The following is a 108,036-nucleotide window of genomic DNA, read 5'->3' as shown; positions in this document are numbered from 1 at the left end:
TTTTTGGAGGGCTATTTGTCATGCACAAAATAGTATATCATAAGATTAATAGAAATTTTAAAGAAAAATATTGACATCCTATTAGCTGGTTTACTTCAAGAAGGAGTAAAGCCTTTTATTGAATTAAAGCAGCAGTTTACTTCATTTATAATTTACAATCACACTTTGAACTTGGATAAAGGAGAAACTTTTTCGGATTAAATTTATTAAGTTGATCTCAGATATGCATTGTGAAATATTACACTTAAACTAAAGGGGCAGTTTATTTGAAGTAGAAATTTTTATAAAAGCGAGGTGGAATAAAAATGATAGGTTCTCCCGAGATAAATAAAGTGATTAGAAAAATCCTAACACCAATATTAAAGGAAAATGGATTCAATAAAGTTAAACGAGGCATAATTGGGCATACATCAATCATTGTATCTGGGTATTAGACATTGCCGCTGTGGGAAAGTATTTTTCAGAAGTGACGGGATGGTCTCCTATGTATATTCATGTTGAGTTAGGGATATATTATGACTTTATTCCACCTGAAAACAGTAATATCAAAACGGGAACTAAAGGCGATTACTACCAAAAGCTCAACAATGTCAACTGCGAAACGAGTTGTACTGTAATATCGACCAAGCTTATTACACCACTCATTTTGATAATCCAGCTGAAGTAGACCGAAAAGATATTTGGTGGATTAAACTAACGGTTCAAACATTGAGGAAGTTATAAACGATATAAAACATTCTCTCTTAAGTTCTGGGTTAGATTGGTTTAGAAAATATACAGATTTAGAGACAGCCTTTAATGAAAATGAAAAAGAGCATAACTCATTCAATAATTTTTATAAAGCAAAGCATTTTGCGAAACATTTAAATGATAATGCAAAGTTTAATGAGTACAGTCAATTGCTAGAAGAAGAACAAAAAAGAATTGATTCCTTCTTCAACCAACGGGTGCTTTACTTGAAGAATATGAAGCTGCTTATGTGGCTCTTTTTTCTAATAGTAGTAATCATAGACTCCAGTTTCCAGTTTTGTACTTTCGATCATTTACCGCGACGTTAACAGTTGCTTTACTTCAATACGGAGTAAAGCTTTTTTTATTGAACTAAAGCGGCAGGTTAGTTTAATAAGAAAAATGGATTGTTGCTTATTACAAATGGAATATTTATTTAAAATTGGAAACTCTATTTGGTTTAAACGTATTAAAGTAATGTAGCAGGAAAAAGAATAAGAAACTTAGAAGTAAATAAAACAAACAACCGGCTGTTAAATGTTATATAAGGGGAAATAATTATGGCTCAGAAAAAATCCAATGAAAGTGATGTAAGAATTGGATTTATAATATCTCAAATAATTATCACTGCGTTTTTAATAGTAGATATATACATTTTCATTAATCAAGATTCAATCATCGCTAAGTCATTTGCAACGGTTTCTTTTGTTGGATTTATGTTTTTATTAATTTCGTCTTTAAAAGCGACATTAAAATTAAAAGGTTAAACTGCTATTTAAATATCATGTTCTAATAGGGTAAGAAACTCCTAAAATGTTGTATTGGTATCGTTTCTTCCATAATAAAATCAGAATTAGGAGGGGCTCGATAGTAATGAAAATTAAAGTAAATCGTAGTAAATTGCAAACTAATGTTGACATTTGGAATGTTGTGTTATCAGCCTATGGAGAATACGTTTTTCCGACAGAAGACGAGATAATGAACGATTTCTTCATTTTGTTTAATTATTATTGTGAGCTTGAAAGTGGAGGGCATGAAAGCTTATTCAATTGGTTCTCGAAGCATATTGAAGTAATGGGAATACAAATGTATTTAGAAAGATTGACGAAAATGCTTGAAAAAGTAGAAGCTACTGAATACGCAGAAATAGAAAAGAATTATCTAGAGGAACTCTGGAGATTATTTTTAGCGGTTGAAAATAGTAAAAATGAAGAACCTCATTATGAAAGTTTAGTAGAGGAATTTTACATTCTTATCGAAAAAGCAGATAGTGAATATAGAGACTTAGGTGAGGAATTAAGTGAGAGGCTAAGTAATTATGCCGCTGTTACTTATACAGAGATAATCGAGATAGTTGGATAATAGTGTTTCTTTCTCAACTAATCGGTGGTTTATTCAAAGATCATTAAACTGCTTAGTCAAAAAAAGTGAGAGCCTGTAAGGGCAGTTTCTTCTTATTGAATTAACGACGCAGAACAGTTCAACAAGATTTTAGTCTTAGTGGATAGAAGCGATTTAGGGGAGGTGTATACAAATGACAACTTTTTTCATTATGCTTATAGGCATCTTTATCGTCATGGCAAATATTATTGGATTTTTATCTTATAGAAAAAAGAAAAATCTATATTTTGCAGCCTTTGTAATATTTCTTCTAGCAGTATTATTTGGTGCAATTGGCGGTGCACTAGCGATAATTATTATTCGTGATCCCTTTGCAATTTTTTATGGGATGCAATTGGGACAGTATTTAATAGTAAATAGTGTGATCGTTTTTATTATTGCAATTATCGTGTCTGTAGTAAAAAAATATAACAACGGAAATGTTTGATTCAAATTATAATTCAATAACGGTGGATGAATGGATGGTCGTTTAGGTTTATTAGATAGAACAAAGGCAACACCCTAATCGATTTAGGAGCAGTAAGTAAATTAAGACATGTTGATAGTTAATAGATTTTACGGGGGGAGGATAAAATATGTTTAGATATGTGTTACAACTTATTATTGGAATTTTTACTTTAGTGGTAGCAACATTTATAGCTTGGTTTGAAGGAAGTGCATTAACTATTAACTCTTTAGAATGGAAGTATTCTACTCCATTTACCAAATTATTTAACGTGGAGATTACGAATGGGCGTGATATCAGTCAACTTGATTATTTTGTTTATGCAGCTAAATTTCAACCACTATTTCCAGCTATTATGATGGGTAGTGCATACTATATTTTGAGTGTTGTTGGCTATTATCTAATGAAATATAAGCCTAAATGGGCTATTAGTTTTTGGGGATTGATAGGTTGTATGATGATATTAGTTAGTGGTTTTATTTTTAATTCAGCTACCATGGGCGGAAAGATTTTTTTCTGGGTCACTTTAGTGAGCGGACTTATCGGTATAGCTGTTGCTGTTTCCGTGTACTTTAAACATTACAAACAGAAGGTCAGTGTAAGCTCATATAAAAATATTTAGTTTAACAAGAATTTTGTTGCATAACACGTCGAAAATAATTCAAAGGAGTTAAATGATGAAGAGATTTTATTTATCCCTGTTGTTATTGTTAGGAGTTGTTGCTATTTTGGGCTGTGAAGAACAGATACAAGAAAATGAAATAGTCATGGAAGGCATTGTTGCTGCAGTGGACGCTCATGAAGTCTTTGTTTATGAAGAGCAAGATGCAGAAACAATGATTCTACCGGAAGAAGAAGTAATTTCAAAATCGATACAAGCCTCGTACTTTGGCTTTGACGAAGAAATTTCTGGGATTGAAGTAGGAGACAAGGTAAAAGTTTGGTATGACGCGTTGGATACAAGTTTACCTGGGTCTGGTCATGGAACCAAAATCGTAATATTAGATTAATAAAAAGATGGTCAAGAAAAATAGTGTAGTTGATTATTATAGAAAATGATTTGGGGAGGTATTATATGAACAAAACCACATGTCCTTGTTGCGGGTATAGGACGCTGAATGGCGATGGCGAGTACGATATATGTCCAATTTGTTATTGGGAGGATGACCCATTTCAAAAAGAAAATGAGTATGAAACAGGTGCTAACCAAATACCTCTCATTGAAGCTCAAAGTAATTATATTAGTTATGGTGCTTGTGAAAAGATTTTTGTTAAAAATGTTAGAAAACCTAGTTTACTAGATAAGAGAGATCCCAATTGGAAGGCAATTAAAGATGAATTGTTTGAATTGAAATTAGCATGTAGAAAGTATAAAGAAGGAATAATTAATATTGCCCAATTAGAACATAACTTATCGTGGATTGAGGTTCCAAAAGAAATAACCGAAATTGTTAATAAAGCAGAGATCGAATTAGAACTGATAAGGTTTTGCACTTCTGATTACAAGCAAAGAGAAGAAGCGCTCGAGGTTGTTGAGAATTTGCTCAACCGGTTGAATATCAAGTTAGAAACTCAGGATGATCATTAATGTTACAGGTGTTATATGTAAGGAATTTCAGATTTCATTTATACAAAATTCCGAAAAGGAGATATTAGCTTGATATACCAACTGCATTTTACTGTAACAGAATATGAAAAAATAGATTACTGGGCTCCTTTGATGAACTATTTTTTATCCAAATCAGATACTATAGAAATCCACTGTTGGAATGAAGAAGAAAAGGTTGTCGAGGAAACAAAAACTATGCTTCAAGGTTCGTTTGAAACAATTGAGGAAAATGATCTCACTATTTTCAAGGGAAATATAGCAATAGATGTTATAAATCATTTGTTATTTAACAATGTAGAGATAGAAGGAAAGGTAAAATGGTTCTCTATATTTCTGAGTAAAAATGCCACTATTCTATTTCATTCGGAACATTGGGGTAGGGAATTTTTTGCTCCTAATATTAACGAAAAAGATATAGCATTCATTAAATCGGTAATGCCAGAAGATACGAATTTTAATCAATATACATAGGAGATTTTTAATATCTTTTTGACGTCACTCATTTAAATTTCCGCACAATTATAGATCAGCTTTATTGGCAAATTAAAATATTAAAGGAGTTATTGCCAACTTAATAGAATGAGTGGATGGTAGAATACTTACAACAATATAATAATTTGGGGAGTTATAGAAGATGGGTTATAAAATTGTTTTTTTCGATGTTGACGGTACTATTACACACCACGAAGATGGCAGCATATCAGACAGTACTATTAGAGCGATAAAAAAATTGAAAAGTAAAGGGATAAAGGTTGTAGCAGCAACAGGTAGACCGTTATCCATGTGCGCGGAATTACAGGAGCTGGGTATCGAAACTTTAATAACTGCGAATGGGGGATATGTGAAGCATAACCAAGAGGTTATTCATAAAGTTCCGATGGATAATAAGATAGTCCAGGAAATTATGTCATTTGCCAAGTTGCAGAATAACGGATTGTCATTCTATACGGAAGATTTCAGTATGAATGGTGTAATAGAAGCCGAGATTTTAAAAGCCTTAAAAGAAACATTGTCTCTAAGTGATTACCCTAAATTTAATCATTTCCTACCTGATCAAGAGGTATTCTTATTATGTTTGTTTGCAAATGAAGAGATGGTCGAAAAGTACATTCAAAGGTTCCCGCATCTAACATTTAAAAGATGGCATCCCTATGTGTTGAACATTTTAATGGAAGACGTATCAAAGTCATTAGCTATTAGGAAAACTTTAGAGTTTTTTGGGATTGATAAATCGGAGGCTATCGCTTTTGGAGATGGCGATAATGACATTGATATGTTGGAGCTAGTAGGAATCGGTATAGCGATGGGAAACGCAACTGAGACATTAAAAAATGTAGCTGATTTTGTTACCAAAAAATCAGATGAAGATGGTATTGAATTTGCACTAAGAAAGTTTGAGATAATTTAGAAAGTATTCCTGGAATAATCGAAAAGTGGAACTTATGGACGTTGTAATCGTACTAACTTTATTATAATAGTTTATGGTGTTCCGGTAACTTTGTTATCTGATTATTTAACGAAACGACTCAAAGAATTTAAAAGATCAAGTGTAGCACTGTTCATTCATTTGATTTTTGGTATGCTTTATACATTTGTGTACGGCATTATCTTTGTATCAAGAGATTTGTTTTCTCACTTTGAGAACTATTGGCAAGGAGAAGGGGAGATAAATTTCATTGCTGGAATAATGACTTCTTTCTTCTTTTGGGCAGCGGATGAAATTTTAAGACGTATTCTACCCCCAAAGTTTTAGGTTATAAAGAAAAGTGCAAAACCAATAAACAAGCTCATATGTCGGATGTATCCATTACATGGAAAGAGAGTGAAGTTAATATGCTTGACCGAAAATTATTTGCAGCATTTTTTACTTCAATAATGGGATATTTTATTGTGCCAATATTTTTCCATAATGCTTCTGATTCCTATTTTATTAAAGGATTGGCAGTGAGTATAGTAACAGTTCCTATTCTTTTCATAGTTGGTGTGCTTTCTTCGTTGGCGATAGAATCAGTTAGCTTAAGTAAGAATATAGGTTTGTCATATTTAAAACATTTAGGATGTGCCATACTTTGTGCTTTTATATTTTCTTTAACAGCTATGTATTTTCTAGTCGCTGCATTACTTATCTCATTTGTTTACGCAACAATCTTCTTCCTAATAGATAGGCTACTAATTAGGTTTTTTAAAGAAAATTAACAGAAATGGGCTGTTCTTTCTTGCTAGTAAAGTTTTTTATTGGCAATACTGGCTGGTTTTGAATGCTTGCCGGATACATAAACATATTTTTTGCTTATTGAGCAGTGATATGGAATATCTAGCTATTGATATGAGTAATATCGAAAACTCTGATGAAAGTGATAAAGAAGAAATCTTAAGCTACTTTAAGGAAAAATATAAAGTGGAAGTTATGGCTACTACGCTTGAACAACTAAAAGTAAAAGGATGGATAGTAAGCTTTTAGAAATATACGTGGGATGGGAAGATAAACTAAATAACGATGAGTGGTATTTTAGTAATTGCTTTGAAACAATTACTAAAGGAATGTCTGCAGAAGAAGCGTTTAATTACATGCCAGACGTTATTGATATGATATTTAAATTAAATAATGAGTTTTTGATATACGAAACCCTCTATTCTTAATTGAACTCTATGGACTTGCAAATACCACTCAGATCCATCCATAACTCGAAGGTAATTGGTCAGCATTATTACAATATATCAAGAAATTTGAAGACTCTTATGCTGCTCTTTTTAAAGAACTTACGAGACAACTGAGAATAAGAGAATATTAGAGAGTCTTGGAGGGCTAATGGTAACTAGTAACTAAGCGTAGCACCTTACATACTTATATGATAACGCTATTATTAACATTTATAGAGCGAGGATTAGAATGAAAAGATGCCTATGGATATTTGTTTTTATATTTTTTATAATTGGATGCCAATTAAATGAAAATATAGATTTGAAACCACCACATCCGAATATAACAGTTGATAATCAAGAAATCTCCTATGTAATGGGGACATATTCGTGGTCAGAAGATGGAGAAATTGTTCATGCTGACTCGGCATCCCCTGCTGAACTTGTAGACAAGTTGGAAGCGAATGAAGTTCTAGGTGGGAAAACAATTTCAATTAACTTTGACTACAAACCTTCTTCAATCGAATTTGGTATTTGGGAAAACAATGGCGTGGATCTTAAAAGATCTCCTACCCATGAATTAACATTACCTGAGGAAGAAGGAGAATTTATTTTTGTCATTCACGCAAGTTGGGATGAAGGTGATGGAATTTATACTTTCCGGATTAAAACAGAAGTTTAGGTGAATTTTTAAAAGAATAATTTGAAACTATTAAAATAAATGTATTCAATAAAGAGTTATGGAAAAGGGGGATAGTAATAATGGAACAAGAAAAGTTTATTACTGAACAACACGGAAATACACGTTCATTATTCCGGTTTTTGGGACCTTTACTTCTAATTGTAGGGGGAATTATGATGCTTGTGGCCTTTATAGATTTATTTACATTACAAGGATTTGAGGAACCTAAATATTTTTGGTTATTTTTTGTATCTATCCCTGTTCTATTTATAGGATTTATGCTATCGGGTTTAGGTTTTGGTGGTTCTATTGCGAAGTATCAAAGCAGAGAATATGCTCCGGTGGCAAAGGATACATTTAACTATTTGGCCAAAGAAACTACTACCGGAGTGAAAGAAATTTCTAATGCGTTACAGTTGGAAAATGTCCCAACTCAATCTTTGGTTTGTCCGGACTGTAATCAGCAAAATCCGGTTAATGCAAAATTTTGTAATGAATGTGGAGAAAAACTAGTCCGTATTTGTAGTGGTTGCAAACAAGTAAGTTCAAATGATTCGAGTTTCTGTAATGAGTGTGGCACCTCTTTAGACTAAAAAATGCTCTTTTACAAAAGGCAGATGATTAACGAAGGAATTCAAGATATTATATATGTCTGAGTTTTATCATTGTAATAGACAAATAGTAAAATAACGCAAAAGGGTGAGTAGGTTTTGGGTTCAAGAATAATGCACTTAGTTATTGCTAATAGAATTGCAGAAAGTCTTTTGATAGAAGATCGTCCTTCATTTTTACTTGGGGGTATTGCAGCCGATGCTGTTTCCAATAAAGACTTATCACATTTCTTCAATGGTGATGTACGGGATTATTCAAGAAGCGTGGATTATAAAGGTTTTTTGCATAAATATAGTTCTCATTTAGATAATCCATATATTTTAGGATATTTTTCGCATTTAATCGCTGATGATATATGGCTAAAAGGTTTCTATCTACCTTGGTTGAAAAACAGGATGGAAGAAAATAAAGAAATACTAACTCTTTACCATAATGATTTCCGCTTATTAAATGGAAAATTATTAGAATATTATGCTTTTAAAGATGAGTTGAAAGAAGCTCTAGGTAATTTCCCTGCAATCATAGAATTGGAGGAGGTTAAGTCGGAAGATGTTGAAAAGTTCGTTCCTTATGTATTAGGCGATATGGAATATGAAAAAGAAGTTGTAAAGGAAAATCTGAATGTTTTTACCTTTAATCAAATTGTTGGTTACGTAGAGAGAGCTGTTGATATGGGGTTATTACATATAAAACCTTTACTTGATATTTAAAAAACAGTTATTCATTAAAAACCTAATCAAGCTTTAATAGTTTATTTGGTAAATCATCTTAAACTACTTCCACAATGGTAAATCATCGAATGTCCATGGGAGTGGGCTTATGTTTTTAAAAAATTTATTCCATCTTCTAATTGATCTAGAGTGTTAATAAGAACATAAAAATCTAATGGTAAAATCATTATAAGAAATATTAGTAATACAATAAAATGCTTCTTTAGTTTTTTCTTGTAAGCAAATGCTAAACTTAAAAAGAATGATGGAATTACAAGAAGGCTAGCAAACCACAAAGAGACAAACTGATTAATATTATATTTTAATAGAGCAATTTTCAATGCGTTTTCTGTAGTGATTTCGAAATGAAATTGTTCTGCTTGTAAAAATGATTTTTTTACAATAGTTATTTTTTCAGCGCTTTCATTTTCTATTGAATAACCACCGCGATAAAAATTGAAATTTATACCCAGTATTACTAAAATAATAACGACAATTGTTAGAGAAATTATAATATTATTAATTGTTTTTTGGGGGAATTTATCATAAAACAAATACATTCATCCTCCTTTGTTTATTATAAATAAATTATATGATTACACTATTTAATTAACAACAATTTTCTCAATTTGCTGTCTATTATGCTTTGCGGTTGTTATATTGAAATCTACAGTAGAAGGCTAGAAAGGTGAATTTATTGATACTTCCCAAAGGTATTACAGGATTTGTTGATAATATGGAAGAAAAGATAGACGGACAACTATTCAAAAAAAATTGTTTTGATGTAATGAGAGAGGTTAAAGGTGAGGTTCTTAAATGGGAGGGTCCTCTTTATCCATATAATTACTTTAAAGTTCATATACGTTTAAAGGGAGAGTTATTTTATATCCTTTTAAATGAATACTATCCCTATCTTGCCTTCGTTAATAAATGGGAAGAGAATGTGATTGAATTTACGGATTTGCCAGCATTAACGAAAGGCTTCACAGAATATTATTCGATCCTGACAAAAAAGGAATTAGATTTGCCATTCTCCAATAAAGGACATGATTTAGAAAAAGTTGAGTTGAAACAAGCAGCCTATTGGCAACCTCGTTCAATTGGTGAAGTAATTTTCAACTGTTGGGATTAAAGATTCCATATCTTCCGTTTATTTGTGCGACTTGGGCATCGAGCGGTGCAGGATAATCAAAAAGCAGGAAATTGGGCAGTGATATCGAATTAACAATTGTGATGTTATTAATGAATTAAACAGGCGGTGGGCATATGAAAGCAATATTAGTAATTGATGCCCAAAGTGTAATTGTGGAATTTAAAGATTTCCCACAAGAACTGTCCAGTATTGAAGTACTAGATCACGAAGAGTAAGAGGAAGAATATAGACTGAGCAAAGCTTAAAATTATATTGAAAGGCTTGGTAAGACTAAAATTTAAAGACAGATAGGAGCTTGAAACGATGATCAAAGGTTTTGGTGGAATATTTTGGAGAACTAAGAATCTGGAAGCTGTGAAAAAATGGTACAGTGAAGTGTTACAAATTGAAATAGATAATTGGAATGGAACCGTTATAAAACCCGAAGAAGGAAATGAAACAATCTTTTCTTTTTTTACGGAAAATGATACTTACTTTCCAGAAGAACAACAAGTGATGTTGAACTTCGAAGTACAAAATATAGACGAGTCTATTGAGCATTTTAAACAGATTGGTGTACATCTTGAAAAGGAAAAAGAGATTAGTGAATATGGAAAGTTTGTTTGGATTAAGGATCCTGAAGGTCGACTGATCGAGCTTTGGGAGAAATAGCGGATTGTAACCATTTAGCTAATAGGTTAGTGTTTGCTTTAGTAAATCAGGCCATCATTTTGATGGTCTGTTTTTACGTACAAATCATCAATTTACGATTGTAGGAGCAGAGAGGAATTTAATACACCTTGTTAACAAAAGTTTTCATGAGGGATACATACTAGTTATTTTCAAAATTATATTTTACTGAATATTGGAACTTATAATGATTTGAAACGTATTAGTGTTATAAAAGAAGCTTTTTTATGTTTGACAAAATCCCAAAACCTTCATACGTGTTAAGGCAATAAGGGAAGGGTTATAAAAGGGGGGAATATATATGAGTGAACGATTCGATTTAAGTTTTAAAAATAAGGAAGTAAGAGTTTGGTTTTATTTAGCTATACCGACGTTTATCATAGTAAGTATTATAATATTTTATACTGAACAAAATTATCAGTTTATTCCTATATTAGTGTTTTGGATGATCTTTTATATATGGCGTTTTTTTCACCGGAGGAAACAAAAAAAAGAACAAAGAACAAATTCTTCTTAAGTTATAAGCTGATGGTGAGGAAGAGCTTCATGATAGATAACACTACACAATTACATATAAAAAAAGGTGGAAACAATGAATAAAGTTATTCTTATATCTGGACCTGCAGGAGTAGGGAAGTCAACAACTGCAAAGGGTCTTGCAGAGCAGTTTGATCAAAGCGCTTATATTGAAGGGGATTCAATTAATCATATGGTTGTCGGCGGATATCTTCCACCTTGGAAAAGTGAAAAATCCCTTGCGTTAGTTTGGGAAAATATAGCTGCTTTAAGTATCAATTTTGTAAAGGCAAATAAAAATGTAATCATTGATTATGTCGCTTTTCCGGAAGAAGTAGAAAAACTTTCTCAAAGGATTTTTGCAGAGGTTCCAAATGTAGAAATTCGATATGTTATTTTATGGGTTGATAAAGATGAACTGTTAAGAAGAGATGCTTTAAGGATAAAAGAACATCAGATGGGTATGAGATGCTTAGAATTAGTCACCGAATTTGAAAGTAAAGGAATAGATAAGCGCTTTTTCTATGATACAACTTCCATACATACAGCGGATTTAGAGGATATCCTTCTTCATATCAAGGAAAACCCTTCATTTAAATATTGATCAATTTTTTTAACAAAGGCTCAACAGCTTATATTTGTTCGAAGTTTTAAGAGGAGTTAGGTGTTTCAGTTAGGAGGGGAGGAACGCAATCTACCCCAAGGTAGAGAGGTTCACTTCTTCCCAACTAGTTTAAATCCATTTTTATATGAAACATCCAGTAGCTCAGAAATCTATTCTGTGATGATACACTAACAGTTATTAAGCCTGCCTATCTTTAAAATGCCTGTAAAATTAGGCCGATTGCAGAGTAAATAATTACTGTAAAGTAAATAACCATCATATGCACTAAGGAAAATACAAACATTTTATTGGACCAGTCTTTCATATCCATTTTCCGCGTGCCGAACAAGCTTAACCACAACCAAAAGAGACCCAAAACAAGTGAAACCAAGGTAAGACCTAAACTTAACGGCAAAAATAAAAAGCTAGATAGCACCAACAATATTAAATAGAAATTAGTTTGGATATACGTCCGTTTTCGATCTTTTACCACGGGAAGCATCGGGATTTTTGCCGCAGCATAATCATCTTTCTTACGAATAGCTATCGCGTAAAAGTGAGGCATTTGCCAGATGACCATTATTAAAAATAATGCCCAGCATGCAGGATGCCAAATATCAGGAGCTACTGCTGCCCAACCGATTAAAGGGGGCATTGCACCTGAAATACTTCCAACTTCCGTATTCCAAATGGTATGACGTTTTGTCCACATTGTATAAGGGACTACGTAGAAAAACACCCCTAAAAAACCAAGTAAAGATGCTAACGGAGAGGCTAAATACAATAATATTAATCCGACTACTAATAATAAGATTGCGACTATTAAAACTTTCTTAATCGATATGGCGCCAGTAACAGTCGGGCGAACTTTTGTACGAGCCATTATGGCATCGATATCGCGATCGTAAATGTTATTGAACGAACCAGCCGCTGCAATAACAGCTGCAGTTCCTAAAAATGCAAAAATGATATTCCAAATATTATCTACAAAACTGTATTGATAGGTAAACAAAGCGAGCATTAATCCTGCGACCATTGGAATTAGATTTGACTTGATGATCCCTGTTTTAACTACTTGCGCCCATAAGGTCTTTTGTGATTGCTTATTCATTTTATTTTATAGCTCCTTATTTATACACTTAACCAATATAACCTAATTGATTATCGAAATTCCATTATATCATTCTTATATCACAATCACCTTTGAACATTTTAGGTCTATTTCTATAAGTTCCGACTGCGAGGAAAAAACAAAGACGGAATATGATACAGAATGGCAATAATTTCCCCCCCTTTAAAGAAAAGAGCAGGTTAGTTGAATCATTTTTGTAAAAAAAGCAATACAAGGGAGGGATGGATTCATAAATGGATTGGGATTGGAACGAAACCAGCAAAAACTGCCATATACATCTGAAAATTTTAGAACATTGTTAAATACTGTCTATAGGAAAGGAAACGAATTTTCCCAATATGATTTTGCTATGTGGTGCGATAATTTAACGATGGCTTTTGATGATGATAGCAAGGAATTGAATGAGGATGATTCTCCAGTTAAAGGCATTGCAAGGGATATCGAATGTCAATGGGATTTGTTTTGGAATGAAGAAGAATTAAGAAATATAGATCAGTCAAAATTAGAATTACCAATTAGCTGGTATATTGACTGGTTGAAGGAATTACATGAGTAAGAGATGAATTTCTTATATATATTTTGTTGATTTATCCTCGAAGAAAGGAGAGGTTAAGTGATGACAATTAGAAGGGGGCCTTTAAAGTGGGTTACGTTTATAGGCATAGGAATAGTACTTCTCGTGGTGGCAGGATTTTGTATATGGGACTCGACTGAAAGATCTAAGGAAGTTCAACAAATCGAGTTGAAATTAGGTTTTGAGGTTAAAGTATTGGATAGACAATCACATGGCACATTGAAGGAGCCAACAAGAACGTATCTCGTGAAACGGTTAGATGATAAGGAAAGCGAAATAGAATATCGATTGTACTTGAATGAAGAGGACAATATTGAACAATGGGCTATGGTTAAAAACGGCAAGACAATCAGACCATATAGCACTGAAGAAGAATAATAAATTAATAAGTTTTAAGTTGGACATTCGAACAAAAAAGAAAGGTAACTACAGTGCATTTTTTTATTTTTTATTAAAGGTCTAGTGAGTAAATTATAGAACTAAAACAACATGAAAGTGAGGTAATTAGTTGCTAACTTTATATCTAACGAGACATGGTGAGACAGTATGGAATACACAAAAGAGAATGCAAGGGTGGTGTGATTCGGAACTAACTGAGAATGGGATAGATAATGCTTTATCTTTAGGAAGTAGGCTTAAAGGAATACACTTTGATGCAATTTATACAAGTCCAAGTAGAAGAACTGTATCAACTGCTAACTTGATCAAAGGAGTAAGAGATATTCCTATCATTCCTGAAGAACATTTAAAAGAAATAAACATGGGAGATTGGGAGGGTCAAACTTTTTCTGTCCTAGAGGAAAAGTACCCCGAAGAATTTTACGCATTTTGGCATACTCCTCATCTATATAAGTCAATAGATGGCGAAAGTTTTGATGAATTTAAAAAGAGAGTTTTGAAAGCGTTTCATTCTATTCAAGAGAAATATTGTGATGGAAATGTTCTAGTAGTAACTCATTCTATTGTTATCAAAACATTACTGGCATCTTTCAAAGATTATCCTTTAGAAAAATTATGGGAACCACCATATATCAAAGATACAAGTCTATCAATAGTTGAGATAGATGGTGGAGAAGTAAACATTGTGCTTGAAGGTGATATATCCCATCGGCAGATAGAGGAGTGATAGAAATGCTCAGAAGGGCTGTCGGTGCAATTGTTTTTCAAGGAAATAAATTTTTAATTGTACATAAGACGAATATAAATACTTTAGAGGGAAAACAGAGTGTTAAAGGGGAATGGGACTTCATTAAAGGGGGAGTAGAAGAAAATGATCAGGAGTTATACGATGCACTATTGCGTGAATTACACGAAGAGACAGGATCAATGGAGTATAAAGTTATAAAAGAACTTCCTGAAAAAATTTGTTTCGAATTTCCGAATGAACTTAAAGTACAACTCGGATACGCTAAACAGGAAACAACTATGTTTCTCGTTGAATTTTTAGGAAATATAGACTCGCTTAGTCCAAAAGATGATGAAATTAGCAACATAAAATTAGTAAAAAAAGCTAATGTATTAGATATACTTACTCACCAGGATACGAAGGGTTTTTTTAGGCGCTTGTTTAATTCAGATGAGAAGGTGGAGTAGATAATAAGGGCCGATCTTAATATTTTGTTCATTGTTTTATCAATTGGCTTTGAAATAACAACTGTTCTCTATAAGAAAGAACGATAATTCATATAAAAGTTCGATAAATTGTTCTTATTAGATGGAGATTGTGAACTTTAAATGATCGGGGTGAAGATTTAATGAATAACACTTCTTATAATATTGTCGTGCATATTCTCAATTTGATCCTATTGGGAGCTATCGGTATTTTCGCGTTTTTCTCTGTGGTAAATATTAGCCCCCCAGTCCAAGACCCCATCTCTGACATATTTAAATTTGGTCTTTTTGGTTTTCTGCTCGTCATGTGGGCAGTTAATTACTGGTTCCAATATAAGCTGCAAAAGTGGATTCTACCAATAGTCGGAACCATCCTTTACTTCGCAATCGCTTTGTTTGTCTTGGTGGTTGTTTTGCCATTCCTACGCGAATTTTTTTAATAAATAAACTAGAAGCCATTCGGGATAACAATTAAACAGAATTATCACGTTTGGTAAGCTGACATATAGAAGCACAGTTCTTATTGTATTTACGGAGGCGTTGATCCAAGAAGGGATTGTTGTCCCTTTTGTTGAACCAACTCCGTCAAAAAAGGGGAGGAAAAAGTGGATTTCTTTCTTTGGCTAGTTCTTAGTTTCATCATAATCGGATTTGTTGTTCTCGTTTCCATGAAGAAGAATATGGAGATTAAACTTGCATTTATAAAAACAAATATTGAAACTACAAAAGGGTCGACCCAATCTATAATTTGGTGGATAGTGGGAACAACGGTTTGGGGGATAGTGAGTATGATTCTGATTGTGTGGTGTTTTCATGAATACTTGGGCTAACTGTTTGGTTCGTCCTTTTGAAAAAATGTATTTAAACAAACGGGTGCTTTACTTCAAGAAGGAGTAAAGCATTTTTAATGAAATAATGGCGATGTTAGTTAATAAAATCAATGTTAAAATTATGAGTATGGAAGTCAAAGGAGGCTTAAAATAATATGTTAGGAGAAAACTTTTATGAAGAGGTACAAAAGAAACCATTATTCTTTTTAATTTATAGTATTCTAGCAATTGTATTTTTTACTGGTATCACATTTACTTTTGTAATCCCTGGGTTACAAGGCTTCAAGTGGTACTTCTTCTTTATTGCACTTTTAATCTATTTTGTAGTTGCGAATATATTTGTAGGGTTATTTAAAGAACGATTATCATTGGTTTTTTTACTCACCTTGATATGTAGTGCTTTAGGAATGGGATGGGAGTTATGGCTTGAATGGGGAGAGTATAGTTTAGTCGAACATATGAATCAAGTTGTGCTAATTGGATATCCTTGTATTATCGCATTTATAATATTATTAATGTTTCATTTCTCATCTAAATTTAAGAAAAAAAATAGTAATTATCGATGAATACAAGTCATTTTTTCTTATCGAACAACGTATCAGATTAGTGAAATGGTGGTGTTAAACAATGAATAATAAAAACATCTTTTTAAATATTATAGGTTCACTATTATGTTTTATCATGTTTTGTGTTGGTATGTTGTATGCAGAACAAGTGCCTTTATTAATTTTAGTAGGAATTGTAGGTCTTAGTGGCTTTTCTTACTTTGTTTACCGAATTGTAACGGTAACGATTGCTAACCATAAGTAATATTCTTAATCAACTAACGAGGGCTGATAGATTAACTAAATATCAGGTTAATGGTAGAGTATTGTCTAACTTATATTCTATAAGAGTACCAGATTGTTGTATTCACAAATGAGAAAAAATAAACAAAAAGGATGATTATTTATGCTATGGATTGCTACACAAGATGATAAAAGTTTGATAAACGCAAAAGAGATTACAGTAGACGGAAAGAAAATAGAAGGTGTAATTGGAAGTGCTGCAATGGATCACTGGAGTAAAATTTTAGGTAAGTACGAATCAAATGAGAGAGCATTAGAAATTCTTAGTGAAATATTTACTAAAATTGAAGAAAGCAATGGTTTTTCTGTGACATACACTATGCCCAAAAAGTAAGTACCAACATGTACATTAATCGAGTGCGATGGTGGAGTAAACGCTGCTTTTCATCTTAAAATAATGGGCAGGTTAGCTGTACAAGTTATAAATTTAATGGTTTAAAATTATGGAGTATTCCTTTGAATGAGGAATACTTTTTATTTTGCTTAAAATAAATACATACAATAAAAATATTATACAAATTAATAAAAACATATTGTAAAACGATAAAATATATATTAAAATCAGAATCATAATAAATAAGTGAGGTGCTTTTCATGGAAAAGGTAACAACGTTGTTTTTAAAAATAGCGGTTATTCTTTTAGGAGTCCCGGTTCTTGCTCTGTGCATCTTTTTGGTGCCTGAGATGGCCAATCTTGCAACAAAATTGCTTCCAGCGTTTGCTTTTATAAAATATCTCGTTTTCATCGCTTTTGATACATCAGCTATACCTTTTTACTTTGCTTTGTATCAGGCTTTTAAACTTTTACGCTATATTGACAATAATAAAGCTTTCTCCAATTTATCTGTAAATGCTTTAAAGAAAATCAAATACTGTGCCATTATAATCAGTATTTTGCATGTGCTAGTTTGGCCGCTCTTCTATATCTTTGCGGAAGTAGACGATGCACCAGGAGTTATCTTTGTCGGATTGGTTGTTCCTTTTGCTTCAATGGTTATCGCAGTATTTGCGGCTGTACTTCAAAAACTTTTACTAGAAGCAATTAATATGAAATCAGAAAATGATTTAACGGTCTGAGGTGAATAACGATGGCAATAATAATCAATATTGATGTAATGTTAGCAAAAAGGAAAATGAGCGTAACTGAACTTTCGGAGAAGGTTGGAATAACAATGGCGAATCTTTCTATATTGAAAAATGGAAAGGCAAAAGCGATTCGGTTATCCACTTTAGAGGCAATTTGTAAGGCTTTAGCATGTCAGCCTGGAGATATTTTAGAATACAAAAGTGACGAAGACAGTTAAACAGGGGAGGTATAACTATGGACATTAACAATTTGGTAATTGAAAATATCGCTAATCCTCAGGAGCTGGAGAGAATGTATAGAAAAGATCCAAAAACTTTTAAAAAGTCATTCTCACAGGCATGGGAACAAAATCCTGATTCTCAGGTTCTTGGTGTTTGGTATGAAAGATTGCATTTCAAGGAGATGGTAAAAACCGAAAAATCTTCTTTGCTTCAAAAAGGATTCTTATTCATGGGTATTTTAGCCATTCTCGCCGGGATTAGCACTCGCATTATTTACCATTTTGTAGAACAGGAAGCAATTGCTCCAATTAATCTGGCTTTTGGTATAATTCCCTTTATCGCTGCTTATTTTGTTTACAATAATACTCCGAAAAAAAGTATTATTTATTCCCTTGTAGCGTTGTTCCTAATTTCCGGGATTTATCTTAATATGCTGCCATTAAATTATAAAGACAGTATTATTCTTGCTTATTTGCACCTTCCCATATTCTTATGGGTATTGGTGGGACTTGCATATACCGGCAATGAATATGCAAAAGGCAGTGCAAGGTTATCCTATATTAAATTTAATTTGGAATATTTTATTCTCTACGCTAGCATGGCAGTTAGCGGAATGGTACTTGCAGCATTGACCATGCAATTATTTAGTTTTGTTGGCTTGGATATTGAAGATTTTTATTTTAGCAACGTCGTTTTATTTGGTGCTGCCGCTCTCGCAATTGTGGCTGCATACCTGGTATCCATGAATCTTAAACTTGCTAAGAATATTACACCATATATAGCTAAAATTTTTAGTCCTCTTGTTCTCGTAACATTATTGGTCTATCTTATAACGGTTATATGGGTCGGAAAGAATCCATTCTTGGACCGCGATTTTCTGATAGTCTTCAACGGGATACTCCTTGGTGTATTGGCCGTTACGATATTTTCCATTATCGAGAAGGACTCAGACAAGAAAAAGAGCATTTCAGATTATATAAATGTTGCCTTAATTGTTCTTGCGCTTATCATTGACAGTGTAGCTTTGTCAGCCATCGTGTTCAGACTATCTTCTTATGGGATTACGCCTAATCGAATTGCTGTTTTAGGAGTAAACATACTTATCTGGGCAAATCTAATTTGGATTATGATCTCCTATATCCGTTTTCTTCAAAACAAATCTGGACCTTCAACTATCCAAAACGCTGTTACTAAGTATTTGCCGGTTTACGGGCTTTGGGCAGCTTTCGTTATCTTTACTTTTCCTATAATTTTTTAATTAGAAAGACCGATATGATGCAGCTTTTTATACAAAGTTGCATCCTATCGGTTTATTTTTATGAGTGATTGATTAATGTCCTTCACCTTTCACATAGACATATTTATTAGGATAGGGACAGTGACTATACAAGGTTGAAACAAAGAGAAGTTTAAATAAGAAAAAGTCAAATAATCGAGTTAATGGAAGAGGAAAATCATGTATAATGATAGAAGTAAGTTTAATAATTATTTCATAGAAATGTATAATTACAATTTTGACGTAGTGAAAGTGGGGATCATCATGGCAACAGGAACACATACAGTAGAAATTCCAGTAGATGTACAAGCAGTTTGGGATTATGTCAGTGATCTTGAGAAATGGGCAACGACAGTACCTGCCTATAAAGAACATGAAATTATTAATGACAAGCAATCTATTTGGACATTTGAAGGTAACGTGAAAGGTATTAAGAAAACCATAAAGGCACAGGTTGACATCACTGAATGGAATGAACCTTCCAATATTATGTTTGAACTAAAAGGATTAACTGACAATTTTAAAGGAAGCGGTCACTTTACTGCCACAGATCTTAACGGAAAAACTGAAATGACTTGTACAGTGGAAGTTCATGCAGGCGGATTATCTGGCGCAATGTTAACGCCAATTATTAAGTGGGCTGTTCCAAAAGTAGCTTCTCGTTTAACTGAATCGATTGCACGTAAAATTGCAGTATTCTCCTAAGTTAAGGAGGGGGGTGTTTTATTTTGGAGACACCGCTGAAGTAACCAAGGTAATAATAAAGAGATTTTCTAAGAGGTTTATAATTAACGGAAAAAGAGGCTGTTTAAAATGAACGGTCTCTTTTTTGTATTTTCGTTCACATACTTAAAAATTAACTGAAGTGTAGTAGAGGGCATATGTGATGGGGGAGTAATATGAAAACGAAAACAATAATTTGTATCTTAATTCCGCTTTTATTGGTAGGTCTTGTTATAGTTAATCGTGATTTTGTTTCCCAATCCATTGAGTGGAAATTGAACTGGGGATTTGATGTTCCTAGACCAAGTAAGATGGAGACAGTATTCACTTCTAGAAATGGTTTTCCAAATGAAGGAGAAACTTTTTTGATTCTTAGTTATAGGTCTCTTGAAAACAAATTAAAGGATAAAGATGGTTGGACTGCCATTAATGAAAAATCCCATGATAGAGTTTTAACTCTCCTTCAAAGCTTTCAAAAAAATGTGACTGATATAAACAATACGCAGAATTGTGAAAGTTTATTTCAAGAGTATCCAGTCAGTTATAATGAAAATGATAAATACTTTTATCATTTAGAGGAAGATAATAGCTACATACTTGCAATTTCAAATAAGAGGGAACAAAAATTGTATGTGATGGAGTGGATTCAATAGTAGCAAGGTTGTTTCTAGATGCTAAGTTGTACAAGAATCCTTTCTTTCTTAGTAAGAGCCCATTAAACAAGCTGCCCAAACTCTTTTTGGACAGCTTAACTTCTATTTAATTAGATGGCATTCCCATAATCGCTTTTGGCTCCAGAAATTCTTCGATTCCATAATTTCCCCATTCACGGCCAATACCGGATTGTTTAAAGCCGCCAAAGGGAGCGGATATATCAGATTTACTATTATTGATTCTTATTTGTCCTGCTCGAATACTGGAAGCAACTTTCTTCAGTTCTTCTTTATCATTACCGACTATATAACCAGCAAGACCGTACACGGTATCGTTGGCAATTTCAATTGCTTCATCAATGTCTTTATATGTGATAACCGACATGACAGGTCCGAAGATTTCCTCCTGAGCAATGGTCATATTGTTTTGCACATTCGTGAAAACGGTTATTTTGGAAAAGAATCCTTTAACGATTCCGTCTGGTCTGCCAGGACCGCCGATAGCAAGGGTGGCTCCTTCGTCTTCTCCTTTTTTGATGTAGGATTGAACGGTTTTCCACTGCTCTTCGGATACTTGAGGACCCATAAATGTATTTTTGTCCTGCGGATCCCCAACAGGGAACTCGCCAACTAATTCTTTCATTGCTTTCACAAAATCATCATGCATCTCTTCAGGCACAATTACTCGTGTTGCAGCTGCGCAAACTTGACCGGTATTCGTTGCGATTTGAGTTAAAGCAGTTTTAGCGGCTTCTTTTACATCTGCATCCTTTAAAATTACTAAAGGAGATTTTCCTCCAAGTTCTAGTGAGACATTTTTAATATCTTCTGCAGCATTTTTCATTAAACTGCTTCCAACTGCTCCCGAACCAGTAAAGGAGACAAAATCGATATCTGGATGAGAGCTAATCGCCTCTCCTACAATCGAGCCTGAACCATTCACAAGATTGAAGACACCCTTAGGTACACCTGCTTTGTCAAAAATCTCCGCTAGTATAATAGCTGCAAACGGTGTTTGAGAAGCAGGCTTCACCACTAAGGTGCTGCCAGCTGCCAATGCACTTGCTAGCTTAGTAGATATCTGATTGGTAGGGAAATTCCATGGAGTGATCAGTCCCGAGACACCAATTGGTTCCTTTATAATATAAGAATTATCCCTTTCCTCTGTGAACTGGAATGTTTTCAATTCCTCTGCAGCCTGTTTAAAGTGTGCAAGGCCCATTTGATAATGGATTTGCTCTGACTTTGTTATTGGGGCTCCAAGCTCTTCAGTCATTATCTTTACCAAATCATCTTTGCGTTTTTCATATTCTTTCGCAATATCCTCCAGAAGTTTTATCCTGTCATCCACTGACATTTTAGAAAAGGAAGGAAACGCCTCTTTTGCTGCCTGAACAGCTCGATTCACATCTTCTTCCGTTCCACTGCTAATCTTTCCCATCACTTCTTCTGTTGCTGGATTTATCACTTCTATTGTGTCCGAACCAGTAGAATCGACCCACTCACCATTAATATAGTGTTTTGTATGATTAAGCATATTCAAACTCCTTTTCATTTGACTTATATGAAAATATTCCCTTTTAGAATATGGCTAAACATATGGCTAACAAGAATTTTAAGGATTATGAGATTTAGATTGATGGACACAATCTGAATTAGTTATTAAAATTGAACTAACGAGAGGATTTCTATATATAGAGTCGAAATACCAAGGAGGAAACAAATATGTCAAACGGAAACAAAGAATTAACACTAGAACAACGTGAAGAACTGATAAGTACTTTAAAAGCACGTTTTGAGAAACATATGAACCGCCATCAAGACCTAGAATGGGATAATGTACAAACTAAGCTCGAAGCTAATCCTGAAAAATTGTGGTCTCTTAATGAAATGGAAGCTACAGAAGGTGAACCGGATGTTGTTGGCTATGATGAAAAGACGGGCGAATACATTTTTAATGATTGCTCCGCAGAAAGTCCAAAAGGTCGCAGAAGTGTTTGTTACGACCGAGAGGCACTGGAGTCAAGGAAAAAACACAAACCAGAAAATAGCGCGATTGACATGGCAACTGAGATGGGAATTGAACTTTTAACAGAAGATCAATACCGAGAACTGCAGAAACTGCAAAGCTTCGATAAGAAAACGTCGAGCTGGGTACAAACACCTGCTAACATAAGAAAACTTGGCGGGGCAATCTTTTGTGATTGGCGCTACGACACTGTCTTTGTTTATCATAATGGAGCAGATTCTTATTATGCTGCAAGGGGTTTCCGCGGTTCGTTAAGGGTGTAAGTATTGTATAGATAATCAGATTTTAATCAAAATTCATAAAGCGATAAGAAAGAAGTGTACTTAATGCCAAAACGTTGTGCTATCAACGTTTTGGCATTTTGCATTTCCAGAAATAAAACTAAGTTCGATACATAAGATTAATTTGCTCTGCAATGTATGCTGAATCCAGGTGTAAGCCATCTTTTAACCACCACATAATAATGCCGATAATAGAGGCAGTTTTTATATCTGGGTCAACAATCCTTTTTCTTCCTACGTTATTAGATTGACTTCTTCGGGTTTCTATTAAATCCTTCATCAACCAAATTAAATGTTTTTCAACTTGTTCAAACTGCACTAAAGCAAGTATGTGATTTCTTTGTTCCAGGAGATAATCCAATAGCTGTATCAAGTGCTCTTTTCTATTCCTATCAAAAATGAAAGTTAACTTTTCTATTTTGTCCGTTAGCCCTTGTAAAATATCATTGGTTAAATGTTCCTTTAGCTCATTAATATTTTGATAATGAAGATAAAAGGTAGTGCGGTTTAAATTTGCTCTCTTCGTTAATTTTTGAATAGAAATTTGATGTAGAGAGTTACCTTCTTGTAATAGTGTTAGTAGGGATTCTTTCAGCATCTCCTGTGTGTGGATGGTACGAGGATCCTCTTTAAAAGTCATTTAAATCTTTCCTTTTAATATTAAATTGATTACTAATCGACAGAAATGTCCTAATTGTATATGGCGGTTTTTATTCTTCTGCTATGATTTTTTGTAGACACATTGTCGATAATCTATATTATAGGGGAAGGATTTTTATATGCAAAATGAAATATCGAGTAGTACTAAAAAATTGCTGCTCATTATTATGATAACGGGAACCTTTTTTTCTACGTTAAATCAAACGTTGCTGAACGTGGCATTCAGTGATTTAATGGTTGTTTTTGATGTTAATACTGCAAGGATTCAATGGTTGGCAACAGGCTTTATGCTTGTAAATGGTGTGTTGGTACCTATTATGGCTTATTTAATGAAACGGTTTTCCACACGTCAGTTATTTATCAGCTCCTTGTTATTTTTACTAATCGGCTCTATTATTGCAGCTTGTGCTAATAATTTCGGCGTACTATTAACAGGTAGAATGGTTCAAGCAGTAGGTGCTGGAATTATTATCCCGTTAATGATGACTGTAATTGTTTATCTATACCCAGCGGAAAAACGCGGAGCGATTATGGGGAATATTGGATTTGCGATTATTTTTGCACCAGCCATTGCACCAACATTGGCAGGATTTATTTTAGAGTATTTATCTTGGCGATGGCTATTTATTATGATGATTCCATTCGTAGCAGTGATTATTATTCTAGCAAGAAAATATTTGGTCAATGTAGCGGAAACGTCCAAAGTAAAACTCGATATAGTTAGTGTGATCTATTCAACTATTGGCTTTGGATTTCTTCTTTTTGGTTTTAGTAGTGCAGGTAGTAGGGGCTGGGATGATTTAATCGTCCTCTTATCCATTGTTGTAGGTTTTCTTGTAACGATATTGTTCTGTCATCGACAAATAAAGGCTACTGACCCTTTACTCAATTTAAATGTTTTCAAATTTAACGTATTTACAATGACAACGGTAGTAAATATTGCCATTACCATTTTAATGTATGCGGACCTAATATTACTGCCCATTTATTTGCATGATGGAAAGGGGTTTACAGCGCTTGAGGCAGGGTTGTTATTATTACCCGGTGCCATTATAAATGCGATGCTATCTCCAGTAACTGGTAAGCTATTCGATAAGTTTGGGGCAAAACCTTTATTCATTCTAGGCACAGGCTTGATCGCAATATCAATGCTTGCAGTGATTGATTTATCACCAGAAACAACTACAGTATATATTTTAGTTCGTACGATTTTATTGCGTATAGGTCTGGCATTTATCACAATGCCGTTAAACACAGCTGCTTTAAATGCATTACCAAGAGAATTAGCCTCACATGGTTCGTCGATTAACAACACTATTCGCCAGCTGGCTGGAGCAATCGGGACAGCAGTTATTATGACGATTTATACCATTCAATTATCGTATGTTTCTTTAGAATCTACGACAGGTTATATTAGTGCTGCAAGTAACACATATTTCTATATGTTTGTTATCTCTCTAATAGCGTTCATTGTTACTTGGTTCACACCGAAAAAGAGCAGTTAGATAAAGTACGAAATTAGAGAATCTTTTATGGTGATAAATAAAACATTTAAATGCTAGAACGAGTAGCCGAAAATGCCATTTCGGCTACCCATAGTCTTACTATTAAAATGAATCGTCATCCACCTGATCGATCCAATTCTTGACCTTTTCAAGAAGTCTCTCCATGCTTCCATCTTCAAAAGGAGATTCAAGATTTGCGATCTTCAAAAGTTCAGGATATGAGAGTCGTCCCCCTTGGTTACACATTTTCAAGAAGCTTTCCCAAGCATATTTAGGGTCATCTTTCTGTTTGATCCATAGCTGGACAGCAGCAAAATGTGCTAAATCATAGTCTATATAATAAAAAGGCGAAGTGAAAAGATGTCCTATTTCATAAAATCCAGTGCCTTTGTCTAAAAATTCATTGCCATCATAGTCTCGTTCAGGCAAGTACTCGTGCTCCAACTCTCTCCACTTTTGCTTCCGGGCTTGCATGGTGGCTGTCGGGAATTCATAAAGGAAATGCTCGAATTCATCAACAACTGATACAACTGGCATATAAATAAATGCCTCGGTCAAGTTGGAAAAATGATATTTCTGCGTATCTTCACCAAAAAACAGTTCCATCCAAGGCCAGACAAACCGTTCCATTGTGAAAGAAAATATCTCACATGAATCATACGGTATAATGTACTCAAGGATTTTGGAGTGGCGGCTCATATAAAACTGAAAGGCATGCCCCGCTTCATGGGCAAAAACCCTGACATCATTAGATGTGCCGTTGAAATTCGCAAAGATAAATGGGGCAACTTCCGGACCACTATACGACGCGAAAGCTCCACCCATTTTATTTGTACGTGATTCCACGTCAATGTTCTCTTTTTCTATCAGTTCATCAAAAAATCTACCAGTTTCAGATGACAGTTCATGAAATATAAACCGATAAATCTCTAAGAACTCCTCATGTTTCCCGATAGGCGAGGGGGAACCGTTCTTGAAGAAATAGCTCTCATCATAATATTTCAGATTGGAAATGTTAATACGTTTCAACTGTTTCTTCCTAAGAGCAGAAATGAACTGCACCCCATGTTCTTTTACTTGCTTGTGATAATTTACAATGTCTTCGGGTGTATGTCCTGTTCTGTGCATTCGGTCATATCCTAGTTTCACAAAGGACGAATAACCTAACTTTTTTGCGATTCGATTGCGTGTCTTAACCAGTTCATCAAGGATTCGGTCAAAATCGGAGGCATGTCGTTTGAAATAAATCGATTTTGCTTCAAAGGCTTCTTTTCGTATCTTCCGGTCAGGTGATTCTAGATATGAAGCCAAGGTGCTTAATCTTAGCTTTTTTTCGTCGAAAGGAATAATCGCTTTTCCCAAAAGCTCCTGGTACTCGGATACAAGGCGATTTTCCATTCTGATATCTTCTTGTACTTCATCAGAATAAGTTTTCAGCTTAATCTTAGCTATTTTAAATAGTTGATTGCCCCACTTTCTCTCAAGTTGTTTCCTAAATTTTGCTTTCAGAATCTCTCTGTAGTATTTCGCTGTCATCTTTAGCCAGCGTGGCTCAGAGTCTTGGAAAAAGGCATGTTGGTTATTGTATTCAGTATTTGACATATCCCTAAAGAAATTAATCCTTGCTTCGTTTTCTGAAGCCTGATAAGCATTGCGGTGATAGTTCAGTATTTCAAACTGGATATTTTGCTCTTCAAAAGATTTTGCATTTTTAAAGGCATTCAACATTATTTCAAAGTCTTTTTCATAATGGTCAATATTTATAATGGAGTCCTTTTGCTTAATATTATTCATTTTTCTCCTCCTAAAATAGTGATTACTTTAAAGAGTAATATAATTTACTTTTAAAAGCAATATATATAAATTCAGAAAAAATTGATTATGAAGAGAAATTACAGAGAAGTTTTATAATTAATTTTCATACCTAAATGAATATATTGTCTTTATTAATGAAAAGACACGCTTAAAAGGCACTTGTAGCCTATTCTACTAATTCGGAATTTTAGTTAAGTGTGCACGTTTTTCAAGGGCTATTTTTATAAAAGCATCAATCTGATATTGGTGATTTATTGTGAAATATTACCTTTAAAATATCGATATAGTTCATATCAAAAAGAAAACATTACAGAAAGAGGTTAAGTAAAGTGTAGTTTATCAATGATTGGAGTGAAGATAAGGGTAAGAAAAGTTGGATATTAATTAGTTTAGTTTTGATGGTAGGCATCGTATGGTGGATAAGTAAACCAAATACTGAAACTACCATCGTTTATCATTTACTTGAAGGTTTCAAAGGATGTATTAATGTAAATTTCAATCAGCCTAATGAGAAAGAATTGGAAATTGTAAATGATACATTGTTGTTTGTAGTGTCTGAACACGGAGATATTCTAACTTCATCACCATATACATTTATTACAGATTTAGGGTGGCACAAAGAAAAAGCTTACTATGTAGACAAAGATGGAAAGCCAATAAATGAAATAAACATTACAGAATTTCCTATCGGTGGATACACTTCGAACGGTAATCTGTTATCCGAAAGAATGACGAGAACGTTTGATCCAAATCAAGAACAATGTTATTAACGAAGTTTTCTTATTCAACTGAGGGGGTCTTTAATTCATAGGGAGTTAATGCCTTTCAGCCTTTTGCAGAATTACGTTTATATTGTTTGGTTCTACCAATTTTTCTGAAGAAGATTGGGCTGCAATTATAAGTTTTGTTTAACTGAGTAGCAGGTATATGTGGATTAATAAATTTAAAGAATTGGAGTTATTATAAACTGGAAAGTTTTCCTTAATAGTGGAACCTCCATTCCTCTCGAACGTTTTAAAGTTAAGGAGCAGGTAATATAGAAACTAAAAAAGGAGTATTTAAATTGAGGAATAATCGAAAAATAATAATAGTAATGTTTACTTTAGTTGCAGCAATATTAGCAGGTTGTGGTAACGCTTCTGATGATTTAAGTGACGAATCGACCGAGAGCACAACTCAGGGTAGAGAAGATGAGACAACAAATAAGGATTTAACGGATAAAACAGAAAGCTCTGCTGAGGGAGCAGACAACACTGAACTAAATGATCAAGAAGATACATCTTCAAAGTCAGCTAATGGACAGCCTTTTAAATCCAGTAATAGTGATGACGAAATGAAAATAAGTAATAAAGATGAGTATCTTAAGAGGCTTAATGAGATGGAAGAAGCGGATAGACATTCAGAAGCCGGAACAACAACGATAGAGTTGGAAGAACAAGAGGCGGAGAGATATAAAAAATGGGATGTGGAATTGAACAAAATTTACGGAGTGTTGAAAGAACAGCTCAGTGCCGAACAGATGGACCAATTAAGAGAAGAACAACGGGACTGGGTAAAACATAGAGATGAAGCAGCTAAAGAAGCATCATTAAAGTATGAGGGTGGTTCCATGGAAGGATTGGAATATGTGGCCACGCAAGCGGGTCTTACAAGAGGAAGATGTTATCTGTTAGTTGCTAAATATATGAAGTAATAATCCAGCGTAAAAACAAAACTGCTTCGTCAGTGCCTCCATTGTCTAGAGCTTTTGTATGAACACAGGCTATTGGTTCAATTGGTTAATATGGAGTAGCGATTCCTTGGCGAAATTTTAAGGCTAAATACAATAATAAAAAGAAGGCTTTCATATTTTTTTACAATGACAACAATAGATGCTTTTTATCATACTATATTATTGAGGTGAATAAATGCCAAGAGTAAAATACAAAAGTTCAGACGTGGATTTAATAGCAAGGATGATGAGAGCGGAAGCCGAAGGCGAAGGGCAACAAGGCATGTTATATGTTGGGAATGTAATTGTTAATCGCGTTTTAGCCGAGTGTATAGACTTTAGAGATTTAAGATCCATTGAAGATGTTATTTATCAAGTGCAGGGTGGAAATTATTCTTTTGAAGCTGTACAGAAAGGTAATTTGTTTTATGAAAGAGCAAGAGGCGTCGAGAAAAAATTAGCCAAACAGGTTTTAGATTACTGGAGAGATCATCCGGCAAAATACGCGCTTTGGTATTTTAATCCCTATGGTCCTTGCCCTCCAACCTGGTACGATCAGCCTTTAACTGGTCAATTTAAGCAGCATTGTTTTTATGAACCAGCACCGGGAACATGTGATAGTGTTTATAGGGGGTAGGGAGCTTAACAAATGTGATGATTTCAGAATTTTTGCGGTGGAACTTTTATTATTACGAAGGAACTAAAAAGGGAACTCCCCGGTTTAATGGGTGTTCCCTTTTTGTCATTCCACCATTTAAGACAGATAGTGAGGCTATATACTGAAACTATTCGAAAATTCAAACGTAAACTAATTAATGATTTTCGAGGAGATGGTGATAATGGCGGATATAATTATAGGATTTATTTTAATGATTCCCATTTATGGGGTGTTGATCTGGAGTTATTTTTGTCCGAAAGAAAGTATGCTATGGGGAAAACGGTGGATGTATAAAGAAGAGCCAGAAATTTCGTCAGGTGCTATTCAGTATGTAAAATTTGCTTCATTAGCCAGTATTATTATTATGACATTTATTTTTATTATTTTAATAGTTACCCAAACATAGCAGGTGGAGCCAAAAAAGTGAAAAACTAATAAATAGAAAGGTGGAAAATCCTCCTTACGAAAGAATCTGCCACCTGATATATTTGTATAAAATAGATTGATAAGATGAATAAAACATGATAAAGTTATATAGAAACACATTTTTTGTACGTTACTTTATATTTTCCCTACTATAAGTATACCGCAAGAATTTTTTCTCGTCAACCCCCATTTTTTATTTTAATAAAGGAGCGCTTGATATGAATACGAAACTTGTCCAAGAACAAGATCGATTAAACAACGTTATGGAGGTAATTACCGAGCAAATTGAGAAGCTGCAGGAAGAAACTGACATGCACCGTGAAGAGGTGGTTAGTTTTCGCAAGCATTTTTGGGATGACGTTAAGGTTAATGTGGATACGTTCGATGATTATTTGGAGACCGTTATTAGCTTAAGGCAGCAGGCACAGAATCTGTCTATCAGCCAAAGCACGCATAGGCAAGTGTCCAATAAACTGTCCGCACTTAAGCGCATGCAGCACATACCATATTTTGGACGGATCGATTTTGCAGAAGAAGGAACTTCCGAAACGGAAAGAATTTATATAGGCACTTCTACCCTTATGGATTCAAGCGGAGAGGACTTTCTGATCTATGACTGGCGGGCGCCAATCTCAAGTATCTATTACAATTATTCACCAGGACCTGCTGAATATACTACGCCAGAAGGAATCATCGGCGGTATGTTGGAGCAAAAATGGCAATATATTATCCGCGGTGGAGTTGTGGAATCTATGTTCGATACAAGTCTTACAATTGGTGACGAGATTTTACAGCAGGTGCTTGGTAAAAGTACGGATAAACATATGCATAGTATTGTCTCAACTATTCAACAGGAGCAAAACCGGATCATCCGACATGATCATGGGCGATTGCTTATCGTTCAAGGCTCGGCAGGAAGTGGCAAGACATCAGCTGCTCTTCAGCGGATTGCTTATTTACTTTATAAATATCGAGATAAATTGAAAGCAGATCAAATCATTTTATTTTCCCCTAATTCGATGTTTAACAGCTATGTCTCCAATGTATTGCCGGAACTTGGAGAAGAAAATATGCAGCAGGTCACATTCCAAGAATACTTAAATCACCGATTAAGCGATGAATTTAAAGTAGAAGGTCCTTATAAACAATTGGAATACGTGTTGACTGCAACTGATCAGCCTTTATACCAAGTTAGAACAGCAAGCATCCGTTTCAAAGCATCGGTTCGTTTTTTTGAGGCAATCAAAACATACCGAGAATCACTGGAGGCAGCTGGATTGCTATTCAAAGGAATTACATTTAGAGGAGAATCGATTGTTACTGCCAAGAAAATCAATGAACGTTTTTATAGAAAGGACACCTCCCTTCGTTTTCATAACAGAGTGGAAAAGTTAACGGAATGGCTAAATAGACAAGTCGAAGAAGCGATGAGACGCGAGCGAAATAAGGCTTGGGTGCAGGAAGAAATTGAGCTGCTCAGTGAAGATGACTACCAAAAGGCTTATAACTACTTACGGAAGAAACGTGGTTTTAGAGGAGAATCCGCTGACGATTACGAGATGGAACCGGAAGCCCTAGCTCAATTGATCGTTCGTCAGAAATTTAAGTCGATACGAAAAGGGATTCAGATGCTCCACTTCATAGACATCAAGGGGATATATAAACAGCTGTTCACCAACTTGACGTGGATGAAGGGGGAAATACCGGAAGAATGGGAGGGTATTTGCCAGCTGACTTTGAAAATGTTAGATGAAGGGAAGCTGTTCTACGAGGATGCTACTCCGTTTCTGCTTTTGAAAGAGTTGATACAAGGTTTTCAAACGAATACTTCCATTAAACATGTACTTATAGACGAAGCGCAAGATTATTCTCCGTTTCAATTTGAGTTTTTGAAACGATTGTTTCCTTCCGCAAAAATGACAGTGCTTGGCGACTTTAACCAAGGGATATTCGCCCATGCAAGCGAAACGGTAGATTTTGATACACTTACGAACTTATATGGACCGAATGAAACGAATACGATTAATCTGACACGTAGTTACAGATCCACACGACCAATCGTTGAATTAACACGACGACTTGTGCCTAACGGGAAACAGATTGTCGCTTTCGACCGAGATGGCGAAGTACCTGTATTGACTCAATTGACTAATAAGGAAGAGCTACATCGTCAGATCGTTTACAAGGTATCCAATTTGCAAAAGCAAGCGTATCAGACGATTGCAATTATATGTAAATCCGCTGAGGAAAGTGCCGCTGCATACAAGGCTTTAGGTAATATCGATGAAATAAAGCTTGTGAAAAGTAACTCCATGGAATATGAACAAGGGGTTGTGGTGATACCTGCCTATTTAGCCAAAGGTATTGAATTCGATGCCGTTATCATCTATGACGCTTCAGCTGAAGTGTACGGCAATGAGCGATTACGCAGATTGTTTTACACAGCCTGCACTCGAGCAATGCATTATTTGCAGCTCTATAGTGTAGGAGAACCAAGTCCGTTACTGCTCGATATTGATTCGGAGTATTTGGTTAGAAGCTAGAAGAGGGCTAGCTGATCTTTAGCGAGGCTTGGAAAAGAAGGTCTATAGCGATTTTCTTTTCTAGGCCATTTTTTAAAAATAATACGGGATAAGGACCAAAAATAGGAGGTAGGGAATCGTATGGAATTTATATATTTATTAGCGGTGCCATTTTTTTCAGTGCTATGGTTTTTGAATTTGGTACAGCTTTTAGAAAAACTAAAACAAGGTAAAAATATACATAACCAAAAAGTCCTAGGATGTTTATGGAGCGCTGGATTAACACTTTCAATGATTTTTGCAATGCTCGTTTTTTTGTAAGAATTTCATACGTTTTATTTAACTTTTAGTGAAAATCGTAAAATTCCAGAGGGTGGTTCATAATGACAAATATCATAGTGAATCCTAAAGTAGATGAATTCATAGGTAAATCAAATAAGTGGAAGAAAGAATATGAACAGTTAAGTAGCATTATCCTAGACTAAATTAGGTTGAATAGAAAGGGGGGAGGTTAATTTATTTGTCTTAACCCTTTCCCTTCTTTAATTGCTTTGATTCCTTCTTCACAAACTCCGTATGAACGCCAGGAACATGTTTCGCACACAATCTGTACGTCGGCGGGAACGATGTAGTTGCGAATATGTGATTCAATATCCTCCCATCTCAGAACTTGTCCTATTTTAAACCCTATTTTTCCTAAAATAGCAGCATCTCTTTTGTAAATATCCTCATTTTGGCAGTGGTATTCCGCTGTTTTTGGGTATTTTTCACACAAATGATCAGGACCATTTACAATTTTGATCATTGTTTTCGGATTGTCTCTCAATGAATGATGAAGAGCTGTCATATTTTCAGCGTATTCTTCGGAGTAACCCATTCCACGATAGCCCAAAAGGCAAAAAAGATGATGCCCTCGTAGTTTATACATATCTTCCTCCTAATCATAAAGATACAATCAATGAAATTTTTATGTTAACCTAAGTGGTATATAAAGTTAACTAATATAACTCATCATATCATATTATTTCTAATCAATTAGTTTTTTCTATGAAACTTTCCAACTAGAATTTCGTATAAAACTTTAAGAAGGTTTTTAAGAATTTCTTAGGAGGTTTTCCAAATGTATGGTAGTTTAGGGAATACCGAGGATTTTGGAAGCATATTTCTTAACGAAGAGTATGAAAATATTTATAAATGCACTTCAATTGATTTTCAAAAACTAATTTCTTTAGAACAATTTGTTGAACTAGCCTCTACTTTTAATGGAGGAGTCAACTATTATCAAATTGAATTTAGTCTCCCTTTCCAAGATATGACTCATTATATATGGTTAGATGATCAAAAGGAGAAGGCGATATCTGTCTTTTTTGATGAGCAAAAAAGAATTCAACGCTTATATTTAAAACCATTTATTACATATGAACAGAGTGATAATCGATTTACAGTCAACATGTACACAATGCCGTTAAAAGGCGAATGGTTTGTGTTTTGGGGCGGAGCAAATGAATTCATTAATTACCATTATCCCTATGAAAGTCAACGCTATGCTTATGACCTCGTGAAAATACAGGATGGTTTATCTTACAGAAAAACTCAAATGGGGAATAACAACTTCTACTCGTTTGATGAAGATGTAGTAGCTCCGGGAGATGGGAAGATTGTCAAAGTAGTGGATGGACTAAAAGATAATGTACCCGGAGAAATGGATTCGAATAATCCAGAGGGTAACTATATTGTGATTGAGCATGCAAATAAAGAATTTAGTATGATTGCCCATTTCAAACAGAATTCTATTTTAGTAAAAGTGGGAGAGGTCGTGAGAGAGGGGCAGCTGATTGGGAAATGTGTAACTCAGGTCATTCTTCTGAGCCTCATATTCATTTTCAAGTAATGGATTCTCCTGATTTTGAAAATGGTAATTCGATTCGTATCCGGTTTAAAGACGGGAATGAGCCGATTCAGGGGGATACCATAGTAAATACACAGGCGTATAAAGACCCCTTCGATGAGAAAATGGATAAATCCTTGACGATGATAGATTTCATTCTTTTGATTCCAAGAGCGATCGCACTGTTTTTTAAATATTAGGGATTAGCATAATAGTTAGCTGGAGGTGAAAAATTGATTAACAAAAATTATACATTAGGTATATTAGCCACCAGTGTTTTTGTGCATATATCGCTTTATATTGCCCTTGCATTCTTCATCTCTTTTTTCTTTGCCTCTTATAGCTTGTTAAGTATTTCTGCAGTTCTGTTACCATTAATCTCTGTTTTGGTAGTATTATTCATTCTTTGGAAACGGAGCACGTTTACGAATGAGCTAAAAGGTAAAATTTTGTTACTGATTACTGCAGTTCTTTGCTTCCTTCCATCTCTTTTTCTAGTGAATTTATTAGGAAAAAATGAAGAAAAGTTAAATTTTACGATAGAAAAATGGGTGAATGAACCGGATGACCGAGCCTATTTTGTCTATGATTTTTTGGATGAATATGAGATGGTGGGTAAGTCGAAAGAAGATATTCAAAAGCTTTTAGGAGAACCAGATGAAAATCATTCTTACTCTCCTACTGAAAATGTAATTTCTTATTTTCTTGGACCTGAGGTAGGGTGGATTAGTATAGATGGCACGTACTTAGTCATTTGGTTTGATGATGGAAAACAAGCGATAGATTATGCGGTAGAAACATATTGATTTTATAAAAAAATCCAACTCATTCATGAGTGGAATGATTATAATATTCAATAACGATGTAGCTATTATTGTGTGAAAGTAAACCTACAATATATTGAAAGAGGGATATCTATGGAAGATGGGAACAAATCGAAACAAATGGGTGAAAAATTAGTAAGGGTGGGAACTATTTATATTCCAGTATCTAATGTTAAGAGTGCGTCAGAATGGTATGTGAACAAATTAGAAGCAGAGTTAAGCTATCAAGACGAGGACAAAGCCATTTTAAACTTCGCCAACCAAAGTTTTTTTCTGGTGAAGTCAAATGAAAATCAAAGCTCCAATTTTGTTGATATATACGGAGAGGAACGATTCTCGATAACGTTTGAAGTGAATGGATTGAACGCATTAGAAGACGTACACAGAGACTTTATAGATAAACAGATTAAAGTTGGAGAAATAGAAAATAGAGGGCATGCAGGTAGGAATTTTGTTTTCTATGATTTAGACGGTAACAAATTCGATGTGTGGAGTGAACTAAGCCCCATATTCAAAGAAAAATATCTTACTTGAGAAGCGAACAAACCTAGTCCTGTCATAAATCCCTCACAACTTCCGATGGATTTGCACTTGTAAGTAGCGCACCGTTTCTTCTATGATGGAGGGAGACAGCAGGAGGGATTTTGACATGCTCAATGAAGCGAAAAATTTTATCCAAATGTATTATGAGGAAACGGGTCAATCGGAGCAAGAACTGGCAACTCGTTTAATAGAAGTAGAGCGACAAATTTTAACACAGGGTACATATGAACAAACACTAGATGAGCTCTCGTATGGAGCCAAAATGGCTTGGCGCAATAGCAATAAATGCATTGGTCGACTCTTTTGGCAAAGCTTGCATGTTCTAGATAAAAGAGATTTACATACAGAAGAGTCCATATTTGAAGCGCTTTTTGCGCATATAGAATACGCAACGAATAATGGCAGAATTCGTCCAACTATTACGGTGTTTTCTGCTCAAGATATTCGCATATGGAATCATCAATTGATCCGTTATGCAGGATACGAAATGGAAAATGGAATAATCGGAGATCCGGATTCGGTAGGGTTTACAAAAGTATGTGAAAAGCTTGGCTGGAGAGGAAATAATGGACCATTTGATGTGTTGCCGCTCGTTATTCAACTAAAAGACAATCCACCAAAATGGTTTGAAATACCAAAAGCATCTATTTTGGAAGTACCGATTCGTCATCCGGAATTCGACTGGTTTACCGATTTAGGGCTGAAATGGTATGCCGTTCCGATGATTTCAAGTATGAAGCTGGAAGTCGGGGGTACTTCCTATGTAGCCGCTCCTTTTAACGGCTGGTATATGGGAACTGAAATTGGGGCACGTAATCTAGCGGATGAAAATCGCTATAATATGCTGCCGACAATTGCTGAACAGATGGGACTGAATACGAAATCTAATTCTTCTTTATGGAAGGACCGCGCATTAGTAGAACTGAACGCCGCCGTCTTATATTCTTACAAAGAAGATGGGGTGAGCATTGTAGATCACCATACTGCAGCACAGCAATTTAAACGCTTTGAAGCAAATGAATACGAAGCAGGCCGGGATGTAACAGGTAACTGGAGTTGGCTAATTCCTCCGTTATCACCTGCGACAACTCATATTTTTCATAAACCTTATGCAAATGAAAAGAAAACGCCCAATTATTTTTACCAAAAAGACCCCTATTAAAAAAGAGGAATCAGCTAACGCACATGCTGATTCCTCTTTTTTATTCAACACTTGAGACAAATCCTTCTTTTCCAGCATGCATCCCAGAAACGAATAATAGTATCGTCGCTACCATAAACAAAATAATAGGCACCGACCAACTTGCTGTCACATCATGTAAATAACCGAATAGGACTGGACCAATTGCTGCGAGCAGATAGCCGAACGATTGCGCGGTTCCTGATAGCTCTGCTGCTTCCATCGAGGTTTGCGTGCGAAGCGAGAATAACATCATCACTAAACTGAAGGAGGAGCCCCCAGCTAAACCCAGAAATATCATCCATAGGACGATAAAAGAAGCATTTCCATATAGAAGCCCGCCAAAACCGATTAAATAGAGCACTGTAAATAATGCCACTAATAATCGTTGATCTTTCATGCGACCAGCAAGTATCGGTGTGATAAACGTTAGTGGTAATTGCGCGAATTGCATTAACGATAACATCCAACCGGCCTTATCCGCACTTAGTCCTTGTGCTTGAAGGATTTCAGGAATCCATGCTGCAGTCGTGTAAAAAATAAGGGATTGAAGTCCCATACAAAGCGTAACCGTCCAAGTTACCGGATTGTATAAAATGGATCTAGATTTAGAAGAAGCAGGGGACTCCGTTTTCTCCACTATTTTTTGGGGATGTTTTATTTGTGGTAACCAAATGAGCGCTGCGATAACGGATAATATGGCCCAACAGCCTAGTGCACCTTGCCAACCAAATGTTGTATTCTCGGCGATTGGATAACTAATGCCAGCTCCAATGCTTGCGGAGAAGTTCATCGATAACGTAAAAGCGGCTGTCATTAAACCCACTTGTAATGGAAACTTTAGCTTGATCAGACTCGGTAATAATACATTGCCAAATGCAATGGAAGTGCCTATTAAAGCTGTACCGATTAGCAGTAAAGGCGTGTTTCCTAAAGACCGGATAATAATTCCCCAAGCTAACAACACAATGGAGAAGAATAAAGTTAACTCAATCCCGAAACGTCTCGCTATCTTTGGGGCGATCGGTGAAACAATCGCAAACGCAATAAGTGGGATCGTTGTGATAAAACCTGCCAATACATTGGAAATAGCTAGCCCATCTTTTATATAGGCAATAATAGGACCTACGGAAGTAAGTGGGGACCTCAGGGTTGTTGCGATGAAAATAATACCTATTATAAGCAATAGAGCAGTAGTTTTGTTTTTTTCATCCAGCGTTCGCAAATGTATTAGCTCCTTCTTTCGTACTTTTCTATAGCCTATCACTTTCGGAAAGCAAGATTCAATAGCTAAGAGAATAGAATTTTATTAGTTTGAATATTCTTTCCTTTTTCTAAAATTTTAGTAGTATTATTAACAGTATATAGGAAAAATGGTAAGCATATAACGAATGAAGTGATGGGAGTTTTTAGATGAATAAAGAAAAGGTTTTATCTTTAAGTGATGTCACCATGCGTTTTGGCGCTAAACAAGTATTAAACGGGATCAACCTAGAAGTGTATCAAGGTCAAATCATCGGGTATATCGGACCAAATGGTGCTGGAAAAAGCACTACTGTTAAAATTATGCTTGGATTAATAGAGGGCTACCAAGGGAAAATTGAAATCTTCGGAGAGGATATTGGACATGGAAATGTCGCGTATAAACGTAAAATTGGCTACGTCCCAGAAACGGCGGAGCTTTATGATAATCTTTCGGCAAGTGAGTATTTAACCTTTACAGGGGAGCTATATGGTTTAACTACCAAAGAAGCGGAAAGAAAAGCCTATCAATTGATGAAAGAATTTGGTTTAGAGCATGTGTTCCATAAGCGATTGTCTTCTTTTTCAAAAGGGATGAGACAAAAAGTTCTGATCATTTCTAGCTTATTGCATGATCCGGATCTATTATTTTTTGATGAACCGCTGAGCGGCTTAGATGCAAATAGTGTCATGATTATAAAAGAAATTCTCGACCAGCTAGCGGCGCGTGGAAAGACGATTTTCTATTCCTCTCATATTATGGACGTCGTCGAGAAAATAAGTAACCGAATTATTTTGCTTGTAGAAGGAAGAGTAGTGGCAGATGGTACTTTTGAAGAATTACAAGCACAAAGCAAAGAAGGAACATTAGAAGCGATTTTCAATCAAATAACAGGATTCTGCGAGCATAAAGAGATTGCAGAAAAATTTGTGGAAATTGTAAGTGGAGGAAATAGCCATGGATGATTTTACCTCGCTTCGGGTTTTGGATCGATTTAAATGGCTGTTTCAAAAATTGCATATAGACTACGCGGTGATGCGTAAAATATTGCAATTAAAGCTAACGATGGATGGCAGACGTATGCCTACTGTTTTTAATGGTTCTCGGGTGAAAAAAGAAGGAAATCAGTTTAAAAAATCTTTGTGGATGTACGGTTTTTATGGCTTATTATTGTTAACTCCCTTTTTATTTCTAGGTGATCAATATATTTTCTTTATGAGTATTTTGTTTAGTGTTTTGATGTTTATCGTGATGACTTCCATGGTTTCTGACTTTTCAGCTGTCCTACTGGATATTCGAGATAAGAGTATTCTTCACTCGAAACCGATAAGTCCTCGGACATTGAATGCTGCGAAATTGGTACATATACTTATCTACATGTTTATGTTGACGGGTTCATTTGTAGTGATCCCCCTTATCGTGAGTATTTTTAAGCATGGAATTGTATTTGCCGTTCTATTTCTATTTGATATTATACTGATTAGTTGTTTAGTTGTCGTATTGACCGCATTTGTTTATTTATTCATATTACGTTTTTTTAGTGGGGAAAAGCTAAAAGACATGATTAATTATGTTCAAATTATTTTGTCTGTAGCGATCATGGTTAGCTATCAGCTCGTTGCTCGAGTGTTTGAAATTGTCAATTTTGATATTTCCTATACTTTTACCTGGTGGCATTTTTTCTTACCTCCATTATGGTATAGTGCGACATTTGAGTTGATGTTAAATAACAATTTTTCGATTCCTATCATTATTTTTACCGGGTTGGCCATATTAGGACCGATTTTATCTATCCTGTTATATATTCGGCTAATGCCTGCTTTTGAACGAAATTTAGCCAAATTATTAAGTGATTCTAAAAGAAATAGGAAGAAATCGCTTGGACTCAATCGGTTTTGGGCAAAAGTATTATGTAGGACAAAGGAGGAACAGACCTTTTACTTATTTGCTTCTTTAATGATGAAGCAAGAACGTGAGCTTAAGCTGAAAGTCTATCCGCAGATCGGTTTTGCGCTCATTTTTCCATTCGTATTTATTTATAATAATATTCGTAGCAGTTCTTTTGAGGAAATGAGTAATGGAAATATGTTTTTGGTCATTTACTTTTCGTTAGCGATGCTTCCAACCATCGTTCCTATGCTCAAATTTTCAGGGACATATAAAGCGCAATGGATTTACGGGGTTGCGCCTATCCAAAATAAGTTTTCCATTTATAGTGGGACGCTAAAAGCTTGTCTGATTCAGTATTTCATACCTGTCTATTTAGTGTTAAGTATATTGTTCATATTGATTTTCTCCATTCGTATTTTAGATGATTTGATAGTTGTATTACTTGCAGCGATTGCTATTACCCTTATTTCCTATCGACTGTTTGACGCAGAAGACTATCCGTTTTCGCAATCACATGAATTTATGCAGGAAATGAGCACATTTAAGGTGTTGGCTGGCGTATTAGTCGTTGGTGTTTTTGTGCTTGTTCATTTTATATTTGCTAAAATTCCATTTGGTTTACTTATCTATATAGTACTGTTAGCCGTTGGAATTTTAATAGGCTGGAACAAAGTATTCCCAAGTGGAACGAAAGTAGGGTCTACCAGTTGAACATTCCAAATGAAGAAGAGATGACAAGACTAATTGAAGAAGACGAGTGGATGATGGACTTATTAAGAGCTGTGAAAGTACTAAAACTACCAGATTGGTGGATTTGTGCAGGCTTTGTAAGATCTAAAATATGGGATGCATTGCATGGTTTTGAAGAGCGGTCTCCGCTAACAGATATAGATGTTATTTATTTTGATCCAACCAATAGTAACGAGGAGGAAGAAAAAAAGCTAGAAGAACATTTAAGAAATCTTGTGCCAAACATCCCTTGGTCGGTAAAAAATCAAGCAAGAATGCATGTAATTAATGGCTTTCCACCGTATAAATCTGCAACAGACGGTATAGCCAATTTTCCAGAAACTGCAACGGCTTTAGGGGTGAAATTATACGATCAAGATCAAGTGATCTTAACCGCCCCGCACGGGATAACAGACGTTATTCATCTACTAGTTAGGCCAACACCGCGGTTTTTGACTACTGAGGAGTTAAGGGCTGTATATGAAGAACGCGTACAGAAAAAGGATTGGAAAAAGACTTGGCCCAGGTTGGAAATTTTTCATAGTTAGGGGAGACTATATGAAGAAAGTATTGATAAGTTCAATTGTTTTGTTTCTATTACTTCTAGGAGCCTGTACTAATAAAACAACCTTAAACAATGCTTTATCGGAGGTTCAGCTAACGGATAGGGAAAAATTTTTGCTTTCCTCAACGAGTGAACAGTCATTTGTATTCGATTTTCAAGCAGATCAAAAATACAAACAAATATCCGTATGGGTGGATCAGTATGCGTTCGGAAAATTAGTAGGGGAAAAGATCAATCGGTTAACGATGGATATCGATGAAAAGGGGACACTTATTTTTACTACTTCCCAAAATGTTGCAGAAGAAAAGGTGAAATTCAATATAGGTGTTCAGTCAAAGAGTGCTAGTGGAAAAAATAGTATGACCCAGCGAGAGAAAACGACCAACCAAAGCATATGGGGCAGCAACCCATCAGAAGAAATTCCGATTGATGGGATTATAGTTTTAGCATCTATTAGTAGCTCGAATGGGCATGGCATGAGCTCGCTTTCTCCAGCGTTTTATACGGATTTTGAGAATCACTTAGCTGAGATTGCTAATTATGATGTAGTATATGTATTGAAAAGTGAATTTCTAGAGTAGTAGACAGAAAAAGGACTTCCTGCTGACATAGGAAGTCCTTTTGTTTATTTAATATCCGTAATGATTGTCACATGCGGATGTTTTTTCAAAATCGTGATTGGCCATTCTTTTGTAATGGTATCCCCGAGTAAAGCTTCGATCGCAGGACGTTTCTTTTCTCCAAATGCCAATAAAATGATTTTTTTCGCCTTCATAATAGAAGCAATCCCCATCGTAAACGCGGTGTTTGGAATTTCCTCTTTATCTCCAAAGTATTGGCTGTTTACGCCAAGTGTTGAATCGGTCAAATTCGCAACATGCGTTACTGAATCAAAAGAAGTACCTGGCTCATTAAATGCAATATGTCCATTTTCTCCAACACCTAAAAACTGAATATCTAATGGATGCTCATTTAATTGATTTTCATAACGGGCGCATTCTGCCTCTAGATCAAGCGCTTTTCCGTTTGGAATATTCGTTTCTTTAAATGGTTTGTGCCCAAATAAATGCTCTTGCATAAAATAAGCATAGCTATTGATATTTGTTGGCTCTAAACCTATATATTCATCTAAATTAAAAGCAGTAACTTCGGAAAAGTCCAAAGATGATTCTGCTAATCTCTTGTAAATAGGAATCATTGTACTCCCAGTTGCTAAGCCTAATACGTGCAAAGTGTCCGCTTGTAAATCTTTTTCGAGCTTTTCTTGCACGATTATAGCAGCCTCTTGTTGATCGGCTACATGAATTACTTCAAAAAACGCCATTGTATAACCTCACTCTTCCTTTATTATCCTATAATTGTATGCTGATTCTATTAAAAGGTCAATGAATTATCAAAAGCGGATGAACCGATTGGGCATAATGCGCATATGATGTTATGACTTGAATACAAGGAGGAAAAACATGAAACACATGCGACAAATTGTAACGAAAGCGGTAATCGCTAAAGGGAAAAAAAGAACGGAATCTCGTGAAATCCTTTGTCCGCCAAATACTCCATCTAGCATATTAGGATGCTGGGTAATCAATCATTCTTGCCAATCAAAAAAGTATGGTAGATACGTAGAAGTTACGGGGAAATTTGACATAAACGTTTGGTATGCACATCATGATCATTCGAAAACTTCTGTTTTCACAGAGACAATTCAATATAAAGACCGTATTAAATTGCATTTCCGTGACAGAGATTCGAATGGAGAAGAAGTGCATCTGCGTGTGCTTCAACAACCAAATTGTACAGAAGCTATCATTGTTGAAAAAGGTACGAAATTCCAAGTGACAGTAGAACGCGAGCTACTTGCAGAAGTAGTGGGAGAAACGACAATTTATATCCAAGTGCAAGATGGTGAGGTTGAAGAAGAATGGGTATTCGGTGAAGAAAGCTCTTCTGTTTCAGCGGTCCCTGCTAACTTGCCTAGTGAATCCGAAGATTCTTCATCACTTTAACAAGCCGGTCAGTATTTCCGGCTTTTTTTTATGTTTTTGTGGAGGAAATAACCAGGTGCCAATCCTTGAGGGAATAAAAATGTTATAATGCATACTCTAATCTAAGCGGTTAGGGATGGTTGCTTTCATTAATATGTTGGTTGCTCTTATGGCAGAATTGGTTGCTTTCATTGACCATTCTGTTGCACATTTTTATTTACTGGAAACTTGCTAGCTTGATCTATTTATTTGCAAAGCTCTTCAAATTGCGCATAAACTCTGGCTAACCGAGCAAAGCCGTTGCCAGCGAGCAGTGACCGTCGTTAACCGAGCAATAGTCAGCTCGACTCGCGCATAAATCCTGGCTAACCGAGCAAAACCGATGCCAGCGAGCAATGACCGTCGTTAACTGAGCAATAGTCAGCTCAAGTCGCGCATAAATCCTTCCCAACCGAGCAAAGCCGCTACCAGCGAGCAATTGTCGTCTCTAATTAGAGATTTAGCCAATATTCATTATGGGAAGCGTTCAGTCCTTTGATTTGTTATAATAAAATAGAAAGTTTTTTTAGAGAGAAGGGCAATTGATGACAACAGTTACACCAATGATGCAACAATATATAAAAATAAAAGATGAATATATAGATGCGTTTTTATTTTTTCGATTAGGAGACTTTTACGAGCTGTTTAATGATGATGCGATCAAAGCAGCGGCTATTTTGGAAATTACACTGACTAGCCGAAAAGACGGCATCCCAATGTGTGGCGTGCCTCATCATTCTGCACAGGGCTATATTGAAACGCTAATTAGTAAAGGGCATAAGGTAGCTATTTGTGAGCAAGTTGAAGATCCAAAACAGGCAAAGGGCGTAGTAAAAAGAGAAGTAGTTCAATTAATCACGCCTGGTACAATTATGGAAGGGAAAGGCATGCAGAACAAGACGAACTATTTTATCGCCTCAGCGGATGTAGTTTCTCCAAACGAAGTGTCTTTTTCGTATTTAGATGTCTCGACAGGAGACGGATTTACAACAATCCTTCATGGGGATGAAAAAGAAGTTGTACAAGAAATCCTGGCTATTCAGGCTAAAGAATTGATCGTGAGTGAACAAATGTACCTGCTTATCAATGATTTATCTGCGATTCACGACTTTACTTTATCCATTGAAAAAGACGAATCGAATGAACAATCGATTGAGAAATATGTACCGAATCATCCACTGGAAACACATCGCACAGTCAAACGATTACTACAGTACATTCAGAAAACGCAAATGCGCTCCCTTTTACATATTCAACCCTTTACCTTTTTGCGTAGAGATTCCTTTTTAGCAATCGACTATCATTCCAAACGAAATTTAGAGCTTATTTCTTCTATTCGAAATGCAGAGCAAAAAGGAACTTTACTATGGTTACTGGACGAAACCGTCACAGCAATGGGGGGACGAAAGCTAAAACAATGGATCCACCAGCCACTTGCGGACAAATATGCTATTGAAAATCGTTTGGCCATTGTTACAAGCTTCCTAGAAGACTTTATGTTACGAGAAGAAATAAAAGAAGCGTTTAAAGAAGTATATGACTTGGAACGATTAGTGGGAAGAATCGGGTTTGGAAGTGCAGGGGGAAGAGACCTTGCACAACTTAGACAGTCTTTATCCAAAATTCCTTCTATTAAAGAGCAATTAGTGCAAGCAGATAAAAAAGCATTAAACGATCTTGGACAGGCGATAGAGGATTGCCAGGATATTTGGAGTAAATTAGAAGAGGCGATTCATGAAAATCCGCCGATTTCCGTAAAAGATGGCGGCGTCCTAAAAGATGGCTATAACGAACGACTAGATCAGCTTAGAGATGCTTCTGTGAATGGGAAAAGATGGATTGCAGAACTAGAGCAAAAAGAGCGTGAACTAACTGGCGCTAAAAATTTGAAAATAGGCTATAACCGTATATTTGGCTATTATATTGAGTTAACGAAATCAAATATTCAGTTTGCAGATGAAGCGCGTTATGTACGCAAACAAACACTGGCCAATGCGGAACGCTATATTACAGATGAGTTAAAAGAGAAGGAATCACTTATTCTTTCTGCAGAAGAAGAAAGTTTAGTACTCGAATATGATTTATTTACCCATTTAAGGGAAGAGATTAAAGCATATATTCCACGGGTACAGAAGCTAGCAAAACAAATTAGTGAGCTAGATGTGTATATTTCCTTTGCACAAGTAGCTGAAAAATATCGTCTAACGAAACCGGCATTTCACGATACGAATGCGATGATTATTAAAGAGGGAAGACATCCGGTCGTGGAGAAAATGATGAACAATCAACTGTATGTGCCAAATGATTGTCTATTAACGGAAGAGGAAAATATGCTGCTGATTACGGGACCTAATATGTCCGGTAAAAGTACGTTTATGCGTCAAATCGCCATCACCGTTATTATGGCTCAAATTGGTTGCTATGTGCCGGCGGAATTAGCAGAGTTACCGATCGTGGATAAAATATTTACGCGTATCGGAGCAGCAGATGATTTAGCAGGTGGGCAAAGTACATTTATGATTGAAATGATGGAATCTCAGCATGCGATTATGAATGCAACAAGTAAGAGCTTACTCCTTTTTGATGAAATAGGACGTGGAACTTCGACCTATGACGGGATGAGTCTGGCGCAGGCAATGATGGAATATATTCATGATCATATTGGGGCAAATACGTTATTTTCCACACATTATCATGAGTTAACTGATTTAGAAAAAACATTAGCAAAACTGCGTAATGTGCATGTAGCGGCAACCGAAAAAGATGGAAAAGTCGTGTTTCTGCACAAATTAAAAAATGGTCCAGCAGATAAAAGCTATGGAATCCATGTAGCAGAGCTAGCACAGTTACCAGAAGAAATCATTGAACGTGCAAGAGAAATACTGGACACTTTTGAACAGCAAGAGAAAAAAGAACCAACAGATGCTCCTGCAGTTCAAGAACAACAATTATCGTTCTTTGATGAACAACCGGTAAAGCAAACGAAACCGCAAGTAGTAAATAGTTCATCAGAAAAAGTAATGAAAAAGCTGAAAAAGATCAATATTTCCGGAACAACGCCACTTGCTGCATTGCAAATACTATATGAGCTACAAAGTGAATTAGACTAAAAAAGTAGGTGAAGAAAATGGGACAAATCATCGTAATGGAAGAGCTACTTTCCAATAAAATAGCAGCAGGGGAAGTAGTGGAACGTCCCGCTTCTGTTGTAAAAGAATTAGTGGAAAATGCAATCGACGCAGAAAGCACATCGATTGAAATCATATTAGAAGAAGCAGGGCTTGCGAAAATTCAAGTAACGGATAACGGAAAAGGAATGGACGAAGCAGATGCTGTTCAATCCTTTTCAAGACATGCGACGTCTAAAATTACAACGGAGCATGATTTGTTTCGCATCAGATCGTTAGGTTTTCGCGGGGAAGCACTTGCCAGTATTGCATCTGTCTCGAAAATAAGTTTATGGACATCTGACGGAGAAAATGTTGGAACGAAAGTGGAACTAGAAGGTGGGCGAATCATTTCTTGTACACCAGCCCCTATTCGCCGTGGAACAGATATTGCAGTAACGCAATTATTTTTTAATACACCAGCTAGGTTGAAATATTTGAAAACGATTCAAACGGAACTTGGTCATTCGATCGATTTGATCAACCGATTAGCACTTAGTTATCCGAACATAGCCTTTAAGCTTATCCATAATGCCCAAACGATTATCCAAACAAGTGGAAGAGGAGACTTAAGACAAGTGCTCGCTTCTATATATGGTGTGACGAATGTAAAGAAAATGGTTCCATTTGAAAAGGAATCATCCGATTTTCAAATTTCAGGATTTGCGACGATGCCTGAAATTACACGAGCATCTAAAAACTATATAACGATTTTAGTGAATGGTCGCTGGGTTAAGCATTACGGGTTAAATAATGCGATTGTAGATGCCTATCATACACTTCTTCCGATTGGAAGATATCCGATTGTTGTATTGAATATTGAAACGGACCCTATGCTTACAGACGTGAACGTCCATCCGGCGAAGCATCAAATAAGACTTAGTAAAGAAAAAGAGTTAATGGAGCTTGTTCGTCAAACGATTCGTTCGGTTATCCACCGAGTGCAACAGCCACCGAAAATTATAGAAAAGCCAGAAGTGAAAAAACAGCAGAGCGTGCAATTCGATTTCTTTAAACCGTATACACCTCCTGAAGAACCAGTTGCTCCGGTAACAGAAGAGCTGTCGGAGCAACCAACGATCATTCATGAAGCGCAAACACCGTTACCACAAGAGCAGACACCCGTGGTTGAACCTTACGTAGAAGAAGCGTATATAGAAGAAGTTGTGGCAGAAAAACAGCCTTTTCCTGATTTACATGTTGTAGGACAAATCCATGGAACATATATTGTTGCGCAAAGCGATGATGGCTTTTATTTAATCGATCAGCACGCAGCGCAGGAACGGATAAAATATGAATTTTATAAAGAAAAAGTGGGAGAAGTAAACGCTGGAGAACGACAAGCTTTATTGCTGCCTCTTACATTCCATTATTCACTTGACGAGGCGTACCGAATTAAAGAATCCATCCAGGCACTTCAAGATGTGGGGATATTTTTAGAGGAATTTGGTTCCTCCAGCTTTGTCGTCAGAGAGCATCCAACATGGTTTCCAGCAGGACATGAAACAAAGATTATCGAAAACCTAATCGAACAAGTATTAACGAACCGAAAAACAGACATTAAAAAACTTAGAGAAGAAGCTGCTATTATGATGAGCTGTAAATTATCGATCAAAGCGAATCATTATTTAACGATGCATGATATGGAGCAGCTGTTACAAAGCTTGAAAGCTGCACAGCACCCACTCACATGTCCGCATGGCCGCCCTGTTATTGTGCATTTTTCAACGTATGAAGTGGAGAAGATGTTTAAACGAGTCATGTAGGAGGGAATCAGATGGAAAAATTTATTTTATCGATTGATCAAGGTACTACAAGCTCGCGCGCCATATTGTTTGATCGGCAAGGTAATATTGTGCACACTGCGCAAAAGGAATTTACACAATATTTTCCGAAACCGGGATGGGTGGAACATGATGCACAGGAGATTTGGGGCTCTGTTTTGTCGGTCATTGCAGGGGTTTTGACCGAAAGTGGGAACCAACCAGAAAATGTGCACGCAATTGGTATTACAAACCAGCGGGAAACAACGGTCGTTTGGAACAAAAAAACGGGAAGGCCGATTTATCATGCGATCGTTTGGCAATCCAGACAAACGCAAAGTATTATCGATGAGTTAAAAAAAGAAAAGCTTGATACATTTTTCAAGGATAAAACAGGGCTGATGCTAGACCCTTACTTTTCTGCTACGAAAGTAAAATGGATTTTAGATCATGTTGACGGAGCAAGAGAGCAAGCAGAGGCAGGAGAACTGCTTTTTGGAACGATTGATACGTGGTTAATTTGGAAACTTTCAAACGGTAGTGCGCATGTGACGGATTACTCGAATGCGTCGAGGACTATGCTCTATAACATTTATGAACAGCAGTGGGATCAAGAAATTTGCGATAAATTAAATATCCCGTTGAGTATGCTTCCAAGCGTTGCATCTTCTTCCGAAGTTTATACACAAACGGATCCGTCCGTATTTTTCGGAAAAGCGATAGATATTGCAGGAGCAGCGGGGGATCAACAAGCAGCCTTGTTTGGTCAATGCTGTTTTGACAAAGGAATGGCCAAAAATACGTATGGTACTGGTTGTTTTATGCTGCTCAATACAGGAGAAGAAGCAGTTAAATCTCCATCCGGACTACTCACAACGATTGCATGGGGTCTAAATGGCAAAGTGACTTATGCTTTGGAAGGTAGTGTGTTTGTTGCTGGTTCTGCCATTCAATGGCTTAGAGACGGGCTTCGTATGGTGAAAAAAGCGGCGGACTCCGAAGACTATGCAAAAAGAGTGGAATCGACAGACGGTGTATACATTGTTCCAGCTTTTGTTGGTCTTGGTACTCCTTACTGGGATTCAGATGCAAGAGGAGCCATTTTTGGACTTTCCAGGGGGACGACAAAAGAGCATTTCATTCGAGCGACATTAGAGTCTCTCGCCTATCAATCGAAGGATGTACTCCATACGATGGAGCAGGATTCTGGAGTGGATGTGGAAGTGCTTCGTGTGGACGGAGGAGCCGTGGGCAATGAATTCCTCATGCAATTTCAAAGTGATCTCCTGGACCTACCAATAGAACTAGCTAAGTTAAATGAAACAACTGCACTTGGTGCTGCCTTTTTAGCAGGTCTAGCTACTGGGTTTTGGAAAGATGAGCAGGCGCTTTCCGATATGCGTGAAAGCCAAAAGCTATACGAACCAAAAATGGATGAACAAATGCGTAACCGGTTATATAAAGGTTGGAAGAAAGCAGTGGAAGCAACAAGAGTATTCAAACTTTCAGATGAAGAGGTGGATTAAGTGAAATCTTCTGTGGAACGAGAACAAATTTTGCACACATTAAATTTTTATGAATTCGATGTATTAGTCATCGGAGGAGGTATTACGGGAGCGGGTATCGCATTAGATGCGGTGACTCGCGGCATGTCCGTTGCATTAGTCGAGATGCAAGATTTTGCTGCGGGAACTTCAAGCAGGTCGACGAAGCTTGTACATGGTGGACTTCGATATTTAAAACAATTTGATGTGAAAGTAGTAGCAGAGGTTGGAAAAGAACGAGAAATCGTGTATGAAAATGCGGTGCATGTGACAGAACCAGAATGGATGCTATTACCGTTTCATAAAAAAGGGACATTTGGTCCACTTAGCACATCTGCAGGATTAAAAGTGTACGATTTTCTAGCTGGTGTCAAAAAAGAAGAGCGACGTCATATGCTGACTCCGGAGCAAACGCTGGAAAAAGAACCGCTTATTAAAAGTAAAGATTTACTTGGTGGCGGCTACTACGTAGAATACCGAACAGACGATGCCAGGCTAACGATGGAAGTGCTGAAAAAAGCAATTGAAAAAGGGGCAGTTTGCCTTAATTACGCGAAAGCAAAATCTTTCTTGTATGATGATCAAAACAAAATCAACGGTGCAGAAATTGTAGATGTTTTAAAAAACAAACGTATTCATATTCACGCGAAAAAAGTGGTGAATGCAACAGGACCTTGGGTCGACGCAGTCCGATCACTCGATGCGATTGATAATAAGAAAAAGTTAAAGCTAACAAAAGGTGTTCATATCGTCTTGGATCAATCTGTTTTTCCTTTAAAGCAGGCAGTTTACTTTGATGCTCCCGATAAACGCATGATCTTTGCTATTCCGCGTGATGGGAAAACTTATGTTGGTACAACGGACACTTTTTTTGAAGGTAATATCGAGCATCCTATTGCAACAGATGAAGATGTGGACTATTTAGTAAATGCCGTTCATCATATGTTTCCGCTCGTAAATGTATCGAAAAGACAGGTGGAATCTACTTGGGCTGGTGTTCGTCCGCTTATTTATGAGGATGGGAAAAATCCTTCTGAAATTTCACGGAAAGATGAAATTTGGAGTTCCGATGCCGGATTATATACAATAGCTGGTGGCAAATTGACGGGCTATCGTAAAATGGCAGAAACAATCGTCAATGCTATTTCTAAAGAGCTGGGCGATGAACAATATGGTCCCTGTGTCACTAAGCATGTTCCTTTATCGGGTGGGGACCTCGGAGGTGCGGACCAATTGGAAGCTTTTATTGCAACAAAAGCACAGATAGCACCTTCGTATGGTTTATCAATAGCAGAAGGAAAAAGCTTAGCAAAATTTTATGGAACGAATGTAGACCGAGTATTCCACTATGCACATATACTGTCTACCGTTCCAACTGAGCTGCCATTAAGTCTTCTTGCACAAGTCTATTATGCGGTTCATGAAGAGATGGCCTATACGCCTGCTGACTTTTTAGTAAGAAGAACGGCAATGCTTTATTTTAAAATCGATCAATATAAAATGTATAAAGAGGGTATATTGAACGTGATGGCACAATTGTTGCAGTATAGCGAGCAAGAAAAGACTTTTTATCAAAAACAATTGGATGCAATATTAATGGAAGCTACTATAAATGAAAGCAGGGCTGCTCTCTGAAAACGATTCTAGAAGGTCAAATGTCTGATGGTCACTTAGTCCATATTGTCAAATATATGCCGGAGGAAACCCCGGTCCTGCATGTGCATCTATTGCACGGGATGGCAGAGCATATAGAACGCTATGAGGAATTTGCGCAATTTTTAGTAGGAAATGGCTTTATTGTAAGTGGTCACGATCATCGTGGACATGGAAAAACAGCTGAAAAAAATGGGCAACTAGGTTTTTTAGCTGACCAAGATGGTTTTGACCGAATAGTAGAGGACGTGCGTGAGGTTTTAGTGCATGTGCGAGAAGATATCGGAGACGTGCCGCTTGTTTTATTTGGTCATAGTATGGGGTCCTTTGTTGCGAGAAGATATATGCAAAAGTATAGTGAATCTCTAGCTAAGGTTGTCCTCAGTGGTACGGCGTTTGATCCTGGAATCATGGGAGATATTGGGACTGTTATCGGAAAACTAGCTTCCAAAAAGAAAACACCACAAGCAGAAAGTCCTTTGCTTAATAAGCTTTCCTTTGGTGGATTCAATAAACAATTTAAAGATGCCGAAACAGATTTCGATTGGTTAAGTTCGGATGCAAATGAAGTGAAAAAGTATATCGATGATCCTTATTGTGGTTTTATCCCTTCGAATCAGTTTTATATCGATCTCTTTCATGGCTTAAAAATTATACATCAAGATAGTGAACTCCAGTACATGAGAAAAGATTTACCTATATTATTGGTAAGTGGTTTAGATGACCCGGTGGGTAAATCAGGTAAGGATATTTTTAAAGTAGCGAAAGGTATGACGAATGTAGGAATGGAAAACGTAACAGTTCAATTAATAGAAAATGCACGACATGAAATTTTAAACGAAGTGAATAAAAATGACACGTATCAATTTATCCAAAATTGGATGTTAAAAGATGTCTGAGAAACCTGTAGTACTAGCAATTGTAGGTCCTACAGCGGTAGGGAAAACTGCTCTAAGTATTGAGCTTGCAAAAACATTTAACGGAGAAATCATTAACGGTGATTCCATGCAAATTTACCGAGAGCTTTCTATTGGAACAGCGAAAATTACGGAAGAGGAGATGGAAGGAGTTCCCCATCATTTATTGGACATAAAGGATCCTAATGAAAGTTTCTCAGTAGCAGAGTATCAAAAAATCGTGCGAGAGAAAATAGAAGAAATTGCAGCAAGAGGGAAATTGCCGATAATCGTTGGAGGAACTGGGCTCTACATCCAATCGGTCTTATATGATTTTCGTTTTACAAAGCAGCCGAAACTAGACGTAGACTTACAAAAAGAATTAGAAAAGCTACCACCAGATGAATTGTTTAATCGATTACGTAAATTAGATCCGGAAGCCGCTAATGAAATTCATCCGAACAACGTACAGCGAGTGATTCGCGCAATCGAACGAGTGGAGCTGAGCGGAAAGCAGAAAAAAGAAATAGAACAAGACCATGGACAGGAAAAAGTATATCCCCATTATATAATCGGTCTCACTACCGATCGGGAAGTTCTGTACGAGCGGATAAATAAACGGGTAGATTTGATGGTGGAAAAAGGATTATTAGAAGAAGTAAAAAAACTCCATGAACAAGGGATTCGTGGAGTTCAGTCGATTCAAGCAATAGGCTATAAAGAAATTTATGCTTACTTGGATGGATTCCTCACACTAGAAGAGGCATTGGATAATTTAAAGCAAAACTCTAGAAGGTACGCAAAACGCCAGTTAACTTATTTCCGCAACAAGATGGACATCCATTGGTATGATCCATTTGTGGATAGAGAAAAGATTATAAAAGAAATTACCGATTTCTTGCAGGATAATTAAGAAATAAGGCGAATAGTAGATGTGGAGAGTACTGAATTATGTAAAATGCACAATGGGGGAATTGGAATGAAACCTATGAATATTCAAGATAATTATTTGAATCAATTAAGAAAAAACAATATTTTTGTTACAGTATTTTTATTGAATGGCTTCCAACTAAAAGGGCTAGTGAAGTCGTATGATAATTTTACCGTTCTTTTTGAGTCAGATGGAAAGCAACAGTTAATATACAAGCATGCTATTTCTACATTTGCTCCTTCTAAGCCTGTACCACTTACGGAAGAATAAGCCAGGTGAATTGACAGACAAGCAGGTTACTATTATGATTTTAAAGGAATAGACATCAGAAGGGCAGATTAAAAATGAATGTAATTACAACGGAACAACTTTTAGAAAAAATAGATGCTGGCGAAACAGTAAGTGTCATTGATGTACGTGAAAGCGAGGAAGTGGCAACTGGTATCATTCCGGGGGCAAAACATATCGCATTAGGTCAAATCGAAACGAGTATGGATCAACTGGACAAATCCGTCCCTCATTATATCGTCTGCAAAGCTGGTGGTCGCAGTGCAATGGCTTGCGAGATTCTTGAGGAAAATGGTTTTACAGTAACAAACGTTGCAGGTGGTATGCTAGATTGGGAAGGCGAGCTACAGTTTTAACTAACTTTACTTCAGCGAAGGCTAATTTCATTTAGTTGAGATTAGTCTTTTCTATTTGTCATTTAAATCAAGGAGCGAAACAGATGAATTTTACGACTACATTATTACCAGAAGTTTTAGATATAGCAAAAAGAGCGGAAGCAAAAATTGCGAGTTACCATAAAGAAGTAGAAAATATTGCATTCTTCAATCAACAAAAAGTAATCCACGCATTTAAAACCCATCAAGTAAGTGATCATCATTTTAACCCATCTACTGGTTACGGCTATGACGACGAGGGGCGTGATACGTTAGAAAAAGTATATGCGACCACATTTGGAACAGAAGCAGCACTTGTACGTTCGCAAATTATTTCGGGCACGCATGCGATTTCGATTAGTTTGTTTGGTGTGCTTAGACCGAATGATGAGCTGTTATATATAACGGGTAAGCCGTATGATACACTTCAATCCATCGTAAGTGGAGGAGAAGAAGATACTGGTTCACTTGCCGATTTTGGCGTTTCATATCAGCATGTGGACTTGCTAGAATCAGGAGCGATCGATTGGGAAATGGTTGAAAAAACGGTCCAAGCAAATACAAAAGTAATTGCAATCCAACGATCCAAAGGGTATGCGGTGCGTCCATCTTTTACAGTGGAGCAAATAAAAGAAATGGTCCAAAAGATAAGAGCGATAAAAGAAGATGCCATTATTTTCGTGGATAATTGCTACGGAGAGTTTGTGGAAGAACTGGAACCGACCAATGTTGGGGTTGATTTAATGGCAGGCTCTTTGATCAAAAATCCTGGTGGCGGCATCGCGAAAACGGGTGGCTATATTGCAGGAAAAGCGGAACTTGTAACGAAGTGTGCGTATCGCATGACTTCACCGGGAATTGGAGCGGAAGCTGGAGCTTCTCTTAACACATTAATGGATATGTACCAAGGTTTTTTCCTTGCACCTCATATAGTTTCGCAAGCGGTAAAAGGAGCAATTTTTACTTCAGCGGTATTAGAAGAAGTGGGAATGATGACGGAGCCCCATTACTCACAAAAAAGAACAGACCTCATTCAATCGGTATCGTTCCAAACAGCCGAGCAAATGATTCAGTTTTGCAAAGCGATTCAAATGCATTCGCCGGTGAACGCTCAATTTGCACCGGAACCAGCCTATATGCCGGGTTATGAGGATGATGTGATTATGGCGGCGGGTACATTCATTCAAGGATCTAGCATGGAGCTAACGGCAGATGGACCAATCCGCCCTCCGTATACGGCTTTTATCCAAGGTGGCTTGACGTACGAGCATGTGAAATATGCCATTTTAGGAGCAGTGCAGTCTTTAAGGTAAATTTAGAAATAAAAGAAGTGTAGGAAGTGACTTGGTCATTTTCTGCGCTTTTTTTATTACCTTTTATCATTTATTGAGGGGGGATTGTAAGGGAGCTACTAGTTTATTTAACAACTGGTTCCCTATATTTATGATTCCATTATAAAGAAATATATGGAGAGCCATAGCCTTTTAATTTTCATGGCAGTAATCGTTAAGGCAGTTTTTTGCTGTTTTAACTGTAGTGCAGAATCTATTACCTTGTACTTCTAGAGAATGCAGAAAGATAAATAGGTTGATGTAATTGATTTATCAACGGCGTTCTCTATTATATAACAAACATACTAATTAAAATTTTCAAAACATATTGAAAGATGAAACAAAATGTTTTATTATATTACCTAACGAACATTAGGTAGGTGGTGAGATTACAAAATGACAAAAAAGAAACTAATTGAAGCTGCTTTGACCATTTATGCAGAACAAGGATATAAAGGGACCACAATGAAAAAGATAGCCGATGCCGTTGGAATTAAAGCATCCTCTATTTATTTTTTTTATCCAAATAAAGAAGCGTTATTAGAAGAAGTATTTCAACAGATATTGGAAAATCATCAAAAGGAATTGCATCGAATTTTCGAGAAAACAAAGGGGTTACCTGTCCGCAGGGGTTTGCAACAGTTATTAAGAAGTGTCGCTTATTTTCATCGAAATGATGTAGTAAATACAAAAGCCTTTGTACAATTAACTTCAGGTTTTGCAGACTTCAAGAATGAATTTTCAAAATACTTGGATGAATTTGAAAGTTGGTTGTTACAAAATTATTTTAACGAACTATCAGACGAATTTCCGAATGCAACGCACGTAGAAATCAAGCAATGTGCACATCAAATTGAACTAATTGCAAATGGGCTTTTTTGGTCAACAATCGTCTATTCTGACGAGGTGTTTGAAAATCAAGTTCAAGCTGCTGAAAAATTGTTACTCGCGCTTATCAATCAATTAAAAAAAGGAGAGAACGAGTCATTATGAGATTATTAGGAAAAGAAGAAATTGAAAATATTGCAATTGGTGCTGCGCTCCTTGGTACTGGAGGGGGAGGAGATCCGTACATCGGCAAACTGATGGCTTTACAAGCAATCGAAGAATACGGACCAATTCGTCTCATTTCGATTGATGAAGTGCCTGATGGTGCATTAATCGTCCCTTCTGCTATGATGGGCGCACCTACAGTAATGGTAGAAAAAATACCAAATGGTGATGAAGCGGAGGCTGCTTTTAAAGCATTAGAAAACTATATTGGGCAGGAAATTTATGCAACGATGCCGATTGAAGCTGGTGGTGTGAATTCATTATTACCGCTTGCATTAGCAGCAAAACTTGGCTTACCGGTAATTGATGCGGATGGAATGGGACGAGCTTTCCCGGAATTACAGATGGTGACTTTTTATTTAAATGGTATTTCCGCATCTCCTATGGTTTTAGCGGACGAAAAAGGAAACAATCTGGTTATGAATACCATTAATAATAATTGGGCGGAACGGATTGCCCGCAGCGCCACAGTTGATATGGGCGGCTCTGTCATGCTAGCAATTTACCCGATGACAAAAGAAGAAGTAAAAGAAAGTGCCATATTAGAAAGTTTGACACTGGAAGAACAAATCGGCGCTGCTATACGCAAAGCCAAAGAACGTGAAGCGAATCCAATAGATGCTGTATTGCAATTATTAAATGGTTTTGAACTATTTAAAGGTAAGATTAGCGATATTAATCGTGTAACTGTTGACGGTTTTGCGAAAGGGCAAGCGAAAGTACAGGGATTAGATGCTTACATCGATCAAGAATGTATGCTTCATTTCCAAAATGAACACCTTTTAGCAACTAAAGGCGAAGAAACGCTATGTGTTACACCAGACTTAATTGCTGTGTTAGACACAGATACAGGTATTCCCATTACTACGGAAGGCATACGCTATGGAGCGCGCTGCACAGTTATTGGTATACCTGCAAATGAAAAATGGCGTACAGAAAAAGGGCTGGCAACAGTGGGACCAAACTATTTTGGATATGAAGTGCCTTATGTGGAAGTTGAAAAATTACAAGCGAAGAAGGAGTTATCGTAAATATGGAAATTTATCGGATAGGAATCGACGTTGGCGGTACTCATACGGATGCAGTCATTTTGGATGCTTCAAATAACGTAATCGCAGAGGCAAAAGAGCCTACAACTGCAGATACATCAACTGGTATATTCAATGCATTAAAAAAAGTAGTTTCAAATTCTAACGTTGATAAAAGTCAAATTAAGTATGCGATGCTAGGTACGACACATTGTACAAACGCGATCGTTGAACGAAAAAGATTAAATAAAGTCGCTTCGATTCGAATAGGAGCGCCTGCTACATTAGCTATTAAACCACTGGTTGGTGTACCTGAGGATTTAAAAAATATTATCGGAAAGCATCTTTATATCGTTGAAGGGGGTCATGAATTCGACGGCAGAGAAATTACCTCACTAAATGAAGATAAAATAAGATCCATTTGTAGGGAATTAAATGGGAAAGTAGATTCGATTGCGGTTGTTTCTGTATTCTCACCGATTTCAAAAACACATGAAGAACGTGTCAGTGAAATTATTCAAGAAGAACTCGGTCCAGATATCGCCATTTCGCTTTCGTCAGAAATTGGAAACGTGGGCTTAATCGAGCGTGAAAATGCTACGATTTTAAACGCAGCGATTGTGGATGTTGCAAAAATCACTGCCCAAAGCTTTGTTGATGCACTTGAAAACGAAGGAATTCAAGCAACTGTATTTTTTGGACAAAATGATGGCACATTAATGTCTGTTGAATACACCGTGAAATATCCGATTTTAACAATTGCTTGCGGGCCGACAAATAGCATTCGAGGCGCCTCCTACTTGTCGAAAAAAGCAGATGCGCTCGTGATCGATGTCGGTGGAACAACGACAGATATCGGTGTACTTGCTAATGGATTCCCTCGCCAATCTTCTCTTGCTGTAGACGTCGGCGGCGTTCGCACCAATTTCCGGATGCCCGATATTTTATCCATGGGATTAGGAGGCGGTACAATTGTAAAATTGCTTGATAATGGCGAATTTACAATTGGTCCCGAAAGTGTCGGTCATCGTTTATATAAAGAAGGCTTAGCTTTCGGCGGAAATACGTTAACAACAACAGATGTTATTATCGCTTTAGGAAAAGCTAAGATCGGAAATCCTGAGTTAGTAGCACATTTAGATCAAAGCTTATTAGAAAAAATATATGCAGAAATGACGTTTATGGTAGAAGAGTCTATCGATAAAATGAAAACGAGTGCAGATGACATACCCGTTGTTTTAGTAGGTGGTGGCAGTATATTATTCCCATCTGCTTTAAAAGGGGCAAGTGAAGTCATTAAACCTGCTAACTTCGGCGTTGCAAATGCAATTGGATCTGCAATTTCTCAAGTGAGTGCAGAAATCGAAAAAATCTTCAAAATGGATGATTTAGGTCGGGAACAGACGTTAGATTTAGCTAAATCAATCGCATACGATGAAGCGGTAAAAGCTGGGGCTGACAAAGAAAAATTGAATGTGGTAGATATCCAAGAAGTTCCACTTGCCTATATGGCGGGGAATGCTACAAAAGTACGGGTGAAAGTTGCTGGGGATTTAATCTAAATTATTAGGGGGCATACATGATGAAAGTTAAAGTAATCTTACCAATCACTTCGGACATTTTTAACGAGGAAGTTTTGCAAGAATTTTCTTTTTATGCATCAGCTGGAACTGAAATAAGCATGACGAACTTATCCACCGGTCCTGCATCAATCGAAAGTGAATACGACGAAGCGCTTTGTTTGCCAAACTTTTTAGAGAAAGCAATTGAAGCAGAAAAAGAGGGTTACGATGCCATTATTAGTGATTGTTTCGCTGATCCTGGAGTCAAAGCAGCTCGGGAGGTACTTAATATTCCTGTGATTGGACCAGGTGAATCCGCTATGCTTTATGCCAGTTCACTAGCAGGTTCTTTTTCGGTCGTTACTGTATTGCCTAATGTTATTTCAATGATTCGCAATGTTAGCAAATTAGCTGGTTTAGATAGCAAACTTGCATCCGTTCGATATGTTTTAATTCCAGTGCTAGAGGTACAAGACAAAGAACGTTTGATGGATGCTCTCTATTCGGAAATGATCAAAGCAATCGAAGGAGATCAGGCGCACGCTTTAGTATTAGGGTGCACAGGTTTCCTAGGCATTGCAAGTGAGTTGCAAGAACGTCTAAATGCTTCCGGGTATGATGTACCTGTTATCGATCCTGCTTTTGCTTCACTTCAAATGGCGGAATCGCTTGTAAATATGAAAGTCAAACAAAGCCGTTTAACCTATATGACACCACCGTCAAAAGTACGTATTTAATTTAAAGGGGGACTATTATGAGCGCAGCAAAAAATGCTATCGGTGATGATTACTCATTATCTCGTGTGCCACAATCCGCACGAAAATCTTTATGGAGCATTACGATCATTCGAGTTGGGGCATTTGCCACGATCTCACAATTTATTTTAGGGGCTACGATGGGATATGGCATGACATTTACGGATGCGCTCATTGCCACTTTTTTTGGTAGCATCATACTTCAAGCTGTTGGATTCCTTTTGGGCTACATCGGTGTTAGGGAAGGGTTGTCAACAAGTTTATTAACGCGTTGGGCAGGCTTCGGAAAACATGGAGGTACTATTTTTAGTATTATAATAGCAATTTCCTGTATCGGTTGGTTCGGTGTCCAAAATACGATTTTTGCCAACGGATTAGTAGAAGCGTCTAACGGAAAATTACCGTTAATACCCGCTATGTTCCTTACTGGATTAAGTGTAACTTTCTTAGTTATTTTTGGATTTAAATTGCTTAGCATTACAGCTGCAATTGCAGTGCCTGCTTTTTTACTTGCCGTATCGGCAGGGGTCTTTTCTGTCTTTCGTGAGACTTCTTTATCCGAGCTCTTTTCAGCAGCACCAGCGGGTGAGCCGCTATCAATTGGGGTAGCTTCTACAATGATTGCGGGCGGTTTTATCGTAGGGGCAATCATTACGCCTGATATTAGTCGTTTTGCTAGAAGTGGAAAAGATGTGTTCTGGATGACTACAATAGGTTTAATTATAGGTGAACTAGGTATCAATATGATAGCAGTATTACTAGCATTAGCTGCAAGAACAAATGATGTTGTCAGTATTATGGTACAAGCATCAGGGATTATTGCCGCATTAGTCGTTGTTTTTTCTACTATTAAAATTAATAATGTCAATTTATACGCTGCGTCTTTAAGCGTTACATCCATTTTTGATTCCGTCTTTAATGTACGGTTAGGTCGTGCGAAAGTTACCCTTGTCATTGGAATAATCGGCACAGTGTTATCTGCAATTGGGATTTTAAATTATTTTATCGATTTCCTAGTAGTACTTGGTGTGTTAGTTCCTCCGGTTGCGGGAATTATTATTATAGACTACTTCATTCTTAAAACGAGTCGTCAAGTATTAGATGAATCCAGAGAACGTGGCGAGTTACCAAGTGTTGCCGGTAGATTAAGTCCCATTACGATCATCGCTTGGGCAGCCGGGTTTTTAGTGGGCTACTTTGTAACGTGGGGCATTCCATCTTTGAATGCACTCTTCGTTAGCGGTATTATATATTACATTGGAGGACTGGTTGTTCGGACTAGAAGTGTGGCTATCTCGTAGGATAGTAGTAGAATTGCATACTAAGAGTATATTAATGCGCACTTAAGTTAGAAGTGGTTATATCGCTGGAAAAATTGACTTTGTTCCGATATGTGTATAATGATAGAACCCCGTTATGCACAAGAAAGAACTGATCTTATTTGAGCAAATGATTCAGTTTTGCAAAGCGATTCAAATGCATTCTACAGTTAATGCGCAAATTTGCGCCTGAACCTGCCTATATGCCGGGTTATGAGGATGATGTAATTATGGCAGCGGGTACATTCATTAAAGGATCTAGTATGGAGTTAACGGCAGATGGACCAATCCGTCCTCCGTTTACGGCCTTTATCCAAGGTGGCTTGACATGCTATTTTAGGAGCGGTGCAGTCTCTACGGTAGTTATTGAAAATTAAAAACGTGGAAAATGATTAACTCATTTTCCACGTTTTTAATTTTCAGTTTTGTTTTGTTAAGCTTCTCATGGGGAAAGTATGGAACGGTGGGCTACAAAACTATTTTCCAATAAATAGCTAAGGACGAGAGCAACCCATTCTCAGAGAAAAAAGATTTGTAAAGACGCCTATTTCTAAGAGGAAAGTGCGTTTTTCTATAAAATAAAAATGATGTTACTTTTCCTTACATGGTGTTGACATGTTAGCTAACATGACATATACTATTCATATATCCAGCTAGGAGGTGCAGCGATGGAAAAGGAATGGAGACGTTCCATGCCACTGCTATCTATGAATATTGTCATGCAGTTAACTGGTTTAACAGCTAGACAAATTCGATATTATGAAGAGCATGAACTTGTTCAGCCTGCACGAACAGAAGGAAAGCAACGCATGTTCTCGTTAGATGATATCGATACTTTATTGGAAATAAAAGACATGCTAGCAACAGGCGTGAATATTGCAGGGATTAAACAAATCTTCGAAATGAAAAACAATCCTGCATTAAAAAACGATACAAAACAAGTGATTACAGATGCACAACTACGTGCAATTGTAAAAGAAGAAATGCAGATAGCTCAAAGACATCAAAGGGCATCTTTGCGGCAAGGAGATCTATCTCGCTTCTTTCGATAGAACGGGGTTTGATTATAAAATAATTTAGGAGAGTGAAAAAATGAGCAAGTACACAAAAGAAGATATTAAAAAGTTCGTCAAAGAACATGAGGTGAATTTTATTCGTCTTCAGTTTACAGACATACTAGGTACGATTAAAAACGTTGAAATTCCAGTGAGTCAGCTCGATAAAGCTCTCGACAATAAAATGATGTTCGACGGTTCCTCTATTGAAGGATTCGTACGAATAGAAGAATCTGATATGTATTTAGTTCCAGATTTAAATTCATGGGTTGTTTTCCCTTGGATTACTGGAAAAGGGAAAGTGGCTCGATTAATCTGTGATGTTAATAAAGCAGATGGAACGCCATTTGCAGGAGATCCACGTAATAACTTAAAACGTGTATTAAAAGAAATGGAAGAGTTAGGGTTCACAAGCTTTAACTTAGGACCTGAACCTGAATTTTTCTTGTTTAAATTAGATGCACAAGGCGAACCAACTTTAGAATTAAATGACCACGGTGGATACTTTGACTTAGCACCTGTCGATCTTGGAGAAAACTGCCGTCGCGATATCGTGCTTGAGCTAGAGGAAATGGGCTTTGAAATTGAAGCGTCTCACCATGAAGTAGCTCCTGGACAACACGAAATTGACTTTAAATATGCAGATGCGGTAACAGCATGTGATAATATTCAAACATTTAAACTGGTTGTTAAAACAATCGCTCGTAAGCATGGTTTGCATGCCACATTTATGCCTAAACCACTATTCGGGGTAAACGGTTCTGGAATGCACTTTAACGTTTCATTATTCAACGGTAAAGAAAATGCATTTTTTGATGAATCCACAGAAAGCAAAATGAGTGAAACAGCGATGCAATTCATGGCAGGTGTATTAAAGCATGTACAAAGTTTTACTGCGATTACAAATCCTACAGTAAACTCATACAAACGTTTAGTTCCTGGTTACGAAGCTCCATGTTATGTTGCTTGGTCAGGTCAAAACAGAAGTCCATTAATTCGTATTCCTTCTTCTCGTGGATTAAGTACACGTATTGAAGTTCGTTCTGTAGATCCAGCAGCGAATCCATACTTGGCGATGGCTGTAATTTTACAAGCTGGTCTAGATGGCATTAAACAAAAAATGACTCCACCACCAGCGGTTGACCGTAATATTTACGTGATGACTGAAGAAGAACGTATCGAAAACGGCATTCATAACTTACCACCAACTCTTCATGAAGCGGTATTAGAACTTGGAAAAAGTGAAGTAATCCGTGGAGCACTAGGTGAGCATATTTATGCAAACTTTGTAGAAGCGAAAGAGATTGAATGGGATATGTTCCGCACAACTGTTCATCCATGGGAACGTGAACAATATTTAAAAATGTACTAAGCTTATAAACACTGGGATTATGGTTTTTTACAGTGGGGGCAAGACTTTAATTTGACTGTTGGAAATCAGTTGCGCCCCCAAATCGCCCCCAAAAATACAAAAAATATTATTTGAAGACACCGTTCAGTCGTGAGTTGACTTGTTCGGTGTTTTTCTTTTTTAATTTCTTCGATAAGTGTACATATACATCATTAGTAATTTGTTGACTAGTGTGACCTAGTTGTTGTTGAATATATTTCTAATCCACTTTGGATTCCATAAGTAAAACTACATACGTATGATGTAAAGAGTGAATCGGATATGAGTTCATATCTGCTCTTTTTAATATACGTTCGAATGCATTAAAGAGGGTAGACTTGGGCATGTGTTCGCCATTTTTTCTACAAAAAACCAAGTTGAGATCATGACGATAATAATCATTAAGCATTAACTTATTTTGATTTTGATATTGTAAATGTGCTTTTAATGCAGTGACGGTGGTGTCTGGTATATCTATTGTTCTTGATTTGTAGTTTTTTGTATCTCCAAACAAATCTTCTTCAGTCTCGGGTTGGAAGTCGAGACTTTTATTAATTTGAATTGTCTTATCTTTTAAATTTATATCTGTCCACTGTAAAGCTGCGGCTTCGCCTTTACGCATCCCAGTTTCAATCAAAACCTTGAAGAATATACAATAAATATATCCGTATTGATATGCATTCGTTAACAAATTAGGAACATTTTCAGAATCAATAAACTTAGACTTGTCATCTTCTTGAGTTCGTTTACCTGGAATGATAACGTCTTCACAAAGGTTGTCCAAAATACGCTTGTTTTTCTTCGCTTGTTTCATACAGAGCTACGACAAAAAATTACAAGATGGTTTAGAGAGCGATGATAGCAATATGCTTCAACATCTTAGACAAACAAGAACAATCGGTGCAAATGAATTTAAGATTTACATTTTTGTTCAAAGGGAAGCCTAAACAACCTTAATGATTCTGACGATAGATAATGAATTAAGGCAATGATTCCTCCTACAACGTCTGAAATTAAATCTAAATCTGTATCTAACAAACTGGTTTGATTTTTAATAACTGGTTTAAACAGTTCATCCTGCAGAAACTCAAATATTTCATAAAAAGTACCTAAAGTTGTTGAAAGAGTAATAAAGAAAATAATTATTAGTTTTTTTTGAATAAACTTCATTTGTACAAATTGTTGAATTATAAAAAATGACCAAAGCGTGAGGGAATATGTACCAAAAATATGTTGAATTCGATCAAATAAAAATGATGTAACATACAAATTAATCAATTCACCAAGTACATCATTAGAAATTATTGAAATGGTAACAGCAATACGAATATAAAGAGGTATGCTCCACTTTAGTTTAAATTCTAAAAAAATATAGACTAACCAAAATAAAAGATTACTAATACTCATTCTCATATAGTCATAATTATCTGTGATGATGAGTCCAACGATGCAAGCTGTTTGAATCAATATGAAAATAATATCAACTATTAATTTTTTCGAGAAGTGTTGTTTCAGTTGAAGCACTCCTTTAGTAGTATAGTCCAGATTGTAGTAGTGCACCTACAAAAAAATTATTTAATGTAGTCATTCTTGTTATCAATATACAATGATCCATCATGTTGAACTTCGGCGTAAAATATTTCTGCTACCGTTTTAACACCAGCGGTTTCTAACTGTTGATATAGCCACTTTTCGTCAAGTTTTAGCTTGTTTAAATTTTCTCTATTAATTTTTCCATCCGATATGACAGGCATAGATGTTGGGAAAATTCTATAACTTTTTTGAATGTTCAAATCGCTCTTAGTGCCAGATTGCTTGGACTCCTTTTTCATCACTGAAAGGCTACCGTCTGTCTCAAACCATGCATAGTCAACGTCAGAAGCAGCGAATACATTTTTCTTACGTAACAGACTATTTAATGAGTCTATATCCAGCCGGGCTTTGCGAAGAGCGTCATCCATAATTTGACCTTTTCTAATAACGATGACTGGTTCGCCTACAATTGCATAACGAATTTTTTTGGACTTTATATCCAAAAAACCTAGAAAAATTGTAAAAGCAGACCACCCTATTATAGCTATTAATCCATTGCGAACGCTTAATGAGGAATCAATAGCAAGAGAAGCGCCTAGAGTACCAATTGATATAGCTGACACGAAATTAAAAAAAGTCATTTGGGAAATTTCTTTCCTTCCCATAATTCTTGTTAAAACTAATAAAGTAACAAAAGCAATAAAGAGTCTAAGCAATAATTCTGCAATTGACATATTATGCTCCTTTCATAATTGAACTAAAACTATGGAGTTCAAGATTTTTTCTTCTGATGGTATTTATTAATAAAAACAAGATATGACTTTGCCCTCTTTTAAACACTAGTATGAACAAATTTAAGTTCAATCAAACACTCATTCAAATTCAATAATAAAGCGAAGTAAAGGATGGATTATATGGCATCCACAAAAACTAGATTGAGAAGTATTCGTAAAAAAGCAAGCCAAGCGAACGAATCCAAAGAGCAACATGATTGAAATTGCCGCTGATGACTTCTGGTGGATCATGAATCTGATTTATCAGGCAGACAAAATAGAATCGCTTGAAACAAATCTAAAACTGCAGGAGATAAAAGAATTAGAGATGGAGGTAATACATTTATTAACCGAGTCGTTTTAGTTGGAAGGCTTACGAAAGACCCTGAACTTAGGTACACTCCTTCAGGAGGTGCAATGGCCAGATTTACTCTTGCAATGAATTGTACATTTTCAAACCAACAAGGGGAAAGATAAGCTAACTTCATTAATTGCCTTGTTTGAAAACAGGCGGAGAATGCAGCTATCCTTTTAAGAAAAGGAAGTTTAGCAGGTATAGAGGGAGGTATTCAAACAGGTAGCTATGAAGGTCAGGACGGAAAGCGTGTATATACTACAGATGTTGTCGCTGATAGTGTGCAATTCTTAGAGCCTAAGAATGGACAGTCTAATCAAAATAGCAGTGCTACAAGTCAAACTAACCATCATCAACGAGCCATTCTGAATATCAGCAACCGCAAACACAGCCTAATTACACCAGAGTGGATAAAAATCCATTCGCTAATAGTTCTGGACCTATTGAAGTGCATGATGATGATCTGCCATTCTAAAACACCTACACAAAGTGGATCATTAAGAATACACATAGAAAATCTGGATTGGGGGATATTCAATGGAGATAATCACAAATTATGTGGATCTATGTAGGAAGATCGACATCATCGAAACACAATTGATGCAAGTAGACATCGATTTGAAGTATTGGTTTGGTAAAGGAGAATTGCCATTCACAGGAACAGGTGCTGATGATTTTGGGGTTATAGCTTCAGTTGGCAACCTTCAGAATTTGCATGATAAGAAGTACCGTCTACAAAAGATGCTCGATTTTTACTTGGATATAAAGAAAGAAACTGAGAACAAGGTCAATCAGCTTGAGGGATTGAATTATCAAGTTGCTCGGATGAAGTATATGGAGAATAAGTCTTATAAGCAGATAGCTGATGAATTAGGAAAGTCATATGGTTACATTCGGAATGTTGCTTCTCGAAATGCCAATGTGTAAACGATAAAGCATTCTATTATAGTCCGAATAATTTTCCACATAATACACATCCTATTCCTGTGTTTATGGAGGTGAACTTATGACTAATCAAGGAAATAATCAAAATCAAAGAAATAACAAAAGTGTTGCAAATAGCATCAAAAACACTGCAGGCTCTGCATTTGAAACAGCGCATAATGCTTTAGAGGCTACAGAAAATATTGCGATGAACACTGTTGATGCTACTAAAAACATTGCAAAAAATTTAACAGGTAACTCAAAAAACAATCGTTAGACAAAAGCGCCCATTGGGCGTTTTTTGTTATTCACTCATTGCTTATGATTTATATGAAGAACAGACTAATATGTTTAATATATACATACAAGAAAATATGATAACAAAATGAGTTGCAGTATTACCAGATAGCTAAAGAGTTGAATAATTCTTAGGGTAATATATTTTATAATTTTGTAATAAAACCAGATTTTATTAAGATTGTCTTTATCTAGCTTCCTAATTAATTCTGTTTCTAATATAGATTTAGCATCTATAAATTTATATATATTTAAATTCATTAGTATAACATTAATTATCCTGATAATAGCCTTGCTAATTTTAAATCTTTCATTAGATAAAGATACAGAAAACAAAATTAGAATACAATCTGCAATATCATTGTTAATTGCATATTTAGTTGCATTGAATACTGTTATTGTATCTGTCAATAAGAAAATCATGGAAATATTTGCTGCTCGTGAGGAATATAATATGATCAGTTATGAAACAACAACAACTCAACAGGGAATTAAGTGTTTTGAAAATAATATTGAATTTTTGGAAGTGAGGCAATCATGAGTATTAAAGGTGGTTTATCTTCTGGGTATGTAGGCGAAGGTTCCAAGGGTTTAGTGTATGTATTAAAAAAGTTAGCTATCGATGAGAAAAAAGCTGAAGATCTTGTGATGGACAAGAAAGAGCATAAAAACAGGGTTTATGTACATATTCAATGTAGGTTAAATTAAAAAATACTTTGTAAAGAGCATCCAAATGGGTGCTCTTTTACACATCCAAATATCTTTAGGGGACTGAGGATGATGGAAGTAGAGAAGGCAGGTGACGCGTTTGCAGATTACCGGATTTAAATCAATTGGAGCTCTTATTGCAAGCTTCGCAATGTATATGCTAAACGTAGTAAACGTGGCCATAGTGGTGCTCGTTTTTTTTGATGTTGTTGGATATGATAACAGGGGTTATGTAGTCATTTTGGACAAAGAGCAGCAACCTATTTCGAACTTACTTAAAGAAGGAAAGGAATAATAAAAAGTAGATTATTAGATTCGATTAAAGTCTCCTTATCTACTAATAGAAATTTGAAACACTTTTTTATTCCATTTTGCCTCTATCTCTTTTAAAGACCTTCATAAATTAATAGAGAACAATAAAAGAAAGGAGGCAAATAAATTGAGATCAGAACCGAGAGGAGATTTATGCAGAGAATTTGCTCGTATCCTTGGAGGAAGTGGCAGTATAGTAAATGGGGTTTGTCTAGTACAAAAATTTAGAGATATTCGGTTTACTATTCTTGGAAGAAGAACCAGGTCACCTTTAGTGATTCCACAATTCTTTTCTTTTGAGGATTTGGACAATCGTGGAAACGCATTAAACCTTGGAGAAACTGTACTTTTACAAGAAGAGATTAACCCATTGCTCACAGAGCTAAGAAAGCGAAATATAATTATTACTGCAGTTCACAATCATTGGTTGTTTGAGGAACCAAGGGCAATGTATATGCACTTTGAATCTGTCGAACCTCCCCTTGAATTTGCGAGGAAAGTTAGGGAAGCATTCAGAGTGCTAAAAAAATAATATCGATAAATAAAGATGAGAGCGTTCCAATCGGAGCGTTCTTTTTATATAGAGAAAATAAGTGTTCCAAAGGGGGACGTGCGGAAATCAAAGATGATACAAAAAGGACACGTCGAGCTATAACGAATTCCTTTATTTTAGGGATTATTGGAGGAGCTGTAGCAGTTTTTTATGCAGCATTACATTTAAATTAATTGGAGGAAACAAACATGAAAATCAATTGGAAAGTAAGATTCAAAAATAAACAATTTTGGTTAATGGTATTACTTGCGATAGCAGCACCTATTTCCGCTTATTATGATGTTAGCCGTAGCGACTTAACTACATGGATGTCTTTATGGGATTTGGTTGTTAGTGTTGTGTCTAATCCATTTGTATTATTCTCTATTGGTGTAGGGGTTTATAATACGATTCCCGATTTAACAACAGTGGGACTTAGTGATAGTAGACAAGCATTAACTATGATAAACCAAAGGAGCGATAAATAATGGTAAAAGTATTCATTGATGCAGGGCATGGAGGCAGTGACCCAGGAGCTGTCGGTAATGGAATAAAAGAAAAAGAGATTACATTGGAGTATCAAGATGTACAAGCAAAAATGAGCCGAACAGGTGACATATATATGAAACTTGCTACCAAAACTAAAATCTCTTATTCAACTAACGAGGTGCTTTTGTCAAATCAGAGAGCTGTGAGTACAGCTCTTTTTTCTTGTTCAATTAACGACAGGCTGGTGACATGTTTGTATAGAAAAATCAGTAGTATAGACTTTAAATATTATATAGATTAGGTTTCAAAAATAATACGGAAAAGGACATGCCATTAGGTATAGTGTTTGAAACGGCTGATTTAATTATCGAATGCCCTTGGAGAGTCCAAGTCTTTTATTCCATCAAAATGAGGTGTGCTTCGACATGTGTGTTGGCATTTTCACGCAGCATCAGATCATTTCCTGTTTGTTGATATGATAATGTGTCCGAATCCAGGGAATTTAAAAAACGGCCTTATCGACCAACCGCCTTGAGGTGTTTCTTTCGGTAAGATTAAACTAAACATAGTACCTTCTTTTGAATTTCAATGAGCTTCAAGTCTCCTCCATGGGCACGGGCAATCATTCGTGACTAGGAAAGCCCGAGACCAAGGCCGCGTATTTTCAGCTTTTTGTCTGCCCCGCGATAAAACCTTTCGAAGATCAGGGACTGTTCCTCTGGTGGAATGCATGGCCCCTATCCAGGATAAGCAATTCGATTGTGTCCGCATGATATTGAATGGTAATGTTTATGAACCCTTCTGACTTCATGGCATGGCGAGCATTCTGGGCTACATTGACCAGGATTTGTTCAACTTTAACCTGATCAATGAACACAAATTGTTGTTGGGATCTATTGTCTATTTCAATATTCAAGTCTATATTTTTAAGGGTAGAGTGCCATTGCTGCAGAACACCCTTATTAACAAATGGGTAGGTTTCAGTCTTTGTTGGATAGATGGAAATTCCGCCAGCTGCAAACGTGTTGAAATCAAGATGGGATGCAATCATTTGTTGCAGCCGATATGTTTCCTTCAATGAGATTTCAATAAACTCTTTTGCTTCTTCTCCTGTAACAACCTCTTCATGGACTGCCTGCAGTAAGCCACTGATGACGTGACCGGTGTTTTCAAATCATGTGTCACCCCTGCCAATAGTTCCGAACGCAATTGTTCCAGGTGTGACAAGCGGGAAGACATCGTGTGAAAAGCATCTACTAAATCTCCTATTTCTTCTTTAATATTCTTCTGCTCGGGAAGCGATATATCGTAAGAACCACGTTCAATCTGCTTCGCTGCAAAGGCAACTCGGCTAATCGGCTTGGCCAATTGCTTCGCAAGATAAAAGATGACGCCATATCTAAGAAGACCGATGGCAGCCAGCATGATAAATAGCAGTCGATATTCCTGATTGGTGTCGAGCAGATCCTGTTTTCTTTGGATCATCACAATGTAGCCGATTGTCTGTGAGGCTTCTTCAATTGGTGCACTGATGGCGTATGCCGTTTCCCCATTCAGGTCGAACTTCACTTCTGTTTTTGCGAAAAGGGAGGCGGGGAGTGTACTTATCCGCTGGCCATTTCGCTTTCCGGGACCTTCCTGCTGGAAAAGAACCGTGCCATCCGTATTGATGACATAAGTCAAAGGCCGTGTCTCTATAGGGAATTCCTCGCCACGACGTTCCAGAATGGTCCTGATGGATCCGAAGTTTGCCATATTGCAGCGCATCTGTTTCGCTTAAGATGCGGGTAGGCATCCGAAGGACTGCCTGAACAAGGGCAACCACCTCTTCCGCAACAAAGGGCTTTGACATGTAGTCATCTGCGCCATTCTGAAGACCGTGCAATCGGTCGGGGACATCTCCTAGAGCCGTTAGCATAATGACTGGACAGGGCGAGTGCGCACGGACCTTCTCAAGAAAGTCTCAGCCTGACCCATCTGAAGCATAACATCCAGGAGAATCAAATCGATCGCTTCATCCTGAAAAAGATGGGAAGCTTATGAAATCGTATAAGCCTGGCTTACTGTAAAATGGTGCTTTTCCAGATATACTTTAAGTATTCGCGAAATCGCTATTTCATCCTCTACAACCAGTATCCGCTGCACAATCTTCACCTACATCCATTAATTTATTTCCGCACATAGAAATACATCATGTTTTTCAAAGTCATGAAGGATCCCTGGGGCTAATAATCTCTTCATTTCTTCCTTAGATGCCCACAAATGATTCTGATGTTCGCTTGAAAGGGGTGCCACTGCCGATTTCATCAGCCGCAGTGCGCTGTACAATCAGAACGCGTCCTTCGTTCACCACAAGGCCTTTGACAACAACGACGATTTTGTTTGACGGTTCCATATGTAAATCATTCCTATAGCAGAGTTTGATTTAAGTATAAATGAAGGGACTCGAAATGAATAGATTCGAGTCCCTGATTATTAAGCTTCAGATGATTGGGGAAGGACAACTGCTTCTTCATCAGCAGAGTCGGCTGGCGTTTCTTCGTCTGCAGAATCTGTAGGGGCTTTATCATTGAAGAAACCGCCTCGAGGTCCGCCATGTCCATGATGGCCACTGCCGCCTTGAGGTTTAAGTCCAAGCTCTTCCATTTGTGTGTGAGCTTCTTCCTCAGTTATTGTACCAGCTTCTACTTGGGCGCGGATTTCTTCCAGTTGAGATGTTTGCTCATCCGTCAATTCTACATGCGGTCCGCGCATCAAGAATTTGGCATCGAAATCGAGACCAAGGGCTTCAACTTTTACTTTCGCTTCTTCTTCCGTCAAGTCACCAGCAGTAAACTGTTCACGAATTTCATTCAACGCTGTTTTTGTTTCTTCATCCAAGTCATCAAAGTCAACACGCGTCAAGAAATCTTCCGGCAAATCAACATCAAGTGCATCCAGTTTTGCTTGTGCTTCTACCTCGTTCAAATCACCAGCTTTGAATTGATCACGAATATCATCAATTGCTGTGCGCGTTTCTTCATCGATGTTACCGAAAGGACCTCCACCGTGATGACCGCCTTTACCAAATGGGCGCTCAATTCCAAGCTCGTCCAATTTTGCGTGAGCTTCTTCATGCGTAATTTCGCCGGCTTCTTCCTGAGCCCTGATATCGTCCAAAGCCGCTTTTGTTTCCTCTGAAATTTCTTCCGTAGCGCTCACATTATTCGTCGTTGCAGCTAAAATAGGTGGTGCCGCAATCGCTCCAATTGTCAACGCACTTGTTAATAGCATACTGCCTGTAAATTTTTTCATGGTCTTTCATCCTCCTAATTTTGAGTGTGGAAATCTTCCACATCCCTACAATAAAACGTCAATGCGTCAGGAGAATGTCAAAGAAAAAATAATGAGAAAAAACTTATCCAAACAGTATTGACCCATTGGATTAACCATTTGAAGATAAGAATTGTACCTGACATTACAATTAATGATGATCTAGGTGGTAAATCATAAAAATATGTAATCACTTCTTCAACTAACGGGGCAGTTTAGTGCAAGAAGGATAAGCTATAATTATGGTAAAATACAGGTAAAGAATTGCTTAATTTTTGTTCAACAAACGGGACATTAAGTGGAATAAATTAATTTTTTTAAAATATCACAGGGAAGGCATGGTCGTATAAATAAAGGGTTTTTGGAGAAATGTAGTTCAAAAATGTGATTTCATTACTTTGGAGGTAAGATTAGATGAATATAAAATTTGACCAAAACAACGTCGTTATTAAACTCTGTATGAGTGGGATGAACATGGAAGATGGCGGAAATGTTGAAGGTGCAACCAAGATGTTTCATCAAGCATGGCACGAAGCAAAAGACGACTATGAAAGGTTTATTGCAGCTTATCATTTGGCTCATAAACAAAAGAGTATTATAGACAAATTGAAATGGATGGAAACCTCTTTACAGTGTGCACTAAATATAAATGATGATAATGTTAAGAGTGCATACTCAACGTTGTATTTAAACATTGCCAAATGCTATGAGGAGTTGTGTGATTTTGATAATGCAAAAAGAAATTATGAATTGTCAAACTCATATAACGGTACACCTTCTGATGAAGGACCATTTTATCATGGGACAAAGGCAGATTTACAGGTTGGTGATTTGCTGACAGCGGGTGGAAATTCAAATTACAAACCTGGGCTTAAAATGAACCACATTTATTTCACTGCTAATGCCAATGGTGCAGGACTTGCAGCAGCATTAGCAAAAGGAGAAGGAAGAGAACGCGTTTATAAAATAGAACCTACAGGTGAATTTGAAAATGACCCAAATGTTACTGACAAAAAGTTCCCGGGTAACTTAACACGATCTTATCGTTCTCAAGAACCTTTAAGAATTATTGGTGAAGAAACTGAGTGGGCGAAACTGACAACTTCGGAGCGAAGTGAATGGCGCAAAAATTTAGCCAAAAGCAAGGGCGAAATTATTAACTGAACATATTTCAAATGGAGTAAAATAGTTAATTTGTTTGCAATTACCAATATTCCGAAATTGGGTGCTTAGTAAAGATCGTGGGCTTAGGCAACTCTTTTTTCTTATTGAATTAAAACGGCAGGTTAGTTGAAATTTCATTTAGGGACATGTGGTAACAAATATGCAAAGGGGGCACAAAGATGAAGGATATTTTTAATCAATCGCACGCAGAGGAAATTTTAAACCGAATTGACAACTTAACCCTAGATTCAAAACCGCAATGGGGTAAAATGGATGTTGCCAAAATGCTGGCACATTGTTCATCTTTTCAAGACATTGCAATGGGAAATGCTTTTCCTCCGAGAGGTTGGTTAGGGATATTAATTGGGAAGTTTGTGAAACCAATTTTATATAATGACAAGCCCTTAGCAAAAAACATGTCAACAATCCCTACTATTTTGATTGTAGATGATAAAGAATTTGAAACAGAAAAGAAAAAACTAAAACAAAAAATTATAACGTTTCAAAGTAATGGTCCTCATAAGTGTACAAATCATCCACATCCTTTTTTTGGTAAACTTACTGCCGAGGAATGGGGAAAAGGAATTTATAAGCACCTTGATCATCATTTAAAACAGTTTGGTGTTTAATAAACCAAAGTGAAGATTTTTTACTAACGGGTGCTTTAGTCAAGGCCAAGGAGTGACGTCTGCGAAGACGTTGCTCCTTTTGCATTTCATATATAAGTAAAATATAATATAAATAAATAGTTATATGCTTATATGTAAAGGAGGCTAAGTTATGGAAACATCAATGATGGAAATTGAAAAGACTGCAACGATATTAAAACTGTTAGGTGATAAGACAAGACTAACCATGCTCAAGATGTTAGATACTCATGACTATTGTGTTTGTGAGTTTGTTGAAATATTTAAAGTAAGTCAACCTGCTATTAGTCAACATGTAAGGAAGTTAAAAGATGTTGGATTGGTTAAAGAAACAAGAAGAGGTCAATGGATCATCTATTCATTGAACAGGGAAAGTGATTCCTTTCATTTCGTTCAAAGTTTGATTCAACATCTTCCCAATCAAGACTTTAAGTTACAAGAATTAGAAGAACAGGGGTTACGTATTTCATGTAACTAATGGAGGTAAGTATTTTGTCAGAAGTTTTTTTAGCCGCACTGATTTTCATCGTAACGCTCATTTTTGTCATATGGCAACCAAAAGGGTTGAATATTGGTTGGTCTGCTTGTGGTGGAGCAATTATAGCGCTATTAATAGGGGTTGTGGACGTTGGTGATATCTTAGAAGTAGTAAACATTACTTGGAACGCCACGTTGTCCTTTATTGCAATTATTCTTATTTCGTTGATTTTAGATGAGATCGGCTTATTTGAATGGTCAGCATTACATATGGCAAGAGCAGCAAAAAGTAATGGAATTAAAATGTTCATTTATGTCAGTGTGTTAGGTGCGATTGTAGCTGCCTTTTTTGCCAATGATGGTGCAGCATTAATCTTGACGCCTATTGTCTTAGCAATGGTTAGAAACCTAAACTTCACTGAAAAAATGATTTTTCCATTCATTATGGCGAGTGGTTTTATAGCAGATACAACTTCGCTACCTTTTGTGGTAAGTAACTTAGTTAATATTGTATCCGCGGATTTTTTTAATATCGGTTTCGTAGAATATGCCTCCAGAATGATTATCCCAAATATTTTCTCACTAATAGCCACAATCAGTGTATTACTATTTTATTTTAGAAAAAGCATTCCAAGGACGTATGATTTATCAAAGCTTAAAGAACCTAATAAAGCTATTAAAGATATAAAAATGTTTCATCTGTCCTGGTATTTACTTACAGTACTAGTCATCGGTTACTTTAGTAGCGAATTCATTCGGATTCCGGTTTCCATAGTGGCTGGATTGATCGCGATATTTTTTATTTTTATGGCTAGAAGAAGTAGTGCTGTTAATACAAGAGCAGTTATTAAAGGAGCTCCATGGAATATTGTGTTTTTCTCAATCGGAATGTATGTGGTCGTTTATGGTCTTGGTAATGCAGGGCTCACAACTGTGTTGGCTAGTGTAATTGAAGTAACTGCAAAACAAGGGCTATTTGTAGCAACGATGTCGATGGGCTTCATTGCAGCTTTCCTTTCATCCCTAATGAATAACATGCCAACAGTCATGATCGATGCGTTAGCGATTACTGAAACGAACACTTCAGGAACGATTCGTGAAGCACTTATTTATGCTAATGTGATTGGTTCAGACTTGGGACCAAAAATCACACCGATTGGCTCCCTTGCAACACTGGTATGGCTCCATGTTTTATCACAAAAAGGTGTAAAAATTTCATGGGCTACTTATTTTAAAACAGGTATTGTCTTAACAATCCCTATATTATTTATTACATTATTAGGTCTATATATTTCGTTATCGTTTTATTAAAATGAACAATCAATTAATGAAACCCAATTTAAATTAATAAATTCTATAAGGTAATAAAAAGGAGAGTCCATACTATGGCAAAAAAAATTCTTTACTTTTTATGTACAGGAAATTCTTGCAGAAGCCAAATGGCTGAGGGCTGGGGGAAAAAACATTTAGGTGATGAGTGGGAAGTTTTAAGTGCAGGTATTGAAGCACATGGCTTAAACCCAAATGCTGTTAAAGCAATGAATGAAGTTAGAATTGATATATCTAAACAGACTTCCGATATCATAGAAATGGAAACATTAAATAATGCCGAGTTTGTCATTACACTCTGTGGAGATGCTGCAGATAAATGCCCGATGGCACCGCCTCAAGTAAAACGCGATCACTGGGGCTTTGACGACCCGGCGAAAGCAGAGGGTACGGACGAAGAGAAGTGGGCTACCTTCCAACGAGTTCGGGACGAAATTGGAGCAAGAATCAAGCAATTTGCTGATACAGGTAAATGACCTAATTGCAAAGAAAATTTGATAACTAAGAAAACCGTTCTATTATGGAACGGTTTTCTTTATTTGAACGAGCATTTATCTAATCCTATTGAATTCCTTCTCTCTAACAGAACATTGTCCTTCCATACACCAGTTAATTGTCCTATTTTTTCTCGTATACCCACTTTTCTAAAGTTATTTTTCTTATGCAAATAAATACTGTTGATATTCTCTGGAAAAATAGAGGCTTGCAGAGTCCAAAATCCTTGCTCATCAGATTTATGGATGAGATTTTTCAAAAGGAAATCGCCAACACCTTTACCTTGTGTATCGGGATGGACATAGATACTTACTTCTCCCACCCCAGCATAAACCAGGCGATCTGATATCGAAGTTACTTTACACCAACCAACTACTGTACTACCCTCTTGGACGATGAGGGTACATTCAGGATGGGCTTTTAATGACCATTGTTCATATGTGGAAGGTGAAGTGGTTTCAAATGTAGCTAAACCTGTGGAAATCCCAGCATCATAAATATATTTAATCTCTTTCCAGTCTTCTTTAGTAGCCTTTCTAATGAATAAATTCAAGCCTAATCCCTCCGTAAAAAATTTTGAGTAATTACTAAAATTTTATATTTATTACTTGCGTATTGCAACTAATTATTGTATATATTATTTAGAGGTGAAAACATGGAAAACAAACGTGAACTATTTCAAGTGCTTACTCGTAGGTTTGGACTTCTTAATAAAAATTGTTGTTCAGTTGGAGCCGTAGTTGTTTCATCGGTTCAAAGTCACATTCTTTATGAAATTGATAAACGTACAGCTCCATCCATGCAACAAATTGCAGATGCTGTAGCAATTGATATAACGACTTTCAGTCGACAAATTCAGACACTCATTAAAATGGAGTTGGTGAAGAAGAACCCATCCTCGGCAGACAAAAGAGTATCCGTTTTATCCCTAACCGTACAAGGTAAGTTCGTTGCCACAACGATTGACGAATCGATGAACGCCTACTTAGAAGAAGTATTCTCCCATATGAACGAATTTGAAAAAGATACAGTTATTCGATCTATCAAATTACTGAATGAAGCGATGTCAAAATCAAGTGTTTGCTGTACTCCGTTACTTTAAGCAAGATTAATTCTTGCTTAAAAAAATATATATTACTTGCAATTTGCAACTAATTTTAAATATAAAATACTTGGAGGGTAAACAAAATGAATATTATTGAGCTAAAACAAGTGAACAACAGTGGGTGTTGCATCCCTGCTGCAAAAACAAGTCCAGAGATAAAAACACCATTAAGTAAAGAATTGCCAATAGCTATTATTGGTGCAGGTCCTGTAGGTTTAGCAGCAGCTGCCCGTCTAGCTAATGCGGGAGAACAGTTTATATTGCTGGAGTCAGGGGACAGTGTTGGAAGTAATATTCTAAGCTGGGGACATGTGCGATTATTCTCACCATGGCGACACAATATCGATAAGGTAGCTAAAAAAATACTAGAATATCATAACTGGAAATCACCTGATTTAGAACAACTTCCGTTGGGTAGGGAATTGGTTGACGAGTATTTGAAGCCTTTAACAAAGGTACCTGAGATAAAGCCTTATTTATTACTGAATACAAAAGTTGTTTCCATTAGTAAAAAAGGGTTAGATAAGATGAAAACTGGAAACAGAGAAGACGCACCTTTCGTTATATATGTCGAACAAGGTGGAAAGTCAAAAAGAATAGAAGCAAAAGCAATTATAGACGCTTCAGGTACTTGGGCACAACCAAATCCAATAAACGCGGATAGTATATGGACGAAACAAGAAAAAGAATTAAAACAACACATTTACTATGGTATTCCCGATATTAAGGGTGAGCAAAAGGAAAGATACAAAAACAAACGTGTGGCGGTAGTAGGTGGCGGTCATTCTGCCATTAACACAATTTTGGAATTATCACAGTTAAATGATGAAGTAGAAATCACTTGGATAATGCGAAAGAAAAACGTAGCAGATGCTTATGGTGGAGAAGAGAAAGATGCTCTTGAAGAAAGGGGTAAATTAGGCAGCCGTATTCACCAATTAGTAGATGCAGGACAGGTAAAAGTCTATAGTCCGTTTTTTATTCTTCAATTAATACAGACAAACGAAGGTATTGAAATTACTGGGGAATCAAAAGGCAGTGAAGTAACGATTTCACCGATAGAGGAAATCATTGCAAATACAGGTAGCCGGCCAGACTTTTCATTTATGAGGGAAATCAGACTAAGTATAGATACTGCTACAGAAAGCGTCGAAGCACTTGCTCCACTTATTGATCCAAACCTTCACAGTTGCGGTACTGTGAGACCACATGGGGAAGAAATATTAAGACAGCCCGAAAAGGACTTTTATATAGTGGGAATGAAAAGTTACGGTCGAGCTCCTACTTTCTTAATGGCAACTGGATATGAACAAGTGAGATCGATTGTTGCTCATATAACGGGAGATCTCGAATCGGCTAGGAAAGTAGAACTTGAGCTACCGGAAACTGGTGTATGTAGCATTAATTTAACATCAACCAGTTCTATACAATCGTGCTGTGGGATATAAGTGTCTAAATGTTAGGGGTGACCTTACGTGACTGTAAATAACAGTGCAAATTTATCTGAAGAATACTTTTTGTCTTACTTAAAATTGGTTATAGAAGCAAGATCTTTTTCTTTAGAACAAGCACAAGACTATATGATTAAGAATTTTTTTAAAAATAATAGCTATATGTATGGAAAAGATAGTTACTGCAATTTTTTGCAGGCGATAGAAACATTAAAGTAAAATAAAAGATGTTTATACTTTCTTCTTGAACTAACGGGTGCGTTAGTCTTGGATAAAAACTCACAAATATCACTATTACATAATGAATTGATAATTATATAGATTTATTTATTTCCAAACTGTACCATAATAGGTAGAGGGGGAGAATTAAATGTTATCGAGATTTATTAAAGTTTTATTATTAGTAGTGATGGTATTAGGTATAAGTGCATATAAACTAGATGCCGCTCATGCTGCTTCCGTAATGTGGGGTAAGACCGAACTGAAACTAGGTCAAATTGGTAAAGTGACTATTTTAGCAGATACAGTATTATCGAAATTAGAAAGTGATGGGACTCTTTCTACTGTTCGTGGGATGAAAAAAGGGGAAGAATATCGAGTTTATAGTTTTAAATCTAATCATGATGGATTATATGGAGTAGGTGGAGGTAATTTTGTTCAAAAAAGCAAAAGGTGAAGTATGAAACGCCATCTAAATCTAAGCTTGTTCTTTTGAAAGAGATAAGTGAAAATCCACAGCAAGTACAGAAACCGACACAACAAGCTGTAGGTAATGGCTTAGAAGTGATTCCTGGTGCACCAACAAGTTTTGGAAATTGTAAAGCTATGAATGAATACTATCCAATTGGTGTGAAAAAGGGTCATCCTGCTTATATTTCTAAACAAGATCGGGATAAAGATAATTGGGCATGTGAACAATAATTAGTTTAAATAACAAACAGAAACGAAGAAATATAATCGAGTTCAAATCCACAAAGATTTTGTACTCGATTTTTTATATATTATAAATAAGGTTACGGAGGGGAATTATGAAGAAAGCACTCTTACTTATAGACGTACAGAACGCAATGTTTCAAAAAGGAAATATCGTACATAATGGGGATCAACTATTACGAAATTTGAAAGGTTTATTAAAAGAAGCGCGTACCAACAAGACACCGGAAATATTTGTTCAGCATAATGCGGCAACTGGTAAATCTTTAGAGTATGGAAAGAAAGAATGGGAGATTCATCCAGAAATAACTCCAAGCTCACAAGACATAATCATTCAAAAAACAACTCCGGATTCATTTTATAAAACCATCTTAGAGGTAGAACTAAAAAAGCGAGGAATTGAGCATTTGGTGATTACAGGAATTCAATCGGAAGTATGTGTGGATACAACATGCAGGAGAGCTTTTAGTATGGATTATAAAGTCACGTTAGTTTCAGATGCACATAGTACTTGGGATTCAGAAACTATTTCTGCTCAAGAGATTATTAATCACCATAATGATGTGTTACGTTGGTTTGCTGATGTATATTCTAGCGAAGACATTAAATTTTAAGCATAGTAGAAAGCTGCAATGTTAATAAATATAATAAGTCCTACTCATATTTTACGAGTAGGACTTATTATATTTAATTTAACGTCTCTTCTTCAGAATAATATCTTTAGAATAAGCAATTTAAAACATCTCCATTACTTTTCCTCCAACCACTCCTTATTGTATAAAATCATCTCTTCGATTTGTTCCTCACTGACCGTTACTTCTTTCTTATAAAGTAATTCTAAAAAAGCTTTATGTGAATAGAGTGTTTGTTCAATGTTGCTAGATTGTTTGGAGGCAATCATTTTCGGTTTATACAATTCGTAGATAGTTTTTCCGATTTCAATCACAAAGGCATTTTCCGTAGCTTCCAAAACGGCATAGTGGAATTCTAAGTCGATTGCGGCCAGCTCTTCTGGGCTTAGCTCCGGTTTTAGTCGCTGGGCTTGGCTATGATAAACTTCCTCTATTTTTTTTATTTTTTCTTCGGACCATTTGGCACGTATAAGATTAATCATTAGAATCTCAAAGTGTTGACGGAATTCTATAAGCATTTGCGTATTATTGCTGTGCAATATCAAGCTGAAGATCAAGGGATTTAAGGAAAAATGGGAAGGATTATTGGTGATGAACATTCCTTCTCCACGTTTAATCTGAATAACTCCAATTGATTCCAGTACTTTTATTGCTTCCCTAAGAGGGGTCCTGCTAACGCCCAGCTGTTCGACCATTTCAGCTTCTGTCGGTAATTTATCCCCATTTTTAAGTGTTCCTTCTATTAGTTTGTTTTTTATAGTAGAGACAATTTCGGTTGAGATTTTGTCTGTAGTTGTTAGTTTTTCGAAATGCATAAGGTGAATCCCCCAGTCATGTTTACTTTCTCTCCTATAGATTATATCGAATAAATGCATTTTTACATGAAAAATATTAATTTTATAATAATTTAGAATATTTCATTTACATAATGTAATTAAGATGATAACATATAAAATTGAGTACATCATATGTAGTATGTAGTAAAAAGAAAGGAAGTGTAGTGGGTGGTTAAGCACACAATCGCAAGTATTCCAGGTGATGGAATTGGTCCCGAAGTTATCGCGGAAGCAATTAAAGTATTAAGAGCAATAGAAGAGATACATGGTAATTTGCAATTTGAAATTGATTCTTATGATTGGAATTGTCAGCGTTATTTGGAAACCGGCCGAATGATGCCAGAAGACGGCTTAAAAACATTGGCTCCGTATGACACTATTTTATTTGGCGCAGTTGGTTCACCGGAGGTTCCGGATCATATTTCCGTTTGGGAATTAATCCTGCCGATCAGAAGAGAATTTCAACAATACATAAATTTAAGACCTATCAAATTATTAAAAGGAATTGAAAGTCCTTTAGCAAACAAGGGCATCGAAGATATTGACTTTGTCGTAGTGCGTGAAAATACGGAAGGGGAGTACTCCAATAGTGGTGGCCGTTTGCATGTTGGAACTCCACATGAAGTAGTAGTTCAAAATAGCGTTTTTACTAAAATGGGTAGTGAACGGGTCATAAAATATGCTTATGAATTAGCTCGAAAAAGAGGTTCTAAGCATTTATCTGTTGCTACTAAATCTAATGCCATAAACTTTTCAATGCCATTTTGGGATGAAGTGACGAGAGAAGTTGGAGTAGATTATAAAGAAATAGAACCGAAGTTTTACCATATTGATGCATTGGTTGCCTTTTTTGTATCGAAGCCAGAAATCTTTGATGTAGTAGTTGGAAGTAATTTGTTTGGTGATATTTTAACTGATTTAGGAGCAGCTATTTCAGGCGGACTTGGAACTGCGCCTTCAGGAAATATTAATCCAGAAAAGAAATATCCGTCCATGTTTGAAGCAATTCATGGCTCTGCACCAGATATCGCAGGTAAAGGCATTGCAAATCCAATCGCACAAATTTGGAGCACTTCTTTAATGTTAGAACATCTCGGATATCCAGACCTAGCAAAAATCATTGTCGATGGAATAGAAGATACATTAGTTAGTGGTAAAGTGAGAACGCCAGATTTAGGCGGAACTGCTTCCACAACAGAATTTGCAGATAAAATTATTGAAAATATTAAAGAGTATGCTTAAGGGGGATTTTTAATTGGTTCAATTAGAAGCTAAAGTCATTGCTGTCACAGGAGCTGGCGGCGGAATGGGAAAAACGGTAGTAGAAAATCTTTTGGCAGAAGGTGCAACAGTTGTTGCTTTGGATATTAACACAGATTCTTTGTCTTCAATCGAAAATGAAAATATACGTGTTAAAGCTATTAATCTATTAGATGAAAACAGTATTCAGCAGACTTTCAATGAAATATTCGATGAGTTTAATAAATTAGATGGGCTTGTCAATATAGCAGGAATCGCACAGTCTGCTAAACCAATCACAGAAGTTGAACTTTCGGAGTGGCATAAAATAATCGATATCAATGCGACTGCAATATTTTTAACGAGCCGTGAAGCTGTAAGATATATGAAACAAGCAAAAAATGGATCTATTATTAATATAGGTTCGGTATCTGTTACAAGACCGCGTCCAGGTTTGCAAAGCTATGTTGCATCAAAAGGGGCGGTAGAAGCATTTTCTAAAGCTTTGGCACTGGAAACAGCACCATTTAATATTCGTGTAAATGTCTTACACCCTGGTCCAGCGGATACACAAATGTTAGGGCAATTCTCTTCTGCTCAAGCAGGCGAAGTAGAATTAAACAAAGATATTTTTGCAGAAAGCGTTCCATTAGGTAGGTTGATTAATCCAGCGGATATTTCTGCAACAGTGACACACTTATTAACAGATGGTGCTCAAATTATTACAGGTGCAGTAATCCATGTAGATGGCGGAAGAAGTATCTAGAAAGGAAGATCTAAATGGAAAATATACAAATGTTAATTGACGGACAATGGGTTGGAAGCGAACAAGAACAATGGATAGATGTGATTAACCCTGCTAGCGGAGAATTAATTACACAAATCGTTCGTGGTAATGAAAAACATGCCGATGACGCTGTTCAAGCAGCAAGAAAAGCATTGAAAAGTAAAGAATGGAAATCTTTCAAGCCTTTTGAAAGAGGTCAATTTTTACAAGAAACCGCAAGATATATTAGAGCGAATGCGGAAGAATTAGCGAAACTTGAATCAATTGATATTGGAAAGCCGAGTGCACAAGCAAAAGGGGATATTGAAGCAGCTGCTCGTTATTTTGAATTTTATGCTGGCTTGGCAGACAAAGTGTTCGGAGATAGTATTCCCATTGAAGAAGACTTATTGAATGTAACGGTTATTGAGCCGATTGGAGTTACACTTCATATTGTTCCTTGGAATTATCCAATACAAATTACCGCTCGTAGTGTTGCGGCTGCAATTGCTACAGGAAATGTAGTTATTGTAAAAAGTTCGGAAGATACACCACTGACAACTAATTTTTTAGCCAAATGGTTCCATGAAAAACTTCCGAAAGGAGTATTTCAACATCTTACAGGATATGGAGCAGAAATTGGCTCTGCATTGACTTCTCATTCAGGTGTCAACCAAATTACTTTTACAGGCTCCGTTCCAACAGGAATAGCAGTAATGAAATCAGCTGCAAACAATGTTGTGCCTGTTACACTCGAGCTAGGTGGAAAATCACCGAATGTTGTTTTTAAAGATGCTGATTTAGAAAGGGCAGTTCCTGTAATCGTTAATTCGATTGTACAAAATGCTGGTCAAACTTGTTCAGCAGGATCTCGTTTATTAGTAGAGGAAACGATTGCAGACGAATTACTAGAAAAATTAGTGGTGAAATTTAAAACTTTAAAAGTGGGACCACCAGCCAACAATGCAGATGTGGGACCGATTATTAATGAAAAACAGTACAAGCAAATTTTAGAGATTTTAGGGTCTATTGAGGAACAAGCAAAGGTTTTAGTAGGCGGGGAAGCTGTTCAAGTGGAAGGTTATGAAAATGGCTTTTATATCAGTCCAACCATAATCGAAGCATCTGATCATAATAATTCTTTTGTACAGGAAGAAATTTTCGGACCTGTGCTCAGTGTTGTACGTTTTAGTGATGTGGAGGAAGCAATTGAACTAGCAAATGCCACAGAGTATGGACTAGTTGCTGGCGTTTGGTCTAAAGATATTGATGTTGCACATTATGTCGCTTCACGTATTGACAGTGGTCAAGTTTTCGTTAATAGTTACGGAGCTGCAGGCGGCGTTCAGATGCCGTTTGGTGGATACAAAAAAAGCGGCATTGGACGAGAAAAAAGTCATTTAGCCGTACAAAACTATATCCAAATAAAAAATATTGCTATTCAAGTTCAGCTGTAATGTACTAAAGCAAGCTGAGTAAGGAGACGAAAAATGAAAGCACTAAGCACAATAAGTAGTTTTGCCGGTAAATACTTTGCTTTTATAGTAATCGTATTTTCCATCTTGGCTTTTATGGTTCCCAATTTATTTTCTTCATTTGGTGCGTATATAACGATCTTACTTGGAGTCGTCATGTTCGGCATGGGCTTAACGCTTAAAGCTTCTGACTTTAAATTAGTTTTTACAAACCCACTCCCTGTTTTAATAGGAATAGTTGCGCAGTTTTCGATTATGCCAACGATCGCTTTTATTATTGCTTACTTATTAAAATTACCCGCAGAACTTGCGGCAGGCTTAGTTTTATTAGGTAGTGTTCCTGGGGGAACTTCTTCCAATGTAATGGTCTATTTGGCAAAAGGAAACGTGCCTCTTTCGATTACGATGACGAGTGTTTCTACCTTACTTGCGCCTATCATGACGCCACTGCTATTGTTGATTTTTGCAGGGCAATGGTTGCCAATTGATCCAATGTCTATGTTTATGTCCATTATACAAGTGATTATTATTCCGATCATTTTAGGTTTATTAGTTAGTAAATATTTACCTACTGTTACCCAAAAAAGCGAATCTATTTTGCCGTTAGTCTCCATTGTGGCGATTACAATTATAGTTTCTGCTATTGTTGCAAACAATAAAGAAAATATTGCGACTGCCGGTGCACTAGTATTCGTAGCGGTATTAATGCACAATGGATTTGGTCTTCTGCTAGGATACTTTGCGGCGAAGGCTTTAAGACTTTCTCGTCAAGATCAGCGTGCCATATCGATTGAGGTAGGAATGCAAAACTCTGGGCTCGGTGTAGCTTTAGCTGCATCTTATTTCACGCCACTAGCTGCATTACCAAGTGCATTTGCATCTGCTTGGCAAGTAATTACCGGAACTTTTCTCGCTTCCTATTGGGCCAAACATGAAGTATCAAATGAAACTAATTCTACAGTACAAGTAAAATCACAATCTAAGACTTTAACTAAAATAGAAAATGTTAAATAAAATAAAAAAGCGTTGTAGTCATTAACTTGGCCTCAACGCTTTTTTACTTTTCAATTTTTAGTGTATACGATTAGACCAGTTCCCACTATATATACACTGAAGAGTAATTTTGGTACTAAATAAAACGAAATTGGAAGCATACTTATGCAGTTAAGTGGATAAGCTCCAAGCTATTCCTGTTTCAAGCCGCATCAATTATTGGAACTACAAAGTAATTCATGTAATAAAAAAATTAAGTTTAAAGAAACGAGAGACTATCGAATTGTAGATTTTCCATTTAGAAGGGCAGAGGTGAAATTACATCACAATTTGGACGCGGGGACCAGGGTTTTACATTGTGCAACCTTCTGGACCCTTAGATGAAAAAGAATACATAAAGCAACTAGAAGAGGTAAAGCGAAAACTAAAAGAAGCAGAGAAATGCTTTGCTATCGAGCTTTCTTCCAAAAATTATTTTAGAGACTAATGATAAGAGACTATAAAAAAATTGAAATTCTGCATTTACTAATAAAGGGAGCATTGATTCTACTAAACTATAGAAAGGAGAAATGTCATGTTTATCAGACCATGCGAAGGAAGAATCACTTCAAGGTTCAGTCCACTTCGTAAAAATCCGGTCACAGGCGAATGGAAAGCGCATAAAGGTGTAGATTTTGGAAATGATGGAAGCCCCCTCATAATAGCTTCTGAAAAAGGCACTGTTAAGCGAGCAGAAGTTATTGATGGATATGGAAATGCGGTCATCCTTACACATATTGTGAATGGTAATAGGTACGAAACATTGTATGCGCATTTGAAAACGATTACCGTAAAACCAGGACAAACCGTCAGTCAAGGACAACAAATTGGAGTTAAAGGCAACACAGGTAATAGTACAGGAGTGCATTTACATTTTGAATTGCATATTCCAAATTACGCACCAGGCCAACCAAATGCCGTAAACCCATTACACTATATAGTAGACCCAGAAGTGGCAGAGCTACAGAAAATGTTCGTTATGATTGGCTATCAGTTGAATGTTGACGGAATAGAAGGTCCAGTAACGGAAGCAGTCATTAAAAGCTTCCAACAATCAAACAACTTACAGACAGACGGAATAGTAGGAGCTAACACATTAGCTGCACTGAATAACGCAGTTGAATTGAAAAAGGAGGAATTACGTATGGCCGAGTCACAGCTTACAGTAGGACAGGAAGCACTTCGTCAAGAAGCAATGAGATTGAAAATTACAAATGGCAACGATCCACTTAAAAGTGTTAATCAATTTTATGCATGGGCGGTTGCAGTACCGATCGCACAGAAAGTCGAGGAGCTAGAAAAGCGACTTGCGGAATTAGAGAAAAAAATGCAGTAATAAAGAAGTTGTTGGATTAGTTTTTGTAGAGACTTATCCAACAACTTCTTTATTTTTTATGCCCGTTAATTTTCGTCATATTACACTTACTTTTGGGGAATAATAAGAAAAAGTTTGGTTTTGGTTGATTAGTGGTACTAGTGATGAAAAAGCTGAATAGCTGAAAAAGTCTGGATAGTACAGAGTAGTTGACGAATGACTAGTAATCTAATAGGATTTTAAGGCAAATGAATGTCAGCGACATAAGGAGGAAATGATGATGAAAAAAAGTAAGTTTTTATTGAGTTTAGTAGCTGCAGTGGTTCTACTGTTAGCAGCATGTGGTAATAATACTAGCAAAGAGAATGACAAAAACTCATTACAAGCAATTCAGGACAAAGGGGAAATAACAGTAGGGATAATGGGTACATATGCGCCTTATAATTTCCGAAATAAGGAGCAGGGATTTGATGGATTTGATGTAGATATTGCAAAAGAATTAGCGAAACGATTAGGTGTTGAAGCAAACTTTGTCGCACAGGAATTTTCAGGTTTAATCCCTGGGTTACAAAAAGGTAAATTTGATATGTTAGTTAGTCAAGTTACGATTACAGAAGATCGACAAAAACAATTAGATTTTACAGATCCTTATATTACAAATGATGTAAAAGTAATTGTGAAAGAAGATAATACTACTGTTCAATCAGTAGATGATTTTAAAGGCAAAAAGATTGCCGTTGGTTTAGGTACGAATGATGAAGCCTTTCTACGTAATGAGTTAATACCAAAAGTTGGGGAGTTCCAAATCAACACATACGACGATGTCATCACAACGCTTAAAGATTTAGATGCTGGACGCGTAGACGCGACAATTAATAATGTCTATGCACTAAAACCGATTGTTGAAGCAAATGGATTTCAGGTAAAAGCGGTCGGTGCACCGATTAAATCGGATCAAGCTGCAGTAGCTGTTAAAAAAGGGAATACAGAGTTAGTAGGTGCATTAAATAAAGCATTAGACGAAATGAAAGAGGATGGCACTTATAAAGAAATTTTCGTTAAGTGGTTTGATGAAGAACCGAAAGCCGAGTAAGAAAAGAGGTTGCGTACATGGATATGATAATAGATAATATACCCTTTTTATTAAAGGGTGCTTATTATACTTTATTAATAACGGTGGTATCTATGTTTTTCGGTTTAATAATCGGTTTGATCACAGCGATTGCACGTATAAAGGGCAATCGCTTCTTTCGTAATGTAGCGAGAGGGTATGTATCGATTATTCGGGGAACACCACCATTAGTTCAAATTTTTATCGTATATTTTGGGCTTGTCGATTTTGGGATAGAGCTAGGTTCATTGACAGCTGCTTATATAGCGTTAAGTATTAATATTGGTGCTTATGTATCCGAGGCATTTCGAGGAGCAATCCAAGCGGTGCCTGCAGGCCAAACTGAAGCTGCTCTTGCGACTGGAATGACAGAAGCACAGGCTATTCGCCGTATCGTTATTCCACAAGCAATACGTATCGCGATTCCACCACTAGGGAATACATTTGTTGGGATGTTAAAAGAGACTTCTTTAGTCTCCGTGATTGCAGTTACGGAGCTGATGCGCTCAGCGCAATTATTAATCGCACAGTATTATGTAAATATGCCTTTTTATCTAACGATTGCTTTAATGTATTGGATTATGAGCACCGTATTTACTTTTATCTTAAATAGATTAGAAAAACGATTATCCGTTTATTAAGGGGGAACAGTCTTGATACAGATAAGTGATTTATCGAAAAGCTTCGATCAACAGGAAGTGTTGAAAAATATTTCGCTGACAATTCCCGCTCATCAAGTAGTCGCTGTTATTGGACCGAGTGGTTCAGGAAAGAGTACATTTTTGCGTTGTATCAATGGATTAGAGAAGATTACTAGCGGAGCAATTTCTGTTAATAATCATCAACTCTTTGCAAAGGATGCGAAAAAAGTACAACAAAAAACGATTCATGCGATCCGTCAAGATACCGGTATGGTTNTGGTTTTCCAACAATTTAACTTATATCCTCATAAAACGGTGATTGAAAATGTAATGGAAGCATTGATCGTCGTGAAAAAACAGACGAAGGAACAAGCGAAAACAATCGCTTCAAAGGTTTTGAAACAGGTCGGCTTGCAGGAAAAAGAGAATGTCTATCCTTCGAAGCTCTCAGGTGGGCAACAGCAACGTGTAGCAATTGCACGTGCACTGGCCATGGAGCCTAAAATTATGCTGTTTGACGAGCCAACCTCCGCATTAGACCCAGAGCTTGTAGGAGAAGTGTTGAAAGTAATGAAAGAATTGGCTGATGAAGGGATGACAATGGTCATCGTGACGCATGAGATGAGATTTGCACAGGATGCGGCAGATCGCATATTATTTATGGCGGATGGTCAAATTGTAGAAGATGCAGAGCCGAAAAAGTTTTTCTTACATCCATCAACAGAACGAGCCCAAAAGTTTTTAGCAAAAGTAAACGAATTTTAAAAAAAGGAGCATGATAAACAATGGAAGTAAAAGCAATTTGGCAAGGTGGAAGAGCGTTTGAAGCAAAAGGAGCATCTGGTTATCCAATGGTAATGGATGCAACGGCAAACTACGGGGGAGAAGGAAAGGCTCCAACACCAACGGAAATGTTACTTAGTTCGTTAGCTGGTTGTATTGGAATTGACGTAACGATGATTTTAAAACCGCATTTAGAAAAAATCGAATCAATCGAAATCACAGTGGACGGGGCTCGTCGTGAAGAATTACCCACTGCATTTACGGGATACACATTATTATTTGATGTAAAAGGAGTTATTGATGCGAAAAAGGTTATACGCGCTATTAAACTTGGAGAAGAAAAGTATTGCGCTGTTTCTGCTTCGTTAAAAGCGGAAGTAACTTATCGATTAATATTAAATGGAGAAGATGTAGAAATACAAACAGCAGAAGGATAAAACAAAACCCACTCATCTATTAAAGATAAGTGGGTTTTTCGATGATTTAAACGAAAATGTCCACTTTTCGTTTAAATATGATATCGGCTCTTTGTCATCATACGGACTTTCATATAATTTGTCAAGTTTACGAGAATTCTATCCTTTATTGGATATTGCGGTATACGCCAACTACTTTACCGAGAATCGATACTTGGTCAACGATAATTGGATCCATAGAAGAATTTTCAGGTTGCAAGCGGAAATATGATTTTTCTTTGAAAAAACGTTTAACCGTAGCTTCGTCCTCTTCTGTCATTGCGACAACTATATCCCCATTATTAGCAGATTGTTGTTGTTTTACGACAACATAGTCTCCATCTAATATACCTGCCTCTATCATACTATTTCCCATAATCTCTAACATAAATAAATGATCATCGGCTGTACCGAATGTTTCAGGCAGCGGGAAAAACTCATCAATATTTTCGACAGCAGTGATTGGTAGACCAGCTGTAACTTTACCTACTAACGGAACATGGACAACACCTTGTTTTTCGGCAATACCATCAAGAATTTCAATTGCGCGTGGTTTCGTCGGGTCTCTTCTAATAAGGCCTTTGCTCTCAAGACGAGCCAAGTGCCCGTGCACAGTGGAACTCGATGCTAGTCCAACTGCTTCGCCTATTTCACGTACGGAGGGTGGATATCCTTTCGTACGAACTTCTTCCTTAATAAAAGCTAAAATGTCCTCTTGTCTTTTCGATGCTTTTTTCAATGAGTTCACCTCTTTTTTGGTCATTTTTCTACTAAATTCTTTCTTACTATAAGTATAACAGTCTCTCATACAATATGCAAACATAGGTTCTAATAAGTGTTGACAAAAACAAATGTTCGTTTTATGATAGGAACATACATACCGAACAAACATTCTAATTAGGGGGATTTAACGTGAATTGGGTAAAAGAAAACAATTTTATTACACTATTTTTAGGATTATGTGTTGTTTTTATGATGACGCTGATTATCTCTAATACATTATCGACAGAACAACAATCTGAAATTAAAATAGAACATGGTGACTCTTTATGGGAACTTGCAAATAAGTTTGCAACGGACGAACCCAAAGAAGAGTGGATAAATAAAGTAATGGTCATGAATAATTTACAAAGCTCACATATTCGAGTAGGGGAAGTGCTTGTTATTCCAGAGATACAGGAAAACTTTCATTTTGATCATGGCACAGAGATAGCGAGTGATAGTAATTGAAAGCAGTAATATATTGCCGTGTAAGCACGGAAAAAGAAACGCAAGAATCTTCTTTAGCTAGACAAGAAGAGGAACTGATAGAATTTGCACATGCTCAAGGTTATGAAGTATGTGAAGTGTTTGCAGATCAACATAGTGGATATGATATTGAGCGTGAGGGCTTGCTCGATTTACTTGTGTATATAAAGGATTTCGATATTAAAGCGGTTTTTGTTCAAGATGAGACCCGAATAGGTCGCGGTAATGGTCGAATGGCAGTGCTTCATTTGCTTCAAAAAACAAATACTTCCGTCTTTACTTTACAAGATAAAGGTATATTGAATTTAAATGAGATGGATTCTATGCTATTAGAAATTTTAGCACTGGTGGAGGAATATCAACGAAAGCTTCATAATGCCAAAATTAAACGGGGGATGAAACGAGCTGTTTCTAAAGGATATCGACCTGAGAAAAACTTAAAGGCAAAAGGAAATCCGGAAGGAAGAGAACGAATTGATGCACCTGTAAATGAAATCGTAAGGCTAAGAAATGCTGGGCTAACGTACGAAGAGATAGCTTCCACATTAAAAGGATTAGGCTTTGAAATAAGTAAGGCAACTGTTCATCGCAGATATATTGAATTTATGGAGACAGAGGAAGTGTAAAGACTTGCACTCTGTCTCTTTTTTCCTTACCTTTATAAGAGATACAAAAGGAAAGGATGATATATATGTTAAGTAAACAAAAACTAGCACGCATTAGCGAGCTCTCCAAAAAATCTAAAACAACTGGATTATCTATAGAAGAAGCAAAAGAACAAAGCGCTCTAAGAAAAGAATATTTAGAAACGTTCAGATCTACTATGAGAGATACAATTGAGAGTGTGAAAGTAATCGATCCTGCTGGAAATGATGTTACTCCTGCAAAAGTACAACAAGCTAAAAAAGGTAAGTTTCTGAATTAATTAATCATTTCAGAAACCATTGATAATAGATGCATTGTTGTCTAAACTAGAGCTATAGTTAAAAATTTTGTTCGAGAGGATGTCATTCATGTCATTACAGTCAGATTTACTTGCAATTAATACAATTCGTACCTTATCTATTGATGCAATCGATAAAGCGAATTCAGGCCATCCAGGTCTTCCAATGGGAGCTGCACCAATGGCTTATACATTATGGACTAAGCATTTACGTCACAACCCTAACAACCCAAACTGGTTTAATCGTGACCGTTTTGTTTTATCCGCAGGTCATGGTTCCATGCTTCTTTATAGTCTACTTCACCTTGGTGGGTACGACTTACCAATGGAAGAGATTAAAAACTTCAGACAGTGGGGCTCTAAAACTCCAGGACATCCAGAGTTCGGTCATACTGTAGGTGTAGAAGCAACAACTGGTCCTCTTGGACAAGGTATTGGAATGGCAGTAGGTATGGCGATGGCAGAAGCTCATTTAGCAGCTACGTACAACAAAGAAGACCATGCTATTGTAGATCATTACACATACGCACTATGCGGAGATGGCGATTTAATGGAAGGTGTTGCTGCAGAAGCAATTTCACTAGCAGGACATTTACAATTAGATAAGCTAATCGTTTTATATGATAGCAATGATATTTCTCTTGATGGAGATTTGCATAAATCTTTCTCTGAGAAAGTGGAGAAACGATTTGATTCTTATGGATGGAATTATATTTTGGTGGAAGACGGAAATGATATCGCTGAAATTTCCGCTGCAATTGATAAAGCAAAAGCACAAAATGATAAACCAACCCTTATCGAAGTAAAAACAGTCATCGGTTTTGGTTCTCCAAATAGAGCGGGTAAATCAGATGCGCATGGTATGCCTCTTGGAAAAGATGAAACAGCTTTAGCAAAAGCGGCATATGAATGGTTATTCGAAGGTGACTTCCATGTACCAGAAGAAGTATATGAGACTTTCAAAGAAGCTTCACAGCGTCAAGGAGTAAATGAAGAGAATGCTTGGAATGAAAGATTTACTTCATATGAAGCAGCATTTCCAGAGCTTGCTACTACATTTAAACAAGCAATCAGCGGAGAGCTTCCTGAGAATTTTGCGGATGCCTTGAAATCTTATGAAGAAGGTTCATCTCATGCGACTCGTTCTGCTTCTGGAGATGCAATTAACGCGCTTGCTCAAAATCTACCTTCATTCTTTGGAGGAAGTGCAGATTTAGCAGGTTCCAACAAAACAACGATGAAAAATGCTGGAGATTTTGCGGCAGAGAATTATGCAGGCAAAAATATTTGGTTCGGTGTTCGTGAATTTGCGATGGGTGCTGCATTAAACGGTATGGCACTTCATGGTGGCTTAAACGTATTCGGTGGTACATTCTTCGTATTTAGTGATTACGTGCGTCCAGCGATTCGTTTATCCGCTCTTATGGGATTACCAGTATCTTATGTATTTACACATGATAGTATTGCCGTGGGAGAAGACGGACCAACCCATGAACCAATTGAGCATTTAGCGTCGTTACGCGCAATGCCAGGTCTGTCAGTCGTTCGTCCTGCTGATGCAAACGAAACAGCAGAAGCGTGGAAACTTGCTGTATCTGCGAAAGATCATCCGACAGTACTTGTGTTATCTCGTCAAAACTTGCCTACACTAAAAGGTTCTGTTGAACAAGCAAGTGAAGGTGTTGCTAAAGGTGCATATGTCATTTCACCAAATGAAAATGCAGAAGCAATTCTACTTGCTACAGGTTCAGAGGTAAGTCTTGCAGTAGAAGCACAGACGGCTCTTGCTAATGAAGGTATTCAAGTTTCCGTAGTTTCGATGCCATCATGGGATCTATTTGAGAAACAAGATGCAGCTTACAAACAATCTGTATTGCCATCTCATTTAACGAAAAGATTAGCAATTGAAATGGGATCATCTCTTGGCTGGCATCGTTATGTTGGATTTGAAGGAGACGTCATTGCAATTGATCAATTTGGTGCTAGTGCTCCAGGGGAAATTGTGATGAAAGAATATGGTTTCTCTGTAGAAAACGTTGTTTCGAAAATGAAAAACTTACTTCAAAAATAAGAAATCTATAAAAGCAGTTCGAATACTTGTCGTTATTAGTATTCGAATTGCTTTTTTCTTTTAATTTATATAGAATGCATAGGGAATATATAGTATAATTTTCAGTGGTGTCTTGTACACGTAGACAAGAACGTAAAGGAGGAGAAAATATGCAAACTTGGATATGGATTATTATTGTAATCGTTGCGTTAATCGCTGGTGCGGCAATCGGTTTCTTTGCAGCACGTCAATATATGATGAAATACTTAAAAGAAAACCCACCTATCAATGAACAAATGCTTCGAATGATGATGGCACAGATGGGACGTAAGCCTTCTGAAAAACAAGTAAAACAAATGATGAACCAAATGAATAAAATGCAAAACAAATAAAAGCACTCTTCCACGAGTGCTTTTTACTTATTCAATAGCCTGTTTTCTAATAAAAAGTCCGCAACTACTTGTTCATATTCTTCGCTATTTTCATTAAATGATTTTGCATGCAATCCAATATCAAACAGCTTTAATGTTTTAGGTCCTTTTTTCTGTTCAAATAATTCCTCGGTCATTTTTGGCAGTATAAAATCGTCCTGCAAACTATGAATAAATAGCACTGGTTTCTCAATCTTATCTACTACATCAATTGGCGATATAAGATTTAATGTGTAACCATCTCGCATTTTTAAGAATAGATTCGCAAATCGAATGGCAAGTCCCGTGCGAAGAGGAGTTGACTTTTTGATGATGTGTGACACCTGCTCCTCAAAATTAGAAAAAGCACAATCGGAAATATAGAAATCTGCGTCATCTTTTATAGAACCGGCATATAGTAGCATAGTTGCTGCTCCCATTGATTCACCATGAATGCCGATAACCGCATTTTCTCCTGCCCGCTCTCGGACTACTTCTACAATAGACTGCAGATCAATCTTTTCATAAAAACCAAAGCTTGTTGTTTTCCCACCAGAATCTCCATGTCTTCGATGGTCATAGACGACGCTGTTGAAGCCTAGTCGTTCAAACATCCGTACAAAACGAAGGGAATTTATTTTGTTTTCGGTTACTCCATGACAAATAATAACGTAGTTTTTTGTTTCTAATGGCTCTACAAAGATGGCCTTTAAGGAATACCCATTTATTGACTCGATCCACTGCTCTGTTTTGTTCACCGCACGAAACCAAGCCTCATCAAACCGTTTCGATGTAACTTCGCGGTTTAATATGAAGTCATTTTCTTTTTTCTTCATATACATCAGCTTGTTTGTAACAAGAAATCCGAAAACAGTGGTGATCGCTGTGACGACACTCGTAAAAATACTCGTCCAAACGATTACTCTTTTTTTCATAGCCTCCACTCCTATTTATTTCGTATTCTCGACAATACTCTTATGTCTTAGCATATTCACAATATTTAAGGTTGTTACATTTTCTGGGTTACCAATAGTAAAAGGACAACTATTTAAATAAATTGCTCGTACGAAATTTTTTTCTTCTAATAATTTTTCCACAATTGGTAGGAGTTCATGCATACTTTTTACAGTTGTTTTATGAATATTTTACGTTTCCAGCTGACTCCCATTTCAATCTCGATAATTGTCCCCTTCTTTGGTAAACTATACATATGTATACCTACCATTCTATTGTAAGAATCGTAGTTAAAACAAGCAACTTTTTAAGATTTTTAGTAGAATAAGAAGGTAGTGGAAATTGGGGAACAAAATATAGGGGAAAATGAGGAGGAAATAAAAGTGACAAACGAAGTAGTTATCGTAAGTGCAGTTAGAACGGCAATTGGTTCATTCCAAGGTGCATTAAAAGATGTACCAGCAACAAAATTAGGTGCCATCGTCATTGACAAAGCGTTAGAAAAAGCTGGCGTAAGTAAAGATGCTGTAGATGAAGTAATCATGGGGAATGTACTTCAAGCAGGTTTGGGACAAAACCCAGCAAGACAAGCTTCCATCCAAGCTGGATTACCAGTAGCAGTGTCGGCTCTTACGATTAACAAAGTATGTGGATCTGGTCTAAAAGCAATCCACCTTGCTACTCAAGCAATCATTGCAGGAGATGCGGACATAATCGTGGCTGGTGGTATGGAAAACATGAGCCAAGCTCCTTATCTCTTGAAAAATGCACGAGATGGTTTCCGTATGGGTGATCAAAAAGTGGTAGACAGCATGATTTCTGACGGCTTATGGTGTGCATTTAATGACTATCATATGGGAGTTACAGCAGAAAATTTATGCGATCAATATAGTATTACAAGAGAAGAGCAAGATGCTTTTTCTGCAAGATCACAAGCTCGTGCTGTAAGTGCAATAGAAGAAGGGAAATTTGCGGATGAAATCGTGCCTGTAGAAATTCCACAGCGTAAAGGAGATCCGATCATTTTTGATACGGATGAATATCCGAAAAAAGGTTCTAATCAGGAAAAATTAAGTACGCTTCGTCCAGCATTTAAAAAGGATGGATCTGTAACTGCAGGTAACGCTTCAGGTATTAATGACGGAGCAGCTGCTGTAGTGGTGATGTCAAAAGCAAAAGCGGACGAGTTAGGGTTAAAACCACTAGCGACCATTGTAGCGAATGCATCGGCAGGAGTAGATCCAAGTATCATGGGAATCGGACCAGTGGAAGCTGTGAAAAAAGTGTTAAATAAATCGCAAATCGAGCTTTCCGATATTGATTTAATCGAAGCAAATGAAGCATTTGCAGCACAATCGATTGCAGTTGATAGAGAATTAGCTTTTAATCATGATAAACTAAATGTAAATGGTGGAGCTATCGCGCTTGGTCACCCAATCGGAGCAAGTGGCGCACGTATTTTCGTCACTTTACTTCATGAAATGGAAAAACAAGATGCGAAAACAGGTCTTGCAACACTGTGCATCGGCGGAGGCCAAGGAGTAGCGACAATCGTTAAACGTTAATATAAGAAGGTGAACCAAATGGCTAAGAAAAAGCAAAAGCAACAAGTAAAGCCAGCAGCAAAAAAAGAAGAAGGAAACGGTCTATTCGATCAGCTTTCTTCCGATGTGCTGGATAAATTAAAAGAAACAAAGAAACAGCTAGTAGCAGNAAGACAAGCACAGCTAGCTTTTGAAAAAAAGCAAAAAGAAAAAAATAAAACGTTTGAAGAACTACTGGATGAGTATGGATATGGTGGTTCGAAGTTTTAATAGCAGTACAATTACTGCCCAGAAATCTGTTTATTAGATTTCTGGGCAGTTTTTTAATAGTTATTATTTCATGTTTGGTAATTTATATACCCAAGCAAACTATTTGAAAGTCAAAAAAGGTCAGTGTATACTAAAGACAAAGGTTAAAGATAGTCAAAGTCAAATGATTATATGGGAGGAAATATATATGAAATGTCAACATTGTGGTAAAAACGACGCAACGATGAGCTTGAAAGTACAGATAAATCATCAAGGAATGCAAATGCACCTATGTCATACTTGTTTTGAAGATATTCAATCGCAATTGACTGCAGGGAAAATGCCGTCATTTAGCAGTGATGCACAACAGTTTTTCCAATCAAATGGTGGTCATCAGGCACGAACAAAAACAAGACAGGCAGATAATCAGCAAGGCAATAGTTTGTTAGACCAACTTGGGAAGAATATATCAAACGATGCGAAGGAAGGCAGAATCGATCCAGTCATCGGACGTGACCAAGAAGTAAAACGTGTGATCGAAACGTTAAATAGAAGAAATAAAAATAATCCGGTCTTAATCGGAGAGCCTGGTGTTGGTAAAACAGCCATTGCCGAGGGGCTTGCTGTGAAAATCCACGAAGGCGATGTACCAGTGAAATTAATGAATAAACAAGTGTACTTGCTAGATGTCGCATCCCTAGTAACAAACACTGGGATTCGTGGGCAATTCGAAGAACGCATGAAACAATTGATCGAAGAGCTTCAAACGCGGAAAGACGTTATTCTCTTCGTCGATGAAATTCATTTACTAGTAGGAGCAGGAACGGCAGAAGGTTCAAAAATGGATGCTGGGAATATTTTGAAACCAGCTTTAGCACGTGGAGAAATGCAGTTAATCGGAGCAACTACGTTGAAAGAATATCGTCAGATCGAAAAAGATGCTGCTCTAGAACGTCGCTTCCAACCAATTATTGTGAAGGAACCGACTACTGAAGATGCGATTCATATTTTAAATGGCATTAAGGATCGTTATGAGAACTACCATGGAGTGCGCTATTCGGATGAAGCGATACAAGCTTTTGTTACTTTGTCGCAACGTTATATTCAAAATCGATTTTTACCAGACAAAGCAATCGACTTGATGGATGAAGTAGGTGCACGCTTAAACTTAACCCATACGATAGCTGATTCAGATTCAATCAACACTCGTCTTAACGAAGTAATAGAACAAAAAGAAAAAGCTGCAGAAAAAGAAGACTACGAGAGAGCAGCAAATTTACGTATGGAGGAAATCCAATTGCGTAAACAGTTAGAGCAAGCAACTCAAAATGGAGACACTCCTCAAGTAGAAGTGACAGTTGCAGATATCGAATTAATCGTCGAAGAAAAAACAGGAATTCCTGTGACGAAACTACAAGCTGCAGAACAAGCGAAAATGAAAGGTATTGCAGAAAGTCTTGGTAAGAAAGTGATTGGCCAAGAAGGTGCGGTAGACAAAATTGCCAAAGCTATCCGTCGTAGCCGTGCAGGACTCAAATCGAAAGATCGCCCAATCGGCTCATTCTTATTTGTCGGTCCAACAGGTGTCGGTAAAACGGAAATTACTAAAGTCTTAGCAGAGGAACTTTTTGGTTCACGCGATACGCTGATCCGTCTCGATATGAGTGAATATATGGAGAAGCATTCGGTGTCTAAAATTATTGGTTCCCCACCAGGTTATGTAGGCCATGAGGAAGCAGGACAAATGACAGAACATGTTCGACGTAATCCATATTCCATTTTACTGCTGGATGAAATAGAAAAGGCACATCCAGATGTGCAAAATATGTTCCTGCAAATAATGGAAGACGGTAGATTAACGGATTCACAAGGCCGAACAGTCAGTTTCAAAGATACGGTTATCATTATGACAAGTAATGCTGGAACAGGCGACAAAAAAGTAAGTGTCGGGTTCAATCAAGCAGTACATGAATCGGTCAACATGCTTGAAACTCTAGGTGCTTATTTCAAACCTGAATTTCTTAACCGTTTCGATGCGATTATCGCATTTAATGAACTAACAGAAGAAAATTTACTGTCAATCGTAGACTTGATGCTTAAAGATTTACAAGAAACGATTGCGGAAAATAATATGGAAATAACTATTTCGTCCGAAGCAAAACATGCATTGGTTAAACTGGGTTACGACAAACGGTTCGGTGCTCGACCACTTCGTAGAGTGATTCAAGACAAAATTGAAGATCCATTAACAGATCTTATTTTGGAAGAAGATCATATTGAGAAGGTCCATGTAGATGTTGTGGATGAAGAAATCGTTGTTCGAAAAGTATAATTACATCTAACACCCCCTGAAATTTTTTTCAGGGGGTGTTAATTTACTAATGTTTAAATTTTTGCCAAGCATTCTTCGATAACAATTCCTAAATCTTTGTTGCTAGATAGTGTTTCTTTTAATTTTACTGATCTTGCTTTTATATCCATGCTTACCGATAATCAACCCTGTTGCCACTTTTGGGAGATAACGATTGACACGACTGTTCACAGACTTATCGCGGATTAAATTTTAATCTACTTTGACTTCTCTTTATGGAATAAAACTCAAATTAATTCTTCTCCCATCTGTTCTCCAGTATCAACCGATGAATGTCTGTTTTCTTCTGTTATTTGCGAAACTAATCCCTCTAGCGTATATCAAGTTTTCACGGGTTCTAATGTAATCCTGTGTTAATCTACATATATATTTAACTCAGTTCCTTCTTTTATGCCTAACCTTTCTGCAATTGACTTTGGGATTCGGATGCCTAAACTTTTTCCCCAACGGCTTACTTTTGTAACCAATTGGAACACACCTTATTACCCATCCGGTATAATACCTTCTAGCTTAAGTATATCTTATTATACATTTGAGGAATTTGAAAAATTAGAATTATCATAAGAGTTTTATGCTAAACTGAAAAATAAATAGAAATAACTACCACTAAAGGAAGGGGATTTTAGATGGTATGGATTAAGATTGGTCTGTTTGTATTTTCTATTTTTGTATTGATGTTTATTTTCAATAAAATCATGACAAAAGTTCTAAAAGTAGAGAAGAAAAGTATATTTTCTAATAGATATGTAAATGATCTCCATAAAAAAAATGGTGAAATAATAAGTATTTCATTTCTAGTAATAATCATCGCTTTCAATATGTGGAAGTTTGAAAATCCTGAATTAGCAAATAGTCCTTGGTACTTTCTGGGAGTTATAATAATCTTTTTTGTTTTGGATGCATTAGTACGTGCTTTGATGGAGTGGAAATATGCAACTAATCGCAAGGAGTATATTTATACATTGTGTGAAATGTTATTTATGATCATTATTATTTATGGATTTGCGCTAACTTTATGGGGTTGATTAATTAGGAAAGGGGATAGATTAATGATTCAAGCGGTGTTATTTGATTTGGATGGGACTTTACTTGACCGAGATGCATCTGTAAAGAAATTTATTGATAATCAATACGAACGAATAAGTAATTATGTAGGGCATATACCTAAAAAGGAGTATATGAATAGATTCATAGAGTTAGATTGTCGAGGATATGTGTGGAAAGATAAAGTGTATCAACAATTAGTGTATGAATATAAATTAGAAATAGATTGGGAGTACTTGCTACAAGATTACATAAGTGAATTTAAGCATCATTGTGTACCTTTTTCAAATCTCCATCGTATGTTGAAAGAGCTGAAAACAAATGGTTTTGTTTTAGGAATGATTACGAATGGGTTCGGACAATTTCAAATGGACAATATTATAGCTTTAGGGATTGAAAAGTATTTTGACGTAATTTTAGTATCCGAAACGGAAGGGATTAAGAAACCGGATCCTATAATTTTTGAGAGGGCATTAGAGAGGCTGAATGTGGCTGCTTCTCAAAGTGTTTTTATCGGTGATCATCCCGATAATGATGTGAGGGCTTCGCAATCGGTAGGAATGAAAGGTATTTGGAAGAAAGATTTTCAATGGGACACTTTTGAGACGGATTTTGTAGTGGAGGATTTAGGGGAGCTTTCAAAGCTTATTGAACAGCTGAATACGAGGTAGCTTTTTTTGAATCGCAAGATACTACCTGCAAATCGCAAAATAGGCTCTTCGAATCGCAAAATACCAGGGTCAAATCGCAAGATACCACTCAAAAATCGCAAGATAGACTCTCCAAATCGCAAGATCACCCTGATAACCAGATAAAACCCGCTGAACTCCAAGTTCAGCGGGTTTTATGTCGTTAAGCTCGATGCTCTGTATATACATCTTGTTTAGTAATATCTCGTGCTTTTACTAAAACATCCTCAGAAACTTCCGTATTGTAAGCTTCCAGCGTTTCTAAAAGCTGCTCTATGCTACTTGCACCAATTATCATTGATCCAGTGTCTTTTTGCTTGAGGACATGGTGAAGTGCAATTGCATTGATTGGTGCATCCAATGCTTCTAACTGTTTAATGGTTTTCAGCAATTCCTCACTGGAATAGGTCAGATATTCACCTGTTTTATTAGCCCGTTCAAGTCCTTCTGCAGTTAATAATCCTTTCGCAAGCGTGCCTCGAGTAAGTAAGGAAACTTGGTGTTCCTCAAGTAGTGGCAACCATTCTTCTGGTCTTCTATCTAGTAAACTATATTGCATCATGACAGAAACGGCATTACTATTCTTTAGAAAGCGATCGATTACATTCGGTCGGATAGAAGAAATGCCATATTCTCGTATAAGGCCTTCTTTTTTCAGTGTTTCCATCGTATCGATTACTTCATCTGTATCGTCTTCCATTGTGCCGCCGTGCAATTGGTATACGTCAATATAATCGGTTTGCAGTCGTTTTAAAGATTCGTGGATAGCAGTTGTAATCCACTTTTTCGATGGATCCCATGACCATCCGTCTCCGTTTTCGTTCATGCGATTGCCGACCTTTGTTGCTAAAATGATCCGCTCACGATTATTTTTAAGCGCATTTCCTACAATTTTTTCATTTTCTCCGTGATTGTATAAATCTGCGGTATCGAAATAATTGATGCCGTGTTCGAGGGCAACTTGTATAATTTTCTCTGCTTCTTGTTGGCCTGTTGGTAGTGACATACAACCAAAGCCTATTTCCGAAACGAGAATTTTACTATTCCCTAATTGTCTTTTTTTCATATTGTATCACGTCCTTTTCTTCATGGTACAATGAGAGCAAGACAGTTTCAAATGAAAGGAAATGAAAAAATGAAAAAATTCGAGGAAAAAACTATTCAAACAGAACAAAAGTTTAAAGGTAGAATCATCACTTTACAAGTAGATGACGTAGAATTACCGAATGGTCAAACTGGTAAAAGAGAAATAGTGAAGCATCCAGGAGCAGTTGCAGTTATTGCGATTACAGAAGATAAAAAAATTATTTTAGTCGAACAATATCGAAAAGCTTTAGAACGTTCCATTATTGAAATACCTGCTGGAAAAATCGAGCCCAACGAAGCGCCAGAATTAACGGCTTTAAGGGAACTAGAAGAAGAGACAGGCTATACGACAGACAAGCTGCAATATATTCAATCATTTGCCACATCTCCAGGATTTGCTGATGAAATTATCCATCTTTACTTAGCTGAAAATATTGTGGAACTGGAAGAAAAAGTAGATATGGATGAAGATGAATTTGTCGAATTGATGCATGTGTCATTGAACGAAATGGAATCTATGATTGATAGAAAAGAAATATATGATGCGAAGACTGCTTTTGCATTTCTTTGGGTAAAAAACTACCTAAAGTAGACATCTTTAATCGTGGTACAAGCATATGATGAGAGTAGATAGGGAGGTGTTCCAACTTGAACCAGTCTTATACTATTCTCATTTCACTATGCGTACTCGTTTTTAGCTTTATCGGTGGTTTATATCTCTTTGAAAAAAGCACACCAGAACAGCAGCAATGGATTATTAATCTCCTGGACGCACGTGTTCTATTATTAGAACAGCCTACTTTTCTGGAAACTATTTTCCCGCATATCATGATTGCTGTTGTATTCTTTTTGTTTTATCAGCATCGTTATTTGCGCAAGCTCATCTTGATTCTTTGTGCTTTTCGCATTACGTTTTACGGGTTTGCCTCTAGTTACTTGCTTCAAACACAGGAATCTACATTTCCTTATGTGTTTTGGTGGTTCCCATTTCAACTCATCTATTGTTTACTTCTTCTAGCGCTTGCAAACCGGGTCAATGTATTCTCGCTTTCCTTCTATATAATTGTTATTATTATAGAGTTCTTCTTTATACCATTTATATTATTTAATAATTAGTACCTTTTAATAATTATTATTAAGTGAATGTCTTGTAATGAGAATTCATTTTTTGGTATAATGAAAGAAGTTTAGGGGGGCGTCATATGGAAAGCCGTATTGATCGTATTAAAAAACAATTATCTGGTGCGGGCTATAAACTGACGCCGCAGCGAGAATCGACTGTTCGTGTTTTGCTTGAAAACGAAGAAGACCATTTAAGTGCGGAAGATGTATTTTTATTAGTAAGAGAGAAATCACCAGATATTGGACTTGCAACCGTGTATCGAACACTTGAATTATTGAATGAATTGAATGTCGTCGACAAAATTCAATTTGGAGATGGTGTTTCCCGATACGATTTAAGACAAGAAGGAGCAGCACATTTCCATCATCACTTAGTATGTATCGAATGTGGTGCTGTAGACGAAATTCAAGAAGACTTACTAGAAGACGTGGAAGCAATTGTGGAAAATAAATGGAACTTTAAAATAAAAGACCATCGATTAACGTTTCACGGAGTATGTCATCGCTGCCAAGATAAATAACCGAAAAAAGGATAGCATATGCTGTCCTTTTTTTCATAGGGAGGTTCTTTTTTGAAAAACGGATTAGTGCATTTAGAAGATTATATACATTTTTTACGAATTGAGCGCCAGCTTGCGGAAAACACATTAGTATCTTATAAAAAAGATTTAGTCGATTACATACGGTCCGTATTGGAAACGCAACAATTACATAATTTAGACCTTGTTGAGCGACAACATATTTTAGTTCACCTACGAAAATTAAAAGAAGAAGGGAAGTCTGCACGCACGATTGCAAGACATATTTCCTCCATCCGATCATTCCATCAGTTTTTACTACGGGAAAAAGTGACAACTAAAGATCCAACAATTCACTTAGAGCTACCTCAAATCGAACAAAAGCTGCCAAATTTTTTATCTGTAGAAGAGCTAACGAAGTTATTGGACAGTATCGATTTGTCCAAGCCTCAAGGAGTTCGTGATTTGGCGATGTTTGAGTTAATGTATGCAAGTGGTATGCGGATAAGCGAATGTCTAAATTTAGATTTAGAAGACTTACATTTAACGATGGGATTTGTAAGAGTATTTGGTAAAGGTGGTAAAGAACGAATTATTCCGCTTGGCGGTGCGGCAATCCGTGCTTGTGAGAGGTATTTAGAGGAAGCAAGACCGAAGTTATTAAAACAAGCGGAACGAACAGATGCAATTTTTATAAGCCAACGAGGTAAACGATTAACTAGGCAAGGTATTTGGAAGCTATTAAATAAGCATGTGCTGAGTGCAGGTATTCAAAAGGATATTACACCACATGTACTTAGACATTCATTTGCCACCCATCTTATCGAAAATGGGGCGGATTTACGTGCGGTTCAAGAAATGCTAGGGCATTCCGATATTTCTACTACACAAATTTACACGCATGTAAGCAAAAAACGTTTGAAAGAGGTTTATAAACAGTTTCATCCACGGGCTTGAGTTCTGTCTAAAATTTGAGTGCAAGGTTCTCCACTTTAAAACTTAAGGAGAACCTTGCCACTCTTATGCTCTTTTTTTATAAACTTATATAAAAGAACAATATAAATCAAATCATAAATTAAAGTAGCTATAGAGATCATCGTAATCAGATGCGTTCTAAAATATAGAAAGAATGCAATAGAAGCTAATAGGGTTCCTAGCATTTTAAAAACTGCAATGGATATAGATTGACCGCTCGAATTACCTCTTTTTAATAATAACGAGATAAACAGTCCGGACATCATTAAATTTTGTGCAAAAGCAGCATATTTCCCTTCAACATCATGGAATTCAACTGTCATAGCAATAATAATTAGGAAGCTTACTCCAAGTGTTAGGAAAAAAGATAAATAGAAAAACCTTGCTGAAATATATTTTTTGAATTCCTGACGACCAAAGATTATAAATTGAATTAAAATAATAATGTCCAGTACGAACCAAATGCTCGTGATTAATCTTTGCGGATCATCTGGCGGATAGATAAATAAGAAGATAAATTCCCATGATATATTTGCACAAATTGCTACCATAGGCATTCCATATTTCTTATCTTGAAATCCACGTTTTATAATGAGTATGTATGTAATTATCCAAAACAGACCAGTGCCTACTTGTAAAAATAATAGAAAATCATCTTGATTATTCAACTACATCCCCCATTATTAGCCAATAATAATTATTCTCTCCACTGACAATATATGAGTTGGAATTCATTGTTTATGTCAAAGGAAGTTTATTAAACTCTTAAATTCTATACTAAATCCTCAGAATTGTTTCTAGCGCATGAATATGACTTAATCCATGGAACCAAAAAAAATAGCATTTACTACATAAAGAGGGAATGCCCTACAGTATGAAATGTTTCAAAGGATAATAGAAGACCCAAAATTATACCTTGAGGGAGAGGAATAATGGGAAAAAAGCACCCAAAAACTTGTTAAATACAAAAAAACCAGTGGACAACGATCAAGAAGTAGAAGAACAGTTAAATGGTATAGGTGCTGTATATGGCAAGATCATTTTTTAAAATAGAATGAAAAAAGGATGGACTCAAAAAGAACTTGCTGAAAAAGCAAGTGTTGAATTGAAAACAGTTACTAGAGCAGAGGGGGGTCTGTAAATTTAGGAACAATCACTTATGAAAATATATTTAAAGCCTTAGATTTGAATACTGTTGCTGTCGCAGAAATGATGTATCACTTGACGCGTCAGCAAGTCAACGAAGAAAGTTTGACAGTACATCATGCATAAAAAGAAATCATTCTCTTTTAGTAGTTTAGTCTATGCAAACGATTAGCGAAATTATCCCTTTTTAAGAGAGTAATTTTATATTACAGCTAGTTTCCGGTATTTTATTTTACTGGGGGCTGGCTGTTTATTTCGTTTTATATACAAATATTGTTATAATAGGTACACAACAAATAATAAAATAAGTCAGAGGTCTGACCTGTACATTCCTGAAATTTTTGGTAAACTAGAAGAAAATAGTAGGAGGCAAAAAAATGAGCAAATTCAAACGTATTCATGTTATCGTAATGGACTCCGTTGGTATCGGCGAGGCACCTGATGCCGCTGCTTTCGGAGATGTAGGATCACATACTTTAGGGCATATTGCAGAGAAAATGAATGGCCTTCACATGCCGGAGATGCAAAAGCTTGGACTTGGCAATATCGATAGAATTCAAGGGATTGAACGAGTAGAACAGCCAACTGCATATTTTGGAAAAATGCAAGAAGCCTCTGTGGGGAAAGATACGATGACAGGACATTGGGAGATTATGGGGCTGAATATTGATAAGCCTTTTAAAGTCTACCCAAATGGATTCCCGCAAGAATTAATCACCGCTTTAGAAGAAAAAATAGGTCGGAAAGTAATTGGTAATAAACCAGCGAGTGGTACAGCTATTTTAGATGAACTAGGCGAAGAACATATGAAAACAGGCGCAATAATCGTTTACACTTCAGCAGATCCTGTTTTACAAATTGCTGCACACGAAGAAATTGTTCCTTTAGATGAACTTTATCATATTTGTGAAGTGGCAAGAGAATTGACGCTTTCTGAGGAATTTTTAGTCGGTCGAGTGATTGCACGTCCATTTATCGGACAGCCTGGAAATTTTGCTAGAACGTCGAATCGACATGATTATGCTTTAAAACCTTTTGGCCGTACAGCGATGAATGAATTACAGGATGCAGGATTAGATGTCTTGGCAATCGGTAAAATTTATGACATTTTTAATGCAGAAGGAATTACTGCTACGGAACGTACAACGGACAATATGGACGGTATGGATAAATTTATCGCGACATTAGATAAAGATTTTACTGGCATTAGTTTCTTAAATTTAGTAGATTTTGATGCTT

At 36.6% G+C, this 108,036-nt stretch carries 130 protein-coding genes and 4 pseudogenes (1 of these 134 running past the window's edge); 110 read left to right on the top strand and 24 right to left on the bottom strand.

Annotation, left to right across the window (positions count from 1 at the left end; translation table 11 throughout):
- The first annotated feature begins 1,289 nt into the window (after positions 1-1,289).
- The 15 genes and pseudogenes from FG382_RS02990 (at position 1,290) to FG382_RS02920 (ending at position 8,828) form a co-directional block, all read left to right on the top strand.
- Positions 1,290-1,496 (top strand): hypothetical protein, encoded by a 207-nt coding sequence (locus FG382_RS02990; protein WP_142537369.1) that lies wholly within the window; start codon positions 1,290-1,292, stop codon positions 1,494-1,496.
- Between the two features lie 106 nt (positions 1,497-1,602).
- A complete protein-coding gene (locus FG382_RS02985) occupies positions 1,603-2,091 on the top strand; it encodes a DMP19 family protein (protein WP_142537368.1) in 489 nt (162 codons plus the stop codon).
- Between the two features lie 172 nt (positions 2,092-2,263).
- Entirely contained in the window at positions 2,264-2,557 is a 294-nt protein-coding gene (locus FG382_RS02980; RefSeq protein WP_142537367.1) for a 3-isopropylmalate dehydrogenase, read from the top strand.
- Positions 2,558-2,705: 148 nt separating this feature from the next.
- Positions 2,706-3,197: a YjdJ family protein gene (locus tag FG382_RS02975; RefSeq protein ID WP_142537366.1), complete on the top strand. Its 492-nt coding sequence runs from the start codon at positions 2,706-2,708 to the stop codon at positions 3,195-3,197.
- 55 nt (positions 3,198-3,252) lie between these two features.
- Entirely contained in the window at positions 3,253-3,585 is a 333-nt protein-coding gene (locus FG382_RS02970) for a DUF3221 domain-containing protein (RefSeq protein ID WP_170206435.1), read from the top strand.
- 65 nt (positions 3,586-3,650) lie between these two features.
- Positions 3,651-3,905, top strand: a pseudogene (locus tag FG382_RS23175) (CPCC family cysteine-rich protein); the annotation flags it as partial.
- A gap of 327 nt (positions 3,906-4,232) precedes the next feature.
- Positions 4,233-4,655 (top strand): hypothetical protein, encoded by a 423-nt coding sequence (locus tag FG382_RS02960; protein WP_142537363.1) that lies wholly within the window; start codon positions 4,233-4,235, stop codon positions 4,653-4,655.
- A gap of 163 nt (positions 4,656-4,818) precedes the next feature.
- A complete protein-coding gene (locus tag FG382_RS02955) occupies positions 4,819-5,592 on the top strand; it encodes a Cof-type HAD-IIB family hydrolase (protein WP_142537362.1) in 774 nt (257 codons plus the stop codon).
- Positions 5,593-5,682: 90 nt separating this feature from the next.
- A complete protein-coding gene (locus FG382_RS02950) occupies positions 5,683-5,937 on the top strand; it encodes a hypothetical protein (RefSeq protein ID WP_142537361.1) in 255 nt (84 codons plus the stop codon).
- 38 nt (positions 5,938-5,975) lie between these two features.
- On the top strand, positions 5,976-6,380 hold the full coding sequence (locus FG382_RS02945) for a hypothetical protein (RefSeq protein ID WP_211356362.1): 405 nt from the start codon (positions 5,976-5,978) through the stop codon (positions 6,378-6,380).
- 109 nt (positions 6,381-6,489) lie between these two features.
- Positions 6,490-6,645 carry a hypothetical protein gene (locus FG382_RS02940; RefSeq protein ID WP_229677310.1) on the top strand — a complete coding sequence of 52 codons (156 nt, stop codon included), beginning with the start codon at positions 6,490-6,492 and terminating at the stop codon, positions 6,643-6,645.
- Between the two features lie 8 nt (positions 6,646-6,653).
- Complete coding sequence (locus FG382_RS23170) at positions 6,654-6,824, top strand: hypothetical protein (protein WP_244950516.1); 171 nt, start codon at positions 6,654-6,656, stop codon at positions 6,822-6,824.
- Positions 6,825-7,074: 250 nt separating this feature from the next.
- The gene (locus FG382_RS02930) at positions 7,075-7,506 is read left to right on the top strand and encodes a hypothetical protein (protein WP_142537359.1); all 432 of its coding nucleotides are present in this window, start codon (positions 7,075-7,077) and stop codon (positions 7,504-7,506) included.
- Positions 7,507-7,586: 80 nt separating this feature from the next.
- Entirely contained in the window at positions 7,587-8,099 is a 513-nt protein-coding gene (locus FG382_RS02925) for a zinc ribbon domain-containing protein (protein ID WP_142537358.1), read from the top strand.
- A gap of 117 nt (positions 8,100-8,216) precedes the next feature.
- On the top strand, positions 8,217-8,828 hold the full coding sequence (locus tag FG382_RS02920; RefSeq protein ID WP_142537357.1) for a zinc dependent phospholipase C family protein: 612 nt from the start codon (positions 8,217-8,219) through the stop codon (positions 8,826-8,828).
- Positions 8,829-8,935: 107 nt separating this feature from the next.
- On the opposite strand, the gene FG382_RS02915 is transcribed toward FG382_RS02920, so the two are convergent.
- Positions 8,936-9,382 (bottom strand): hypothetical protein, encoded by a 447-nt coding sequence (locus FG382_RS02915; RefSeq protein ID WP_142537356.1) that lies wholly within the window; start codon positions 9,380-9,382, stop codon positions 8,936-8,938.
- A 134-nt stretch (positions 9,383-9,516) separates the two neighbouring features.
- On the opposite strand from FG382_RS02915, the gene FG382_RS02910 reads away from it, so the two are divergent.
- The 4 genes from FG382_RS02910 (at position 9,517) to FG382_RS02895 (ending at position 11,770) form a co-directional block, all read left to right on the top strand.
- Positions 9,517-9,960 (top strand): hypothetical protein, encoded by a 444-nt coding sequence (locus FG382_RS02910; protein ID WP_142537355.1) that lies wholly within the window; start codon positions 9,517-9,519, stop codon positions 9,958-9,960.
- A gap of 324 nt (positions 9,961-10,284) precedes the next feature.
- Positions 10,285-10,632, top strand: coding sequence for a VOC family protein (locus FG382_RS02905; RefSeq protein WP_142537354.1), 348 nt, complete (start codon positions 10,285-10,287; stop codon positions 10,630-10,632).
- Between the two features lie 319 nt (positions 10,633-10,951).
- Positions 10,952-11,167 carry a hypothetical protein gene (locus FG382_RS02900; protein WP_142537353.1) on the top strand — a complete coding sequence of 72 codons (216 nt, stop codon included), beginning with the start codon at positions 10,952-10,954 and terminating at the stop codon, positions 11,165-11,167.
- A 75-nt stretch (positions 11,168-11,242) separates the two neighbouring features.
- On the top strand, positions 11,243-11,770 hold the full coding sequence (locus FG382_RS02895) for an AAA family ATPase (RefSeq protein WP_142537352.1): 528 nt from the start codon (positions 11,243-11,245) through the stop codon (positions 11,768-11,770).
- A 214-nt stretch (positions 11,771-11,984) separates the two neighbouring features.
- Here FG382_RS02895 and cyoE read toward each other — a convergent pair whose 3' ends face one another.
- Complete coding sequence (cyoE, locus tag FG382_RS02890; protein ID WP_142537351.1) at positions 11,985-12,881, bottom strand: heme o synthase; 897 nt, start codon at positions 12,879-12,881, stop codon at positions 11,985-11,987.
- A gap of 259 nt (positions 12,882-13,140) precedes the next feature.
- On the opposite strand from cyoE, the gene FG382_RS02885 reads away from it, so the two are divergent.
- From FG382_RS02885 to FG382_RS02870, 4 genes are all read left to right on the top strand, one after another.
- The gene (locus FG382_RS02885; protein ID WP_194483520.1) at positions 13,141-13,458 is read left to right on the top strand and encodes a hypothetical protein; all 318 of its coding nucleotides are present in this window, start codon (positions 13,141-13,143) and stop codon (positions 13,456-13,458) included.
- Positions 13,459-13,518: 60 nt separating this feature from the next.
- Positions 13,519-13,854 (top strand): hypothetical protein, encoded by a 336-nt coding sequence (locus FG382_RS02880; RefSeq protein ID WP_142537349.1) that lies wholly within the window; start codon positions 13,519-13,521, stop codon positions 13,852-13,854.
- Between the two features lie 130 nt (positions 13,855-13,984).
- Positions 13,985-14,602: a histidine phosphatase family protein gene (locus FG382_RS02875; protein WP_142537348.1), complete on the top strand. Its 618-nt coding sequence runs from the start codon at positions 13,985-13,987 to the stop codon at positions 14,600-14,602.
- A 5-nt stretch (positions 14,603-14,607) separates the two neighbouring features.
- On the top strand, positions 14,608-15,069 hold the full coding sequence (locus FG382_RS02870; protein ID WP_142537414.1) for an NUDIX domain-containing protein: 462 nt from the start codon (positions 14,608-14,610) through the stop codon (positions 15,067-15,069).
- 333 nt (positions 15,070-15,402) lie between these two features.
- Here FG382_RS02870 and FG382_RS22895 read toward each other — a convergent pair whose 3' ends face one another.
- Complete coding sequence (locus FG382_RS22895) at positions 15,403-15,546, bottom strand: hypothetical protein (RefSeq protein ID WP_211356361.1); 144 nt, start codon at positions 15,544-15,546, stop codon at positions 15,403-15,405.
- 146 nt (positions 15,547-15,692) lie between these two features.
- On the opposite strand from FG382_RS22895, the gene FG382_RS23165 reads away from it, so the two are divergent.
- The 9 genes from FG382_RS23165 (at position 15,693) to FG382_RS02825 (ending at position 20,725) form a co-directional block, all read left to right on the top strand.
- Positions 15,693-15,917: a hypothetical protein gene (locus FG382_RS23165; protein ID WP_142537347.1), complete on the top strand. Its 225-nt coding sequence runs from the start codon at positions 15,693-15,695 to the stop codon at positions 15,915-15,917.
- Positions 15,918-16,072: 155 nt separating this feature from the next.
- Positions 16,073-16,483, top strand: a complete 411-nt coding sequence (locus tag FG382_RS02860; RefSeq protein WP_142537346.1) for an ABC transporter permease — start codon at positions 16,073-16,075, stop codon at positions 16,481-16,483.
- A gap of 61 nt (positions 16,484-16,544) precedes the next feature.
- Positions 16,545-16,727 carry a hypothetical protein gene (locus FG382_RS02855; protein ID WP_142537345.1) on the top strand — a complete coding sequence of 61 codons (183 nt, stop codon included), beginning with the start codon at positions 16,545-16,547 and terminating at the stop codon, positions 16,725-16,727.
- Positions 16,728-16,868: 141 nt separating this feature from the next.
- Entirely contained in the window at positions 16,869-17,099 is a 231-nt protein-coding gene (locus tag FG382_RS02850) for a hypothetical protein (RefSeq protein WP_142537344.1), read from the top strand.
- A gap of 260 nt (positions 17,100-17,359) precedes the next feature.
- Entirely contained in the window at positions 17,360-17,842 is a 483-nt protein-coding gene (locus tag FG382_RS02845; RefSeq protein WP_142537343.1) for a DUF2975 domain-containing protein, read from the top strand.
- 11 nt (positions 17,843-17,853) lie between these two features.
- A complete protein-coding gene (locus FG382_RS02840) occupies positions 17,854-18,069 on the top strand; it encodes a helix-turn-helix domain-containing protein (RefSeq protein ID WP_142537342.1) in 216 nt (71 codons plus the stop codon).
- 17 nt (positions 18,070-18,086) lie between these two features.
- Positions 18,087-19,331: a DUF4153 domain-containing protein gene (locus tag FG382_RS02835; RefSeq protein WP_142537341.1), complete on the top strand. Its 1,245-nt coding sequence runs from the start codon at positions 18,087-18,089 to the stop codon at positions 19,329-19,331.
- Between the two features lie 198 nt (positions 19,332-19,529).
- Positions 19,530-20,054, top strand: a complete 525-nt coding sequence (locus FG382_RS02830; protein ID WP_229677311.1) for an SRPBCC family protein — start codon at positions 19,530-19,532, stop codon at positions 20,052-20,054.
- 194 nt (positions 20,055-20,248) lie between these two features.
- A complete protein-coding gene (locus tag FG382_RS02825) occupies positions 20,249-20,725 on the top strand; it encodes a hypothetical protein (protein ID WP_142537340.1) in 477 nt (158 codons plus the stop codon).
- Between the two features lie 106 nt (positions 20,726-20,831).
- On the opposite strand, the gene FG382_RS02820 is transcribed toward FG382_RS02825, so the two are convergent.
- Positions 20,832-22,262 (bottom strand): aldehyde dehydrogenase family protein, encoded by a 1,431-nt coding sequence (locus FG382_RS02820; protein WP_142537339.1) that lies wholly within the window; start codon positions 22,260-22,262, stop codon positions 20,832-20,834.
- Positions 22,263-22,450: 188 nt separating this feature from the next.
- Between FG382_RS02820 and FG382_RS02815 the strand changes: the two genes are divergently transcribed.
- Positions 22,451-23,017 carry a DUF4256 domain-containing protein gene (locus FG382_RS02815; protein WP_142537338.1) on the top strand — a complete coding sequence of 189 codons (567 nt, stop codon included), beginning with the start codon at positions 22,451-22,453 and terminating at the stop codon, positions 23,015-23,017.
- A 118-nt stretch (positions 23,018-23,135) separates the two neighbouring features.
- Here the strand turns inward: FG382_RS02815 and FG382_RS02810 are convergent, their stop codons facing one another.
- The gene (locus tag FG382_RS02810; RefSeq protein WP_170206434.1) at positions 23,136-23,675 is read right to left on the bottom strand and encodes a TetR/AcrR family transcriptional regulator; all 540 of its coding nucleotides are present in this window, start codon (positions 23,673-23,675) and stop codon (positions 23,136-23,138) included.
- Between the two features lie 139 nt (positions 23,676-23,814).
- Between FG382_RS02810 and FG382_RS02805 the strand changes: the two genes are divergently transcribed.
- Positions 23,815-25,200 carry a DHA2 family efflux MFS transporter permease subunit gene (locus FG382_RS02805; protein WP_142537337.1) on the top strand — a complete coding sequence of 462 codons (1,386 nt, stop codon included), beginning with the start codon at positions 23,815-23,817 and terminating at the stop codon, positions 25,198-25,200.
- Between the two features lie 102 nt (positions 25,201-25,302).
- On the opposite strand, the gene FG382_RS02800 is transcribed toward FG382_RS02805, so the two are convergent.
- Positions 25,303-26,994 carry a M3 family oligoendopeptidase gene (locus FG382_RS02800; protein WP_142537336.1) on the bottom strand — a complete coding sequence of 564 codons (1,692 nt, stop codon included), beginning with the start codon at positions 26,992-26,994 and terminating at the stop codon, positions 25,303-25,305.
- A 419-nt stretch (positions 26,995-27,413) separates the two neighbouring features.
- Between FG382_RS02800 and FG382_RS02795 the strand changes: the two genes are divergently transcribed.
- The 6 genes from FG382_RS02795 to FG382_RS02770 all read left to right on the top strand — a co-directional run bounded on the left by FG382_RS02795 (position 27,414) and on the right by FG382_RS02770 (position 32,653).
- Positions 27,414-27,785, top strand: coding sequence for a DUF6843 domain-containing protein (locus tag FG382_RS02795; RefSeq protein ID WP_142537335.1), 372 nt, complete (start codon positions 27,414-27,416; stop codon positions 27,783-27,785).
- Positions 27,786-28,078: 293 nt separating this feature from the next.
- Positions 28,079-28,708 (top strand): lysozyme inhibitor LprI family protein, encoded by a 630-nt coding sequence (locus FG382_RS02790; RefSeq protein ID WP_142537334.1) that lies wholly within the window; start codon positions 28,079-28,081, stop codon positions 28,706-28,708.
- Between the two features lie 214 nt (positions 28,709-28,922).
- Positions 28,923-29,363 (top strand): cell wall hydrolase, encoded by a 441-nt coding sequence (locus FG382_RS02785; protein ID WP_142537333.1) that lies wholly within the window; start codon positions 28,923-28,925, stop codon positions 29,361-29,363.
- A 202-nt stretch (positions 29,364-29,565) separates the two neighbouring features.
- Positions 29,566-29,790 (top strand): hypothetical protein, encoded by a 225-nt coding sequence (locus FG382_RS02780; protein WP_229677312.1) that lies wholly within the window; start codon positions 29,566-29,568, stop codon positions 29,788-29,790.
- A gap of 238 nt (positions 29,791-30,028) precedes the next feature.
- Positions 30,029-32,353, top strand: coding sequence for an RNA polymerase recycling motor HelD (helD, locus tag FG382_RS02775; RefSeq protein WP_142537331.1), 2,325 nt, complete (start codon positions 30,029-30,031; stop codon positions 32,351-32,353).
- Between the two features lie 120 nt (positions 32,354-32,473).
- Positions 32,474-32,653 carry a hypothetical protein gene (locus FG382_RS02770; RefSeq protein WP_142537330.1) on the top strand — a complete coding sequence of 60 codons (180 nt, stop codon included), beginning with the start codon at positions 32,474-32,476 and terminating at the stop codon, positions 32,651-32,653.
- A gap of 190 nt (positions 32,654-32,843) precedes the next feature.
- Here the strand turns inward: FG382_RS02770 and FG382_RS02765 are convergent, their stop codons facing one another.
- Complete coding sequence (locus FG382_RS02765; RefSeq protein WP_142537329.1) at positions 32,844-33,260, bottom strand: DUF1284 domain-containing protein; 417 nt, start codon at positions 33,258-33,260, stop codon at positions 32,844-32,846.
- Positions 33,261-33,452: 192 nt separating this feature from the next.
- On the opposite strand from FG382_RS02765, the gene FG382_RS02760 reads away from it, so the two are divergent.
- From FG382_RS02760 to FG382_RS02745, 4 genes are all read left to right on the top strand, one after another.
- Positions 33,453-34,223: a M23 family metallopeptidase gene (locus FG382_RS02760; RefSeq protein WP_229677313.1), complete on the top strand. Its 771-nt coding sequence runs from the start codon at positions 33,453-33,455 to the stop codon at positions 34,221-34,223.
- Between the two features lie 230 nt (positions 34,224-34,453).
- A complete protein-coding gene (locus FG382_RS02755; protein ID WP_142537328.1) occupies positions 34,454-35,026 on the top strand; it encodes a hypothetical protein in 573 nt (190 codons plus the stop codon).
- A gap of 138 nt (positions 35,027-35,164) precedes the next feature.
- A complete protein-coding gene (locus FG382_RS02750) occupies positions 35,165-35,578 on the top strand; it encodes a VOC family protein (protein ID WP_142537411.1) in 414 nt (137 codons plus the stop codon).
- Positions 35,579-35,693: 115 nt separating this feature from the next.
- On the top strand, positions 35,694-36,749 hold the full coding sequence (locus FG382_RS02745) for a nitric oxide synthase oxygenase (RefSeq protein ID WP_142537327.1): 1,056 nt from the start codon (positions 35,694-35,696) through the stop codon (positions 36,747-36,749).
- A 40-nt stretch (positions 36,750-36,789) separates the two neighbouring features.
- Here FG382_RS02745 and FG382_RS02740 read toward each other — a convergent pair whose 3' ends face one another.
- Positions 36,790-37,992 (bottom strand): CynX/NimT family MFS transporter, encoded by a 1,203-nt coding sequence (locus tag FG382_RS02740; RefSeq protein ID WP_229677314.1) that lies wholly within the window; start codon positions 37,990-37,992, stop codon positions 36,790-36,792.
- 188 nt (positions 37,993-38,180) lie between these two features.
- Between FG382_RS02740 and FG382_RS02735 the strand changes: the two genes are divergently transcribed.
- The 4 genes from FG382_RS02735 to FG382_RS02720 are packed head-to-tail and all read left to right on the top strand — an operon-like array spanning position 38,181 to position 41,775.
- Positions 38,181-38,975, top strand: a complete 795-nt coding sequence (locus tag FG382_RS02735; RefSeq protein WP_142537326.1) for an ABC transporter ATP-binding protein — start codon at positions 38,181-38,183, stop codon at positions 38,973-38,975.
- Positions 38,968-40,611, top strand: coding sequence for a hypothetical protein (locus FG382_RS02730; protein WP_142537325.1), 1,644 nt, complete (start codon positions 38,968-38,970; stop codon positions 40,609-40,611). The genes FG382_RS02735 and FG382_RS02730 overlap by 8 nt, the downstream gene beginning before the upstream one ends.
- Positions 40,608-41,177 (top strand): nucleotidyltransferase family protein, encoded by a 570-nt coding sequence (locus tag FG382_RS02725; protein ID WP_188713297.1) that lies wholly within the window; start codon positions 40,608-40,610, stop codon positions 41,175-41,177. The genes FG382_RS02730 and FG382_RS02725 overlap by 4 nt, the downstream gene beginning before the upstream one ends.
- A gap of 10 nt (positions 41,178-41,187) precedes the next feature.
- On the top strand, positions 41,188-41,775 hold the full coding sequence (locus tag FG382_RS02720) for a hypothetical protein (protein ID WP_142537324.1): 588 nt from the start codon (positions 41,188-41,190) through the stop codon (positions 41,773-41,775).
- A gap of 44 nt (positions 41,776-41,819) precedes the next feature.
- Here FG382_RS02720 and FG382_RS02715 read toward each other — a convergent pair whose 3' ends face one another.
- Positions 41,820-42,518: a glucosamine-6-phosphate deaminase gene (locus FG382_RS02715; protein WP_142537323.1), complete on the bottom strand. Its 699-nt coding sequence runs from the start codon at positions 42,516-42,518 to the stop codon at positions 41,820-41,822.
- A gap of 139 nt (positions 42,519-42,657) precedes the next feature.
- Here FG382_RS02715 and cotE point away from each other — a divergent pair, with 139 nt between their 5' ends.
- The 18 genes and pseudogenes from cotE to glnA all read left to right on the top strand — a co-directional run bounded on the left by cotE (position 42,658) and on the right by glnA (position 63,309).
- Positions 42,658-43,200 carry an outer spore coat protein CotE gene (gene cotE / locus FG382_RS02710; RefSeq protein WP_142537322.1) on the top strand — a complete coding sequence of 181 codons (543 nt, stop codon included), beginning with the start codon at positions 42,658-42,660 and terminating at the stop codon, positions 43,198-43,200.
- Between the two features lie 563 nt (positions 43,201-43,763).
- On the top strand, positions 43,764-46,328 hold the full coding sequence (mutS, locus tag FG382_RS02705; protein WP_142537321.1) for a DNA mismatch repair protein MutS: 2,565 nt from the start codon (positions 43,764-43,766) through the stop codon (positions 46,326-46,328).
- A 17-nt stretch (positions 46,329-46,345) separates the two neighbouring features.
- Positions 46,346-48,151 (top strand): DNA mismatch repair endonuclease MutL, encoded by a 1,806-nt coding sequence (gene mutL, locus FG382_RS02700; protein WP_142537320.1) that lies wholly within the window; start codon positions 46,346-46,348, stop codon positions 48,149-48,151.
- Between the two features lie 11 nt (positions 48,152-48,162).
- Positions 48,163-49,674, top strand: a complete 1,512-nt coding sequence (glpK, locus tag FG382_RS02695; protein ID WP_142537319.1) for a glycerol kinase GlpK — start codon at positions 48,163-48,165, stop codon at positions 49,672-49,674.
- Complete coding sequence (locus FG382_RS02690; protein ID WP_142537318.1) at positions 49,675-51,327, top strand: glycerol-3-phosphate dehydrogenase/oxidase; 1,653 nt, start codon at positions 49,675-49,677, stop codon at positions 51,325-51,327.
- A 20-nt stretch (positions 51,328-51,347) separates the two neighbouring features.
- Positions 51,348-52,244 carry an alpha/beta hydrolase gene (locus tag FG382_RS02685; protein WP_142537317.1) on the top strand — a complete coding sequence of 299 codons (897 nt, stop codon included), beginning with the start codon at positions 51,348-51,350 and terminating at the stop codon, positions 52,242-52,244.
- On the top strand, positions 52,237-53,154 hold the full coding sequence (gene miaA / locus FG382_RS02680) for a tRNA (adenosine(37)-N6)-dimethylallyltransferase MiaA (RefSeq protein WP_142537316.1): 918 nt from the start codon (positions 52,237-52,239) through the stop codon (positions 53,152-53,154). Before FG382_RS02685 ends, miaA begins: the two co-directional genes overlap by 8 nt.
- A gap of 66 nt (positions 53,155-53,220) precedes the next feature.
- Positions 53,221-53,442, top strand: coding sequence for an RNA chaperone Hfq (gene hfq, locus FG382_RS02675; protein ID WP_142537315.1), 222 nt, complete (start codon positions 53,221-53,223; stop codon positions 53,440-53,442).
- Positions 53,443-53,516: 74 nt separating this feature from the next.
- Positions 53,517-53,816 (top strand): rhodanese-like domain-containing protein, encoded by a 300-nt coding sequence (locus tag FG382_RS02670; protein WP_142537314.1) that lies wholly within the window; start codon positions 53,517-53,519, stop codon positions 53,814-53,816.
- Positions 53,817-53,899: 83 nt separating this feature from the next.
- The gene (locus FG382_RS02665; RefSeq protein WP_142537313.1) at positions 53,900-55,147 is read left to right on the top strand and encodes a methionine gamma-lyase family protein; all 1,248 of its coding nucleotides are present in this window, start codon (positions 53,900-53,902) and stop codon (positions 55,145-55,147) included.
- Positions 55,148-55,561: 414 nt separating this feature from the next.
- The gene (locus FG382_RS02660; RefSeq protein ID WP_142537312.1) at positions 55,562-56,158 is read left to right on the top strand and encodes a TetR/AcrR family transcriptional regulator; all 597 of its coding nucleotides are present in this window, start codon (positions 55,562-55,564) and stop codon (positions 56,156-56,158) included.
- Positions 56,155-57,249: an S-methyl thiohydantoin desulfurase family protein gene (locus FG382_RS02655; RefSeq protein ID WP_142537311.1), complete on the top strand. Its 1,095-nt coding sequence runs from the start codon at positions 56,155-56,157 to the stop codon at positions 57,247-57,249. The genes FG382_RS02660 and FG382_RS02655 overlap by 4 nt, the downstream gene beginning before the upstream one ends.
- 2 nt (positions 57,250-57,251) lie before the next feature.
- Positions 57,252-58,808 (top strand): hydantoinase/oxoprolinase N-terminal domain-containing protein, encoded by a 1,557-nt coding sequence (locus FG382_RS02650; protein ID WP_142537310.1) that lies wholly within the window; start codon positions 57,252-57,254, stop codon positions 58,806-58,808.
- Positions 58,809-58,828: 20 nt separating this feature from the next.
- The gene (locus tag FG382_RS02645; RefSeq protein ID WP_142537309.1) at positions 58,829-59,545 is read left to right on the top strand and encodes an aspartate/glutamate racemase family protein; all 717 of its coding nucleotides are present in this window, start codon (positions 58,829-58,831) and stop codon (positions 59,543-59,545) included.
- A gap of 17 nt (positions 59,546-59,562) precedes the next feature.
- Positions 59,563-60,864, top strand: a complete 1,302-nt coding sequence (locus FG382_RS02640; RefSeq protein WP_142537308.1) for a purine-cytosine permease family protein — start codon at positions 59,563-59,565, stop codon at positions 60,862-60,864.
- A gap of 142 nt (positions 60,865-61,006) precedes the next feature.
- A pseudogene (locus FG382_RS02635) lies at positions 61,007-61,259 on the top strand (methionine gamma-lyase family protein); the annotation flags it as partial.
- A 291-nt stretch (positions 61,260-61,550) separates the two neighbouring features.
- The gene (locus FG382_RS02630; RefSeq protein ID WP_142537307.1) at positions 61,551-61,934 is read left to right on the top strand and encodes a MerR family transcriptional regulator; all 384 of its coding nucleotides are present in this window, start codon (positions 61,551-61,553) and stop codon (positions 61,932-61,934) included.
- A 40-nt stretch (positions 61,935-61,974) separates the two neighbouring features.
- Positions 61,975-63,309 (top strand): type I glutamate--ammonia ligase, encoded by a 1,335-nt coding sequence (gene glnA / locus FG382_RS02625; RefSeq protein WP_142537306.1) that lies wholly within the window; start codon positions 61,975-61,977, stop codon positions 63,307-63,309.
- Between the two features lie 238 nt (positions 63,310-63,547).
- Here glnA and FG382_RS02620 read toward each other — a convergent pair whose 3' ends face one another.
- From FG382_RS02620 to FG382_RS02610, 3 genes are all read right to left on the bottom strand, one after another.
- Positions 63,548-64,141 (bottom strand): site-specific integrase, encoded by a 594-nt coding sequence (locus FG382_RS02620; protein ID WP_229677315.1) that lies wholly within the window; start codon positions 64,139-64,141, stop codon positions 63,548-63,550.
- A gap of 98 nt (positions 64,142-64,239) precedes the next feature.
- The gene (locus FG382_RS02615) at positions 64,240-64,794 is read right to left on the bottom strand and encodes a DUF2238 domain-containing protein (protein WP_211356360.1); all 555 of its coding nucleotides are present in this window, start codon (positions 64,792-64,794) and stop codon (positions 64,240-64,242) included.
- Between the two features lie 104 nt (positions 64,795-64,898).
- Complete coding sequence (locus tag FG382_RS02610; protein ID WP_142537304.1) at positions 64,899-65,594, bottom strand: DUF421 domain-containing protein; 696 nt, start codon at positions 65,592-65,594, stop codon at positions 64,899-64,901.
- Between the two features lie 384 nt (positions 65,595-65,978).
- Here FG382_RS02610 and ssb point away from each other — a divergent pair.
- The 9 genes and pseudogenes from ssb (at position 65,979) to FG382_RS23490 (ending at position 69,551) form a co-directional block, all read left to right on the top strand.
- Positions 65,979-66,463, top strand: a pseudogene (gene ssb, locus FG382_RS23155) (single-stranded DNA-binding protein).
- Between the two features lie 62 nt (positions 66,464-66,525).
- Positions 66,526-66,915: a hypothetical protein gene (locus tag FG382_RS02600; RefSeq protein ID WP_142537303.1), complete on the top strand. Its 390-nt coding sequence runs from the start codon at positions 66,526-66,528 to the stop codon at positions 66,913-66,915.
- Between the two features lie 79 nt (positions 66,916-66,994).
- Positions 66,995-67,189, top strand: a complete 195-nt coding sequence (locus FG382_RS02595) for a hypothetical protein (protein ID WP_142537302.1) — start codon at positions 66,995-66,997, stop codon at positions 67,187-67,189.
- A gap of 312 nt (positions 67,190-67,501) precedes the next feature.
- Positions 67,502-67,750 carry a hypothetical protein gene (locus FG382_RS22890; protein ID WP_211356359.1) on the top strand — a complete coding sequence of 83 codons (249 nt, stop codon included), beginning with the start codon at positions 67,502-67,504 and terminating at the stop codon, positions 67,748-67,750.
- On the top strand, positions 67,747-67,917 hold the full coding sequence (locus FG382_RS22520; protein WP_170206433.1) for a hypothetical protein: 171 nt from the start codon (positions 67,747-67,749) through the stop codon (positions 67,915-67,917). Before FG382_RS22890 ends, FG382_RS22520 begins: the two co-directional genes overlap by 4 nt.
- A 91-nt stretch (positions 67,918-68,008) precedes the next feature.
- Positions 68,009-68,212, top strand: a complete 204-nt coding sequence (locus tag FG382_RS02590; protein WP_142537301.1) for a hypothetical protein — start codon at positions 68,009-68,011, stop codon at positions 68,210-68,212.
- Positions 68,213-68,356: 144 nt separating this feature from the next.
- Entirely contained in the window at positions 68,357-68,761 is a 405-nt protein-coding gene (locus tag FG382_RS02585; RefSeq protein ID WP_142537300.1) for a DUF1259 domain-containing protein, read from the top strand.
- A 209-nt stretch (positions 68,762-68,970) separates the two neighbouring features.
- Positions 68,971-69,249, top strand: coding sequence for a phage holin (locus FG382_RS02580; RefSeq protein ID WP_142537299.1), 279 nt, complete (start codon positions 68,971-68,973; stop codon positions 69,247-69,249).
- Complete coding sequence (locus FG382_RS23490; RefSeq protein WP_142537298.1) at positions 69,249-69,551, top strand: N-acetylmuramoyl-L-alanine amidase family protein; 303 nt, start codon at positions 69,249-69,251, stop codon at positions 69,549-69,551. The genes FG382_RS02580 and FG382_RS23490 overlap by 1 nt, the downstream gene beginning before the upstream one ends.
- Before the next feature lie 402 nt (positions 69,552-69,953).
- On the opposite strand, the gene FG382_RS22885 is transcribed toward FG382_RS23490, so the two are convergent.
- The 5 genes and pseudogenes from FG382_RS22885 to FG382_RS02555 all read right to left on the bottom strand — a co-directional run bounded on the left by FG382_RS22885 (position 69,954) and on the right by FG382_RS02555 (position 72,544).
- Positions 69,954-70,328: a sensor histidine kinase gene (locus FG382_RS22885; RefSeq protein ID WP_211356358.1), complete on the bottom strand. Its 375-nt coding sequence runs from the start codon at positions 70,326-70,328 to the stop codon at positions 69,954-69,956.
- A complete protein-coding gene (locus FG382_RS02570; RefSeq protein ID WP_170206432.1) occupies positions 70,325-71,005 on the bottom strand; it encodes a two-component system sensor histidine kinase family protein in 681 nt (226 codons plus the stop codon). The genes FG382_RS22885 and FG382_RS02570 overlap by 4 nt, the downstream gene beginning before the upstream one ends.
- A 115-nt stretch (positions 71,006-71,120) precedes the next feature.
- Positions 71,121-71,168, bottom strand: a pseudogene (locus FG382_RS23485) (hypothetical protein); the annotation flags it as partial.
- Positions 71,169-71,498: 330 nt separating this feature from the next.
- On the bottom strand, positions 71,499-71,645 hold the full coding sequence (locus tag FG382_RS23415; protein ID WP_342354584.1) for a hypothetical protein: 147 nt from the start codon (positions 71,643-71,645) through the stop codon (positions 71,499-71,501).
- Positions 71,646-71,725: 80 nt separating this feature from the next.
- Positions 71,726-72,544 (bottom strand): hypothetical protein, encoded by an 819-nt coding sequence (locus FG382_RS02555; protein WP_142537295.1) that lies wholly within the window; start codon positions 72,542-72,544, stop codon positions 71,726-71,728.
- 432 nt (positions 72,545-72,976) lie between these two features.
- Here FG382_RS02555 and arr point away from each other — a divergent pair, with 432 nt between their 5' ends.
- The 5 genes from arr (at position 72,977) to arsC (ending at position 76,655) form a co-directional block, all read left to right on the top strand.
- Positions 72,977-73,726, top strand: coding sequence for an NAD(+)--rifampin ADP-ribosyltransferase (arr, locus tag FG382_RS02550; RefSeq protein ID WP_142537294.1), 750 nt, complete (start codon positions 72,977-72,979; stop codon positions 73,724-73,726).
- Positions 73,727-73,905: 179 nt separating this feature from the next.
- Positions 73,906-74,355: a DUF1569 domain-containing protein gene (locus FG382_RS02545; protein WP_142537293.1), complete on the top strand. Its 450-nt coding sequence runs from the start codon at positions 73,906-73,908 to the stop codon at positions 74,353-74,355.
- Positions 74,356-74,506: 151 nt separating this feature from the next.
- Positions 74,507-74,851, top strand: a complete 345-nt coding sequence (locus FG382_RS02540) for an ArsR/SmtB family transcription factor (RefSeq protein ID WP_142537292.1) — start codon at positions 74,507-74,509, stop codon at positions 74,849-74,851.
- 14 nt (positions 74,852-74,865) lie between these two features.
- Positions 74,866-76,161 carry an arsenic transporter gene (locus FG382_RS02535; protein WP_142537291.1) on the top strand — a complete coding sequence of 432 codons (1,296 nt, stop codon included), beginning with the start codon at positions 74,866-74,868 and terminating at the stop codon, positions 76,159-76,161.
- A 74-nt stretch (positions 76,162-76,235) separates the two neighbouring features.
- Entirely contained in the window at positions 76,236-76,655 is a 420-nt protein-coding gene (gene arsC / locus FG382_RS02530; RefSeq protein WP_142537290.1) for an arsenate reductase (thioredoxin), read from the top strand.
- A gap of 59 nt (positions 76,656-76,714) precedes the next feature.
- Here the strand turns inward: arsC and FG382_RS02525 are convergent, their stop codons facing one another.
- On the bottom strand, positions 76,715-77,227 hold the full coding sequence (locus FG382_RS02525; RefSeq protein ID WP_142537289.1) for a GNAT family N-acetyltransferase: 513 nt from the start codon (positions 77,225-77,227) through the stop codon (positions 76,715-76,717).
- Between the two features lie 102 nt (positions 77,228-77,329).
- Here FG382_RS02525 and FG382_RS02520 point away from each other — a divergent pair, with 102 nt between their 5' ends.
- The 6 genes from FG382_RS02520 (at position 77,330) to FG382_RS02495 (ending at position 80,777) form a co-directional block, all read left to right on the top strand.
- Positions 77,330-77,776 (top strand): MarR family winged helix-turn-helix transcriptional regulator, encoded by a 447-nt coding sequence (locus tag FG382_RS02520; RefSeq protein WP_142537288.1) that lies wholly within the window; start codon positions 77,330-77,332, stop codon positions 77,774-77,776.
- Between the two features lie 86 nt (positions 77,777-77,862).
- Positions 77,863-79,227, top strand: coding sequence for an NAD(P)-binding domain-containing protein (locus FG382_RS02515; protein ID WP_142537287.1), 1,365 nt, complete (start codon positions 77,863-77,865; stop codon positions 79,225-79,227).
- Positions 79,228-79,254: 27 nt separating this feature from the next.
- Positions 79,255-79,449, top strand: a complete 195-nt coding sequence (locus tag FG382_RS02510; RefSeq protein WP_142537286.1) for a hypothetical protein — start codon at positions 79,255-79,257, stop codon at positions 79,447-79,449.
- Positions 79,450-79,600: 151 nt separating this feature from the next.
- Positions 79,601-79,906: a hypothetical protein gene (locus FG382_RS02505; RefSeq protein ID WP_142537285.1), complete on the top strand. Its 306-nt coding sequence runs from the start codon at positions 79,601-79,603 to the stop codon at positions 79,904-79,906.
- Positions 79,903-80,151 (top strand): excalibur calcium-binding domain-containing protein, encoded by a 249-nt coding sequence (locus FG382_RS02500; protein ID WP_142537284.1) that lies wholly within the window; start codon positions 79,903-79,905, stop codon positions 80,149-80,151. The genes FG382_RS02505 and FG382_RS02500 overlap by 4 nt, the downstream gene beginning before the upstream one ends.
- Before the next feature lie 107 nt (positions 80,152-80,258).
- Entirely contained in the window at positions 80,259-80,777 is a 519-nt protein-coding gene (locus FG382_RS02495) for a cysteine hydrolase family protein (RefSeq protein ID WP_188713299.1), read from the top strand.
- 134 nt (positions 80,778-80,911) lie between these two features.
- On the opposite strand, the gene FG382_RS02490 is transcribed toward FG382_RS02495, so the two are convergent.
- Positions 80,912-81,610: a FadR/GntR family transcriptional regulator gene (locus FG382_RS02490; RefSeq protein ID WP_142537282.1), complete on the bottom strand. Its 699-nt coding sequence runs from the start codon at positions 81,608-81,610 to the stop codon at positions 80,912-80,914.
- 189 nt (positions 81,611-81,799) lie between these two features.
- Here FG382_RS02490 and FG382_RS02485 point away from each other — a divergent pair, with 189 nt between their 5' ends.
- The 10 genes from FG382_RS02485 (at position 81,800) to FG382_RS02445 (ending at position 90,430) form a co-directional block, all read left to right on the top strand.
- Positions 81,800-82,873 carry a tartrate dehydrogenase gene (locus FG382_RS02485; RefSeq protein ID WP_142537281.1) on the top strand — a complete coding sequence of 358 codons (1,074 nt, stop codon included), beginning with the start codon at positions 81,800-81,802 and terminating at the stop codon, positions 82,871-82,873.
- Between the two features lie 13 nt (positions 82,874-82,886).
- Positions 82,887-83,636, top strand: a complete 750-nt coding sequence (locus FG382_RS02480) for an SDR family NAD(P)-dependent oxidoreductase (RefSeq protein ID WP_142537280.1) — start codon at positions 82,887-82,889, stop codon at positions 83,634-83,636.
- A gap of 14 nt (positions 83,637-83,650) precedes the next feature.
- Positions 83,651-85,093 carry an aldehyde dehydrogenase family protein gene (locus FG382_RS02475; protein ID WP_142537279.1) on the top strand — a complete coding sequence of 481 codons (1,443 nt, stop codon included), beginning with the start codon at positions 83,651-83,653 and terminating at the stop codon, positions 85,091-85,093.
- A 33-nt stretch (positions 85,094-85,126) separates the two neighbouring features.
- Positions 85,127-86,125: a bile acid:sodium symporter family protein gene (locus FG382_RS02470; RefSeq protein WP_142537278.1), complete on the top strand. Its 999-nt coding sequence runs from the start codon at positions 85,127-85,129 to the stop codon at positions 86,123-86,125.
- Positions 86,126-86,462: 337 nt separating this feature from the next.
- Complete coding sequence (locus tag FG382_RS23350; RefSeq protein ID WP_268238256.1) at positions 86,463-86,591, top strand: hypothetical protein; 129 nt, start codon at positions 86,463-86,465, stop codon at positions 86,589-86,591.
- Positions 86,592-86,678: 87 nt separating this feature from the next.
- Complete coding sequence (locus FG382_RS02465) at positions 86,679-87,479, top strand: peptidoglycan DD-metalloendopeptidase family protein (RefSeq protein WP_142537277.1); 801 nt, start codon at positions 86,679-86,681, stop codon at positions 87,477-87,479.
- Between the two features lie 253 nt (positions 87,480-87,732).
- A complete protein-coding gene (locus FG382_RS02460) occupies positions 87,733-88,551 on the top strand; it encodes a substrate-binding periplasmic protein (protein WP_188713300.1) in 819 nt (272 codons plus the stop codon).
- Between the two features lie 17 nt (positions 88,552-88,568).
- A complete protein-coding gene (locus FG382_RS02455) occupies positions 88,569-89,210 on the top strand; it encodes an amino acid ABC transporter permease (RefSeq protein WP_142537275.1) in 642 nt (213 codons plus the stop codon).
- A 12-nt stretch (positions 89,211-89,222) separates the two neighbouring features.
- Positions 89,223-89,975: an amino acid ABC transporter ATP-binding protein gene (locus FG382_RS02450; protein ID WP_142537274.1), complete on the top strand. Its 753-nt coding sequence runs from the start codon at positions 89,223-89,225 to the stop codon at positions 89,973-89,975.
- Between the two features lie 20 nt (positions 89,976-89,995).
- Positions 89,996-90,430 carry an OsmC family protein gene (locus tag FG382_RS02445; RefSeq protein ID WP_142537273.1) on the top strand — a complete coding sequence of 145 codons (435 nt, stop codon included), beginning with the start codon at positions 89,996-89,998 and terminating at the stop codon, positions 90,428-90,430.
- A gap of 145 nt (positions 90,431-90,575) precedes the next feature.
- Here the strand turns inward: FG382_RS02445 and lexA are convergent, their stop codons facing one another.
- Positions 90,576-91,187, bottom strand: coding sequence for a transcriptional repressor LexA (gene lexA / locus FG382_RS02440; protein WP_142537272.1), 612 nt, complete (start codon positions 91,185-91,187; stop codon positions 90,576-90,578).
- Positions 91,188-91,360: 173 nt separating this feature from the next.
- Between lexA and yneA the strand changes: the two genes are divergently transcribed.
- From yneA to FG382_RS02415, 5 genes are all read left to right on the top strand, one after another.
- Positions 91,361-91,678, top strand: a complete 318-nt coding sequence (gene yneA, locus FG382_RS02435) for a cell division suppressor protein YneA (RefSeq protein ID WP_142537271.1) — start codon at positions 91,361-91,363, stop codon at positions 91,676-91,678.
- Positions 91,675-92,322, top strand: a complete 648-nt coding sequence (locus FG382_RS02430; RefSeq protein ID WP_142537270.1) for a YneB family resolvase-like protein — start codon at positions 91,675-91,677, stop codon at positions 92,320-92,322. Before yneA ends, FG382_RS02430 begins: the two co-directional genes overlap by 4 nt.
- A 65-nt stretch (positions 92,323-92,387) precedes the next feature.
- Positions 92,388-92,621 (top strand): DUF896 domain-containing protein, encoded by a 234-nt coding sequence (locus FG382_RS02425; protein ID WP_142537269.1) that lies wholly within the window; start codon positions 92,388-92,390, stop codon positions 92,619-92,621.
- Positions 92,622-92,709: 88 nt separating this feature from the next.
- Positions 92,710-94,710, top strand: coding sequence for a transketolase (tkt, locus tag FG382_RS02420; RefSeq protein ID WP_142537268.1), 2,001 nt, complete (start codon positions 92,710-92,712; stop codon positions 94,708-94,710).
- Positions 94,711-94,859: 149 nt separating this feature from the next.
- Complete coding sequence (locus tag FG382_RS02415) at positions 94,860-95,081, top strand: YneF family protein (protein WP_142537267.1); 222 nt, start codon at positions 94,860-94,862, stop codon at positions 95,079-95,081.
- 23 nt (positions 95,082-95,104) lie between these two features.
- Here the strand turns inward: FG382_RS02415 and FG382_RS02410 are convergent, their stop codons facing one another.
- A complete protein-coding gene (locus tag FG382_RS02410; RefSeq protein WP_142537266.1) occupies positions 95,105-96,034 on the bottom strand; it encodes an alpha/beta hydrolase in 930 nt (309 codons plus the stop codon).
- Positions 96,035-96,436: 402 nt separating this feature from the next.
- On the opposite strand from FG382_RS02410, the gene FG382_RS02405 reads away from it, so the two are divergent.
- Both FG382_RS02405 and FG382_RS02395 read left to right on the top strand, forming a co-directional pair.
- Positions 96,437-97,618, top strand: a complete 1,182-nt coding sequence (locus tag FG382_RS02405) for an acetyl-CoA C-acetyltransferase (RefSeq protein ID WP_142537265.1) — start codon at positions 96,437-96,439, stop codon at positions 97,616-97,618.
- A gap of 436 nt (positions 97,619-98,054) precedes the next feature.
- Positions 98,055-100,178: an ATP-dependent Clp protease ATP-binding subunit gene (locus tag FG382_RS02395; protein WP_142537263.1), complete on the top strand. Its 2,124-nt coding sequence runs from the start codon at positions 98,055-98,057 to the stop codon at positions 100,176-100,178.
- A 392-nt stretch (positions 100,179-100,570) separates the two neighbouring features.
- On the opposite strand, the gene FG382_RS23145 is transcribed toward FG382_RS02395, so the two are convergent.
- Positions 100,571-100,684 (bottom strand): AbrB/MazE/SpoVT family DNA-binding domain-containing protein, encoded by a 114-nt coding sequence (locus FG382_RS23145; protein ID WP_229677316.1) that lies wholly within the window; start codon positions 100,682-100,684, stop codon positions 100,571-100,573.
- Between the two features lie 159 nt (positions 100,685-100,843).
- Between FG382_RS23145 and FG382_RS02385 the strand changes: the two genes are divergently transcribed.
- Together FG382_RS02385 and FG382_RS02380 are read left to right on the top strand one after the other, a co-directional pair.
- Entirely contained in the window at positions 100,844-101,242 is a 399-nt protein-coding gene (locus tag FG382_RS02385; protein ID WP_142537262.1) for a DUF4181 domain-containing protein, read from the top strand.
- A gap of 24 nt (positions 101,243-101,266) precedes the next feature.
- A complete protein-coding gene (locus tag FG382_RS02380) occupies positions 101,267-101,932 on the top strand; it encodes an HAD family hydrolase (RefSeq protein ID WP_142537261.1) in 666 nt (221 codons plus the stop codon).
- Between the two features lie 181 nt (positions 101,933-102,113).
- Here the strand turns inward: FG382_RS02380 and FG382_RS02375 are convergent, their stop codons facing one another.
- Entirely contained in the window at positions 102,114-103,016 is a 903-nt protein-coding gene (locus FG382_RS02375) for an aldo/keto reductase (protein WP_142537260.1), read from the bottom strand.
- A 69-nt stretch (positions 103,017-103,085) separates the two neighbouring features.
- Here FG382_RS02375 and FG382_RS02370 point away from each other — a divergent pair, with 69 nt between their 5' ends.
- From FG382_RS02370 to xerD, 4 genes are all read left to right on the top strand, one after another.
- Positions 103,086-103,628, top strand: coding sequence for an NUDIX hydrolase (locus tag FG382_RS02370; protein WP_142537259.1), 543 nt, complete (start codon positions 103,086-103,088; stop codon positions 103,626-103,628).
- Between the two features lie 56 nt (positions 103,629-103,684).
- Positions 103,685-104,152 carry a hypothetical protein gene (locus FG382_RS02365; protein WP_142537258.1) on the top strand — a complete coding sequence of 156 codons (468 nt, stop codon included), beginning with the start codon at positions 103,685-103,687 and terminating at the stop codon, positions 104,150-104,152.
- Positions 104,153-104,238: 86 nt separating this feature from the next.
- Positions 104,239-104,679: a ferric iron uptake transcriptional regulator gene (gene fur / locus FG382_RS02360; protein ID WP_142537257.1), complete on the top strand. Its 441-nt coding sequence runs from the start codon at positions 104,239-104,241 to the stop codon at positions 104,677-104,679.
- 51 nt (positions 104,680-104,730) lie between these two features.
- Positions 104,731-105,633, top strand: a complete 903-nt coding sequence (xerD, locus tag FG382_RS02355) for a site-specific tyrosine recombinase XerD (RefSeq protein WP_142537256.1) — start codon at positions 104,731-104,733, stop codon at positions 105,631-105,633.
- A gap of 35 nt (positions 105,634-105,668) precedes the next feature.
- Here the strand turns inward: xerD and FG382_RS02350 are convergent, their stop codons facing one another.
- Positions 105,669-106,319 (bottom strand): transmembrane-type terpene cyclase, encoded by a 651-nt coding sequence (locus FG382_RS02350; RefSeq protein ID WP_142537255.1) that lies wholly within the window; start codon positions 106,317-106,319, stop codon positions 105,669-105,671.
- An 855-nt stretch (positions 106,320-107,174) separates the two neighbouring features.
- Here FG382_RS02350 and deoB point away from each other — a divergent pair.
- Positions 107,175-108,036, top strand: partial view of a phosphopentomutase gene (deoB, locus tag FG382_RS02345; protein ID WP_142537254.1) — the 5' portion only. 317 nt of this gene lie beyond the right edge of the window; 862 of the gene's 1,179 nt are visible here — the first part of the coding sequence; it begins with the start codon at positions 107,175-107,177; its stop codon lies beyond the right edge, outside the window.

This window comes from Psychrobacillus lasiicapitis, assembly GCF_006861795.1.
Classification (GTDB): domain Bacteria; phylum Bacillota; class Bacilli; order Bacillales_A; family Planococcaceae; genus Psychrobacillus; species Psychrobacillus lasiicapitis.
The sequence above is the reverse complement of the archived record's forward strand: the minus strand, read 5'-3'. Positions and strand labels throughout refer to the sequence as shown.

What these genes read in the sequence shown, in the direction of transcription:
- FG382_RS02940 (WP_229677310.1), top strand. Translation starts at nt 6,490, where the DNA reads ATGGAATATCTAGCTATTGATATGAGTAATATCGAAAACTCTGATGAA.
- FG382_RS02645 (WP_142537309.1), top strand. Translation starts at nt 58,829, where the DNA reads ATGAAAGTTAAAGTAATCTTACCAATCACTTCGGACATTTTTAACGAG.
- FG382_RS02820 (WP_142537339.1), bottom strand. Translation starts at nt 22,262, where the DNA reads ATGCTTAATCATACAAAACACTATATTAATGGTGAGTGGGTCGATTCT.
- FG382_RS02985 (WP_142537368.1), top strand. Translation starts at nt 1,603, where the DNA reads ATGAAAATTAAAGTAAATCGTAGTAAATTGCAAACTAATGTTGACATT.
- FG382_RS02385 (WP_142537262.1), top strand. Translation starts at nt 100,844, where the DNA reads ATGGTATGGATTAAGATTGGTCTGTTTGTATTTTCTATTTTTGTATTG.
- FG382_RS02970 (WP_170206435.1), top strand. Translation starts at nt 3,253, where the DNA reads ATGAAGAGATTTTATTTATCCCTGTTGTTATTGTTAGGAGTTGTTGCT.
- FG382_RS23490 (WP_142537298.1), top strand. Translation starts at nt 69,249, where the DNA reads ATGGTAAAAGTATTCATTGATGCAGGGCATGGAGGCAGTGACCCAGGA.
- FG382_RS02370 (WP_142537259.1), top strand. Translation starts at nt 103,086, where the DNA reads ATGAAAAAATTCGAGGAAAAAACTATTCAAACAGAACAAAAGTTTAAA.
- FG382_RS02505 (WP_142537285.1), top strand. Translation starts at nt 79,601, where the DNA reads ATGTTATCGAGATTTATTAAAGTTTTATTATTAGTAGTGATGGTATTA.
- arsC (WP_142537290.1), top strand. Translation starts at nt 76,236, where the DNA reads ATGGCAAAAAAAATTCTTTACTTTTTATGTACAGGAAATTCTTGCAGA.
- FG382_RS02610 (WP_142537304.1), bottom strand. Translation starts at nt 65,594, where the DNA reads ATGTCAATTGCAGAATTATTGCTTAGACTCTTTATTGCTTTTGTTACT.
- FG382_RS02980 (WP_142537367.1), top strand. Translation starts at nt 2,264, where the DNA reads ATGACAACTTTTTTCATTATGCTTATAGGCATCTTTATCGTCATGGCA.
- FG382_RS02455 (WP_142537275.1), top strand. Translation starts at nt 88,569, where the DNA reads ATGGATATGATAATAGATAATATACCCTTTTTATTAAAGGGTGCTTAT.
- FG382_RS02800 (WP_142537336.1), bottom strand. Translation starts at nt 26,994, where the DNA reads ATGAATAATATTAAGCAAAAGGACTCCATTATAAATATTGACCATTAT.
- FG382_RS22520 (WP_170206433.1), top strand. Translation starts at nt 67,747, where the DNA reads ATGAGTATTAAAGGTGGTTTATCTTCTGGGTATGTAGGCGAAGGTTCC.
- mutL (WP_142537320.1), top strand. Translation starts at nt 46,346, where the DNA reads ATGGGACAAATCATCGTAATGGAAGAGCTACTTTCCAATAAAATAGCA.
- FG382_RS02845 (WP_142537343.1), top strand. Translation starts at nt 17,360, where the DNA reads ATGGAAAAGGTAACAACGTTGTTTTTAAAAATAGCGGTTATTCTTTTA.
- FG382_RS02475 (WP_142537279.1), top strand. Translation starts at nt 83,651, where the DNA reads ATGGAAAATATACAAATGTTAATTGACGGACAATGGGTTGGAAGCGAA.
- FG382_RS02415 (WP_142537267.1), top strand. Translation starts at nt 94,860, where the DNA reads ATGCAAACTTGGATATGGATTATTATTGTAATCGTTGCGTTAATCGCT.
- FG382_RS02375 (WP_142537260.1), bottom strand. Translation starts at nt 103,016, where the DNA reads ATGAAAAAAAGACAATTAGGGAATAGTAAAATTCTCGTTTCGGAAATA.
- glnA (WP_142537306.1), top strand. Translation starts at nt 61,975, where the DNA reads ATGAGCAAGTACACAAAAGAAGATATTAAAAAGTTCGTCAAAGAACAT.
- FG382_RS02640 (WP_142537308.1), top strand. Translation starts at nt 59,563, where the DNA reads ATGAGCGCAGCAAAAAATGCTATCGGTGATGATTACTCATTATCTCGT.
- glpK (WP_142537319.1), top strand. Translation starts at nt 48,163, where the DNA reads ATGGAAAAATTTATTTTATCGATTGATCAAGGTACTACAAGCTCGCGC.
- FG382_RS02580 (WP_142537299.1), top strand. Translation starts at nt 68,971, where the DNA reads ATGAAAATCAATTGGAAAGTAAGATTCAAAAATAAACAATTTTGGTTA.
- FG382_RS02490 (WP_142537282.1), bottom strand. Translation starts at nt 81,610, where the DNA reads ATGCATTTCGAAAAACTAACAACTACAGACAAAATCTCAACCGAAATT.
- FG382_RS02945 (WP_211356362.1), top strand. Translation starts at nt 5,976, where the DNA reads ATGTCGGATGTATCCATTACATGGAAAGAGAGTGAAGTTAATATGCTT.
- FG382_RS02750 (WP_142537411.1), top strand. Translation starts at nt 35,165, where the DNA reads ATGGGTGAAAAATTAGTAAGGGTGGGAACTATTTATATTCCAGTATCT.
- tkt (WP_142537268.1), top strand. Translation starts at nt 92,710, where the DNA reads ATGTCATTACAGTCAGATTTACTTGCAATTAATACAATTCGTACCTTA.
- FG382_RS02905 (WP_142537354.1), top strand. Translation starts at nt 10,285, where the DNA reads ATGATCAAAGGTTTTGGTGGAATATTTTGGAGAACTAAGAATCTGGAA.
- FG382_RS23415 (WP_342354584.1), bottom strand. Translation starts at nt 71,645, where the DNA reads ATGGAACCGTCAAACAAAATCGTCGTTGTTGTCAAAGGCCTTGTGGTG.
- FG382_RS02470 (WP_142537278.1), top strand. Translation starts at nt 85,127, where the DNA reads ATGAAAGCACTAAGCACAATAAGTAGTTTTGCCGGTAAATACTTTGCT.
- FG382_RS02685 (WP_142537317.1), top strand. Translation starts at nt 51,348, where the DNA reads ATGTCTGATGGTCACTTAGTCCATATTGTCAAATATATGCCGGAGGAA.
- FG382_RS02720 (WP_142537324.1), top strand. Translation starts at nt 41,188, where the DNA reads ATGAAGAAAGTATTGATAAGTTCAATTGTTTTGTTTCTATTACTTCTA.
- FG382_RS02745 (WP_142537327.1), top strand. Translation starts at nt 35,694, where the DNA reads ATGCTCAATGAAGCGAAAAATTTTATCCAAATGTATTATGAGGAAACG.
- FG382_RS02835 (WP_142537341.1), top strand. Translation starts at nt 18,087, where the DNA reads ATGGACATTAACAATTTGGTAATTGAAAATATCGCTAATCCTCAGGAG.
- cyoE (WP_142537351.1), bottom strand. Translation starts at nt 12,881, where the DNA reads ATGAATAAGCAATCACAAAAGACCTTATGGGCGCAAGTAGTTAAAACA.
- FG382_RS02785 (WP_142537333.1), top strand. Translation starts at nt 28,923, where the DNA reads ATGCCAAGAGTAAAATACAAAAGTTCAGACGTGGATTTAATAGCAAGG.
- FG382_RS02760 (WP_229677313.1), top strand. Translation starts at nt 33,453, where the DNA reads ATGTATGGTAGTTTAGGGAATACCGAGGATTTTGGAAGCATATTTCTT.
- FG382_RS02955 (WP_142537362.1), top strand. Translation starts at nt 4,819, where the DNA reads ATGGGTTATAAAATTGTTTTTTTCGATGTTGACGGTACTATTACACAC.
- FG382_RS02520 (WP_142537288.1), top strand. Translation starts at nt 77,330, where the DNA reads ATGGAAAACAAACGTGAACTATTTCAAGTGCTTACTCGTAGGTTTGGA.
- FG382_RS02805 (WP_142537337.1), top strand. Translation starts at nt 23,815, where the DNA reads ATGCAAAATGAAATATCGAGTAGTACTAAAAAATTGCTGCTCATTATT.
- FG382_RS02515 (WP_142537287.1), top strand. Translation starts at nt 77,863, where the DNA reads ATGAATATTATTGAGCTAAAACAAGTGAACAACAGTGGGTGTTGCATC.
- FG382_RS02555 (WP_142537295.1), bottom strand. Translation starts at nt 72,544, where the DNA reads ATGAAAAAATTTACAGGCAGTATGCTATTAACAAGTGCGTTGACAATT.
- FG382_RS02655 (WP_142537311.1), top strand. Translation starts at nt 56,155, where the DNA reads ATGAGATTATTAGGAAAAGAAGAAATTGAAAATATTGCAATTGGTGCT.
- FG382_RS02600 (WP_142537303.1), top strand. Translation starts at nt 66,526, where the DNA reads ATGGAGATAATCACAAATTATGTGGATCTATGTAGGAAGATCGACATC.
- FG382_RS02770 (WP_142537330.1), top strand. Translation starts at nt 32,474, where the DNA reads ATGGAATTTATATATTTATTAGCGGTGCCATTTTTTTCAGTGCTATGG.
- FG382_RS02670 (WP_142537314.1), top strand. Translation starts at nt 53,517, where the DNA reads ATGAATGTAATTACAACGGAACAACTTTTAGAAAAAATAGATGCTGGC.
- FG382_RS02830 (WP_229677311.1), top strand. Translation starts at nt 19,530, where the DNA reads ATGTATAATGATAGAAGTAAGTTTAATAATTATTTCATAGAAATGTAT.
- FG382_RS02795 (WP_142537335.1), top strand. Translation starts at nt 27,414, where the DNA reads ATGGTAGGCATCGTATGGTGGATAAGTAAACCAAATACTGAAACTACC.
- FG382_RS02380 (WP_142537261.1), top strand. Translation starts at nt 101,267, where the DNA reads ATGATTCAAGCGGTGTTATTTGATTTGGATGGGACTTTACTTGACCGA.
- FG382_RS02465 (WP_142537277.1), top strand. Translation starts at nt 86,679, where the DNA reads ATGTTTATCAGACCATGCGAAGGAAGAATCACTTCAAGGTTCAGTCCA.
- FG382_RS02850 (WP_142537344.1), top strand. Translation starts at nt 16,869, where the DNA reads ATGCTATGGATTGCTACACAAGATGATAAAAGTTTGATAAACGCAAAA.
- FG382_RS02715 (WP_142537323.1), bottom strand. Translation starts at nt 42,518, where the DNA reads ATGGCGTTTTTTGAAGTAATTCATGTAGCCGATCAACAAGAGGCTGCT.
- FG382_RS02445 (WP_142537273.1), top strand. Translation starts at nt 89,996, where the DNA reads ATGGAAGTAAAAGCAATTTGGCAAGGTGGAAGAGCGTTTGAAGCAAAA.
- FG382_RS02870 (WP_142537414.1), top strand. Translation starts at nt 14,608, where the DNA reads ATGCTCAGAAGGGCTGTCGGTGCAATTGTTTTTCAAGGAAATAAATTT.
- FG382_RS02895 (WP_142537352.1), top strand. Translation starts at nt 11,243, where the DNA reads ATGAATAAAGTTATTCTTATATCTGGACCTGCAGGAGTAGGGAAGTCA.
- FG382_RS02570 (WP_170206432.1), bottom strand. Translation starts at nt 71,005, where the DNA reads ATGGCAAACTTCGGATCCATCAGGACCATTCTGGAACGTCGTGGCGAG.
- FG382_RS02665 (WP_142537313.1), top strand. Translation starts at nt 53,900, where the DNA reads ATGAATTTTACGACTACATTATTACCAGAAGTTTTAGATATAGCAAAA.
- FG382_RS02780 (WP_229677312.1), top strand. Translation starts at nt 29,566, where the DNA reads ATGGCGGATATAATTATAGGATTTATTTTAATGATTCCCATTTATGGG.
- FG382_RS02810 (WP_170206434.1), bottom strand. Translation starts at nt 23,675, where the DNA reads ATGACTTTTAAAGAGGATCCTCGTACCATCCACACACAGGAGATGCTG.
- FG382_RS02735 (WP_142537326.1), top strand. Translation starts at nt 38,181, where the DNA reads ATGAATAAAGAAAAGGTTTTATCTTTAAGTGATGTCACCATGCGTTTT.
- FG382_RS02730 (WP_142537325.1), top strand. Translation starts at nt 38,968, where the DNA reads ATGGATGATTTTACCTCGCTTCGGGTTTTGGATCGATTTAAATGGCTG.
- miaA (WP_142537316.1), top strand. Translation starts at nt 52,237, where the DNA reads ATGTCTGAGAAACCTGTAGTACTAGCAATTGTAGGTCCTACAGCGGTA.
- FG382_RS02650 (WP_142537310.1), top strand. Translation starts at nt 57,252, where the DNA reads ATGGAAATTTATCGGATAGGAATCGACGTTGGCGGTACTCATACGGAT.
- hfq (WP_142537315.1), top strand. Translation starts at nt 53,221, where the DNA reads ATGAAACCTATGAATATTCAAGATAATTATTTGAATCAATTAAGAAAA.
- FG382_RS02410 (WP_142537266.1), bottom strand. Translation starts at nt 96,034, where the DNA reads ATGAAAAAAAGAGTAATCGTTTGGACGAGTATTTTTACGAGTGTCGTC.
- FG382_RS02900 (WP_142537353.1), top strand. Translation starts at nt 10,952, where the DNA reads ATGAGTGAACGATTCGATTTAAGTTTTAAAAATAAGGAAGTAAGAGTT.
- FG382_RS02930 (WP_142537359.1), top strand. Translation starts at nt 7,075, where the DNA reads ATGAAAAGATGCCTATGGATATTTGTTTTTATATTTTTTATAATTGGA.
- arr (WP_142537294.1), top strand. Translation starts at nt 72,977, where the DNA reads ATGAATATAAAATTTGACCAAAACAACGTCGTTATTAAACTCTGTATG.
- helD (WP_142537331.1), top strand. Translation starts at nt 30,029, where the DNA reads ATGAATACGAAACTTGTCCAAGAACAAGATCGATTAAACAACGTTATG.
- FG382_RS02540 (WP_142537292.1), top strand. Translation starts at nt 74,507, where the DNA reads ATGGAAACATCAATGATGGAAATTGAAAAGACTGCAACGATATTAAAA.
- FG382_RS02595 (WP_142537302.1), top strand. Translation starts at nt 66,995, where the DNA reads ATGACTAATCAAGGAAATAATCAAAATCAAAGAAATAACAAAAGTGTT.
- FG382_RS02425 (WP_142537269.1), top strand. Translation starts at nt 92,388, where the DNA reads ATGTTAAGTAAACAAAAACTAGCACGCATTAGCGAGCTCTCCAAAAAA.
- FG382_RS22895 (WP_211356361.1), bottom strand. Translation starts at nt 15,546, where the DNA reads ATGGCTTCTAGTTTATTTATTAAAAAAATTCGCGTAGGAATGGCAAAA.
- cotE (WP_142537322.1), top strand. Translation starts at nt 42,658, where the DNA reads ATGAAACACATGCGACAAATTGTAACGAAAGCGGTAATCGCTAAAGGG.
- mutS (WP_142537321.1), top strand. Translation starts at nt 43,764, where the DNA reads ATGACAACAGTTACACCAATGATGCAACAATATATAAAAATAAAAGAT.
- FG382_RS02395 (WP_142537263.1), top strand. Translation starts at nt 98,055, where the DNA reads ATGAAATGTCAACATTGTGGTAAAAACGACGCAACGATGAGCTTGAAA.
- FG382_RS02545 (WP_142537293.1), top strand. Translation starts at nt 73,906, where the DNA reads ATGAAGGATATTTTTAATCAATCGCACGCAGAGGAAATTTTAAACCGA.
- FG382_RS02460 (WP_188713300.1), top strand. Translation starts at nt 87,733, where the DNA reads ATGATGATGAAAAAAAGTAAGTTTTTATTGAGTTTAGTAGCTGCAGTG.
- FG382_RS02495 (WP_188713299.1), top strand. Translation starts at nt 80,259, where the DNA reads ATGAAGAAAGCACTCTTACTTATAGACGTACAGAACGCAATGTTTCAA.
- FG382_RS02925 (WP_142537358.1), top strand. Translation starts at nt 7,587, where the DNA reads ATGGAACAAGAAAAGTTTATTACTGAACAACACGGAAATACACGTTCA.
- FG382_RS02825 (WP_142537340.1), top strand. Translation starts at nt 20,249, where the DNA reads ATGAAAACGAAAACAATAATTTGTATCTTAATTCCGCTTTTATTGGTA.
- FG382_RS02765 (WP_142537329.1), bottom strand. Translation starts at nt 33,260, where the DNA reads ATGTATAAACTACGAGGGCATCATCTTTTTTGCCTTTTGGGCTATCGT.
- FG382_RS02815 (WP_142537338.1), top strand. Translation starts at nt 22,451, where the DNA reads ATGTCAAACGGAAACAAAGAATTAACACTAGAACAACGTGAAGAACTG.
- FG382_RS02880 (WP_142537349.1), top strand. Translation starts at nt 13,519, where the DNA reads ATGACAATTAGAAGGGGGCCTTTAAAGTGGGTTACGTTTATAGGCATA.
- FG382_RS02840 (WP_142537342.1), top strand. Translation starts at nt 17,854, where the DNA reads ATGGCAATAATAATCAATATTGATGTAATGTTAGCAAAAAGGAAAATG.
- FG382_RS02855 (WP_142537345.1), top strand. Translation starts at nt 16,545, where the DNA reads ATGAATAATAAAAACATCTTTTTAAATATTATAGGTTCACTATTATGT.
- FG382_RS02620 (WP_229677315.1), bottom strand. Translation starts at nt 64,141, where the DNA reads ATGAAACAAGCGAAGAAAAACAAGCGTATTTTGGACAACCTTTGTGAA.
- FG382_RS02630 (WP_142537307.1), top strand. Translation starts at nt 61,551, where the DNA reads ATGGAAAAGGAATGGAGACGTTCCATGCCACTGCTATCTATGAATATT.
- FG382_RS02660 (WP_142537312.1), top strand. Translation starts at nt 55,562, where the DNA reads ATGACAAAAAAGAAACTAATTGAAGCTGCTTTGACCATTTATGCAGAA.
- FG382_RS02990 (WP_142537369.1), top strand. Translation starts at nt 1,290, where the DNA reads ATGGCTCAGAAAAAATCCAATGAAAGTGATGTAAGAATTGGATTTATA.
- FG382_RS02860 (WP_142537346.1), top strand. Translation starts at nt 16,073, where the DNA reads ATGTTAGGAGAAAACTTTTATGAAGAGGTACAAAAGAAACCATTATTC.
- fur (WP_142537257.1), top strand. Translation starts at nt 104,239, where the DNA reads ATGGAAAGCCGTATTGATCGTATTAAAAAACAATTATCTGGTGCGGGC.
- FG382_RS02975 (WP_142537366.1), top strand. Translation starts at nt 2,706, where the DNA reads ATGTTTAGATATGTGTTACAACTTATTATTGGAATTTTTACTTTAGTG.